Source organism: Spiribacter curvatus, assembly GCF_000485905.1.
Classification (GTDB): domain Bacteria; phylum Pseudomonadota; class Gammaproteobacteria; order Nitrococcales; family Nitrococcaceae; genus Spiribacter; species Spiribacter curvatus.
In genome coordinates this window covers 737,042-849,602 of sequence record NC_022664.1, presented here as the reverse complement: position 1 = coordinate 849,602, position 112,561 = coordinate 737,042, and the positions used below count along the sequence as shown (strand labels likewise).

Below are 112,561 nucleotides of genomic sequence, written 5' to 3'. Positions count from 1 at the left end.
GCGGATAGGGGATCTCGATACCGACTTCGTCGAACAGATCCTTCACGCACCGGTTGTACGCCCGACCCACCGCATACTGCATACCGGCGGTCGTGAGAATGCGCACCCGGATATTCACCGAGCTGTCGGCGAGTGCTGTCACGCCATCCACCTCGAGCGGCCCGGTCACTTCGGCGCTGATATCGGGCATTTTCAGCAACCGCGCGTAGGCCTCGTGGAGATGATCGATGACCTCGCCCAGATTCTCGCGATAGGCGACCCCGTATTCACCCAGGTGATAACCGAAGTCGCGGGTGTAGTTCGAGACGGTGTCGACCGAGGAGAACGGCACCACATGCAGCGTCCCGGAGAGATCACGCAGCCCCAGCGAGCGGATGCTGAGCCGCTCCACCGTCCCGCTGATCCCGCCAGCGGTGATGAAGTCGTCCTTGTGGATCGCATCCTCGAGCTGGATGAACACGCCGGTGATGATGTCCTGGACCAGTGTCTGGGCGCCAAAACCGATCGCCAGGCCAATCACACCGGCGCCAGCGAGCAGCGGCCCGATATCAATGCCAATCTCCGAGAGCGCGATCATGCCCGCGAGAATCAGGATGGCGATTGCGATGACGTTGCGAAACAGTGCCAACAGCGTTTTCTCGCGGGCACCGGGTTCGCCCTCACCGGTATCAGGATTGAGTCGATCCTCGATCCAGCTTGCCGCCAGCAGCCAGCCGCCCAGCGACAGGATAGCGATGCCGAGCAGTGCAGCAATGGCACCGATGAGTCCCTGCCCCTCAGGCGTCCCCAGCCATGCGCGCACATCGGCAATGGCCCAGACATCGGCGACAGCCGCCACCAGGGTGACCACCAGCAACAGATTGATGACGCGCACGAGCTTGGGCAGCCAACCATCGAGGCGGGTTGGCAGCATGGGCAGGCGCTCGCGGACCGATGCGGGCAGATACTGACCGATACGGCGCAGATTGCCCGCGGAGGTGCCGATAAAGCCCACTGCGAGGATGATCAACAGACTGACCGCGCTGGCGCGGAGCATGAAAACGAACGCGCTCGGCGGCGCGACCACCACCAGTCCGGCGAAGATCGCGCTATAGGCGCCTGCCAGCAGATGCCAGATGCCCGCCAGCGGCCGCAGCATGGGTCGATAGAAGCTGTTCCTGCCATGGCCGCCACGCGTCAGCATCCACTCTCTGATCGGATGACGGACCGCGTGGATGGCGGCGAACACGCCGAGCAGCACGAAAAGCACCAGCACCGCCTCAACGAGCAAGGCGAACGCCGGGAAGTTGATGGCGACCACCGGGGCGATGAAAACAACGCTATAGACCCCCGTGCACGCAAGCCGTGACAGCCGCGCCTCCCATCGCTCGGCAACGGTGTCGTCCAGTGGCAGCAGGCGGGCGGCGCTGGTGCGCGGCTCGAGGAAGATGCAGATGACCAGACGCGCGATTTCGGCGATCACGAATGCCAACAGAAAGCGCCCGGCGGCGGCCGACCAATCCGGGGCCGCCACCGCCCCAAGCAGCAATGCGCCGTATCCAAGGGCCGCGATCACCGCCACCTTGCTACCCTGCACAGCGATCACCGCCGCCATGACACCAACGCCACGCAACGGCCCCAGACCCGGTGCGGCCCGGCGCTGCCACGTGGCGAGCCGGTTGATCAGAGGATCACCGCGATGGCGCAGGATCCGCTGTAACAGAAACACCAGCGCGATCAGCCCCGCCAGTCGGCCAGCGCTCACAGCAGTCTGCAGGTCCGCAAAGTCGATCACCGCGGCCGGCAGCGCCCGCGCCTCGTCGACGAGCTGCATGCCCCAGGCGGTCAGGGCCTCACGGGCTTCACCGATCCACCCGATCAGGGCCGATCCATTGTCACTCAGCATGTTTGATCCCTTTTTTCAGTCGGCGTATACCCTAGCAAATCCAGGGCAGGAAATTTTTTGTTGCATCGCACCAAACGCATTGCTATATTGCACTGCAACAAGGCACCAAAGCCTTGGATTTGATACCGCAGATAGAGGAACCAAGCGATGACGAACGAAAACTTTAACAAAGCCAACGAGCAGGCCGAGAAGATGTTCATGGGCCCGACCCGTGACTATGCCAAGCTCGCGATGGACTATGCCGAGAAGATGATCGACGCCCAGATGGAAGCGGCGAAGACCTATACGGACATCGGCATGCAGCAGGCGCGCGCCGCGCTGGAGGTCAAGGACACCGAGGCACTCAAGACCTATGCCGAAGAGCAGCAGAAGGTCGCCAAGGAAATGACCGAGCGGGTGAAGGGCGACGCCGAAAAGGTTGCCGCCATGAACCAGGACTTCGTCAACGAGGCGCGCAAGCTCGTGGAGACGAACGTCAAGAACGCATCCGAGACGGCGACCAAGTCGACGAAGTAAATCCGGTCTTGATCGGATGAGCGAGAAAGGCCGTCGGTGGCGAACCGGCGGCCTTTTTTCATGTCTCCCATTCGGTGTATCCGACACCGACACGCTATGCTTCCCGAATGACTCGACAACGATTGCGCTTCGCGCTGCTGATCACCGTCCTGGCCGTGACCGGGCTCGCCCGGGCACAGTCCGATGCCGCGCCGGTCCGCCTGAGCGGTGTCGAGACCGGCGAGGCCGTGACACGCCTGGAAGCGGTGGGTGAGTCGCGCGCCCAACGCTCGGTGACCCTCTACCCCGAGTCCACCGGCATCGTGACGGCGATCGAGTTCGATGCCGGTGACTCAGTCAACGCCGGTGAAACCCTGATCACGCTGGACGCCGAGGCGGAGCGCAATGAGGTCGCGCGCACCCGCGCGGAGCTGCGTGATGCACGTCGACGACTGGCACGCTATGAGCCGGGGATCGACGATGGGACATTCTCACCCACAACGATCGACGATGCCCGGCGCGCGGTTGAGCTGGCGCGACTGGCGCTGGAGCGGGCCCGCATCGAGCGCGATGACCGGCGTCGGCTTGCGCCTTTCGATGGTCATACCGGGATGACGGACATTGAGGTCGGCCAGCGGGTTGATCCGGATACCGCGATCACCACAATGGATGACCGCACCGCACTCACCGTGCGCTTCCGGCTCGCCGGCCAGTATCTCGGTCAGCTGGCGCCGGGCGATAACGTCACGCTGAGCGCCTGGGCGCACCCCCAGGCAGCGGTCACTGGCACGATTCAGCGCGTTGACAGCCGGATCGACACCGCAAGCGGGACTTTCCGCGTGGAGGCACGGATCGGTAATCAGCGCGATCGCTTCCGCCCCGGTATGCGCTTTCGCGTCAGCACCGAGCTGGCCGGGCCCACCTATCCCCGCATCCCGGCGACGAGTCTGCAGTGGGGCGATAATGGCCCCTATATCTGGGTGGTCCGTGATGGCCGTGCCGAGCGTCTGGGGGTGTCACTGATTGCCCGTCAAAGCGATCATGTCCTTGTGGAGGGTGAGCTCGACACCGATGATTCGGTGGTCAGCGAGGGCGCGCAGCGCATGCGCCCGGGCATTGAGGTACGCGTGATCGATCCGGCGGAACTGGATGATTACCCCGCCCTCGAGGCGACCCGGGACGCCCCCGCGCAATGATGGGCGCGCCACGCGGACTGCCAGCACTGGGCATCCGGCGGCCGGTACTGGTCGCTGTCATCAATCTGATCATCGCCATCGCCGGCATCGCGGCCCTGCGGGGTGTCGAGGTCCGTGAACTGCCCGATGTCGACCGCCCACGGATCACGGTGAGCGCGACCTTCCCCGGCGCGGCCCCCGAGACCATGGACGCAGCGGTCACCCGTGAGATCGAGGGCGCCGTCGCGCGGGTGGCCGGCGTGCGTCGGATCAGCGCCTCCAGCGAGGAAAGCAGCACTCGGGTGGTGGTGGAATTCAGCGCTGATGCGGATCTCGACAGCGCCGCTGCCGACGTCCGCGAGGCTGTCAGCCGGGTCGAGCGCAGCCTCCCGGACGATGTCGATCGGGTGAACGTCATCAAGGCCGATCAGGACGCGAGTCCGGTGGTGCGGGTGGCCGCCCGCGGCAGTGGGTTAAGCCTCGATGCCCTCACCCGCCGGGTCGAGACCGACATTATCCCGGCCCTGGTCTCACTCCCCGGCGTCGCCGATGTCCGGCTCTACGGTGATCGCCAGCGCCAGCTCCGGGTCGCCGTTGACCCCCTGCGACTGAGTGCCCACGGGCTGGCAGTGGCGGATCTGATCACCCGACTCGAGGATACCGATCTGGACATTCCGGCCGGCAGCTTCCGTGATTCGCCGCTGGAATTGCGGGTACGCGCCAATGCCACCGTCGGGACACCGGCCCGGATCGAGGCCCTGGAAGTCGAGCCTGGCCTGCGGCTCGGCGACGTCGCGCGGGTGTTTTTCTCTCCGGCCGATGCCCGCAGCCGGGTGCAGTTGAATGGCGAACCGATCCTCGGGCTGGGCATCGTCCGCCAGGCGCAGTCCAATACCCTCGAGATCAGCACTGCCGCCGAGGCGGCCATCGAGGAACTCAACCGGCGATACGACGATGTCGAGCTGGTCAAGACCTCGGATGATGCGGTGTTCATCCGTGGCGCGATCAGCGAGGTGCTGATCACGCTCATCGCCGCCACACTGATTGTGGTGGCAACGATCTGGCTTTTCATCGGCTCGGCGCGGGCGACGCTGATCCCCGCGATCACCATACCGCTGGCACTGACCGGCACCATTGCCGCGATCTGGCTGCTCGGTTTCTCGATCAATCTGCTCACCCTCCTTGCCCTGGTGCTCGCCACCGGGCTGGTGGTCGACGATGCCATTGTGGTGCTCGAGAACATTCAGCGCCGTCAGCGCATGGGGCTCAGCGCCGGCGCCGCGGCGCTACTCGGCACCCATCAGGTCTTCTTCGCCGTGATCGCCACCACCGCCGTGCTGGTGGCGGTGTTTGTCCCGATCTCGCTGCTGCCGAGCACCACCGGGCGGCTGTTTCGGGAATTCGGCGGAGTCCTTGCCGTGGCCGTCGGGCTATCGTCGTTCATCGCCCTGTCGCTGGTCCCCGCGCTTGCCGCGCGTATCCTGCGCCCGGCGGATGACATTGGTTCGGCGGCACCGTCCCGCGGACGGGTTACCGGCCTGCGGCGGATCGGCGGCGCGATCAGCCGGTTCTATGGCCGCAGTCTCGGCCACAGCATCGCCCACCCCTGGCTGATGGCACTGGTGGGGTTGCTGGTACTGGGACTGGCCGCCCAGCAGTTCACCCGAATCGACCAGACGCTGCTGCCGGAGGAGGACCGGGGATTGATCTATGTGGTCGGCAACGGCCCCGACGGTGCCGGCCTTCGCTACAGTCAGAATCAGGCCTGGCGCATGCAGGCCCGACTCCAGCCGCTGGTGGACAGTGGCGAGATCTCTCGGCTTTTCACCATCGCCGGTCGCTGGGATCCCAACCGCATCCTGATCGTCGCGCCGCTCGCGCCCTGGTCGGAGCGTGAGCGCGACGAGCGCGCGATCGCCGCCGACGTCCGCGCGGCGCTCGCCGATCTGCCGGGCGTCAACACTCGGGTGGGCAGCCCCAACAGCCTCGGCCTGCGCGGTGTGGGCAGCGGTCTCGAGGTGTCCCTGCTCGGCAATGACTACGACCGGCTGTATGCGAGCGCGCAGCGCTTGAGTCGCGCCATCGAGGACGATGTCGATGGGCTTGGAAGCGCGCGGATCGATTACTCACCCACGCAGCCCCAGCTGCGGGTGGACATCGATCGTCAGCGCGCCGAGGCGTTGAATGTGCCGATCGATGGTCTGGCGGAAACGCTTGAGACGATGATCAGTGGGCTCGACATCGTTGATCTGAACATCGATGACCGGGCGATCCCACTGCGGCTGGAATCCAGCAGCCGGCAGGTGAACAGCCCCGACGATCTCGCCAATCTGCGGATCCAATCCGATGACGGTGCCATGGTGCCGCTCTCAACCCTGGTCAGCCTGCGTGAGGAAGGCGTCGCCGCGGAGCTCGATCGCGAGGCGCAGCGCCGGGCAATCAGTATTGATCTGGCGGTGGATGATGGCTACCCGCTGCAGGCCGCGGTCGCCGATCTCCGCGCCCTGGCCGATGAGGATCTGCCAGACGGAGTGGGCCTGATCACTCGGGGCGAGGCGGAAACCCTGGAGGAGAGTCGCCAGGAGGTGTTTCTGACCTACGGGTTGGCCCTGCTGATCGTCCTGCTGGTCCTCGCCGCACAGTTCGAGAGCGTGATGAGCGCCATCGTGGTCATGCTCACGGTCCCGTTCGGGCTTGCCGCGGCGGTGTTCGCCCTTGCGCTCAGCGGCACCTCGATCAACATCTACTCACAGATCGGCCTGATCCTGCTGATCGGCCTGATGGCGAAAAACGGCATCCTGCTCGTGGAGTTCGCCAACCAGCTGCGCGACACCGGCCACTCCCTGCGCGAGGCCGCGCTGGAGAGCGCCCGGGTGAGGCTACGGCCGGTATCGATGACCATTATCGCAACCGTGTTCGGTGGGTTGCCGCTGATCCTTGGCAGCGGTGCCGGTGCGGAATCACGCGCGGCCATCGGCTGGGTCGTGTTCGGCGGATTGGGGATCGCGGCGCTTTTCACACTCTATTTCACGCCGGCGCTGTATCTACTGCTGGCCCGCTTCGCCCGGCCCCGCGCCGCCGCCCAGGCGGCCCTCGACCGCGAGCTCGATCAGCCGGTGAGTGACAGCACCAGCGCCATGGAGGGCAGCGCAAGCAAATAGCTGAGCACGATCGTCCCTGCCATCAGCGCCGCGTCGCCGTCCATTTCCTGCACCAGCACATAGGCGGCTGACGCGGTGGGACACACGAGAAAGATCAATGCCAACCGCATCTCGTCGGCCTGCAACCCGACCAGCACCGCCAACAGCCAGCCAATCAGCGGCGTTGCCACCGTCTTCAGCAAGGCCGCGGTGCCCGCCCAGCGGCGCTGGCCGCGCAGGCGCGTGGCATAGAGCCCGCCGCCGATACCAATGAGCGCCAACGGCAGCGCCATCTGCCCGACCGCGCCGAGGGTGCGATCCATGAACACGGGCAGCCGCCAGCCGGCGAGCGCGATCACCATCCCCAGCACCGTCGCGATCAGGATGGGGTTGCTGATCAGGCGGCGGCCAAGCCCTCGCATCGCCGGCCCGGGGCCCGACTGACCGGGAAGCTGCATGACGATGACAGCGACAATGTTGTAGACAATCACCAGCGGTACAAAGGCGATGAGCGCGGCCGACTCCACCGCCGACGCCTCGCGCCCACCGGCGAAGGCATAGATCACCACGGGTAGCCCGACGAAGGTCAGGTTACCGCGATAGCTGGCATGGACCAGGGTCGCCAGCGAGGCGCCCGGCAGCCGCCCGGCGCGGCCCAGCAGCGCGCTGATGGCGATCACGATTGCGGTCGTCCCCACCAGCACCAGCAGAATACTGCCGACCCGGTCGAATGCCGGCGTGGCGGTGGCGATGCGGCTCACCAGCAGCGCGGGCAGACCAATCCAATAGGTCAGCCGATTGAGCTCACCGAGCGTGTGAGCGGAGAGGAACCGGCCGCGCGCCAGCAGCCAGCCCAGGCCGATGACCAGGACGACCGGGGCAAGGATCTGGGCAATGGCAACCAGAGCGCGGCCCGCCGATCAGCGGCGGTCGTCGTCGCGACGCTCGTATTCACCCTCGATCACATCACGCTCGCGATCGCTGTCCCCGGGGCCTTGGCCCGGACCGGCGTCCTGACCGGGGCCTGGACCCGCCGGCCCCACCCGAACGGACATGCGCGCCAGCGCGAGGCGCACCAGCCAATGGCGGGTAAAGGGAATCAGGCATAGAAAACCAATCACGTCGGTCACAAGCCCCGGGGTCAGCAGCAGCGCGCCCCCGGCGATCAGCGCGACCCCCTCGAGCAGCTCCATCGCCGGGAGTGCGCCGCGATCGAGATTGTTCCGCGCCCGGGCAATGGTCTGCAGGCTTTGCTGACGGAGCAGCGCCGCGCCGAGCATGGCCGTTAAAAGGCACAGGCCAATGGTAGGCAGCGCGCCGATCCAGCCACCGACCTCGATCAGCAGGAACAGCTCCGCGAGCGGAATCGTTACGAAAAGCACAAGGAGAGTGGGCACGATCACTCCAGACTGGGATTCATTGGGCTAAGAGGTTAACATCCAATCAACGCGCCGGGCAGATCGGAGGGAGAACCGATGAGCCGATGCCGCAGGGCCTGTCTGACCATCGCCCTCATTGCTGGAATGCCGCTCACAGCGAGCGCCGCGACCGATTTCGCGGCGTGCCTTGATGGCATCCGCGATACCGCCCTCGAGCGCGATATCTCCGGGCAGACCGTCGATCGCCTGCTCACCGACGTCACGCCCAGCGAACGGGTCATTGAGCTCGACCGGCGGCAGCCGGAGTTCACGACCACGCTGCATGACTACCTCACCACCCGGGTCAATCGCCGCCGCATCGAGCGCGGCCGCGAACTGCTCCGTGAGCACGCCGATCTGCTTGGTCGCATCGAGCGTGAATACGGCGTCCCGGCCCGTTACCTGGTCGCATTCTGGGGGCTCGAGAGCAACTTCGGGCGCACCACCGGCGATATGTCCACGGTCCGCTCGCTGGCGACACTCGCCTGCGACCGGCGGCGCGGGGATTTCTTCCGCAGTCAGCTGATCGCCGCGCTCCAGCTGGTCGACGATCAGACACTCAGCGCCGGTCAGTTGCGGGGGTCCTGGGCCGGTGCACTGGGTAACTTCCAGTTCCTTCCAAGTATTTACCGCCGCCACGCCGTGGATGCCGACGGTGACGGGCGTACCGACCTCTGGGACAGCCTCCCCGACGCCGCCGAATCGGCGGCCAACTTCCTTCGTGCCCGGGGCTGGCAGCCCGCTGAGCGCTGGGGACGCGAGGTGCGCCTCCCTGACGGATTCGACTATGCCCTTGCCGAGACCGAGCGAACGGTCACCAGCTGGCGTGAACAGGGGCTGCGTCAGGCGAACGGCGCCCCCCTCCCCGCGGCCGATCTGACCGCGCGGCTGATCGTGCCCACCGGCGCCGAGGGTCCGGCGTTTCTCGTCTATCCGAATTTCGATGTGATCATGCGCTGGAACCCGTCGCGGTTCTATGCCCTATCGGTGGGCCGTCTCGCGGATCGACTCATCGGCGCCGCGCCGCTGCATCATCCGCCGCCGGATCACCCGGCACTGCGGTTTGACACGATCGAGGCACTCCAGACAGCGTTGAATAAGCGCGGCTTTGACGCGGGCGCTGTGGACGGACGTCTGGGTCCGCAGACCCGCGAGGCGATCCGGGGCTTTCAGACTCAACAGGGGATGACCGGCGACGGCTATCCCGACCCCGCGGTACTCGCCGCACTCGGCATTGATCAATCAGAGGGCTAGAACCATGTGGAATCATCTCATGCGCCGCTGGATGGAAATCGCGCTGTGGTGGCTGCCGAAGGCAGATGACGACCGCTCCGCGGACAGCACCGATCAGCCGGCGTCGGAGCCGGCAGCCGCTCCCCATCCACAAGCGCCGGCAGGCGCACCACAAGCGAGTGAATCGCCGGCCGCAACCGATGATCTGACGGCGATTCGTGGCATTGGGCCGGCCATGCAAAAGCGACTCGTCGCCATGGGAATCCACACCCATGCGGATCTCGCCGCTGCCGATGTGGATACGCTCACCGAGCGGCTGAAGGCAGACAAGGCGGTCGTCTCTCGTGACCAGGTCAGGCGCTGGGTCGACACCGCCGGCGGCTGACTGCAGGACTCGCCCCGGGGGCGATCGGGACGGTAGACTGCAGTGTTTGCAGTTTTGTACGAGAGGATCAGCCGGCCCATGTCCGCCACCGCCGCACCGACGACCGAACCGCTCAGCCGCTTCCATCACCAAGATGGCGACTGGCTCTGGGTGGGCGCAGACCAGGGCAGTGGCTTCGCCAAGCGCGTGGCGGGCGACCATAATCCGCTGCACGATGCCGACGCCCCGCGTTTTTGCGTACCCGGTGACCTGCTGTTCGCGCTCGTCGTGCATCGCTATGGTCTCGCGCAGCACTTCGCGCTCTCCTTTCGGGGCATGCTCCGCGCCGACACCCCGCTCCACTTCCCGCCGCGGCCCGGTCGCGAGTTCGCCATCGCGGATAACGATCAGCGCGAATACGTCCACATCACCCATGACGCACCGCTTCCCAGTGACGAGGCCGCGCGGCTCGCGCTGATCCGTGCCTACGTCGGCTGCTCCGGCGAGACGTTTCCGGATCGCCTCTGCCCCCTCCTGGCCGAGGCCGGGGTGATGTTCAACCCGCAGCGGCCGTTTGTGGTCTACGACAGCATGGCCCTTGATCTCGAGCGCGCCCCCGGCATGGATGTCGGCGTCACGCCGCTCGATGCATCGCTGACGGTGAACGGCAAGCGCGCTGATGTGCAGTTCAACTACCGCATCGAGGATGGCAACGGGGTGATCGGCCATGCCGTCAAGCAGATGGTGGTGAGTGGCCTGCGCGACTACGACGCCGAGGCGATGGACGCCGTCATCGAGGCCTATCAGGCCCGTCGCGGGTCATGAGTCGGGCATAGACATCTCCCGAGCCAGCCGCCCCGGCATGCTCGCTCAGCCATTCCCGTAAGCCACGGGCGTCCTGCCATTCGGCCAGGGCCATGCGCCGGCGCTCCCCCACGGTGACGTTGTAGTGGTAGTCACCAAGCGTCTCCAGACGCTGGATGCAGGCGAGCGCCTGGTCCACGCGCCCCGCCACATATTCAAATGACAGCGCCGGCAGGGCCTGCTCGAGCCCCTCCAGTACCGCCACCTCCGCACCCTCGACATCGATCTTGCAGAAACCGGGGAGACCATACCGGTCGATCAACGTCTCAAGAGTGATCAGCTGTACCGTCACCTCACGCTCCCACTGCACGTCGGCAAAGGACGCATTGCGCGCCCCGATACTCGCCCGCCAGTCGGCGTCGAGGCTGGCGAGCGTGGGATGCCGATCGCTGAGCGCGAGTCGAGCCTCGCCGCGGCTCGCGCCCACCGCATCGCCCAGCACCACTGCATCGGCGTAATGACGAAGCCGCCAGGCGAGGAATGGCCGTAGCGCAGGTTGGGGCTCGAGCGCCACCACCCGCCCTCCGAGCGCGGCGAACGCCTGACTGCGATCGCCTAAATGGGCGCCGATGTCGAATACCGGTCGACCGGATTCGATCAGCGGCCGATAGAAACGGCGAAGGGCGGGCTGGCGCCAGGGCGCGGCGTAGATCAGCATGGAGCGGCCGAGGCCGATGACCTGTCGGATGTTCATCGCCAGAGCGTTACCCCCGTCCAGATCGTACCCGCGACGATCACGCTGCCGAGCCCCGCGCCGACCAGCCAGCCCATGCGCCCCCGGGCGATTCCAACCGCCAGTCCCAGCTTGACTGCGGTATTGGCCATGGCCGCGATGATGATCCCCTGCTGCGCCACCGTTTCGCTCAGGCCATCCGAGGCCATGCGTGACAGCGACAGGGTAATCGCATCGACATCGGTCAACCCCGACACCAGGGACAGTAGATAGACGCCAACATCGCCGGCATAACGCCGCAGCCCCTCGCCGGCCACCATGACCACGGCCAACAGCAGTGCGAACCGAAGCGCCGTGCCGAGCTCGAAGGGTTTCTGCAGCGGCGGCTGGCCCGCACCCTCTGCTGCCGGCTGGGCGCGGAAGGCGAGTATCAGGGTCGCGGTCGCGCCGACGGCGGTAATGATCGCCACCGGCAGGTAGAGTCCCGCCAGCATGGCGGGCTGGATCGCGCCCACGAGCACCAGAATGCGCGGGAACATCGTCGTGCTGGCCATCACCACGGCCGCGGCGAACAGCGGTTGATAGTCCCGCTGATCGCGCGCCGCCCGCGACAGGGTGAGCGTCAGCGCGGTGGATGAGGCAAGCCCTGCGAACAGGCCGGTAAACAGGATCCCCCGGCGCGCACCGCCAAGGCGAACGGCGAAGTGACCGACAAAGCCGATGGCACTGATCAGCACCACCATGACCCAGAGCGTGCGCGGGTTGAGTGTCCCCCAGGGGCCATAGCCCTGGTCGGGGAGCAACGGCAGGATCACCGCCGTGATCAGAGCGAGCTGGAGGATCGCCCGCAGCTCGGTGACATCCACACGCTGCAGTAATGCGTGGAGCGGCGGCTTGAACCCCAGCACCGCAGCGGTCAATACGCCGCCCGCCATCGCCAGCAGCGGTGCCTCGAGGCTCGCGAGAGCACCGAGCAGAAAGGTCACCAGCGCCGCCACCTCGGTGGTGATGCCACGATCGTCATCGATATTCAGGCGCCGGCGGTAGCCCATGAGCAGGAGCCCCGCCAGGGCGGCCAGCGCCACCGCGACCAGCACCGGCCCGAAACGCTCGCCGAACACGCCGGTCAGTCCGCCGGCAAAGCCGATGAGCGTAAACGTGCGGATACCGGCAACACGCCCGCCCTCGCTCACATCCCGCCGCTGCCAGCCCCGCTCAAGGCCAATCACGGCGCCGATGGCGAGGGCCACCGCGAGCGCCAGCCAATGCCCGCTGTCCGTCATTGCGTTAACCTGTCGACCTTTTCCACCTTGGATGCCCCTGATGCGACGACTCTGGCTGATTGATGCAAGCTACATCCATGCAAACAACCTTGCACTGCTGGGCAGTCAGCGGCGCATCGACTACCTGCGCCTGCGCGAACTCATCGAGCGCAAGCTCGGCCCGCTGTGGCGCAGCTATTTCCTCAATTCCGCGCAGGATGAACCCAACGACGGCCGCGACCGCTTTCACAACTGGCTGCAGACGGCCGCACCCCACGGCCCCAACCTGATCGTGAAGCTCTATGGACTGAAAAGCGAGCGCGTGCGCAATGCCTGGTGCACCGACTGTGGCTGCAAGGTGGATCTGCGCTGCCCCCATGGCAATGGCAGTCATCGGCTGTTCAATCAGCGCCAGATGGGCGTGGATGTGGGTCTCGCCTCGCTTGCACTGATCCACCGCGACCGCTACGACAGCCTGGTGCTGTCATCCGGTGACGGTGACCTGCTCGATGCCATCGAGCACCTTTCCGAGTATGGCAAGCGCATCGAGCTCGCCGTGTTCAGTACCGGCGTGGCCACCGACCTCCAGGCCCGGTCCGACCGGGTGCTCTGGCTCGATGATCATCTCCCGGCACTGACCGGCGAAGACGACCCGGCGGCGTCGACGCACTAGCGCCGACGCCGGCCCTGATCAGCCCGGATGGCGCTGCGGCGTGGCCTGATCGAGTCGCGGATGCTGGTTTCGGAAGCGCTCGGCGAGCGTTCCCGGCTCGGTCTCCTCGGCATCCAGCGCCTTCAACGTCTCCGCCACGGCATGGGTACAGGCCAGCACATCCCGGGTACAGCCGCTCTCGGAGATGGTGTGCATGTTGCGGATGGGCATGCCCACCGAGGTGGCGGCACAGTCAACGTTACCCAGCACACCGGCCATGCCGTCGGTACCGGTATCCGGGCCCACGGCATCGCGCTGGATGGGGATGTCGTTATCGCGGGCGACGGTCTCGACACGACGGTTGAGCTGCTCGCTCACGATCGCACCGACGCTCATGGTAAAGCCCTTGCCCATGGTCACCGGTGACATGCGCTTGTCACCAATCCCGGGCGCGGCCACGAAGTCATGATTGACGTCGACACCAATGACCGCATCGGGGCGCATTTCACTGACGAGCACACGACTGCCGAAGCGCCCGATCTCCTCATAGGTGGCGGCGGCGAAAAGCACGCGGATATTCGATGGACCACCCGCCTCGGCCACGAGCCGTGCCGATTCGGCGGCGACGAAGCAGCCCAGCCCATTGTCCAGATAGGCGCCATAGAAGGTATCGGGGCTGAAGCCGGGGCGGATCGGGCGGTTCATGAGGATACTGTCGCCCGGGCGGATACCGAGATCCTCAATCTGCTTTTTCTTCTCCTCGCCATGGACCTGCAGCTCGACGTAGAGCTGTTCCTTTTTCACGCCCTGATCGCCGGAGCGGACCTTGGGATCGGCGAAATGGATCGCGCCGAGCGCCTCCACCGTGCCGCCATCAAAGCGCCGGTACGATCCGGGCGCCGCTGGATCCTCACTGAAGATGCTCACCTCATGACCGATCAGCGTGGTGGGCAGGAACGAATCACTATTGATCCAGACCTTGCCGTCCTCGCCGATGCTGCGCACCTGCATGCGGATCTTATCGGCATGACCGATCACCATGACGGTGAATAGATCATCCCGCCCCGGATGGGTATCGAGCACCACCCCGGCGTGGCCCTTGAAGTTGCGCACCGCCGCGCCCGCCGGCGCAATGCGCTCCATATAGGGCCGCAGCACCCCCTGGGTCATGGCCGCTTCGAGGCCGATGGGACTCGGTGCGGCGAGGATATCGTGGATGAACTGAAACTGCTCGTCCGGCATGGACTCGGTCCACGGCTTGGCGTGATCGGCCATATAAAGGCTCCCTGTCGTCGTTTAACGCGGATTTTTCAGGCGTTAGCATAACGCTTTGAGCGCATCAGGAGCAGCCCGTGATCCCGCCCGCCGTCGAGATCGTCGCCGTCTCGCAACTGCCGGCCGCGCCGCACCGCGGCCTCTGGCACGGGCCATGGGGCGCATTGCTGCTGATCGGCGACGCCCATCGCCTGCAGCGCGCGCGGTTCCAGGGCCCGCAGCCGGCCGTTGCACCGCCCGCCACGCCGCTTCCGCCGCCCTGGGGCGCGCAGGATCCGCTGCGCCTCACCCTGCGCGGTACCGACTTCCAGCAATCGGTCTGGCAGGCACTTGCCGAACTCCGCCCGGGCGAGCGGGTCAATTACAGCGAGCTGGCCGCGCGAGTCGATCGCCGATCGGCCGTGCGCGCCGTCGCCAGTGCTGTCGCCGCCAATCCGGCGCCGGTTCTCTTGCCCTGCCACCGGGTGATCCGTCGCGATGGCACAGCCGGACAATACATCGGCGGCCGGGCGCGCAAGCATCGGCTGCTCGCCTGGGAAACGCCCACAGGAGTCACCCCGAATGTTCCCGACACCCCCCGATGCCAGTCATGAAGCGGGCCTTGCCCACCTGAACGCCTTCATTCCCCACGCCGGCGCCGACTACGCGCGCTGGCGCAACCACGATTTCGGCCCCGACGGCGACAATCGGGTATCGGGGCTCTCGCCCTGGCTGCGCCACCGTCTGCTGCTCGAGGAAACAGCGATCGACGCCGCCATCGATACCCATGGCCTCGAGGGCGCTGAGAAATACATCCAGGAGGTGTGCTGGCGGACCTACTGGAAGGGATTCATGGAGCGTCGGCCCGTGCACTGGCATGACTACCGCGCCGCCTGCGATGAGGCACACGGGCAGGTCGCCAGGGACGGCCGACTGGCCGCCGACCTGCAGACGGCACTTGATGGCGACACCGATATCGATGCCTTCAACTTCTGGGTCCATGAGCTCCGCGACACCGGGTATCTGCACAATCATGCGCGGATGTGGTTCGCAAGCATCTGGGTATTCACCCTCGAGCTGCCCTGGGCCCTTGGGGCGGATTTCTTCCTGCGCCATCTCCTCGACGGTGATCCCGCCTCGAACACGCTGTCCTGGCGCTGGGTGGCGGGACTGCATACGCCGGGCAAGCCCTACATCGCGCGCTCGTCGAACATCAACAAATACACCAATGGCCGTTTCAATCCCGGCTATCGGATCAACACCCAGGTGGCGGCGCCCGAGGGCATCGAACGCCCGCCGGTCGGTCCGTCACCGCTCGCGGTCGACTGGGCGGTCACACCCACGACCGGGCTGCTGATCACCGAGGATGATCTGTTGCCGGAGTCGCTGTTCGGCACCCGCGACTGGCCACTCGTGATCGCCGTGCAGAGTACCGACTGGCGCAGCAGCGGATCGGTCGCGGACCGGGTTCGGGATTTCGCCCATGCGGGGCTCGCCGATGCGCTGGCCCGCAACCCGGGCGGGCGCACCATCGGCCGCATCGACCTGGCAACCGCCGACGGCCTGACAGCCGTGCGCGAGGCCGCCACGGCGGCGGGCGTCGATCGGCTGCTGACGCCCTACGTGCCGACCGGTCCGACGGCTGATGCGATGGCCGCCCTGGATTCGGTCCTCGCCGCCGACGGGATCGAGCGCCAGGCGGTGCCGCGCGACTGGGATGTCCTCCACTGGCCGGCCGCCACGCATGGGTTCTTTCGTTTCTGGAAGGCGGCACGACCGCTCATCATCGAGCGACGCTCGACGCTCGCCTGACCACATCGGGGTCGATGGCACTGATCCGCTCGGGCGCCTTGCCGGTGTAAGGAAGTGTCTCAAGGACATGGCGCAGGGCATTGAGGCGGGCGCGTTTTTTCTCGTCCGTCCCAATCACTGTCCAGGGCGCCACGGGCGTATCGGTCGCCTCGAACATGCGGTTCATGGCCGCGGTGTAGTCATCCCAACGATTGAGCGCCTCGCGGTCGATTGGACTCAGCTTCCAGCGCTTGAGCGGATGGGCCGCCCGCGCCTCGATCCGCTGACGCTGCTCATCGCGGCTGATCGAAAACCACAGCTTGATCAACCAGGTATCCGCCTCTACCAGAAGCCGCTCGAAGACCGGCGCCTGGCGCAGAAACCGCTCATACTCAGTCTCCGTGCAAAAGCCCATCACCCGCTCGACGCCGGCGCGGTTGTACCAGGAGCGGTCGAACAGCACGATCTCACCCGCGCTGGGGAGCTGTTCGACGTAGCGTTGGAAATACCACTGCCCCCGCTCGGTTTCGGTGGGTTTTTCGAGGGCGACGACGCGGGCGCCGCGGGGGTTGAGATGCTCCATGAAACGCTTGATCGCACCCCCCTTGCCGGCGGCATCCCGGCCCTCGAAAACGATCACCACCCGCTGGCCGGTGGTCTTCACCCACCGCTGCAGGCTCAGCAGCTCGAGTTGCAGGTCGCGCTTGTCACGCTTGTAGGCGGCATCGCTCAGTGTCATGCGCGTCTCCGGCTGGTCGCTGTTTTCGGTGGGGTGATTATGAAAGAATATCGCCGATAAAAACGACTCGTAACGCAAGAGAGAGGCCCAATCATGAGCACCTATCAGGTCCCCGCCGGTGGCGCGCCGATCACGCTGGAAGACGGCGTTCTGAACGTCCCCGACAACCCCATCATCACCTACATTGAGGGGGACGGCATTGGCATCGACATCAATCCCGTCATGCAGCGCGTGGTGGACGCAGCGGTTGAGAAGGCCTATGGCGGGAAGCGCCAGATCCACTGGATGGAGGTCCTCGCCGGCGAGAAGGCCAACAACGAAGTGGGTGCCTGGCTGCCCGACGAGACCGTCGAGGCGATCCGCAAATACCTCATCTCCATCAAAGGGCCGATGACAACGCCGGTCGGCGGTGGCATCCGTTCACTCAACGTCGCGCTGCGCCAGGTGCTCGACCTGTATGTCTGCCAGCGCCCGGTGCGCTGGTTCAATGGCGTGCCCTCGCCGGTCAAGAATCCCGATCAGGTCGATATGGTGATCTTCCGCGAGAACACCGAGGATATCTACGCCGGGATCGAGTTCGAGGCCGGCTCCGAGGAGAACGAGCGCTTCAAGACGCTGCTTGCCGAGAACTTCCCGTCGGCCCATGCCAATATCCGCTTTCCCGAGGAATGCGGCTTCGGCATCAAGCCCATCTCCCGCGAGGGCACCGAGCGGCTGGTGCGCGCCGCGATCCGCTATGCCATTGATAACAAGCGCGAGTCGGTGACGATTGTCCACAAGGGCAACATCATGAAATACACCGAGGGCGCCTTCCGCAGCTGGGCCTACGCGCTCGCCGAGCGCGAGTTCGCGGCCGAGACCTACACCTGGGCCGAGTGGGAGCGCACGGTCGCGGAGAAGGGCCAGGAGGCCGCCAACGCCGAGCAGGACGCCGCCGTTGCGGCCGGCCGGATACTGGTGAAGGACTCCATCGCCGACATCACGCTCCAGCAGGTGCTGCTGCGGCCGACCGACTTCGAGGTCATCGCCACCATGAACCTCAATGGCGACTATCTCTCCGACGCGCTCGCCGCCCAGGTCGGCGGCATTGGTATCGCGCCGGGCGGCAATATCAACGAACAGACCGGTCATGCCGTGTTCGAGGCGACCCACGGCACGGCGCCCAAGTACGCCGGTCGCGACATGGTCAATCCCGGCTCGCTGATCCTCTCCGCGGAGATGATGCTGCGTCATCTGGGCTGGACCGATGCCGCCGACCTGATCCTCACCGGTATGGACGCGGCCATCGCGAGCAAGCATGTCACCTATGACTTCGCCCGACAGATGGACGGCGCCACCAAGGTGAGCTGCTCGCAGTTCGGCGAGGCGATGATCGAGCGCATGCGGGACTGACCCGCCGGCGATGTCCCATCACGGGCTGCGGAGCGCACCATGATCGATAGCCACCCCCGCTATCAGCAGGTCGCCACCGCGGCCCGCTGTATCCACGACGGTTTCCTCGAATACAACCGCGCCTTTCGCGAGATCACCGCGCGGGCCGGTCGGCGCTTCGAGGAGCGCGACTGGAAGGGCCAGATGGCGGACATCGGCGCACGGGTCGAGCTCTATGAGCTCTGGGCCCGGCGGACGGTCGAGACCCTGCACGAAGCACTCGGCGATGACCTCGCCGGTCGCCCGTTCTGGGCGGAGGTGCGTGACTGCTTCGGCCGTCGGGTCGAGGCGGTGCCCGATGCCGGCTTCATGAAGACCTTCTTTAACTCCATTACCCGGCGGGTGTTCGGCACCCGCGGCGTGGACGCGGCGGTGGAGTTCGTGCAGCCGCCGCCGGAGGAAGGCATTGAGTCGCTCACCATGCGGCGCTATCCGTGCTGGAACGACCTGGATCAGACCTGCCGCCGGGTGCTCGAGGACTTCCGGTTCGACCGGCCCTATGTCGCCATGGCGGGTGATGCCGAGGGCATGGCGACCACCATCCGCGAGCAGATCGGCCCGGATCAGGCGGATGCCGAGTGTCTGCGATTCGAGTTCATCGACTCGCACTTCTTCCAGGGGACCCGGGCCTATCTGGTTGGACGGATGCGCCTGAGCGACGGGATTCGGCCGATCGTCGTCGCGCTGCGCAATGACGATGAAGGCATCGCCGTGGATGCGGTGCTGCTCACCGCCGATCAGGTCGGGGTGGTGTTCTCCTACACCCGCTCGTACTACTTCGCCGATCCCACCTCGGTGGTGGCGGCGGTGCAGTTCCTCCATGGGCTGCTGCCCGACAAGCCGATCGACGAGCTCTATACCGTGCTCGGGCGACTGCGGCAGGGCAAGACCGAGCGCTATCGCCAGCTCATGCATCACCTGGATCGCACCGACGATGCGTTCGTGCATGCCGCCGGTGACGCCGGGCTGGTGATGATCGTTTTCACGCTGCCCTCGTTCAACCTGGTGTTCAAGATCATGCGTGATGTGTTCCGGCCGCCGAAGACCACCACCCAGGAGGATGTCCATCAGAGCTATCGGCTGGTGTCGCGCCATGACCACGCCGGTCGGCTCATCGACACGCAGTTCTTCCGCAACCTCGAGCTGCCCAGGGATCGCTTCTCCGAGGCGCTGGTCGAGGAACTGCGGTGCGAGGCGCCGCGCACCGTGGCGATCAACGGCGGGCAGCTGGTGTTCGGCCACGCCTATGTCGAGCGTCGGGTGCGACCGCTCAATCTCTACATCCGCGAAGTGGACGAGACCGAGGCGAAGCGCGTCATTCTCGACTATGGGCGGTGCCTCAAGGATCTCGCCGAGACCAATATCTTCGCCGGCGATCTATTGTTGAAGAACTTCGGCGTGACGAGCTCGGGCCGGGTGGTTTTCTATGACTACGATGAAGTAATGCGCGTCAGTGACTGCAGCTTCTTCGAACTCCCCGAACCCGACGAGGACTTCCCGCTCATGGAGCACGCGACGACGCGGTTTGTCGGCGCCCATGACATTTTCCCCGAGGAATTCATCCGCTTTCTGGCGATGCCGGCTTTCCTGCGCCAGACCTTTCTGAGCGAACACAGTGACCTGCTGACCGCTGAATACTGGCGCGACGTCAAGCGCCGGCGCGTGGCCGGCGAGGTGGCCGAGATCGTGCCCTATGTCCGCCAGAGCATCGCGCCGCATCAGATCGCGCTCTGATCAGGCCTCACCGGTGGCGGCCCTGGCCGCCTCCGGGGAGATCAGCCCCTGACGCTGGAGCTGGTTGATGGACTGCCCCATGGTCTGCATGCCGCTGGCCTGACCGGTCTGCAGCGCATTGGGAATCTGCGCCAGGTTGCTGTCGCGGATCAGATTCCGGATCGCGGGCACCGCCATCATGATCTCGAACCCGGCCACTCGGCCGCCGCCCTCGCGCTTGAGCAGCGTCTGCGAGATCACCGCGAGCAGCGACTCGGCGAGCATCGCCCGCACCTGCGCCTGCTCATCACCCGGGAAGGTATTGATGATCCGGTCAATGCTGCTGGCCGCGGTCCGCGTATGCAGCGTGCCAAAGACCAGATGCCCGGTCTCCGCGGCGGTCAGCGCCAGACGGATGGTATCGGGGTCACGCAGCTCACCGACCAGAATGACGTCGGGGTCTTCGCGCAGGGCCGCTCGCAGGGCGTGCTGGACGTCGACCGTATGGTGACCCACCTCGCGCTGGGTGATCAGCGCCTTGTTGGAGTGATGGACGAACTCCACCGGATCCTCAATGGTGAGGATGTGCTCCGGATACTGGCGATTACGGTGATCGACCATCGCCGCGAGGGTCGTTGACTTACCCGAGCCAGTTGGGCCGGTGACGAGCACCAGGCCGCGGGCGCGATCCGCGACCTGGTGAATGACCGGGGGCGCGCCGAGGTCATCGAGCGCCGGGATCTCCGCGGGGATCGCGCGCAGCACGACCCCCGGGCCGTTGATCTGCTCGTAGACGTTGACACGAAAGCGCCCCGCGTTCTCGACCTGCAGGGCGAAGTCCACCTCGCGGTGGTCGCGGTACTGAGCCTGCTGCGCCTCGTCCATGACCTCGAACAGCGCCTTCTCAAGCGCCTTGTGGCTGACCTGTTCGTCGCTGAGAGTGCTCAGGTCGCCATCCACACGAATGACGGGTGGGCCGCCGGCGGCGACATGAAGATCGGACGCGCCCAACTCCACGGCGCGAACGATCAGTGCTTTAAGATCCATATGTGAAGTCCTTTATGCGTTTGGTGGGCAGCCGGGGCGTATCGCAATGCGCCCCCATCGGCCTGATTGGCTGTGTGCCCGCATTCTGACACGAGGTGTATCCATGCCCCCAGTAACGGGCGCACGCAGACAACCGTGATACCGTTGACCGATCGATCGATGATCAGTGCAGCAGAGCAGTCCGGCGAGAGTTGAATTCAGTGTTCCATCGGCTAACGCGTCACCACTGGCTACCGGCTGCCTCGGTACTCGCCCTTACCCTGGCCGCGGCGGTCATCGATCAGGCCAATTACCAGCAGCATCTGATGTATATCGCCATGACGGTGATTGTGGCGCTGACCGGGCTGACGGTCGCCCTGGCACGCCGGCCGGCGGATGGGCGATGGCCGCTGGGGCCGGCGGGTGCGCTGTTTCTGGTACTGATCGCCTGGAGTGCGCTATCGGTCACATGGAGCCGGGTGCCCTACCTCACCCTGGTGGATCTCGCGGCGATGGGATCGGTGGCGTTCGCCTATGCCGCCTGGCGGATCATGACCGCACCCGATCATGCGGTCTACCGCCCGGCGATGGGCGTGGGAATCACGCTGGTCGCGGGTGGTCTTGCCGCATTCATGATCGGGCAATTCTTCACCGGGCATCGGCCAACCGCGTTCTTCGCCAATCCCAATTCGGCCGCAACGCTGATGAACGTGCTATGGCCCGCGGTGGCGCTGGCATGGCTCGCGGGTCCGGGTCGGCTGCTTGGATACGCACGGGGGCACCGGGCACTGCCCGGGGTATTATTCCTGCTGATCTTCGCGGTGGGCATCGATGGCAGCCGGGCGGCTTTTCTGGCGGCGTTGATCGTGCTGCTGGTCATCCTCGGCGGTGCCGCCTACGCGCTGGATGTCAGTCGCCGGCAGCTCGCCGCCATCGCGGTGATCTTCGTCGCGGCGCTGACGGCGGCCTGGCTCGCGAATGCCCTCGGGCTTGGGAGTGGCCGGCTGCTCGGCGATCGGATCGGCTCGCTGGCCGCGCCGGATCAGGCCGGCGCGGTGCGGTTTCTGCAGTGGGGCGCGACCTGGGAGCTGATCCGCGAGGCACCGTGGCTTGGCATCGGGCCCGATGTGTTCTGGCTCGCCTATGCCGCGATCCGCCCGGCCGGTGATGGCAGTGCCGGGCTCTATACGCACAACGATTATCTACAGTTCTGGGCCGAGCGCGGTCTGCCGGGACCGATCCTGTTACTCGCGATCAGCGCGGTCTGTGTCTATCTGTTCCTCCAATCGATGCGGGTAAGCCGCCGCGGCGATCAACCGGCGGCAACGACGGCGATGGTGATCGCGGCGTTCGCGGCGATCGGCGGGCTTGGGGTGCATGGGTTATTCAGCTACCAGCTGCAGATGCCGAGCGTGCTGATCCCCGCCTTTGTCTTGATCGCCGAGCTGGAGCGGCTGTCACCGGGCGGGACGCTGGCCAGCCTGCGGCTGCCGAATTGGCGTCGACCGCTCAGTCTGGTGGCCGGGGTCGGTGTGTTCGCGGTGATCGCGCTGAGCGTTGGACTCACGGGGGCGTCGCAGCGCCTGATGGACCAGGGAGTGGCGGCGATGAACCGGGGACAGTTCGAGGCGGCGGAGGCGGCATTTCAGACCGCCCAGCGGCGCTGGGGATCGGCGGATACGCCATGGCTGCATCATGCCATCCTCTATCAGCGGTTACTGCGCGTCGTGCCCGATGATCAGCCGGATCTGCGCGCAGAGTTGGCCGGTGAGGCCATGCGGATGCTCGACATCGCACAGGACCGCAATCCGCTGCGTGGGCGGACTTACGGGATCCGGGCGCAGCTGCGACGCGCGTATCCAGCGCTGACCGAAGGCAGTGCACGCTCGGCGTTTGAGCAGGCGCTGGATCGTAACCCACGACTTGTCTCGGCCCGCCTCAACTACGCCGCGCTTCTGCGCGAGGAAGACGGTGATGCCGCCGCACGATCGCTACTCGAGGCGGGCGTCGAGCTGAAATACGGTCACAAAGCGCGCCCCCTACCGCTCTATCAGGCCACCGCGGCCGCCCGCTCGTCCGCCGGTGACAGCGCCGGCGTGGCCGTCATGGAGGCCCGGATTGAGGCGATCCGGGCCGATCTCCGGCGGCTTCAGGAAGACCGCGACGCCTGAGGGTAAAAAGAGTCGCGAACCCATCCATCATGTCTAGGAGAAAACGGACTCAATCGTTGTCAATCCCCCGGACGGAGGGTATTCTTACGGAATGGGGTGACGGGTGGGGCAAAAATAGCTGCGATTGGACAGATTCCGTCAATCAGCAGGCCACTCAAGTTTTTGGAGGTTCTTTAATGAACGCAAATCACCCATCGCGCATTCAGCGCGGTTTCACCCTCATCGAACTCGTCATCGTCCTCGCCGTGCTTGGTGCATTGGCAGCAATCGCCGTGCCTCAGCTCACGGGGCTGCAGGATAGGGCAGAACTTGCTGGTACTGCGACGACAGTGTCCAGCGAGGCGGGGAATCTGTTCGCAAGGGAGCTTGCAAACGGCAACACGAACGGCAATTGGACAGATGCAAGCGCTGCATGCACTTATGTCGCATCCAATGCGGCGGCAACTAGTTCTTCGAGTTATAGTCTGCAGAATAGTGCCCCGGGAAATGATGACGATACCGTGGTCACGGTACCGACATATGACAGCAGCACCAACGAAGTTGGCTCTGCTGAGTGCTATTTGACGCGTTAATAAAGTTTATCGCGCGCGAACATTGAAAGTGGTATTGACGGTGACGTTTGCAAAAGCCCGACGCCACGCCTAGCGAACGATAAATAATAGATAAAGCGTTGAGAAACTTATTCCTCAACCGAAGAGTGCCGGTCCCGCAAAGGCGGGCCGGCATTCATTTTGCCCAGTCATCGATCACTCTGTCGGTGCTGTCGGTGGATCGGGCGTCGCTCGAGTTGTGTATCACTCGCCCCTGCGAGCGGTCCCAGGCGGGTCAGGTCCTCAGCGATCTGGTTGATGAGCACGATCTCAAGGGGATTCCAGCCTACGTCACGCTGAGCCGCAGCGATTACGACACCCAGTTTGTCGATCTCCCTGGCGTTGCCGATCATGAGATTCGTGAGGCCCTGTCCTGGCGGGTGACACCGCCGGGGGTGATGGGGAGTGATGAGATTGTCACGACTGGTGTGCGGCTCACCAATGATCGTGAAGCCAGCACCGAGGAGTCCTCGCTGGTGCGCGCGACGGTCATGTCGCGTCGGATGCTGGATGATCTGAGCAAGGCCGTCACCAGCGCCGGGCTGGATCTGCGGGCGATGTTCCCGCGCGAGACGGCATTGATTACGCTCGCCAAGCAGAGCGTCGCTGACGCCGTGCTCGATGAGCAGAGCAGTAACGACGCAACCCCGATCATGACGGTCTTTGTTGCATCTCGCAGCACCGGTGTGACGGTCGCGCGGGGCGACTATCTCTATCTCTCGCGCACCGTGACCATGGCGGTGGACAGAGACAATGGGCTGGACACCACCCAGACCGATCAATTGGTCAGCGAGTGTGTCCGCACCGCCACCAACTTCAACAAACGCCTGTCCGATACACCGCTCAGTCAGTGCCTGATCGGACCCAGCTTCGAGGGGCTTGAGAACGTCAGCGATGCGCTCGGCGAGAGCCTGGGGATTGACTGCCATATCCTCACACTCCCGCCCCATGTCGAGCCGGCGGATGCCCAGACGAAGGCCGCCAGTGCCACGCCCGAGGGGATGCTCGCGATCGCCGCGACGCTCAACGTCTCACTGCCCGAGGCCGATTCGATCTATCAGCCACCGGCCAAGGACCGATCAATCACCGCTCCGCGGAACCTCGCCGCGATCACCCTCGCCGGTGTGCTGGTGCTCGCGGCAATCAGTGGCGTGCAGACCTGGCGGATCGCCGATCATGCCGATGCCGTGGCGGCCGCCAGCGCGCAACGCGAACAGCTGAACAGCACGGTCGCGGATCTTCGCGAGCAGCTCGAGCAGGCCCAGGACGTTGAGCCATCGGCCCGGCTCGTCGAGCGCCGCGACCGATTGCAGCGGCAGTATAATGCCTATGACAGCCTCCTCGGTGCATTCGAGGGGGTCGACACGTCATTGCTCGATGGCTTCGCCGCGCCCATGGAGGCGCTGGGTGACGCCGTCGTGGAAGGCGTCTGGCTTGAGCGTATCAACATCGAGGCGGATGCCATCACGCTGCGTGGGCATACCCTGCAGGCGTTTCAGGCCGAGACCTTTGCCAGCCTTCTGACGGCCACCGCCCCGTTCGCTGAGTGGTCACCGAGCACGCTCGATATCGGCAACCGCAGCGAGCGGCCGAGTGGCCTGGTGGTCCACGATTTCACGATTGAAGGTGACGGGCTGTTGGCCGACACCGCCGCACGGCCCGACGATACAGGGACGGCAGGTATCCAGGGCACAGACTTCCCGTCGCTGTTGCGCGCACTGAAAGATACCGATGAGTAACGGCCTGCGCACACGCTGGAAACAGCGGCTCGGCGCGCTCCAGCAGATGGCCGCGGGTGCGGAGGACTGGCTGGCGGGACGGAGCCCGCGCGAGCGGGTGATGGTCTTCGCCGGTGGGTTCATGGCGGTTGCGCTCATCTGGCAGATGGCCCTGTTGTCCCCACAGTCAAGCCGTCTCACCAGCCTGCAGAGCGAACAGGAGACGCTCGAGTCACAGATGGACGGGCTGCGCTCCACGATCGCGGCGCTGGAAGAGCAGACCGAAGACGTTGAGGATCCCGATCAGACCGTGCGCGAGCGCATCGCATCGCTCGAATCACAGATCGAGGCGATCAGAGCCGGTGAATCGCGCCGTGATCTTGCATTCATCACCCTGATGCCAGCCGAGGAGGCGATCGATCGCATCGGTTCAGCCATCAAGAGCGAGCCGGCTCCGCGTATCATCGGCTTTGACCGCCAGCCCGGTGCGGGTATCGCCGTGGGATCGGATGACCGCACCACCAACGTCGCCATTGATCATCGCCGTATGCGCCTGACCGTCGAGGCGGATTACGCGCAGACAGTGGCGCTGCTGGCGCGACTGGAGGCATTGACTGTACCGTTGGTGTGGCGATCGATGGACTACGAGGTGAGCGACCATCCCATGGCGCGCGTCACCCTGAGGTTTGATATTTATGCAGCGGCCCAAGTCGACTAACGGCGCCGGCACAACCCGACTGGCGGTATTGATCGCCGTGATGGCCGCGCCGGTCGCCGCGCAACAGACAGCGCTCGATCCGACAGCGCCACCCGCGGTCCTGCAGGAGGCCATCCGGCAGGCCGAGCGGCAGATCGACGAAGCCGCCTCTGAGAACGCCGGTCCTTCAGCCGACGAGACGCAGGCACCGCCGCCCTCGCCCACTGAACTGACGTTGATCGTGGAGGAGGCCATTCACGGACAGTGGCGACGGCGCGCCGTGATCGGTGGTCGGGTTGTCACAGCGGACGCGGAGACCGAGGCGGGGGTGATCGAGCGGATCGGGCGCTCGAGTGTCGAGATCACCAATGAGTCGGGGACCGGGACGCGGTCAATCACCGGCGGCGATATTACCCGGGAAACCCCGGATCGCCGGATAAAGGAATAAAAGAACAATGGCTTACAGATCCGCCCTCAGTTACTGCCTGCTCGCGCTGTTTCTCAGCGGATGCGCCTATCAGGGCGGTATGACCGAGGCAGAGCGCAGTGCCGCGGTGACGCAGGCAATGACGCTCGCCGATCCGGCGTTTGAGATGATCGGCGATGCCGCCCCACCGCTGCCCTCCGCCGCCGAGGCAATGCTCCAGCCCAGGCCACTCGCGGCGACCGCGGAATCGCCGGTGACAGAACCACGATTTGATATCAGAGCCGATGCGGTCTCGGTACCCAACTTCTATCACGGGCTGGTTGAGGACTCCCCCTATAACGTCGTAGTGCACCCGGAAGTCACCGGTCAGATCTCGCTCCAGCTCAGCGACGTCTCCGTGCCCGAGGTCATGGAGATCCTGCGCGAGGGGTATGGCTATCACTACCGAAGGATGGAGGGCTCGTTCCTGATCCTGCCCTCGGCACTCGAAACACGCGTATTCAGTCTCAATTACATCAACGTCGAGCGCGAGGGGGTCTCGGGGACCAGCATCTCCGGGGGTGAAATCAGCTCCTCGGAAGAGGAAGACCAGGCAGACGCCAATGACGAAATCAGTGGCAGCAGCCTGACCACGCGCTCCGACTCGCAGCTCTGGCAGGACATCGAGTCCGCCATTGAGGAGATTATCGCCGGCCAGCAAGCCAGCGGGGACAACGCCACCGCGGAAGACGAAACCGCGACCGATACGGAAGATGACGCCGAGACCAGTGATGCCGACACCGGTGATGCCGCCCGCGTGGTCACAAGCCCCGAGGCGGGCGCGGTGGTTGTGCGGGCGACACCCGCCGTGCTCGATCAGGTCGAGACCTTCATCAGCGGCCTGCAGGCCACCATCAACCGCCAGGTCATCCTCGAGGCACGGATCGTCGAGGTAAGCCTGAACGATGAGTTCGAGGCGGGGATTGACTGGCGTTATGTCGGCAGCACCGCCGGCCGCGAGACGAGCGTCGATCTGACGCCAAGCGGCACCGACGCAAACACGGGCCTTTTCGATCTCGGCATCGTGCGCGGTACCTCGTTCGACGCCACCATCAGCGCCCTCGACCAGCAGGGCGACGTCATGGTGCTCTCCTCCCCGCGGGTCTCGACGCTCAACAATCAAAAGGCATTGATCAAGGTGGGGACCGACAGCTTCTTCCAGACCGGCGTCGAATTGGATACCACCATTACCGATGGCAACGCCCAGACCGAGATCAACCCGGAGTTCCGGTCCTTTTTCTCGGGGATTTCGCTCGATGTAACCCCCAATATCGATGCCGACGGTTACGTCACACTGCATGTCCAGCCATCCGTTTCCAATGTCACCGAGATCCCGCGGACCGTGCAGACCACCAATGACGGGGAGATCGAATTCCAGCTCGCCAGCAGTGATGTCCGCCAGTCCGATTCCATCGTCCGCGCCCGTGACAGTGACCTGATCGTGATCGGCGGGCTCATGGAGCAGCGCGAGCAGAGCACGGATTCCGCGGTCCCCGTGCTGGGTGCCATCCCCCCGCTCAAACCGCTGTTCAGCCGCCAGCAACAGTCCTCCGAGAAAGTCGAGCTGGTGATTCTGTTGCGACCGACGGTTGTGGATGAAGACACCTGGGCCCAGACCCTCGATCGGCAACTTGAGCAGATGCTATGACGATCCGACAGTGGGCATTCATCCCCCTCCTCGCAACGGCGGCAATGGCGGCAATGGCGGGCACGCCCGCCGTTCTGGCCCAGAACGACGGCATGGAGCGATCACCCCCGGATATTTCCACCGGCGAACGGGCCCTCGATCTCTACCATAAGGGGCAGCGTGCCCTCGACGAGGGTGATCTATCCACGGCCGCCAGGCGCTTTCGCGAGTCACTGTCGCTCGATCGGGACTTGATGAGCGCACGCCGCGGCTATGCCCGCATCCTTGTCGTCACGGGCCGGCCGCAGCGCGCCCAGGACGTCCTTGCGCAGGGGCTGGATATCATTCCCGATGATCTGGCCACCGCGCGGATGCTCGCCCGGATCGCCCGCGACAATGACGACGCCGAGACCGCCATCGAGGCGCTGGAGGCGATCCGCCCGCCCGCCGATTCCAACGAGACCCACCTGCGCTCGCACCTCGCCGATCTGTACCGGCGAACGGGTCAGTACGACGAAGCCGCGAGCGTCTATGCGCAATTGCGGCGCGCCGAGCCGGCCGCGGCTGAGTGGATCCTCGGCGAGGCCATTACCCAGGACCGGCGGGGTGCGCTCGACAGCGCCGATCAGGCCTGGGCGGCGCTGCTCGAGCATGACGATCTCGATGAGAGCGTCCGGACCTATGCCCGGAACCGTCGCAAAGCGCTCCGTGACGGTGAGGTGCCGTATGCGGACTGATCATCGTGGCGGCTGAACGGCCCGCCCCACCGCAGCGGCTGGGCGACCAGCTGATCGCTCGCGGGCTGATCACCGAGGCGGATCTCAAGGTCGCGCTCGACGAGCAGAAGCGCTCCGGCCTTGCCCTGGGTGAGGCACTGGTCCAGACCGGGCGCATGAGCGAGCGCGAGCTCAACAAAGTCCTCGCCGAGCACTACGGCATCCGTGTCGCCGACCCCAACCAGTACTGGGTGGATAACGAGACCGCCAAACAGCTGCCAGAGGATGCCGCCCGGCGCTTCGGTGCCATCATCCTCGAGGAGAGCGACGATCAGTTCGTGGTCGCCACGGATGACCCCGGCGATGTCATGGCCATGGACGAAGTCGAGCGGATCCTGCCTAAACCGGTCGAGTTCCGCCTTGCCGGCCGGCAGGACATCATCGACACCATCAACGTCGTCTACGGCCGTACCGACGAGCTTGAGAGCATCGCTGACGAGATCACCGAAGAGCTCGCCAGCACTGATGAAATCGACCTCACCAACCTCAACGTCGGCGCCGGGCGCGCAAGCTCGCCGGCGGTGCGGCTACTGAAAACGCTCATGGAGGACGCGGTGCAGCGCGGCGCCTCCGACATCCACATCGAGCCCGAAGAGAGACAGCTCCGCATCCGCACCCGCAAGGACGGGATCCTGCACGAGCGCCTGGTGCGTCAGGGCAACATGCAGAATGCGCTGGTCTCGCTGTTAAAGCTCATGAGTGGCCTCAACATTACTGAGCGCCGTCTCCCCCAGGACGGCCGCTTCCAGTCGCGGGTACAGGGCCGACGGATCGACGTGCGCCTGTCCACCCTGCCCCAGCAGTATGGCGAGAGCGTTGTGATGCGGCTGCTCGATCAAAGCGCCGTCGTCTCCTCGCTCGAGCAGACCGGCATGGCGCCGGCGCTGCTCAAGCGCTTCCGCCAGCTGATGAACATCCCCAATGGTCTGATCCTCGTGACTGGGCCGACCGGGTCGGGCAAGTCAACGACGCTCTACGGCGCCCTCAGCGAGATGAACACCCCAGAGGTGAAGATCATCACCGTCGAGGACCCGGTGGAGTATGCCCTGCCCCGGGTCACACAGGTGCAGGTCCACGAACAGATCGGGCTCGACTTTGCCCGGGTCCTGCGGACCGCCCTGCGCCAGGATCCGGATATCGTCATGGTCGGTGAGATCCGCGATGCCGAAACCGCCGAGATCGCAATGCGGGCGGCGATCACCGGCCACCGCGTGCTCTCGACGCTGCATACAAACGACGCCGTTTCCACGGCCAACCGCCTGCTCGATATGGGCGTCGAGCCGTTCATGCTCGCCGCCGCGCTGCGCGGCGTCATCGCTCAGCGACTGCTTCGCCGGGTCTGTCCGCAGTGCGCGAAAGGGCGCGCCCCTGACGATGAGGAAATCGCCTGGCTGACCCGCGCCGGCCATGAGGATCCGGCCAGCCCGACGATCCAGGTGGGCGAGGGCTGTCAGATCTGCGATCAGTCGGGCTACAGTGGCCGGATCGGGATGTTCGAGCTCGTCGAAATCGACGAGGCCATGCGCCGTGCCCTGCGACAGAGTGATTTCTCGACATTCGCCCGGCTTGCCCACGAGGCACCGGATTATGTTTCCCTCGGCACTACCGCGCTTCGGCTCATCGACGAGGGCTACACCAATGTCGCTGAAGTGGTCCGCGTTCTCGGCGAGATCATCGGCAGGGATCAGTAACCATGCCGCGCTATAACTACCGTGCCCGCACCAGTGAGGGCCAGCTCATCCAGGGCGAGGTCGACGCCGAGGATCAGCGCCGCGCCGCCGCCTATGTGCTCGACCTCGGCGCGACGCCGCTGTCACTGGAGCAGGCCGGTCACGAGAAGTTCAGCGCCAGCATGGATGTCGGCCAGCTGATCGGGCGGTATCTCAAACGCCCCATTCCGCTCAATGACCTCATTATTTTCGCCCGGCACTTCCGCTCTCTGCTGCATGCCGGTGTGCCCGTCATCCGGGCGATCCGTGGGCTTGCCGAGAACGCCCAGCAGGAGCGCCTGAAAGAGGCACTGCTCAGCATTGCCAACAACCTCGGGGGCGGCAGCGCCCTTGCCGAGAGCATGAACCAGCATCGCGACGTCTTCCCGCCGCTATTCATTCACATGATGCGTGTCGGTGAACAGTCCGGTCAGCTCGAGAACGCCCTCACGCAGATGGCGGACAATCTCGAACAGGAGCGCGTCACCCGCGAGCGCATCAAGTCCGCCCTGCGCTATCCCATGTTCGTGCTTATCGCGATTCTTGGCGCCTTCATCGTTGTCAACATCTTCGTCATCCCAACCTTCGCGGATCTTTTCGAGAACCTCGACACCGAGCTGCCGCTTGCCACCCGCGCATTGCTTGCCACCTCTGGATTCACCCAACGCTACGGCATTCTCATGCTGGCACTGACGGCCGGCGGCATCCTCCTGCTGCGCTACTATCTGCGAGGGGGTAGAGGCCGTCTGCAGTGGGATCGCTTCAAGCTCAACATCCCCATCGCCGGTGGGGTCATGCGCCGGGCGCTGCTCGCGCGGTTCACCCGCACCTTCGCGATGGCCCTGCGCGCGGGCGTGCCCCTGCTCACCGCGATCGATACCGTGGCGGATGCCACCGACAACCGCTATATCAGCCAGGGTATCCGCGGTCTGCGCAGCGGCATCGAGCGTGGCGAGAGCCTGCATAGCGTGTGCAAGCGCAGCGACTTATTCACCCCGATGGTGCTGCAGATGCTTGCCGTCGGTGAGGAGACCGGCCAGCTTGCCGATCTCATGGATCAGGTGGCCGACTTCTACGAACGCGAAGTGGATGAGGATCTGAAACGCCTGCCCTCCTACATCGAACCCATCATGATCGGATTCATCGGCCTGCTGGTGCTCGTACTGGCGGCGGGTATTTTCATGCCGATCTGGCAGATGAGCTCGGCTTTCTAATGCCAGCGCAGCGTGGCTTTACGCTCATCGAGATTGTTTTCGTGATCGCAGTGCTGGGCGTCCTGGCGACATTCGCGGTGCAGGGGCTGGGGGGCAGTGAAAAGATCACGGCTCTGATCGTCTCTTGTGAAGTTTTCATCATCATACTGACGAAGGCGCCAGGAAGGCGAGTCAGACGTGGACCGTACCTGAGCGATCAGATTCAGCGCACTCGCATCAGTAAGTGCTGCATAATATCAATGGACTGATTGTTGAACGACGTTGATGCCTGCAGCACGCTATGACCGACCTGGACAGCCCACAAGCCATCCACACACTCGTAAACGCCTTCTACGAGCGTCTACTCAACGACCCGCTGATGCGTCCGGTTTTCATGGAGACCGCGCAGATCCGCATCGAAGATCACCTGCCGACGATCGAGGCCTACTGGCGCAAGATGCTGCTCGGTGAACAGGGTGGCTACACCCGGCACATGGTGGCCCGGCATGCAGCGGTACACGCCAAAGGCCCCTTGCGCCATGAGCACTTCGAGCGCTGGGGCCAACACTTTCACCAGACGCTGGATGCGCACTTTCAGGGACCGATGACCGATCGCGCCCATGTATTGGCCGACCGTATCCTCGCCAATCTCGAGCGCTGGTTGACCCGGTCAACAACCAGCCCCGTACCGTGATTTTACGTGATCTGTTGCATCCCCGGCGCTCTGGCCTCGTGGCCAGCAGTCTGGGGAGTCTGGCGATCAAACTGAGCAGCGCGGGTCTGGTGCTCGCTCTAACGATTGTCCTTGCCCGCAGCCTGGGGCCATCCGGCTATGGGCTTTACGCCTACGTCTACGCCCTTGTCTGGCTGCTGGTCGTGCCGGCCGAGCTCGGCTTGCCGATGCTGGTTGTGCGGGAGACCGCTGCCGCGCGCGCCCATCAGGCGTGGGGCCGGATCCGGGGGGTCTGGCAATGGGCGACACGCCTCGCCCTGACGCTATCACTGACCATCACAATTCTCTCCGGGCTGGCGCTGGCGGTATTCGCACCGCACTTCAGCGATGAGCAACTCACCACCTTCGCCGCGGGTGTGGTCATGGCCACGCTCATGGTGCTTGGCAACCTCACCGGCGCCGCCCTGCGCGGGCTTCGTCATGTCCTGCAGGGCCAGTTCCCCGACCTGGTGATTCGCTATGCTCTGGCGCTCGCGTTCTGCACGGTGGCCGCGCTGCTACTCGGAGATGCCTTTACGGCCAGTCACGCAATGGCGCTGCATGCCCTCGCCGCTGGCATTGCCCTGGTCGCGGGCCGAGTGATGCTCGCGCGGGTCCGCCCGGTCGAGCTCGGATCCGCGCCACCGATCCGCGAACCGCGTGAATGGCTGCAGAGCACGATCCCCCTGGCGCTGGTCGCGGGGACCTTCCTGATGCATCAACAGACCGACATCGTAGTACTGGGGCTGTTCGTCGACGAGGCACAGATAGGCATCTATCGCGTTGCCGTCCAGACCGCCGGTTTCCTCGCCTTCGGGCTGCATGCAGTCAACATGGTCGCCGCTCCGCAGTTCGCTCGCCTGCATTCGCTGGGCGATCATGATCGGCTGCAACGGGTCGTCACCACATCGGCGCGGGTTACCCTCGCGCTCACAGCGCTCGCGGTTATCGGCCTCGTCAGCGTCGGCAGACCGGTGATCGACCTGGCTTTCGGCGTCGAATATGACGCGGCCTACTCCCCCATTCTGATTCTCGCGATCGGACAGATCTTCAACGCGGGGTCGGGGTCGGTCGTGTTCCTGCTCAACATGACTGGCCATGAGCGGCTGGTCGTCCGCGTCCTCGGCCTCGCCGTTGTTCTGAACATCGGTCTCAACGTAGGGCTCATCCCGCTGTTCGGACTCAATGGTGCAGCCGCCGCGACCGCCATCACACTCGCGCTCTGGAATCTGCGCCTCTGGTGGGCGGTGCGTCAGCAGCTCGGTATCGAGAGCACAGCCATCGGCCGACCGCTCGCGGGACGTCAGGTTGCCGCCGACGACGCCGGCGGCATGCCGACGAGCCGTCGATAGACCCGCTCGTGGCCTGTGCCCATCGCCACCTGTGAGAAGTGATCAAGCGCGGCCGCATGGGCATTTCGCCCCATGGCCATCCGACGCTCGGAGTCGCTCACGGCCGCCAGCGCATCCGTGAGCGCGCACGCATCGTCGGCGGGAATGACATGACCGCAGTCCCGATCCATAACGAGCGGCGCGAGCCCCACACCCTCCCCGACAATCACAGGACGGCCTGCAGCCATCGCCTCGGCAGCCGCGAATCCAAAATTCTCCGACCGGGAAGGCAGCACCAGGACATCGGTCTCCGGCCATAACCGCGCACGCTCCGCCGCATCGACATGGCCGAGCAACTGCACCCGATCATTGAGCCCACTCGAGGCGACCTGCCGGTCGAGTCGCCGGGCATAGCCGGGATCACCCCGACCGGCGATCATGAGCGTTGCCGGGATGCCGGCATCGGCCAGCGCCGCCAGCGCCTCAATAACCCGATGAACGCCCTTATGTGGGTGCAGACGACCGAGGTAGAGCACGCGAAGCCCTGACCCGGCCACCGGACGACGATCCGCAGCCAACGATGGCGGCGATGCCGGGACCTCAAGCCCGGGCATGATGCACTCGGTCCTGACCCCCTCAACGTGCCGGGCAACGATCTCACGCTCGGCGTCGGTGGTCACCAACACGGCTCCTGCCCCTCTTAGGACGCGACAGCCAAACAGTGCGAGGCAGAGCCTTTTGGCAAGGCGCCGCTCGCGGAGCGCATCGGGGTGGAGATGCCCGTGCAGCGTGATGACGTACGCTCGACCCATCCGCCGTGCAGCGAGGACACCGAGCAGTACGTGCCAGCCAAAAACGCCATGCACATGCAGGGCATCGGCATCCGCCAGCAGTGCGCGGATACGGCGGTGGAAGTCGATCGGCCGGCGGATGGCAAGCACCCGCCAGTGCCGAGCGGTGGGAAAGACTGCCTCGATGCCTGTCTGCACCGTATCGTCCCTCAGCCCCCGGCACAGGCTCTCGAGGAAAGTCACAATGCCGCCGCCGGCGGGATCGAGGGTCCGTACAGCGTGGACTACGTGCAGCAAACGCCGCGGCGGTTGATGATCGGTATCGGTCGGTACAGCCATGACTACCACAAGATGCCTCATAGACTGAATGAACGCCATCAACAAGGGCTGGACAGCGTGGTCCGGGCGCGCTGGAATATTCATGGTCTACACAACGCGGGAGCCTGCCATCAGAAAGCCGGATTTCTTTATCCTTGGCGCCCCAAAGGCGGCGACGACGGCGCTGGCTGAATGGCTCTCAGCGCATCCGCAGATCTATTTCAGCCCCCGCAAGGAGCCGCACTACTTTAATACCGACGGAATCGCCGGCACCGCCCGCCTCGCCGATTACGAGCGCCTGTTCGCTGAGGCCGACGATCGCCATGTCGCCGTCGGTGAGGGTTCGACGCATTATCTCTACTCAGCCACGGCCGTGCCGCGGATCCTTGAGTATCAGCCCGACGCCCGCTTTATCGTCTCGGTCCGTAATCCGCTGGAGATGGCCCCCGCCCTTCATGATGAGTGCCTGCGGCAGGGCTGGGAGACCGTGCGTCGATTCGAGCGTGCCTGGCGCCTGCAGGATGCACGTCGCCGTGGACAGTCCGTCCCCACTCCTGCCTGCGGGGATCCCGATCGATTGCTCTACGGCCCCTACGCCCGGCTCGGCGAACAGTTGGAGCGCCTCTATCAGAGGGTCGGGTCAGATCAGGTCAAGGTCATCCTTGTCGACGACCTGCGTCGCGATCCCGGTGCAGTCTATCGCGCCGTCCTTGAATTTCTCAATGTCGGGGATGACGGGCGCACGGCATTCCCTACCCTCAACTCCGCGCCCCACACCCGCTCGGTGCTGCTCTCGCAGCTCATCCGGCGCACCTCGATGCTCCGCGACGCGCTCTGGCGACCGGGCGACTGGGGGCTGGCCGCCGCTATCCGCCGGATCAACACCCGTGCTCGAGACCGTGCGGCGCTGGATGAGGCGATGCGGGCCGAACTGTGTGACTACTTCGCCGACGACGTTGACCGGCTCGGACGCCTACTCAATCGGGATCTGTCCGCCTGGCTCGATCAGCCGAGCGGTGAGTGATAACCGAATGCTTCGATGTCGCTGGCGTAGAGTCTCGCGATGACATCACAGGTATCGCGATCATAGTACGCCGCAAAGTCTGGGTAGCGGGTCAGCGGGCGTCCGCCGAAATTGCCGAATGCCGGGCTACCCGGCCATAGCGCCTTGAGGGTCCGCCGAATGGCTGGATAGACCGGCGACCGGCGGGCATCCGAACGATTCACAAAGGGCAGTTCCCGGGTCGGCAGATCGAGCTGTCCGGCAACATGCGTGAAATCCTCGGCCAGCGATTCGAAACGCCCCACGAAGTCGACGAGCAGTTTGCCATCCCGGTAGAGAAAGTCGGTCTGCGGCCGAACAAACCAATGCATCCTCGACCAGAGGCCATTCGGCAGGTGATGGAGCACGAAGTCACGAAAGGGGTACTCGGCCGGCGATCCGATGTATTTGTAGAATGAAACGATCCGATCCCACGGATTACGGACAAAAGAGAACCGGTAGAAAGTTGAAAAGGTGTCCAGATCGCAGTAGCCGAGATCAACATATTCGGATGCTCGCAGATGCGCGAGGCGTGGCGGGCCCTTTCGGGGATCCCGATTGCGCCGCAGCAGCAACGGGGCGCGCTGTTTCCACTCAAGGCGCAGTTGCGTGAGAAAAACCTGCTCAATGCTCTGACCGGCGGTCTTCGGGACATGCACGAAAATGCAGCGATGGGTCTGTGAGATCATTGCCGCCGACCTGACCGCCAGAAAGCCTTGAACGTCCATCCGCCATCGCCGCACAGTGACCAGACATGCGAATATAAATCCATGAAACGTTTTATCGCCCTATTCCTTGTGGTGGTCGTGATGCGTGCCCTGCTGGTGGCCGGCACAGGCATCCATCCCGCTCCGATTCCGGCAATTGGCGCCGATCTAATCGCGGCGGGCGTTCTCTACTGGGTTGCGCCGCTGCTCCCGGGACGGATCATGCGATTCGCTGCCGTGGCACTCATTGTGATGGGCTACGCCGCTGGCGCCGAGCACCTTGTCACGCATGGGACATTCTTTCGTATGGGGCACCTCGGGTATCTCACCGAGCCTGCATTCATCGTCACCAGCGCACAGGGCATCAGTCTGATCTGGCTGGCGGTCTTCAGTTTCGCCAGTCTGCCGCTTTTCTGGCTTCTGAAGAATACCAATAACCTGCCCCCACTGCGCAGTGCGGGGCTGGTCGGCGCACTGATCGCACTGGTCATCCTCTCAACCGACAGTCTGACAACACCCAACAACAATGTCGTCGTTGGATCGCTCGCACAGCTACCAAGCCTGGCGCTGAGCCATCCCGTCGCGCTCGAACCGCGTCAGTCCGACAATGCCGAGAATGCTTTCTATGAGGCAAGCCGTGGCCATGCAGCAGGCTCTGGGCAAGACCAGAATGTCCTCCTCATCATGGTCGAAGGGCTGTCAGGCGCCTATCTTCCAGCGATCGCCGACCACCATGGCTTTAACCCCGCCCTGTCTCTGCCGCGCCTGGAGCAGGCACTCAACGCGACGGGATTCCGCCTTTATTCGAACATGCTCACGCATCAGCGCCAGACCGATCGGGGCACCTACCCCCTGCTCTGCGCCGATTATCCACGGATGCGATTGATGCCCTCCGAGATGACCGAAGCCTCCAACGAAGGGGGTGAACTCGATTGCCTCCCCCAACGCCTTGATCAGGCCGGTTACAGAACCGCATACCTTCAGGCCGCCGACCTGGACTTTATGGCGAAGGATCAGTTCATGCCGCTGGCCGGTTTCGATCGCGTCATCGGCAACCTGGGCGCCCGAAAGACCGTCCCGGAAGGCAACACCGAGCAGTCGGGCTGGGGGGCGAGTGATCGACATTTCCTGCGTGCGGCGCTCTCTGAGGTTGAATCGCTGGATCAACGTCGACAGCGCTGGTTTGCGACACTGCTCAATGTCGGAACCCATCACCCGTTCGTCAACGGAGCGCAGCCGGCGGATTCGGCCGCAACGGAGCAGCCCAGGGATCGGCAGGATCGTCGAAGGCAAGCGTTCGCCGCCATGGAGCGAGCACTCGTCGATTTCCTCGCCGAGCTCGATGAGCGTGGTTTCCTCAGAGATACCACTGTGATTATCACATCGGATGAATCCACCGGATTCGTGCGTCAAACCGGGAGCGCTGAACCACTGGACAGCAACTTCGGCATGCTTGCGGTCAGAATCGCCGATACGGCCTCGAAGCGAATCGAGTTCCGGCCCGAGGATCAGCTGACCGCGCAGATCGATGTACCGATGACCATCTTGGATCTTACCGGTGCACGGCGCGGTGAGGAGATGATTGGCCGAAGCCTCCTCAACACCGACAACGCCGGGCGTCGGCGATTGATCGTCGGTGATACCTACAAGGGGCGTGTCCACTTTGTCCGCAGCGACGGCACCGCGCTTGGGTGTAACGAATCGACGCTGAACTGCACGAGTTATCGGTTCAAGCCGGCCCGTCTGTTCGGCTCACTTGAGCGCACCAATGATCCGCCTTTCGTGAAGAGGGTCAGCCGCCTGAAGCTTCTCGAGCGCACCGAGGAGATTCGAGCGATACAGAATCGCTGAGGATTGATGCGTGCCGCTCGCGACAACAAGCCCTACCCGGGTGGGCCTCTTCCGAATGAGGCGTTGTCGCGGATACCGGCGGCACACGCTGCGAGCGCTGGCGTGTTATTTTCAGCGCCATACATCACAGATCATGAAAGGGCACTGGCCCAAAGGACAGTATGAACGCAGCAGCGGGACAATATGTCGTCGATATGCTCGAGAGGCTCGTCATCCGCCATCAGTCAATCGCCGACTGACGACACCATCCGGCTGGGGCGTCCTTTTTGCTTCGTGGGTTCGAACCCCCGGTTCTGTCAGACATAAAAAAGGGGCCTGCGGCCCCTGTTTTTATGTCTGGCGGAGAGGGTGGGATTCGAACCCACGAAGGGCGATCAAGCCCTTACTCCCTTAGCAGGGGAGCGCCTTCAGCCGCTCGGCCACCTCTCCAATGTAAGCCCCTAGAATACGGGACTGATGGCGGTTACGTAAACCGCTCCGCGATACGGTCAGCGCTCGTCCTCAGAGGCGTTACCGTCGCCGGCCGCCTCATCCTCATCACGGATACGCTCGTAGATCTCTTCGCGATGAACCATGACATCCTTGGGCGCTTTAACGCCGATACGGACCTGATTGCCCTTGACGCCAAGCACTGTCACGGCGACGTCGTCGCCAATCATCAGGGTTTCACCAACCCTGCGGGTCAGAATAAGCATTCCGACATCTCCTCATTGTTATCGCGACCGCCTCCTATACAGACCGGCGTTCCCTCGCGTTAGATCCGTTATCGCCCATCCGCTTTCATCATTCTGTAATTGTATATTCTGACGCGGGGGCTGTCTCCCCTACATTCAACCCAATCATGGCTGGCTGACTAGTCCGACTGACCTTCCACGCTCACCGTCTTGCCGCTACGGTCGTCGAGCTCAAAGGCCTTGTGCAGCGCCCGAGTTCCAAGCTCGAGATATTTCTCGTCGGTCACAACAGAAATCTTGATCTCTGAGGTGGAGATCATCTGGATGTTGATCCCTTCCGCCGCCAGCGCCTTGAACATGCGACTGGCCACACCTGCATGCGAGCGCATTCCGACACCAACGAGCGAGAGCTTTCCGATGCTGCTGTCGCCGAACACCTCGCGCGCACCCAGCACCTTGGCCTGCTGGCTGAGGATATCCAGTGCCCGGTCATACTCAGTCTTGTTCACCGTGAACGTAAAATCAGTCAGTCCATCATTGCTGATGTTCTGAACGATCATGTCCACTTCGATGTTGGCGTCCGCCACCGGGCCAAGGATCTGAGTGGCGACACCGGGCGTATCCGGCACGCCGATCATGGTCAGTTTCGCCTCATCGCGTGTGAACGCGATACCGGCGATCAAGGGCTCTTCCATACTGCCCTGCTGCATATTCTGTCCCTCCGTTGTAATCAGTGTTCCGGGTCCGTCCTGAAAGGAGGACAACACCCGCAATGGCACCTGGTACTTGCCGGCGAACTCGACTGCGCGTATCTGGAGCACTTTCGAACCCAGACTCGCAAGCTCGAGCATCTCCTCGAAGGTGACCTGTTCAAGCCGCCGTGCGGTGGGGACCACGCGGGGATCGGTCGTGTAAACGCCATCCACATCGGTGTAGATCTGGCACTCATCGGCCTCAAGAGCAGCGGCCAGCGCAACCGCGGTGGTATCCGAGCCACCCCGTCCCAGCGTGGTGATCGAGCCGTTTTCATCAACGCCCTGAAATCCCGCCACCACGACAATACGCCCGGCTCCCAGGTCGCCGCGGATGGATTCAGCGTCAATGTCCTGGATACGCGCCTTGCTGAATGCGCTATCGGTGAGGATGCGCACCTGTGCCCCAGTGAGGCACCGTGCCGGCGAGCCCATTCGCTCGAGCACCATCGTCAGCAGCGCAATCGTGACGGTCTCGCCGGTGGAGAGCAGCAGATCATGCTCGCGCGGTCGTGGAGTCGTGTTCTGGGCAGCGCCATAGGCAAGCTCGTTAAGACGGTCGGTCTCGCCTTTCATGGCGGAGACGACCACCACCACATCATGCCCCGCCTCGCGCGAGGCGATGACCTTTCGGGCGACATTTTCGATGCGCTCGATATTGGCGACCGAGGAGCCGCCGAATTTCTGGACAACGAGTGACATGGATATCCCTTGCTACTGATTCAGTTGTTCCTGCACCCAGTCAGTCACGGACTCGAGCGCTGCGGGGAGTGCCGCCGCATCACTGCCACCCGCCTGGGCGAAATCGGGTCGGCCGCCGCCGCGTCCCCCTACCTGCCGGGCGACATGGTTGACCAGATCGCCAGCACGCAGACGATCGGTGAGATCGGTGGTCACGCCAGCGACCAGCCGCACCTTGCCGTCATCGTCCGCGGCGATCACGATCACCGCACTCCCCAGTTTGTTCTTGAGCTGATCCACGGTGTCGCGGAGCGATTCACCCGCTGACTCGACCCGCGCGGCGAGCACCCTGACGCCGTCAATGACTTGCGCTGAATCGGCCAGTTCAGTGCCCGCCTGGCTCGCGAGCCGCTGTTTCATCCGACCGAGCTCCCGCTCCAGCGAGCGGACCTTGTCGATATCCTGGTCAAGACGGACCAGCAGATTATCCGGGGCGACCCGCAGCTTTGCAGCCGCCTCCTCGAGCGTCTGCGCGTCGTTCTGGACCCGCTCGACGGCGGCTGCGCCGGTGATTGCCTCGATCCGGCGTACACCTGCCGACACGCCGCCCTCGGCGATCAGGCGGAACAGACCGATGCGACCGGTGGTGCTGACATGGCAGCCGCCACAGAGCTCGGTGGAGACATCACCAAAGCGCACGACCCGCACGCGGTCGCCATACTTTTCACCGAACAGCGCCATCGCGCCCATTTCAATGGCCTGGTCATACTCGGTCTCGAAGATTTCGCCCGCCTCGTCGCGCCGGATCCAGGCGTTGACCCGTGCCTCGATGGCACGGAGCTGATCGGCGGTTATCGGCTCGAAGTGGGCGAAATCGAAGCGCAGCCGTTCCGGCGCGACAAGCGAGCCCTTCTGATGGATATGCTCGCCAAGCACTTCGCGAAGCGCGGCATGCAGGAGATGCGTCGCGGTATGGTTGAGCGTGGTTCGATCACGCTTTGCGCCGTCAATGCGGGCATCAACCGCGTCGCCAAGGCGTAGCTCGCCGGTCACCATATGCCCGAGGTGACCACGCGCCTGAGCGTATTTCTGGGTGTCCTCCACCGAAAACTCGACGCCACTGGCCAGCAGATGGCCTGTATCGCCAACCTGACCGCCGGCCTCGGCATAGAAGGGCGTGCGATCAAGGATGACCATCCCGTGATCGCCGGGTGCGAGTGCGTCCACCGCCCCGCCGTCGCGATACAGACCGATCACCTGCGCGGCATCTTCTCTGACCTCATAACCACTGAACTCTGTGGTGCCGCCGAAATCCGCCGCGCCCCCGTATTCAGCGCGGAAAACGCTCGCGGCGCGGGCGCGCTCGCGCTGGGCACTCATCGCCGTCTCAAACCCGGCCATGTCCAGATGCAGTCCCTGCTCACGGACGACATCCGCGGTCAGATCCACCGGGAAGCCAAAGGTGTCGTAGAGCTTGAAAACCGTCTCGCCGGGGACCGTATCGCCCGTCAGATCCGCGAGATCGGTCTCCAGCAGCCGCAGCCCCTGCTCGAGGGTCTCCCGAAAGCGCGTCTCCTCAAGTCGCAGGACCCGCTCGACCAATTCACGATTGTTCGCCAGCTCTGGGTAGGCCTCACCCATCTCGCCGATCAGCGGCTCGACCAACCGCCAGAAGAACGGCTCGCTGACCCCGAGTTTGTAACCATGACGAACGGCACGGCGGATGATCCGGCGCAGCACATAGCCGCGGCCCTCATTGCTCGGCAGCACACCGTCCACCACCAGAAAGGCACAGGCCCGGATGTGATCGGCAATGACCCGCAGCGAGCTCCCCTCGCGATCATCGGTACCGATCAGCCGGGCGGTTGCATCGACCAGATGACGGAACAGATCAATGTCGTAATTGTTGGTCACACCCTGCGCAACCGCGGCGATCCGCTCGAGGCCCATGCCGGTATCGATGGATGGACTCGGCAGCGGTGTCAGTGCGCCATCGGCGCCCCGCTCGTACTGCATGAACACGAGGTTCCAGATCTCGACGTAGCGATCGCCATCCTCATCGGCACTGCCCGGTGGACCACCCGGCACCTCGGGCCCGTGGTCGTAGAAGATCTCGGAACAGGGGCCACAGGGGCCGGTATCACCCATTGACCAGAAGTTGTCCGCCGCACCGATGCGCGCAAAGCGTGCCGGATCAACACCCACTTCATCGAGCCAGATACCGGCGGCCTCGTCGTCGTCCTCATACACCGTCACCCAGAGCCGCTCGGCAGGCAGCCCGAGGGTCTCGGTGAGAAACGTCCAGGCATAGCTGATGGCATCGCGCTTGAAGTACTGACCAAAGCTGAAATTGCCGAGCATCTCGAAGAAGGTGTGATGCCGCGCGGTGTAGCCGACGTTTTCGAGGTCGTTATGCTTGCCGCCCGCCCGGACGCAACGCTGAGCGCTGACGGCGCGCTGGTAGGGGCGCTGCTCACGACCCAGGAAAACATCCTTGAATGGCACCATCCCGGCATTGGTGAAAAGCAGCGTCGGATCGTTGGGTGGCACCAGAGAGGCGCTGGGCACGATCGAATGGCCGCGTTCGGCAAAGAACTCATGGAAGGCCCGACGGATGGCTGCGCTGCTATTATTCATGCCGATTCGCTTTCAAATATCTGTGTTGTCTGCTTCGTTCGCCGTTTCGTCCAGCACCCGCCGAACCAATTCAGCACTGAACCCCCGACCGGCCAGAAACCGGGCCTGACGGGACCAGTCACGTCGATCCGCCGGGGCGACGCCGAAGCGCCGGCGCCATGCTGCGCGGCAATAATCAAGCCACGTATCGTCGACGAGTTCCAGAGAGCGGTCAATCTCTGCGCTATCGATGCCCCGGGCCTGAAGGTCGGCACGGATCTTCATCGGGCCCTGACCGTTCTCGCAGCGGGTACGTGCAAACATTTCGGCAAAACGCTGATCACTCAGGAGATTCTCCTCGGTCAGCGCGTCCAGCACGGCGGGGATTGCGGCACGCGGGAACTCGCGCGCCTCGAGCTTTCGCTGAAGCTCAAGACGCGAGTGCTCGCGTCGGGCAAGCAGGCGGATACAGCATTCGCGTATCGCCTCGGGGGAGGATTCCTCGGGTGCGTCGGCCATCGACGTCAGGCGTTCGCCCCACCCTCTTCCGCCTCGGCGGACGTCTCGTCATCAGCGGGCAGATCGAGGAGTTTCTGGCGCAGCGCCTGATCGATGGCGTCGGTCATCTCCGGATGCTCTTTGAGGAAGTTGCGGACATTGTCCTTGCCCTGACCGATACGATCGCCGTTGTAGCTGTACCACGCACCGGACTTATCGACGATACCGTTTTTCGCGCCGAGATCGATCAGCTCGCCCTCACGGGAGATGCCCTCGCCGTAGAGGATCTCGAACTCGGCCTGACGGAAAGGAGGTGCCATTTTGTTCTTGACGACCTTGACGCGGGTCTCGTTGCCGATGACCTCATCACCTTTCTTGATCGCCCCGATACGCCGAATGTCCATCCGCAGGGAGGAGTAGAACTTGAGCGCGTTGCCGCCCGTAGTGGTCTCGGGGCTGCCAAACATCACACCGATCTTCATGCGGATCTGGTTGATGAAAACGACCGTTGTGTTGGAGCGCTTGATGTTTGCCGTGAGCTTACGAAGGGCCTGGGACATGAGCCGTGCCTGCAGCCCGACGTGCGAGTCACCCATCTCGCCTTCGATTTCCGCCTTGGGCGTCAGGGCCGCTACTGAGTCGACCACGACGATATCCACCGCGCTCGAGCGCACCAGCATATCGGCGATTTCGAGCGCCTGCTCACCCGTGTCCGGCTGCGAGACCAGCAGCTCGTCGACATCGACTCCGAGTTTACCGGCGTACTCCGGATCGAGCGCATGCTCGGCGTCAACGAACGCGGCGGTTCCGCCCGCCCGCTGCGCTTCGGCGATCGCCTGCAGCGTGAGCGTGGTCTTGCCGGACGACTCTGGCCCATAGATTTCAACGACCCGGCCGCGGGGAATCCCGCCAATTCCCAACGCCACGTCGAGCGCCAGCGAGCCAGTGGAAATGACCGGTATATTGCCGACAGCCCGGGCGTCACCCATGCGCATGACCGCGCCCTTCCCGAACTGCTTTTCAATCTGGCCGAGGGCCGCGCCCAGTGCCTTCTTGCGATCTTCGTCCATGCTCAACCCCTGGGTCTGCAAACCGTCAATAATGCCTTGATTATCCCACAGTCCCGGGCAACCGCCCACCCCGGCGATCGGCCATCAGCCACCGTCAGGCGTCGGATCGCTCTGCCAGTACACCGCGAAGCGCATGGGCCACGCTCTCGCGGCGAATGGAGTCACGATCTCCGGCAAAGACGGCGGAATCGGTGATGATGTGACCGTCCGGCCAGGCCCAGGCAAACCAGACCAGACCCACGGGTTTGCGCTCGGATCCTCCGCCTGGACCCGCGATACCCGTCGTGGCCAGCGCGACCCGCTGATGGTCCTCGGCCCGTGCGCCGGCCGCCATCGCCGTGGCGGTCTCAGCGCTGACCGCCCCGAAGCCCTCGAGCGTCGACGCCGGCACCCCAAGACGCGACTGCTTGGCCGCATTGCTGTATGTCACGAGCCCGTCTTCGAACCAGCGCGAGCTGCCGGCCTGGTCGGTGCACACCTTGGCGATCCAGCCACCGGTGCAGGACTCTGCTGTCGTAAGCCGCCAGCCGGCCTCAGTCAGCCGGCTCGCGACCTGCCCGACCAGGACTTCGAGCCTGTCATCGCCCGCTATCGCCATCGAGCGATCAGCGGACCACGGTTACGGGGCAGCCAGCGTGGTGCAGCACCCGCTGGCTGACGCTCCCCAGAAGGAATTCCTTGAACCCACTGAGGCCGCGACGCCCGATGACGATCATCGGATCATCCTCGCCGGCGGCATGCCCGACGATGGCCTCGGCGGGGCTACCGGCAATGATCTGCTCCTGGATTTCAACCGGTGTCTCGCCGACCGCCTTGCGGGTCGCGGCGAATGCCTTTTCGGCGCTCTGGTCACGCAGTCGGTCGAAGGCCTCCGGCGCGAAATACTCGAGCTCCTCGGGACCGGGCGCCTCGGTGGGAATGCCGAACATGTCGACCGGATCCTTGGGAAAGGCATACAGCAGCCGGACGGGGGCGCCGAGCCCCTCGGCAAGACCCACAGCATAGCGGGCCGCCTCGCCGGCGCCTTCGGACCCGTCCACAGGGACAATCAGGATATTGGGTTGACGCGACATTGGTCTCTCCTCGTTCAAATCATTTCGAGATGGCCAATCCCATCTCGGTCATCATCGGTTCAAAGACACCCCCCACAAGGTAGGCGATGATTGCCGCACCGCCGCCCATCAGCAATGTCTCCAGACCGGACCGGAATTGGCCCTCGCCCAGCATAACGCCCTTGACGAATCCAATGCCGAAAAAGGTGAGCGCAGTCAGCACACTGCTCACTGCGAAGGCCAGATCAACACCGACAATCGGCAGCACGAATGGGACCAGCGGGATCGCGCCCACCAGCACGAACGCGCCAAAGGTCCACAGCGCCGCGCGGACCGGTTCCGCCCCCTCAAGATCGAGACCGTGTTCCTCACGCAGCATCGTATCGACCCACAGCGACTCATCCGCCGAAATGGTATCGACGATCTCCTCGAGCACATCACCCTCGAAGCCCTTGCGGGCGAATATCTGGCGGATCTCCTCACGCTCGCCATCAGGGACGTGACGGATGTGACTGTTCTCCGTCTCCCGGGCCTGTTCGAGGGCGTCGCGATCGCTTTTCACGCCCTGATAGTTACTCACGCCCATGCTGAAGCCATCGGCGATCAGGCTCGAGAGCCCCAGGCTGAACGCAATGAGCCCGGGCAATCCGGCTCCGGCCACACTGGCGACCACGGCGAAAGTGGTCACGCAGCCATCGATACCGCCAAGAATCGCGTCGCGCAGATAACTCGTGCTGCGACCCGCCTCAAGCCGGTTGCGGATATCTTCGGGATGGTGACTGTGTTCGAGCTCTGGCATTGGGGATTCCCTTCCAGGTTATTGGGGGTGACCGAGTGGATGGACACGAAGGCTCCAGACCTCCGGGCCCTCGTCGACGGGGCTGATCTCAAAGCGCGCCGGGTACCGCGAGTGGATATGCCCGGGTAAGTGGGCCGGGCGCTCACGAAAGACCAGCAGGATGTCCTCATTCGGCCTGAGCGCGGCCAGCGTCTGCTCGACGAGCATCAACCGTGTCTGCGGTCGATGGAGCCGGAGGTCAATGACGCCGCCGGGATAGTCCGCGCCCATGACGCTAGAACCCCAGCGGCGAGGTGGCATCGAAGTCGGTGGCGTCGGCCAGCGCATGCCCGAGCGCCACATCGTCCATCGCCCCGAGCTGGGCCACGGCTTGCTGCTGGGTATCGGCGCCGATGGCCAGCTTTCGCACCTGACCGCTGGCCTCGCCGGGACCGGCACTGAAGATGAGGTAGTAGGTCCCATAGGAACCGAACAGCACATCAACACTCCACTGGATGCCGTCTGAATCGATTAATCGTCGCATAGGCTCCCTCCGCTAGTGCTAGAGTCTAGCGTTTCACGCCCGGGGATTGCATGGATACCAAGACACCGAAAACGCCATCAACGCCTGTCGTCATGCTATTGCTCTGGCTGACCGGGTTGTATCTGCGTTTAACGGTGCTTATCGCCCCGCCACTGGCCCCGCGGATCGCCCGCAATCTCGATCTGGGACAAGCCGCGACCGGTGCGCTCACCACGCTGCCAATCCTGATGCTCGCTGTCGCCGGTCTTGCAGCGTCGTGGTTGATCAGCCGGATCGGTGCCCGCCGCACCCTTATTACAGCGCTGCTGCTGGTGGTCATCAGTTCATCGGCACGCGGGCTCGGTGATGCACCGATGCTGTTTGTCGCCACCGCGGTCATGGGCATCGCGATCGCCGGCATCCAGCCAGCGCTGCCCACCCTGCTCACCGAGTGGTGGCCATCGCGTATCGCCATGGGGACCGCGATCTATATGAACGGAATGCTCATCGGCGAGGTGATCGGATCAACGTTAACGCTACCGGTGATGCTCCCACTCGCCAACGGCGACTGGCGTCTGGCACTCCTGTACTGGTCGCTACCTGCTCTGATTCCGGCGCTGAGCATTCGACTGCTGAGCCCGGTATCACGCGCGTTTGAGAATGACACCGGCCACTGGCTCCCCGACTGGCGTCGACCGCTGGTTTGGAAACTGGGCATCCTGCTCGGTGCCAGCGGCTCAATCTTCTTTGGCATTAACGCCTACATGGGCAGTGTGCTGGGCGGACGCGGCGAGGAGGCGCTGCTGCCGGTGGCACTGGTGATGTTCAACACCACCCAGATTGCGGCGTCCATCATCATGTTCACGGTCGGGCGTTCCTGGATCGGTCACCCGCGGCCATTGATGGTGCTGATGATCGTCGGATTGAGTGGTCTGAGCGGTTTTATCTGGCTGTCGGGCTGGCCGGCGCTGGTCGCGCTTATGCCCACCGGGCTTGCGGTGGGTCTGCTGTTGATCCTGATCGTCGCCCTGCCCCCGCTCTACACGCGTGGCAATGCAACCGCCGCCCTCGCAGCGGGCATGTTCGCGGTGGGCGCGATCACCAATTTCTTCGTGCCGCTGCTGGGGGGCCTGGCAGGTGACATGCTTGGATCACCGCGCTTTGCGGTCATCCCGATCCTTATCTATGGTCTGCTCGCGCTGCCACTCGCGCGTCAGCTTCCGACGCGCTCGGGCTTGTCCCATGAGTAGAAGTGCATGGGCGGGATATTGATCCACTCGCATTCGACCAGCGGCTCGCCCATCACCCGGCGACCCTGATGGCAGACCGCATCGCGGAACTGGTAGGCCGTAAAGCGTCCCCCCGGGGCAAGCGCCGCCCAGGCGGACTGGAGGATGCCATCGGCAACGCCCTCGGGCATGGTTGAGAACGGAATCCCGGAGAAGATGATATCCGGTGGCGGGAGCGCGTTTTCGACAAGCAGCGTATCGAGATCGGCAGCGCTGCCCTCGGCGACAAGCAGGCGCGGATCACGGATCCCGCGCAGCTGCTCGACAAAGGCGGGGTTGGTGTCAATCGCGAGCAGTCGGGCATCCGCGGGCATGGCGGCGAGAACCGCCTCGGTCGTGCCGCCGGTGCCCGGGCCGAGTTCAACGAGGGTACGGGTATGGCCGGCATCGATGACCCGGCAGATGCGCTGCTCGAGGAATCGTGAACTCGGCACCAGCGATCCGACCTCCCGAGGGCGTTTGATAAAGCCTTTGAGAAAAGTCAGTCGATCCCCCATCGTTGTCATAGATGCGCCGCTCCCTTGATTGCATGCCGCCCACCGGGCATTGTTCCGGAATGATTATTCGATTCCTGCGCAGCATGATGGGTCGCAACGGCGGCGGCAATCCCCCCGCTGTTGTGGCGGAGACGACTTACCAGGGCTACACCATTACCGCGACGCCCAGCGAGGACCCGGGCGGCTGGCGGGTACGGGGCCAGATCAGTACGACAGCGGATGGCAGCGCGCAGTCAACGACGTTCGTGCGCGCGGACGTCTACGGCAGTCAGGAAGTCGCTGCGGAGATGACGCTTGCCAAGGCCCGACGCCTGATCGATGAGCAGGGATCGGGCCTTTTCCAGTCGCCCCACTAGGGCGTTCAGAACATGTACTGGCCGCCGTTGATACTGAGGGTGGAGCCGGTGACAAACCCGGCGGAATCGCTGGCAAGATACGCCACGGCCTCGCCGATCTCCTCGGCCTCGCCCAGCCGATTGACGGGTATCTGTCCGACGATCTTTTCAAGGACATTCTCAGGAACGGACGCCACCATCTCAGTACTGATATAGCCCGGTGCCACGACATTGGCGGTCACGCCCCGGCGCGCGTTTTCCTGCGCGACCGATTTGGTGAAGCCGACCAGTCCTGCCTTGGCGGCGGCATAGTTCGCCTGGCCCATCTGCCCTTTCTGGCCGTTAATCGAGGCAATCGAGATGATCCGGCCAAAACCGGCCTCTCTCATCCCGTTGATCACGGCGCGCGTCATGTTGAAGGCCGAATTAAGATTGGTCGTGATGACCGCATTCCAGTCATCCACCTCCATCTTGTGCAGGGTCGAGTCGCGGGTGATGCCGGCATTGTTGACGAGCACGTCCACCGATCCAAATTCCTCGATCAAGTCAGCCACACCCTGCTGGCAGGCCTCGAAATCGGAAACATCCCACTTGCGTGCTGGTATCCCGGTATCCCGGGTGAAGGCCGCCGCCGCCTCATCATTGCCCTGATAGGTCGCCACGACCTGATGGCCCGACTCGCTCAGCGCCCGAGCGATGGCGGCGCCGATGCCCCGTGTCCCTCCGGTTACCAGTGCCGTTCTCGTCATTCCCTCTCCTCCTGAAATTGGATAGTGCCGTCATCGACGATACCCAGCCGGCACGGCTCGTGGCCAGACGCAGCGCAACATGCCATTCCAAATGACCGCCGATATCGGCACAATCTCGGCTTTCGGAACTGGCTACGGGGATGCCATGAACCAGAGCGCCGAGCGCCGCGTCCGTCAACTGCAGGAGTATGGAGAGCGCGGTCTGCTCGCCGGCAGCCGTCATGGGCTGGAGAAAGAGAGCCTGCGCGTGACTCCCACGGGGCATATCGCGCAGACGCCACATCCCATCGGGCTGGGCTCACCCCTGTGTCATTCGGAGATCACCACCGATTATTCCGAGGCGCTGCTCGAGTGGGTAACACCCGCCTATACCCGCGGTGGGGACGCACTGCAGCACCTCGCCGATCTGCATCGCTATACCGTTGATCAGATCGGCGACGAACTACTCTGGGCCACCTCCATGCCCTGCGTTGTCGGCGGTGACAGGAGTATTCCCATCGCCGATTACGGCAACTCCAACATCGGGCGCATGAAGCATGTCTATCGCCATGGTCTTGACTGGCGCTACGGGCGGACGATGCAGGCGATTGCCGGTATCCACTTCAACTTCTCGTTCAGCGAGGCGTTCCTGCGATCGGTCCAGGCCAGAGAGGGCGACCGGCGGGATTTCGCAGCGTTCCGATCGGATTTCTACTTTCGCCTGATCCGCAATTTCCAGCGCTACGGCTGGCTGGTGCCGTACCTGATGGGCGCCTCACCGGCGATCTGCAAATCATTCACCGGCGGCCGTGATCTCGATTTCCAGTCGTTCTCTGCGAATACCTTCTACACACCCTACGCGACCTCGCTTCGCATGAGCGACATCGGTTACAAGAACAACGCCCAGGCGGCGCTCGAAATCGACTACAACAACCTCGATGCCTACGTGGCCAGTCTGCGCTCGGCGATCAGCACGCCCGATCCGGAATACGCGCGTATCGGCACCCGCGTCAACGGTGTCTGGCGGCAGCTGAATACCAATGTGCTGCAGATCGAGAACGAGTACTACAGCTTTGTCCGCCCCAAGGCAGTCGCCCAGTCCGGTGAACCGCCGACCTGTGCGCTCAACCGGGCCGGTGTCGAGTATGTCGAGATACGGGCACTGGACCTCGACCCCTTCAGCCCGATCGGTATCGATGCCGATCAGATCGCCTTTCTGGAAACGCTGCTGGTTTTCTGCCTCCTCGAGGACAGCCCGCCCATCGATGCCCACGAGCAGAACCACATCAATGCCAATCAGGGCCTCGTCGCCCGCGAGGGACGCGACCCTGACCTCACACTGCACCGGGGCAACGGCGAGCGTGTCGGCCTTCGAGAGTGGGCACGCGAGCTCTTCGATGCCATGGAAGGTCCCGCCGAATTGCTCGATGAGGTGTATGGCGACGGCCGCTACAGCCGCATCCTCGCCACCTATCGGGAGTCGGTCGAGGACGCCGGACAGACCCCCTCGGCCCAGGTGCTCGCCACGATGCGCGACCGCGGGGAGGAGTTCGTGGAATTCGCGCTCAGGACGTCAGCCGAGCATGTACAGACAATCCGCGACTGGCCGCTCGATCCCGCGACACGGACCCGCCTGAGCGAAGAGGCGGCGCGCTCGCTCGCCGAACAGGCAACCCTTGAGGCGAGTGATGAGCCCGACTTCGAGGACTTCGTCAGCGCCTACTTCGCTCAGGAATCGACCAGCGGTCGTTGAACGCGGCCCCGCCCCCCGGCACTGTCGGGGGCATGGGTTTGACACAGCTTCTGGCCTCCATCGGACTGTCCATCGGCGCAGTGCTGGCGTTTCTCGGCGTTGTGACCGGGCTTGCGCCGGCCATCCGCCGTTATCGAACCCACATACGCGAAACCGCACAGGGTGACCTGCGCGCCCAGTTCATCAACCTGCCGGCACGTACACTTCTGCGACTCGCGGTGGGGCTCGGCCTCGTACTGACGCTCTCGACGGCAATGCTCGTGCCCTGGCCCCTTGCCGCAATGGCTGGACTGACCGGCCTCATGCTGCCGCGCATCGCCGTGCGGATCATTCGTTCGCGTCGGCGTCGCGGGATTATCCGTCAGTTGCCTGATGCCCTCCAGGCGCTGGCGGGATCGCTGCGGGCGGGCACCAACATGGGCCGTGCCATGGAGCTGGTCTCGCGGCGACAACGCCCGCCGCTCAGCGAGGAATTCGGCCTCATGCTGAGTCGCCAGCGCCTTGGCGAGGAGCTTGACACTGTTCTCACCGGCTTCGAGGAACGGGTTCCATCAGAGGAGACCGCACTGTTTCGCAACGCGGTCATGATCTCGCATCGCGTGGGCGGTGATCTCGCCCACACCCTCGACACCCTCGCTGACACACTCCGCGAGCGCGCGCAGGTCGAGGAGCGCATCGCCGCCCTGACCGCGATGGGAAGGATGCAGGGACGGGTGATGTGCATCCTGCCGTTTGGCATTGGTGGCATGCTCTACCTCCAGCAGCCGGCGATGATGGAGCGGCTTTTCACCGACCCCCTCGGCTGGGGAGTGATCGGGATCGTCGGCATCGCCATGACCCTGGCGGTGATTTGGATCCGACGACTGGTGGCCATCGATGTCTGAGCCATCCGCAGTCATCGCGGCTGTCCTTTTGGGTAGTGCCGCTGCGAGCGGCGTGACCGGACTGGCGGAGTTGATCCGGACCCGTCAAGGGCGGCATGCCGATCCATGGCGTGACCCCTCGCCACGCCTTTTCCGCGCCCTCCTGCCAATGGCACGACCGCTCGCCGAGCGGATCCGCCCCGCGCGGTGGCTGTCCACGCGCGATCTGTCCGCGAGGCTCGATCGGGCCGGCATGGGCTATGCGGTGCTGGCCGAGGAGTGGATGATCCTTCGTGGCCTGACGGCAGTCGTCGCGGCCATCGCGGCGCTCATCCTCCAGCCCGCCCTGCGCGGGGGCGGCTGGGATGGCGTCGTGTCAGTGTTCGGCACGACCCTCATGGGTGGCGTCTATCCGGGCATCTGGCTGCGCGATCAGGGCCTGCGACGCCAAAGGCGCATCGCGCGGCAATTCCCGGCGTTACTCGAACTACTGGGTCTGTCCGTGCGGGCGGGACTCAGCTTCAGTGCCGCCCTCCCGCAGTGCACCACACACCTTGAAAGGGGGCCGCTGCGCGAGGAAATGCAGCGCGTCGACCGGGAGATCCGCACCGGCGTGCCTCGACTGCAGGCACTCGAGCGCATGGCTGATCGGGTCGATCTCAACGCCGTGCATGGATTCGTGGCCGCCATCGCTCAGGCGGACGAAACCGGCGCCGCCATCAGCCAGACCCTTACTGATCAGGCCGCTCAACGCCGTCGCGAACGATTCGCCACGGCCGAGAAAAGGGCCAATGAAGCGCCGGTCAAGATGCTTGCACCCCTGGTCGGCCTGCTCTTCCCGGTGACCTTTCTGATCATCGGCTTCCCCATCGTGCTTCAGTTCCTTGAAGGGGGGTTACTGTGAGGCCGCCCATCGCCGACCAGTCCGTGATCATGGTCACATCCGCTTCACGCACACTGCGTTTACGGATCACGCTGGCGGATCACTTCATTGCCCGGCTTGTCGGGCTACTGAATCAAACGACGCCGCCACCGCCGGACACCGGACTCCTCCTGATCTCCCGCCGCGGCGTCCACACCATCGGTATGCGATTTCCCATCGATATCCTGGCACTCGATCCGTCCCTGACCATCCTGCGTGTGCATCCGGCGGTTGAGCCGGGTCGACTCGTGCCCGCGCCCCGGGGAACCGCCGCCACCCTTGAACTCGCCGCAGGGACCGTCCCGCACGGGCTCATTGGCCGTCGATTCCAGTCCGAAGAGGTTGATACATGCACATGCCACGAGCGGCGTCTCTCGCGCTGATTGTTCCGGTGCTCCTGCTCCAGGGCTGTCTGGCCTTGACCCCGGACGGATCAGCATCGGTCATCGAGACCCTGGCTACGGCGGACAACGCGCTCGAGCGTGGTGACCTCGAGCAGGCAAGGGCCGGCTATGAAAAGGCCATTGCCCGATCACCCACACTGGTGTCACCGCATTTCCAGCTCGGGATCATCGCCTACAGCCGCGGCGACGACCAGGCCGCCATCAACCGTTTCGAGGCGGCGCTGGCGCGCGATCCAGGCCATGTACTCGCCACCTACAACCTTGCCGTGGTTCACCTGCAACAGGCCCGATCGCTACTCGACCGCCACGAACGGCTGGCACCGGTCAGCGCGGGCCGGCCCGCACTGATCGAGATCCGCCATGCAATCGGGGCGCTGGGGCGCTCGCCGTCAGCCGCCCGCGAGTAAATGGCCGGCCTGCTCTCCGGGCTCCTTGGCATTGCCGCCCTGCCGCCGTTCTCTTTCCTGCCGGCGGGGCTCATCTGGCTGGTTCCATGGCTATCAGTGATCGACGGCTCGACACCACGACGGGTGTTGGATGCCATCCTCGCCATCGGCCTGCCCGCCGGATTCAGCGTTGCTCCCGCTGTTATCGCCGAGCCACAACTCACCCTTTTGGCGACCGCGGCCACCACGATGCCATTCGTGCTCACCGCCATCCTCATGGCGGATCGCCACGGACATAGCCCGGCGCGACGGCGGGTCGCTGGCGTGATCATACTCTGCGGGCTACTCGGCGGGCTCCGTATACTGGGTCTCCCCCTCTCACTCAGTCTGTTCCTGCCGGTCAGCTTCCATCATCTGCCGATGATCGGCATCGGCGGGATACTGGCGGCGGATCTCGCCATCGGCCTCCTGCAATCGGTGCTCGTCATCGCAGTGATGCACCAGCGGACCCGCTCGGCGCCGCCGCCTGCTATCGCCCGGATTCTGCTGGCGCTACTGACACTGGTGCCGCTGGTCCTGCTCCAGCCGCGGACGCCCATCGTCGGTGACGCCGACCGCCAGCAGATCGCCATCATCCAGACCAATCTCACCCCTCAGGCCAGACGTCAGGCCATCGCCGACGGCGTACTCGAGACCCTCAACGCGAGTCATCGGCAGCTGGCACTGACCGCCGCACAGCTGGATGCGGACTGGATCATCTGGCCCGAGGCCGCGACGCCCGGTTTCCTTGGTACAGACTGGCGAGGGATCGATCCGTCGGCCAGCCACCTGCGTCATGGCTATACCTACCACCGCCCCGGCCATGTCGACAGCGAGGTCCGCATACTCACCCACAACGGCAGGGGGGATAGCGAATCGCCGCGCTGGGGTAAGCACTACCCATTGCCATTCGCGGAGCGCAACCGTATCCAGGCCCATCAACGACAGACCTCGGTACCCGACATCGAGCCCCTCGAGGTACTGATCTGCTCCGATGCCACCCATCCCGCCGCCGTCGATCGGGCGGCCGCGCGTGAACCACGAGTCATCCTCAACCCAGCGAGCCTCGCCTATCTGGGCTCGCTCCCACTGCCCGGGCTGCACCAACGGAGTGTCCATCTGCAGGCCGCACGGGTGGGCATCGCAATGATTGTTGTCGCCAACGCCGGCCCCAGTGCCGTGCTCTATCCGGATGGTCGAAGCCGGGTCCTCGTCGAGGCTTATACAACGGGTGTGGCGAGGATCGCTCTACCCAATCGATACACCAGCAGCCACCAGTCTGCCGGCATTCCCTATGGCCTGATCGCCATCGGCTTTATCGCCCTTAGCGGACGACAGCGGCGCGGAATGCCGACAGTGGATCGACAGTCAGGACTCCCCGCCTGGGCGATCGCCGGGCTCGCGGCGGTATCGATCGGTATCACGACCGGCCTGCAGCATCGAACGCTGGAGGCACTCAGCGCCGCCGTGCCATCGATCAGGACGCCCATGACAACCGACGCCATTCAATCGCCTGGCGGTAACCATCGGGGCAGTGTTGCGCTCCTGGCACGGGTATTCGGTATCGCGGCGGACTGGCGGCAGGTGCCGACATCAACGGGCATGGCGATGACCTGGCTGTGTCGACGAACAGGACTCGTCCCCATGGAGCCGACGACAGCGCCGATCCAACCGCCCGCGTTCGGCCTGCAACGCACGGCCACCGGCCTCCGCGCCGTACGCTGGCGAGCGGATCATTCTCCCATCGCGTTCGATGCCGCCACTGGCGAGTTCCTACCCATCGACGCCAACGATCCGACCATTCACTGGCTCATGACCACCCGCACCGAACAGGACTGCCGCTCAGTCATCGCACTGGAGTAGCTGATGGGTGGTACTTCGCGGCGCGCTCGATCGTTTCTAGTCTGGTAGGCAATGGATCATTCCCGTCAGCCAAGGAGGCGCCATGATCGCCCGATGCCCGCATCCGAACCAGCCGCCCAAGGGCCGCCGTTATCAGCGCGGTCAGGGGATGTCTGAATACATCATCATTACTGCACTGATCGCCGTCGCCGGTATCGGGATCTTCTCCGCCTTCGGCGATACGATCTCGAGCCAGGCGGCCGCAATGGCCCGCGAGATGGCCGGCCAGGACGGTGGCGATCAGATCGATCGGGCCGATGACCATTCCCAGCGCGCCGCCGACCGGGCCGATCAGGAAGATACGCTGCAGGATTTCGATGCGCAGAACTGATCCCCAGCGTGGTCAGATCCTGCCGGTGGTGCTTGCGACGCTTGCCCTCGCCGCAGCGGCAATCGCTATCAGTCACCGTGTGAGCCGCGGCGTCGCTCAGGAATCGGCGGTAGTCAACGCCGCCGACGCCGCCGCCTACAGCGGTGCGGCCTGGACCGCACGTCGGCTCAACCTGATCGCTTATACCAATCGCGCGCTGGTCGCCAATCATATCGCGGTCGGGCATGTGGTCGCCTATATCAGCTGGCTGCGATATACCGATCAGGCGGTCGAACAGATCGCTCGCTACGCCCAGTTTCTTCCCTATGTCGGTCCCGCCGTCCGCAAGGCCGAAAAGGTTCTATCCACGGTGACGAAGGTGTCGGCCCGTACGTCCGGCGTCTACATACGGGGGACCGACTGCTATCTGGATGTCCTTACCGGGACACAGTATGACGCCCGTAACAGGCTCAGGTCGGGCCGTGTCGATGAAGCCATGCGTCGTGTCGTCAATGGCCACGACGAGTCATTCAGACTCAATGAGGCCCCCGCGATCGACTCGATCCCTGAGCCCTATAAGACGGCCATGAGTGCGCGGCTATACGCTCAGCGGTTATCGAGCTATCGCAAACTCGAGGCAGTCAGACCCGGCAGGGACAACGGCTACTTCCAGCGGCTGCTGTCGGCAACCATCCGCCACGACGGCGGACTGAACCGCTGGCTGCGTGGAACAGACAACCCCGGCCGCCCACGCTATGGCCGTGGCGGTCGGATCTGGGATCAGTCGGTCTTTAAGGTGGTCCGGTTCCGGAAACAGGGAGTCACGCAAAAGCCGCCGCTGCCGGATGCCGGTGGCTGGCGGTCAGCGGATCGCCTGCAGGTCGGCTTTTTCAATCCCGAAAAACTCAGCTGGGGTGCCTGGTCGACACTCGCAAGCGGACGGGCAAGCGCTGAGCGTCTCAGTGGCAACTATCGCGGTGTCCAGCGCTACGCGCGGCTTCGCAACCCACCGGCCGACGATCAATTGATCCGGGTGCCGGCGCTGGTGGCCGCCCCGCTTCCGGGCGCCGATGACTCGAACGTCATTAACGCCCATCTCAGCATCGGTGAGGTGCGCTACCGCGTCCCCGATGACTGCGGCCGTCACTGCCCCGCCCGAGAGCGTCCCGCAACCCTGTTCAATCCCTACTGGGAAGCCGCTCTCAGCCCAACACAGCTGCCGGGCCTGCCATGAGTCGGGAGCGTGGAGCCGCCATGACAGAGGCGCTGATCGGCCTGCTTGCAATCATTCCGGCGCTGATGGCGATGGATCATCTGGGGCGGGTGCAGGACATGGAGCGCGCAGCGATTGCCGGCACGCGCTATGCCGTATGGGAGGAGATCAGCGGGCGCAGTAGCAGCGATGATCTGCGGATAGCGATCGAAGACCGTATTCACGGCAGCGATCACGCGCCGATCGTGGATACCGCGCGTCTGTATCGCCAGGGGATCAGCCAGAACCCACTCTGGCATGACCGCGAGGGGGCACTGCGTGCGATCGCCGCCGATGACACGGTCCGCAGAAAAGGCGGCGGCCGCGGCGGGCGCGATCTGCCCCGTGCCGGCCTCGGTGTCCGCAACATCGCCTACGGCGAATCCATCCCCAGTGCGATCGCCGCCATCGGTCTTTCCGGAGGCATGCTTGGACTCCCGCGGGAGCGGCTCCCCAGCCATCACGTCCGGATCAGCGCTCAGCCCCGACTCGAGGATGGCCCACCCAAGCCGCTGCTGACCCTCGAGGCACGCGGCGCCATCGCACCCGGGGACTGGCAGGCCAGCGACGATCGGGCCTATCAGCGACGCGCCGAGCGGATTGTCGCAAGCGAGCCCGTCGACGTATTGACCCAACCCGCCCAGACCATGGGCGCATTCGCGGTGTTCAAGGAGGGACGATATGCCCGCTCGACCGATTTCGTACCGGAATCCGATCGCTTCCCGATCCGTCGCTGACCGATCGTCCGCGCGTCATGACTGGCTAGTGCTGCTCAGCGTCGGCGTACTGATGGCCCCACCCAATGCGCTCGCGAACGACTGTGACGATGCACTCAACGGCATGCCGATGCCGGCGGACGCGGCCGGGGTCTATCGCGACGATCAGATCGTGATCGGCGGAATTCCCATGTGCCAGCTCGCGTATACGACCCATCGGCCCATCAAGACACTCATGCCCCGATATGAGCGCCACTGGCGTGACATAACCGGTGACATGCTAGCGCAGGATCGGGACGCCGATGGCATCGACGAGGTACTGATGCACTCGGGCCGACAATGGGGGCGATATGTGGAGATACAGCGCAGCGGATCCGGCCATGCCGTCATGATCAGCATCATGGGAGTCGCCCGCGCCGATGCCCGATCCCCGACCTCTTACCTGCCCCTGCCGGATGGCTTCGAGCTTCTTGTCCAGCAAGCGCATCGTGATGGAGTAACGGTTGTCGCCGACACACCATTAACGCTCGCTCGCGCCACTGAGCGCGTGGTTCAGCGTCTGCAGACAGCGGGCTGGCGTGTCGATGAACGCGGCGCGCGCAGCGCCGGACAATACCAACGAATAACCATGGGTCGGGGGGCCGAGACGCTCAATCTCAACCTTATCGCGAATCACGGCACGACCGAGCTCACGATGCACCGCCTGACTCCACCGCCGGCGCATGAGTAGTGCCGAGTACCTCGCAGTAGCAGCCGGTCTGCTCGGCGTATGGTCAGGCATCGATCGCGTGATCCGTGCCCTGGGGAGCTACGCCGACAGTGCGCTCTGGAGCCTCGCGATTCCTTTGTAATCCGAATGGGTGGATGAGGTCGATCATGAGTCCCACAAAGCGCGGTGTCCTACTGATTGTCGGCGCCCTGATCGCCGGTGGTGCGGGGATCGGATTCGGTGATCGTCACCTCCAACAACGGGCCGAAGCGATCGAAGCAGAGCTGCGCTCGGATCATGCGACGCGCTCGGTGATCGTCGCTCGTGACGATCTACCCAAAGGCAGCCAGCTGAGCCGTGAGACCGTTGCCCTGCGGGAGATGCCACTGGCATTCACCCATGACAGCGCCCTTGCGGACAGCGCCTGGTCACGCATCGCCGGGCGCACCCTCGATCGACCCATCACGGCCGGGCGCGCGATTCTGCCCGCACATGTCAAAGGCGACGACCGGGCGCGGCTTGCCGAGCAGATCACGCCAGGCGATCGGGCGATCACGATCCCGGTCTCCGGGAGCGCGGAAATCGCTGGGTTGCTCGCCCCCGGCGATCGGCTCGATCTGATGCTGACCTATCGCGATCGCAGCCAACGCGAGACCGTTCCGCTACTCGCCGATATCCCCATCCTTGCGACCGGCGCCCGGCTCGGTGACACGCGGATCGGACAGGGCCCGGGCCGCTATGACGATCTAACGCTTGCCGTCTCGCCGGTGGAAGCCGCTCGGATCACTCACGCCCTCGCCATCGGCGACATCCACGTGGTGCTACGTGCCGACACCGATGATACGCCCGTCCAGGGTTATCGAATCGACGCGACGGCACTCATCGATAAGAGCCCTGCCGCGGATTCGGATAGCAGCAGGCCGGATGTCGAACTGATTATCGGAGGCCAGCGATGAGCGTTACCGGTCGTCGACCACTGATCACCCGGATCGTCCTGATCCTGGGGCTTATGTGGAGCCCTTTGACGGCCGCCATCGATATCGCCATTGGCCACTCCCGGGTCGTCGAGGCAAGCGACATCGTCCGCGTCGCGCTCGGCGACGGCGCGCTCGCCGAGGTCGAAGTCCTCGGTAATGGTGAAGGTGTGCTGCTGATGGGTCGGACCGCCGGACGCACCGATCTGCGGCTCTGGTCGGAGAACGGCGAGTCACGGCATTTACCCGTCATCGTGCGGCCTGCATCGGCAGCAATCACCGATCCTAAGCTCGAGGCACTGGCGGCACGGATCGAGGGCATTACACTTGAGCGCGCAGAGGGCGGGTATTTCGTGATCGGTCAGCCGACAACCAAACAAGACCGGCAGCGCTTCGAGACACTGATCGCCGCCTACCCCACGCTTGGCGATTTCACCGATCCACCGGCAATGGCCGAGACCCCCACAGTGCAGGTCAAGGCGCGGTTCGTGGAATTACGTCAATCAACGCTGCACGAAATCGGTCTGGATTGGGCGACAGAATCGCCAGCGATCAGCTTCGCTTACGCCTCCGATATCGAGACCAACGATGTATTCCGTGGCGAACTCGGCGACTTTACGCCGGATAATGCCCTGCCGCTTGATATCGGCACGGGTAATGGCTATCTCGGAGTCGGTCTCAGCCTCACTGCCATGATCGATCTCCTCGGTCAGTCCGGTGAGGCGCGGGTGATTGCCGAGCCCATGCTCTCAGCGCTCAGCGGGACATCGGCGGAGTTCCAGGCGGGCGGCGAGGTACCCATCCCGATCCAGAGCGGCGATGGCGCGCCATCGGTGACATTCAAGGACTATGGGATCCTGCTCAAGGTCGCGCCGATCGTCGGGGATGACGCGCGGATTCGCACCCGCGTCGAGGTGGAGGTGAGCGACGTCGACGAATCCGTCACCGTCCTCGGCGTGCCCGGGTTCTCAGTCCGCAATGCGGTGACCGAGATGAGCGGCGCGAGCGGCCAGACGCTGCTCATTGCCGGTCTGATCGACGAGCAGCAGTCCCGCGCCGTCAGCGAGCTGCCCGGGCTTGGCCAGCTCCCGGTGATCGGCCGACTGTTCCGCTCGGAGCGATTCCAGCGGCAGGAGACCGAGCTTGTCGTACTGATCACGCCCACCCTGCAGGACACGACCACCGAGGCAGCGCCATCCGAACCCACGGACCTGTCCAACTCCGGTCGACTGCCGCTTGAGGAAATCCGTTATGAGTGAGCTCGAACTCGTCCACCGATCCGGCGATCACCAACCCAGGGTCATCGCACTGCACGACGGTGCCCGACATTCGATTGGCAGCGGACGTCGCTGCGATCTGCGCATCAGCGGAGCAGGCATCGCCCGCCGTCATGCCGAGCTGCGTGTCGACGAATATGGCGCGCACATCCGCTTGCTGGCGGGTCGCCGGGAGATCGTCTTCAATGGCGAGCCCGTCCGCCAGGCCGGACCGCTGGCCGCGGGCGATGCGCTCAGCCTGGGCGACGCGCGCTGGCAGATCCGTCGGGTCCTGCCTCCACAGACGCTGGATGCCGGCGATGCCGATCCAACCGCCGGCGTCGCCGAGCCGGCCGCGCCGATCACCCCGACGATACAAAGGATGCCCGCTGCGCCGCGGATATCACCCGATCTGGTGCGACGCTTCCAGGAGTGCATCAGCCAGCGGCTTGATCTCTATCGCCGCGATATCCTCCAGACCCTCTCCCCCAGCCGCCTTCGCGAAGAGGCCACGGCCACTGCGTGGCAGTTGATCGAGGAGGGAGAGCTGGCGATGCCAGCGGACCTGAATGAAGAGACCGTCGTCGCCGCGGTGGTCGCTGAGACCGTGGGACTTGGACCCATCGAGGCGTTGATGGACGATCCCGCGGTCAGTGAGATCATGGTCAACGGGCATGAACGCATCTACGTCGAGCGCGGCGGCCAGCTCGAGAAGACCGCACTCGAATTCAGCTCAGCGGCTTCCCTCGACAGCGTTCTCGATCGCATCGTTTCCCCGCTCGGCCGACGCCTCGACGAGGGCTCGCCGCTGGTGGACGCTCGGCTGCCGGACGGCTCGCGGGTCAACGCAATCATCCCGCCGCTGGCACTGAACGGCGCGACACTCACCATCCGACGCTTTGGCGAGGAGCGGATCGGGCTCGATGATCTGATCCGGTTCGGCGGTCTCGATCACGCCATGGCGACATTCCTGCGCCTATGCGTGCACCGCCGCCGCAATATCCTGATCGCCGGTGGGACGGGCACCGGTAAGACCACCGTGCTCAATGCCCTGTCCGAGGAGATCGAGGAGACAGAGCGTATTGTCACCATCGAGGACTCTGCAGAGCTTCGCCTGCAGCAGGATCATGTGGTGGCACTCGAATCGCGACCGCCGAACATCGAAGGCAGTGGCGCCATCCCGATTCGCGATCTGGTCCGCAATGCACTGCGTATGCGACCCGATCGGATTCTCGTGGGTGAGTGCCGCGGCGGTGAGGCGCTGGACATGCTGCAGGCCATGAACACCGGGCATGATGGCTCGCTGACCACCGCCCATGCGAATGCTCCACGCGATGCGCTCGCACGGCTTGAGGTCATGACGCTGATGGCGGGGATGGACCTGCCGGCCCGGGCGATCCGCGATCAGATCGCCGCGGCGATCGATATCGTGGTCCAGTTGACGCGCTTCGGTGACGGCGCCCGACGGATCACCGCGATCACCGAGGTGGCCGGGATGGAAGGCGACCGGATCCTGCTCACCGATCTGTTCCATCATGACCACGGCTTCCGCGCCACCGGCCAGATCCCGGCGTTCATCCAGACCGGTCCGAGTCCAGGCGCCGATGTGGATCTATCCATCTTCGACACCGATGCGCCGACCACGATGGTGTGATTCACATAAAGCCGAGCTGCAGTCGCGCGCTCTCTGACATGCGATCCTGTGACCAGGGCGGATCCCAGGTCAGTTCGACCTCGGCAGCCTCGACACCGCGCACCTGCTCGACGGCGGCCTTGATCATGATCGGCATCTGACCGGCCACGGGACAGGCGGGTGAGGTCAGCGTCATGAGCACATCGACAAAGCCCTCTTCATCCACCTCGACTTCGTAGATCAGACCAAGCTCGTAGACATCGACCGGGATCTCCGGGTCATAGACGCTACGAAGCGCCGTCACCACACCCTCGCGAAGGGTCTCGATCGGGGGACGTTCCACCATGCTCTACTCCGTGCGTTGTCGGTCAGGCGGATCAAGTGCCGCCTGCAGGGTGTGCCAGGCGAGCGTCGCGCATTTTACCCGCATCGGATAGTCACGCACCCCGGCAAGGGCCTGGAGCTTATCGAGCGCTGGATCATCATCCGCCACCGGTTCAGCGGCGCGATCAGTCACCAGACGCTGGAAAAGCTCGCTGATGGCTCGAGCCTCCGCGACCGAGCGTCCCATCAGGATCTCGGTCATGATCGATGCCGCAGCGGTGGAGATCGCGCAACCCTCGCCGTCGAAACCGATATCCTCTATCCGGCCGGCCGCGTCCAACCGCAGCTCGACATGGATGCGATCACCGCAGAGCGGGTTGTTGCCATCCGCCGCATGGTCGCAGGCCTCCACCGCCCGAAAATTCCTGGGTGAGCGGTTATGCTCGAGTACCACCGCCTGATAGAGCGCCGAGAGCTCGGTCATGATCAGGCGAGCAGCGACTTCACCTTGGTCAGCCCGTCGATCAGCGCATCAACATCCTCACGATCGTTGTAGAGCCCGAACGAGGCCCTCACCGTCGCGGGCACATTGAACCGCTCCATCAGTGGCTGCGTGCAGTGGTGGCCCACCCGTACGGCAACGCCTTCCATATCCAGAATCGTACCCATGTCGTGAGGATGGATCCCGTCGATCACGAATGACACCACCCCGGCCTTGCCGGGTGCGGTACCGATGACATGCAGGTCGTCCCACGCCGCCAGGCGCTCGTTGGCATAGGCGAGCAGCGACTGCTCGTGGGCGAGAATCGCCTCGCGGCCAACCGATTCCATGTACTCAAGGCCGGCGCCCATGGCGATCACACCGGCGATGTTGGGCGTACCCGCCTCAAACCGCTGCGGCGGTGGCGCGTACTCGGTGCGCTCAAAGGTGACCGTGCGGATCATGTCACCACCGCCCTGGTAGGGCGGCATCGCCTCGAGATGCTCGAGCCGACCCCAAAGGATCCCGGAGCCGCTCGGGCCATAGGTCTTGTGTGCCGAGAACGTATAGAAGTCAGCCCCCATGGCCTGGACATCCACCGGCATGTGCGGCGCCGACTGGGCACCGTCAACCAGGACCGGAATACCGCGCTCGTGGGCGAGCGCCGTGATCGTCTCCACGGGGTTGATCGTCCCCAGTGTGTTGGAGACGTGCACAACGCTCATGAAACGGGTCCGTTCGCTGATCCGCTCGCGCAGGCCATCCATATCCAGTGACCCGTCATCAAGTACCGGCGCCACCACCAGTTTTGCGCCGGTGGCCTCGGTCACAAGCTGCCAGGGCACGATATTGGCATGATGCTCCATGCCAGTGATCAGGACCTCGTCCCCCGGCTGCAGCCTGGGCCGTACAAACGACTGGGCGACCAGGTTGATCGCCTCTGTCGCACCGCGGACGAACACCACTTCGCGCTCGTCCGCGGCATTGATGAATCGCTTGACGGTCCCGCGGACGTTCTCGAACGCTTGGGTGGAGCGCTGCGAGAGCTGGTATACCCCGCGATGGATATTCGCGTAGTACTGCTCGTAACAGTCCCGCTCGGCGTCGATGACGCATTGCGGTTTCTGCGCGCTCGCCGCGCTGTCGAGAAACGCCAGCCGACGGCCGTTCATCGGCCGCTGCAGCACCGGGAAGTCGGCCCGATAAGGCGCCATATCAGCGCCGGGGCGCGAATCATTGATCGGATGTGCGCTCAAAGGATCTCCCCAATATCCGCATCATCGACACCCAGACGGCGCATCAGCACTCGCCGGACGTGATCACGGACGCCCGTGACACGGAACATGTCGACAATCTCGCCGGCGAACGCCAGGGTCAGCATGCCCTTTGCGCCCTCGGCGCTGATCCCGCGGGTCCGCAGATAGAACAACGCTTCCTCGTCGAGCTCACCCACGGTGGATCCGTGCGTGCACTTGACGTCGTCCGCGAAGATCTCGAGCCGCGGGTTGGAGTGGGCAAGCGCGCGCTTGCCGAGCACCAGATTGCGATTTTCCTGCACGGCATCGGTCTTCTGTGCACCCTCGAACACCTTGACCAGTCCGTCAAACACCGTCTCCGAGCGATCCTGGAGGATGCCCTTGAAGCGCTGACGACTGAAGCAGTTCTCACTACGGTGGTTGAACCAGGTGTGGAAGTCGATGAACTGCCGCTCTTCAGTGAGATAGATGCCGTTGCAGTCAATCTCACCGCCCTCGCCCTCGAGATCGGCGATCAGGTCAACCCGGCCAAGACGTCCCCCGTCGGCGACGAACGCACCCCGCAGGGAGGCATCGCGCTGAGCGGCGAGATTGACGGTTCCGATATTCATCACCGTGGCCCCGTCTTCCTGGAGTCGGCTGTAGTCGAGGATTGTATTCTGCCCCGCCGACAGCTCGCTGACCGGACAGACCAGCGTGCTCGCCTGGTCGTCTCCGATGAAGCGCTCCACCACACGCACTTCGGCGCCATCCTCGGCCTCCACGACCAGCCGCGGGTAGACCGCCCGCTGATCCGCTTCGGCGGTAATGATATGCGTGATGGTGATCGGCTTTTCAATCATTGCGCCGCGGGCGACATGGATATAGGCACCGTCCACGAAAAACGCCGTATTGAGCGCCGCGAACGGATGCCAGTCGATATCAACGCGACGGCCCAGCGCCGCGGTCAACCGCTCCGGCGGATGATCCTCGTACTGACTGAACGGCGTCACGGTCAGCCCTTTGGCGAGGTCTGAGAGATCGGAGATATCCGAGGCCAATCGACCATCGACAAAGACCAGATGATAGCTATCACCGAGATCCCCGAGGCGCTCCACCAGTGCCTTCGGGGCAACGCCCTGCGAATCGGCCACCGGAAAGTGCGTCTGAGTCACCGGCCGCAGATTGGTCTTGCGCCATGCCTCCTCCCGCGAACCGGGGAATCCACGGGCCTCGAAGGCGTGGATGCCGCGTTCGTGGAGGGCACGGAGCCAGTTCGGCCCCTGCTCGCCGAGCTGCTCGAACGACTCGAGGTAAACGCTCTTTGACTGCGCGACTGCTTCCATTATTGCTGCTCCTCGCGAACTCAGGCCGCGGCCTCGTCAAATCCCTCGTAGCCCTTCTCCTCAAGCTCCAGCGCAAGCTCCTTGCCGCCGGTCTTGACGATACGGCCATCCACGAGCACATGAACCACGTCGGGGACGATGTGCTGGAGCAAACGCTGATAGTGGGTGATCACCATGAACGAGCGCTCGCCATCACGCATCGCATTGACCCCCTCGGAGACAATCCGCAGCGCATCGATATCAAGCCCGGAGTCGGTCTCATCGAGGATACCGAGGTTGGGTTCCAGCACCGACATGTGGAAGATTTCGTTGCGCTTTTTCTCACCGCCGGAGAAGCCCTCGTTCACGGGCCGCTGGAGCAGGGTCTCGTCAAGCTTGACGCGCTTGGCGCGCTCGCGGACGAGCTCGAGGAATGCCATCGCATCGATCTCGCCCTCACCCCGGTGCTTGCGCATGGCGTTGACCGCGGCCTTGAGAAAGTAGGTATTGGAAACACCCGGGATCTCCACCGGATACTGGAAGCCGAGGAACACGCCTTCACGGGCACGCACCTCGGGATCCATCTCGAGCAGGTCCTTGCCGTTATAGAGGACTTCCCCTTCGGTGATCTCGTAGGCCTCATCGCCCACCAGGGCCTTGGCGAGCGTGCTCTTGCCGCCGCCGTTGGGTCCCATGATCGCGTGCACCTTGCCGGTATCGATCGTGAGATCGACACCCTTGAGGATTTCGGTGCCCTCCACGTTGACGTGCAGGTTGCGGATTTCCAGCAATGCCATTGTCTGACTCCTGAAACAGATGCTTTGAATACGTGGATGGAGGTCGATCGGCGATCAGCCGACCGAGTCCTCCAGCGTGACCTCGAGCAGCTTCTGCGCCTCGACCGCGAACTCCATCGGCAGCTCGCGGAAGACTTCCTTGCAGAACCCGTTGACGATCAGCGACACCGCGTCCTCAGCGGAAATGCCCCGCGAGGTGCAATAGAGGATCTGATCCTCACCGATCTTCGACGTGGTGGCCTCGTGCTCGAGCTGAGCGGTCGAGTTATTGACGTCGAGGTAGGGGAACGTATGCGCGCTGCACTCCGAGCCCATGAGCATCGAGTCGCACTGCGAGTAGTTCCGCGCGTTCTGCGCCGTCGGTGTCATGCGCACCAGTCCGCGGTAGACCTGCTCGCCTTCCTGGGCGGAAATGCCCTTCGAGACGATGGTGCTGCGGGTGTTCTTGCCGATGTGAGTCATCTTCGTGCCGGTGTCAGCCTGCTGACGCAGGCGGGTCACGGCTACGCTGTAGAACTCACCGACCGAGTTATCACCGCGCATGACGACGCTCGGATACTTCCACGTGATCGCCGAACCGGTCTCGACCTGCGTCCAGGAGATCTTGGAATTATCACCGGCGCACAGGCCCCGCTTGGTGACGAAGTTATAGACACCACCCTTGCCGTTCTTATCGCCGGGATACCAGTTCTGGACGGTCGAGTACTTGATCTCGGCGCTATCCAGCGCGACCAGCTCGACCACGGCCGCGTGAAGCTGGTTCTCATCACGTACCGGGGCGGTGCAGCCCTCGAGATAGGACACGTAGCTGCTGTCCTCGGCGATGATCAGGGTGCGCTCGAACTGGCCGGTGTTCGCCGCGTTGATACGGAAGTAAGTCGACAGCTCCATCGGGCAGCGGACGCCCTTGGGGATATAGACGAACGATCCGTCGGTGAACACCGCCGAGTTGAGCCCGGCAAAGTAGTTGTCGTTGTACGGGATGACCGTTCCGAGGTACTGGCGCACCAGCTCCGGATGGTCCTGCACCGCCTCCGACATCGAACAGAAGATGATCCCCTGCTCGGCCAGCTTCTCCTTATAGGAGGTCGCGACCGAGACCGAATCGAAGACCGCATCGACCGCCACATTGGAGACGCCGGCCAGCTGCTCCTGCTCGTGGAGCGGGATGCCGAGCTTGTCATAGGTCGCCTTGATCTCGGGGTCGATGTCATCAAGGCTCTCCGGGCGATCCTCGTCACGCTTCGGCGCGGCGTAGTAAGAGATCGCCTGAAAGTCGATGGGATCGTAGTGGACGTACTGCCAGTCCGGCTCCCGCATGGTCAGCCAGTTGCGGTAGGCCTCCAGCCGCCACTCAAGCATCCACTCGGGCTCGTTCTTCTTCGCGGAGATCTGACGGATCACATCTTCGCTGAGACCCGGCGGAACCCGATCTTCCTGGACGTCGGTGACGAATCCGGCCTCGTAGCCCTTCTCAGTAAACCGTTCAATCGTTTCAGTGCTCGCGGACATGACGCACTCCGGTAAATTCAAGCGTATGGATAGGGCCTTGCCCGTCATCGCCTTCGGCAATGGCGGTGTCAGCCAGCGTGATCTCAGACAGCGCTTTGAGCACTACATCGTTGATGCGGCTCCAGACGTTGCTGATGTTGCATTGACTGCCGTACTGACAGGCTTCGCGCCCGTCTTCAATGCAGTCGGTCAATGCGATTGGACCCTCCAGCACGGTGATGATTTCCGCCACGGAAATCTCATCGGGCTGACGGGCCAGCCCGTAGCCACCCTTGGCCCCCCGATAGGAGACCACCAGATCACTACGCGCGAGATGCTTGAGGATCTTACTGACGATCGGCTGCGGCAGCCCGCGGATCTCCGCCAGGGCTGCAGCGCTGTAGCGCGCCTCGGCGTCCTTCGCCATCAGCGCAAGGATGCCGACGCCATAATCCGTTTCGCGGTTCAGCTTGATCATGGGTACAGAGTATAACCGAAACAGGACCGCTTTGGTACATTTTAAACTGGAAAATCTATCGAAGATCCTCGAAGGCGCTGCCGGGGTCCTCTTCCCCTGCCGTTGAGTACCAGCCAGCCCCACGATCCATCGTCACGCTGGCCGCCAGCGCCTCGATATGCGACCAGTTCCCGGCCGCAATGGCATCGGTCGGCGTCAACCAGCTGCCGCCCACACAAGGGACATTCGGCAGCTGCAGAAAATCCATATAGTTGCCGGAGTGCACGCCCCCAGTCGGACAGAAGCGCATGGCCGGGAACGGTCCTGAGAACGCCTTGAGCGCGCCCGTCCCGCCGCTTGGCACCGCTGGAAAGAACTTCACATGATTAAAGCCATCCGCCTGCGCGCGCATCAATTCGCTCGCCGTCGACACCCCCGGCAGGAGCGGCATCCCGACCCGCTGCGCGGCGTCCACGATCGAATCCGAATAGCCGGGGCTGACCAGAAAACCGGCGCCGGCATCCCGCGCCGCGCTCACCTGCCCGCCACGGGTAATGGTGCCTACCCCGATGGCCATCCCAGGGACGTCGCGTGCGATGGCGGCGACTGCCGCCAGCGCATCCTCGGTACGCAATGTCACCTCGATCACCGACAGGCCGCCGGCGAGCAGCGCGCGGGCCAGTGCCGGCGCCTGCACTGAATCCTCGACCGCGACCACAGGCATGACCGGGGATCGCGTCATCACGGTCTGCATCGACATACTCAAGCCTCAGTCGCCGTGACGGGGTAAAAGGTGATCGCTCCGGACTCGGCGCTGCTTGCCATGGCCCGGAAACCGGCGAACATCTCCCGACCGATCCCGTGTTGGACAGCGTTGTCGATGGGTTCCACCTCGCGGGCCGTCCATTCGGCTTCGGGCACCCGGGCTTCGAGCGTGCCGGCGTCTGCGTCCAGGCAGATCAGATCGCCATCACGGATGCAGCTGATCGCGCCGCCACTCGCTCCCTCGGGATGCAGGTGAATGGCGGCCGGGACCTTGCCGGAGGCGCCGGACATACGACCATCGGTCACCAGCGCGACGCGCTGACCACGCGACTGCAGCACGCCAAGCTCGGGCGTGAGTTTATGCAGCTCGGGCATCCCGTTGGCGCGGGGGCCCTGGCCGCGGACGACGCAGACGAAATCCCCCTCGAGTTCACCAGCCCGGAAGGCCGCAAGCACTGCCTGCTGATCGTTGAACACCCGTGCCGGCGCCTCGATCCGCCGATGGTCGGGACGGACCGCTGAGGTCTTGATAACCGCCCGGCCGAGGTTGCCGTCCAGGACGCGCAGCCCGCCATCGGCGTCAAACGGCTCGGCCACCGGTCGGACAACGCTCTGATCAGCGGACTGCGTGGGTGCCTCCTGCCAGCCAACGCCGCCCTCCGCCAGCATCGGTTCGCGGGCATAGGCGCGCAGCCCCTCACCGGCGACGGTCATGACGTCCTCGTGGAGCAGACCGGCGTCGAGAAGCTCACGGATCAGAAAGCCCATTCCCCCCGCGGCATGGAAATGGTTCACGTCGGCCTGGCCGTTGGGGTAGATCCGCGTCAGCAGCGGCACGACCCGCGAGAGGGTGTCGAAATCACTCCAGTCGACGTGCAGGCCGGCGGCACGGGCAATCGCCACCATATGAATGGTGTGGTTGGTTGACCCCCCTGTTGCCAGCAACCCGACAATGCCATTCACGATCGCCCGCGCATCGATCACACGTCCCACCGGCGTGTATTCATCACCCCGCGCAGTGATGCGGCTGACCCGGTGGCCGGCGGCAATGGTCAGGGCATCCCGCAACGGCGTGTTGGGATTGACGAACGCCGCACCGGGTAAATGCAGGCCCATGACCTCCATGAGCATCTGATTGGAATTGGCCGTGCCATAGAATGTGCAGGTGCCGGGGCCGTGATAGGACTGGGTCTCGGATTCGAGCAATGCATCGCGTCCCACTTTGCCCTCGGCATACAGCCCGCGGATCCGCGCCTTCTCGTCATTGGGCATGCCCGAGGTCATCGGGCCGGCGGGGACAAAGATGAACGGTAGGTGACCGAAATGCAGGGCACCGATCAGCAGGCCGGGGACGATCTTGTCGCACACGCCCAGACACAGACCGGCATCAAAGGTGTTGTGGGAGAGCGCCACCCCTGTCGCCATCGCAATCACATCGCGGCTGAAAAGCGAGAGCTCCATGCCCGGCTGACCCTGGGTAACGCCGTCGCACATGGCTGGGACACCCCCGGCGAACTGAGCGGTACCCCCGGCCTCACGCACCGCCTGCTTGAGCAGTCCGGGGAAGCGCTCCAGTGGCTGATGTGCCGAGAGCATATCGTTATACGCCGAGACGATCCCGACATTGGCCTGCTCCAGCCCCTTGAGCCGGGCCTTGTCGCCATCCGGCGCGGCGGCGAACGCATGAGCAAGATTGGTGCACGATAGACCCGTGCGGACTGGACCGGCATCCGCCGCCGCCTGCAGCCGATCGAGGTAGGCCGCGCGATCCGACTCGCTGCGGGCCTCTATCCGCCGGGTTACCGCAGCGACCGCGGTATTGAGTGCTGGCATATCGCCTCCGTGATGCAACGCTATCCATCCATGTTATCGCACTCATGGAGGGCGCGTGATACAGGCTTATGCTCGACCGCTCCGAAGCGGTATCCTCAAACCACTATTCACGCATCCACAGCGGGAGGCCGGGTGAAGTCAACCAAGCCCTTTGACCTTGTCCTTTTCGGGGCCACCGGCGATCTAGCGATGAGCAAGCTGCTCCCGGCGCTGTATCGCCGCGACCGGGCCGGACAACTGCCCGCCGACGGGCGCATCATCGCCACGGCCCGCAGCCGCCTCGATCGGGACACCTTCATTGCCCGTGTCGAGGCCGCATTCGGGGATCATCTCGAAGCGGACGAGCGAACCCAGCCGGACTGGCATCGCTTTTTCGAGCGACTCGACTTCGTGTCGATTGACGCCGACACCTCCGGCGGTTTCGAGGATCTGGCCGGGAAGCTGCGCGGTCGCGAGGATCGCACCCGGGTCTTCTATCTGGCCGTCGCGCCCAATTATTTTGTCGAGATCTGCGAACACCTCAATGCCCATGGCCTGGTCACGGAGCGCGCCCGCGTCGTGCTCGAAAAGCCCCTGGGCCACGATCTTGCCTCCGCCCGGGCAATCACCGAGCAGATCGGTGCGATCTTTGCCGAGGACGCCATCTATCGAATCGACCACTACCTTGGTAAGGAGACGGTCCAGAACCTGATCGCCTTGCGCTTCGGCAACATGCTCTTCGAGCCACTGTGGCGCCGCGACTGGGTGCGCGATGTCCAGATCAGCGTCAGTGAGCAGCTCGGCGTGAGCGGCCGGGCGGGATTCTACGACCGTACCGGCGCGCTCCGGGACATGGTCCAGAATCATATGCTACAGCTACTCTGCATCATCGCCATGGAGCCGCCGTCGGATATCGGCGCCGATGCCGTGCGCGATGAGAAACTCAAGGTTCTGCGCGCGCTCAAGGGCCTTGAAGGCCAGAGCGCGCTGCGCAACACCGTCCGCGGTCAGTACCGCGCCGGCGCCATTGCCGGGCAACCGGTGCCGGGCTATCTCGAGGAAGAAGGCGTCCCGGCCAGCAGCCGTACAGAGACCTTCGTTGCCCTTCGCACCGAAGTGGCGAACTGGCGCTGGGCCGGTGTGCCGTTTTATCTGCGGACCGGCAAGCGACTTCAAGAGCGCGCTGCTGAGATTGTCGTGAATTTCCGCGACGTCCCCCACTCGATTTTCGGTATGGCGTATGACTCCGGACGGCCCAACCGACTGGTGATCAAACTCCAGCCGGACGAGGGCGTGCGGCTGCATATGATGGCGAAATCGCCCGGCGACCGGATGCAGCTGCGGCCGGTCTCGCTCAACCTCGATTTCGCCGAGGCATTCCAGCAGCGGCCACCCGATGCCTACGAGCGACTGCTCATGGATGTGCTGCGCGGTCGCCTGACGCTTTTCATGCGCCGCGATGAGCTCTACGCCGCATGGTCGTGGATCGAGCCGATCCTCGACGCCTGGAACGAAGCGGGCGATGCCCCCAAGCCCTATACCGCCGGGACCTGGGGACCTGCCGCCTCCAGCGCCCTACTCGCCCGCGAGGATGCCAGCTGGCATGAAGAAGACTGATCCAGCCACCCGCACGCTCGATGCCGCGCAGCGATTCGCGACCGGAGCGCAGGCAGCATCGGCGCTGGCGGCGCGCATCAGTGAGGTGATCGACTACGGTGCGCGCAGCCGCGACCGGGCGAGCCTGCTGGTACCGGGCGGACGCACACCCATCGCCTTGTTCGAGGCGCTCCGCCAGCGGGATCTACCCTGGGACCAGGTCCACATCAGCCTGACCGACGAGCGACGGGTCAGCGCAGAGCATCCGGCCAGCAATGCCGGGTTGATCCGCACCCATCTACTCCAGGATCGCGCCGCCAACGCCCACTTCCATCCGCTCTACCAACAGACCGGTGGCGATCGGGCCGACGAGGCCGCCTGCAGCGCCGCGCTGGGTATGCTCCCCCGTCCCTTCGACGCCGTGGTGCTGGGCATGGGCGCTGATGGGCATATCGCTTCACTATTCCCGGGGGATACGATGCTCTCCCGCGGCCTCAGCACCGCGACCGAGTCACGCTGTGTGCTCACTCAGTCACCACAGCCGCCCCATGAGCGGCTGTCGCTGACGCTGATGACGCTGCTGCAGAGTCGCTGGATTGCACTGCATGTGAGTAGTGCGGAGAAGTGGGCGACGCTGGAGGCAGCAGTCGCCAGCGCCGATCCGCAGCGCTTCCCCGTCCACGCCCTGCTCGACCAGCGGTGGGTGCCCGTGCATGTCTACTACTCACCCTGATTCGACGCTGGTCGCTGATGTCGGCGGCACACACGCGCGCGCCGGGGTTGTGACGCGCCCCGGAGAGCCGCCCGCGCAGATTTTCAAGCGCCGCACGGGCGATTTTGATGGGCTGGAGGCGTTTCTGGACGCCGCGCTCGCGGCACTGTCTGAAGCGCCCCGACCCAACCGGGTCCTCTGCGCCGTCGCGAGCCCGCTCGATCACGACCCGATTGAGCTGACCAACGCCGGCTGGCGGTTTTCCCCCGCCGCGGTTGCCCGACACCTGCGGCTCGAGCAGGTCAGGTGCCTCAACGACTGGGTCGCTCAGGGCTGGGCAGTCACGCGGCTGCGCAGTGACGACCGGCGCTGCATTTACCCCGGCATCAGCGATCCCGAGGCACCACGGCTCGCCCTCGGCCCGGGGACCGGACTTGGCAGTGCGCTGATTACCCCAATTGCCGGAGGGTGGCAGGTCTACGCCACCGAGGGCGGTCATATCAGCTTTGCCGCACATGACGCCCGCGAGTGGGCGATCGCGGAGCACATCGAGCAGCGTTTCGGCCACTGCAGCGCCGAGCGACTGGCCTCCGGCATCGGGATCGAGGCCATCGATCGTGCCCTCCACGCCATCGCTGGCACTTCGCCCGTGCACACAAGCGCCGAGGCCATCGCCCGCGACGCCATGGCCGGGGACAGACACTGTCGCGAAGTGCTGGGGCATATGACCGATGCATTGGGCAGCGCGGCGGGTGATCTGGCGCTGGCGACGGGTGCCCGCGGCGGGATCTATTTCGGCGGCGGCATCATCCCCGCGCTTGGCGATTGCTTCGACTGGGAGCGGTTACACCGTCGCTTCGTGGCCAAGGGCCGGTTTGAGGACTACCTCGCCGCGATACCGATCCACACCATCACCCATCCCGCGCCGGCACTGATGGGACTATCGGCTTACCTGCTGGCCAACCGGCCTATGTAGGACCGACGCTCAGCCCCGCAGCCAGTCACGCATGCTCTCCCGAACCGCTGGTGTATGGTCGACGGCCGGCAGCGCTGCGAGTGCCGCATCCACCGCCTCGTCGCCCGCCTTGGCCCGCACCCGTTCCATGATCGCTTTGAAGAAGCCGTGATCGAATTCGGGATGGCCCTGGACCGTCAGGGTCCGACCCCGCCGCGTGGCATACCAGGGGCACTGCTCACTGGTGGCAAGCCGCTCGAACCCAGGTGCCGGTTCGACCACCTGGTCTTGGTGAACGGCAAGCAGTGACAGCGAGTCGCCTGGCTGACGGCCGGCGAATGCCGCTTCGCAATGGACCGGGTAGGCCCCTAGATGCCAGCCCAGATGCGAGCGTTGTGTACGGCCTCCCAGCGCCGCCTGAATAAGCTGATGGCCAAAGCACACCCCAATCAGGGGCATGTCAGCGGCATCCACCCGGCGGATGAAGGCCTGCAGCTCGACCACCCAGTCCGGCGCCTCGTGGACACTCTCCCGGCTACCGGTGACAAGCCAGGCATCTGCTGAGTGCAGGCCGTCGGGCCACTCACCGGCATGCACGCGATAGCCGCTGACAGTGATGTCATCACGGTCATCGGCGAGGAGATTTTCAAATAGCGCGAGGTACGACGCCCAGTCGCTCTGCAGCTCTTCATGGAGATCGTCGCAGAGCAGGACCCCGACTCGCGTTCCGGTTGCTACTGCCATCCTTTCAGGATACCTGATGACGGCTGGCCGCGCGCACCCGGCCCGGGACCCAACGCCGGATCAAGCCCCCAAGGCCGCCGCGTGCGGGGACGGACGGCGCGGGTGGCTCAGCCGCCCTGACCGCAGCAGCTTCACGGGCAAGCCGCAATTCCTTGTAGAGGAAATGCGAAAACGCCCCCTGTGCTCCGAGCCGGTCGATGAAGCGCAGGATTGCGTCCCGAAGTGATTCGCGGTGTAGCGGCTGTTGCAGCGATAGACCGATCCCGGCAAGTTCGGCGTCCATTCGACCCGCCGCGCCGTAGACGCGCACGAACGTCTCGAGCCGATCAATCTGTGCCTCGACGCCCCAGTTCAGCTCGTCGGCGATCAGGAAAAACTGCTGCTGCACCAAAACCTCCGGAATGATCAGTGAATGACTGATTACAGGACTATTTTGCGCCGCAGCATAACGAGAGACAAGATCCTTCAGGGCATGAATCCATGTCCACCGAAGCATGGATCTAGGCCACCCCGTGGCTCTGGGCCCCGAGAGCCGCCATGAAGAGCTGAGCATGGCGATGACACAGCGCATCAAGGTCGCGGTCGTAGCCCCCACCGATCACCCCTGCCAGGGGAATGCCCCGCGATCGCGCCGTTTCAATCACATAGCCGTCACGACGCAGCAGCCCCTGATCAGTGAGCTCACAATGCCCGAGCCGATCCGCCTTGTGAACGTCGACACCGGCGTCATAGAGGATCAGCTCCGGCATCACCTGATCAATCAACCCGGGCAGGGTGCGGTCCAGCGTGTCGAGGTAGGCGTCGTCATCAAGCCCGCTGTCCAGGCCGATATCCCAATCGCTGCTGGCCTTACGGGCCGGGAAATTGCGGGCAACGTGCATGGAAAAGGTCACAGCCGCCGGTTGCTGGGCAAGCAGGCGCGCTGTTCCATCACCCTGATGGACATCCAGATCGACGATGAGCAACCGCTGCACAGCGCCCGCCGTGAGAAGGGTGACGGCGGTCACGGCAAGATCGTTGATCAGGCAATAACCACTCGCGAAATCCGCATGGGCATGATGGGTGCCACCGGCGCTATTCAGTGCCAGGCCGTATTCCAGCGCCAGCTGCGCGGTGAGCAGCGTTCCGCCGGTCTCGAGACGAACCCGCTCGACCAGTGCCGGTGACCACGGGAAACCGCTGCGGCGCTGTGCCGCTCGATCCAGCGTGCCACCGAGCAGATCGTCAAGGTAGGCGGGCGTGTGCACCGTCTCGAGCTGCGCTCGCGTTGCCTTGGATGGGCGATGCCATTGCAGATGCTGATCGAGCGCAGCGAGTTGATCGCGGAATCGGCGGAATTTCGCCATCGGAAACGGATGGGTCGATGGCAGGTCGATCGTGTAACCGGGGTGATGGACAGCGGGGAGTGGCATAGCAACAACGCGGCTCATCCACCGCTCAGGCGCTGTGGACCTGATTCCGCCCTGCCCCCTTGGCCTCATAGAGCGCTTCGTCAGCGCGCCGGAACCACGCTCGAAACCCCTCATGGAGCTGGTACTGGGCAACACCGGCGGAGATTTCAACATGCCCCAGCCCATGGTCGAGCTCGGTGGACGCCACCCTGAGCCGAATGGCCTCGGCGACGGTCATGGCCATTTCCCCCGTGGTGGCGGGCAGAATGACAACGAACTCCTCACCCCCCCAACGAATCAGATAGTCGGTTTGACGCAGGCGATCAGTCACCGTGGCAACGAGGGTCTTGAGGACATAGTCGCCCGCATCGTGACCATGGGTGTCGTTGACGCTCTTGAAATAGTCGATATCGAAATAAACGAGCGCCAGTGGCGTCTGATCGGCTTCAGCGCGCTGGATTTCGCGGGCGATGATTTCATCGCCGAACCGCCGGCTGTAGGCCTGCGTCAGGGCATCGCGGTTGGCGGCATTCCAGAGGCGCTTTTCAAACCGCCGCTGATCGGTATTGTCGCGAAGGATGATCACGCAACCCAGTTCACTGTCCGGCGACAGTTGCAAGGGCGTCACGGACATCTCAATATCAAGCAGACTCCCGTCCGGGCGTTTGATCTGACTGCGATGACCAGTCAGCGTTGCGCCGGTTTGCAGCACGCGGGTGATCGGCTGGACGAGATCGGTCACATCATCACTCGAGAGTGACCCAAACAGCACCTGCCAACTCTCGCCTATCCACGCCGCCTGATCAGGCTTGCCAAGGATCGTCTGACCCGCAGGGTTGACGAGCGTCACATGACCACTCGGATCGACGGCGATAATCCCCTCGACAACGCTTTCAACCACGCGTTGATGCGTCTGCTCAAGCGCGACTTCACGGGTCACCTCACGCTGGACAGAGATGTAGTAGGAGCGGTTCTGCTGCTCGCTGAAGTAGGGCCGAATGTTCCAGCGAACCATGTAGGGCTCGCCATTCTTTCGGTAATTGACGGTACAGCCCTCAAAGAACTCACCATTGAGGAGATTGTGCTTCAGCCGCTCCAGGACTGCCTGGTCGGTGCCCGACCCCTGGAGGATGCGGGGCGTCTGACCGATCAGTTCGGCCGCTGAATAACCGGTCTTTGCGCAGAAAGCGGAATTGGCATAGACAATCGCAGGACCAGGTAGCTCAAGATCGGTGGTCGTGATCAGCACCGAGTCGAAGATCTGTTCAATAACACCAACCAGCGCTGCCGGATCGTTCATTGGATCGGCCGGGCTGACGTCGAGCGACGGGGTTTTGCTCATTGGCCTGACGGCTCCGCTTGCATGGATTCGAAGAACACCACCCGATCCCCTCCGCTGGACTTGGCCCGGTATGAGGCCTGATCGGCGCGCCGGATCAGTTGATCGCCATCCAGTGGCTCGCCCGCATCGAACACAGCGGCACCCAGGCTACCGGTCACCCGCGCCGCCCCGCTGATACCGGCAAACCTGAGCGGCTCCCGTAAGCTGGCGAGGATCCGCTTGAATACCGAATCGCCACCGCGATAGCCCCGAATGACGAGCACGAATTCATCGCCACCGAGTCGCGCGACCGTGTCCTCATCGCGCAGGGTGTGCACAAGTCGGCTTGAGACCGTCCGTAATGCCTCATCGCCCACCTCATGGCCATAGCTGTCGTTCACGGGCTTGAAGTGATCCAGATCGAGCATGCACACCACAAAGGATTCCCCCGAGCGCTGCGCCTGAGCCACGGCCTGGTCGAGGCGATCGGTCAGGAGTCGTCGATTCGGGAGGCCGGTCAGAGCATCAAAGCTCGCGAGCCGTTCGAGCTCGGCCTGGTATTTGATCCGTTCACTGATGTCATGGAGGAGCGCGACATGCCGGACCGCCCCTGACTCCTCGTTGCGGAGTCGCGTTACGAATGCCTCGACCTCGACAGGCGCGCCGGATTTGGCGCGGAGCGTGATATCACGACTCCACGCCCCCTGAGCCGCATCGATTTCATCTTTAATGGCAGGCACGAGGGTCTCACGCTGCACCGGAAAGAAGAGCTGCTCGATCGGTTTTCCAGCAAACTCCCGGGCGGAGTAGCCGAGCAGCTGGCTCAGCGCTCGGTTCACCTCAACGACGTGATGTGTGGCATCGGTAATCACGATGCCCTCACGGGTTGCCTCGAAGACCTCTGCGGCCTGCTTCAAACGGTCCTGCGCGCGCTGGAATTCAGTCACATCCTCGATGTAGCCGTACCACGTGACAACGCCGTCCTCCCCCTTGTGGGTAGCCGGTGTTGAGCGACCATGGAGCGATCGTTCGCCGTTATGCGGCGTATTGATCCGGAAAACCGAGTCCCACAACGACAAATCCTGCCGAGAGCGCTGGGCTTCGTCGAATATCCGTTCTCGATCGGTGGGGTCCATCAGTCCGAAAATCACGTCTGAATCCGCCATTGCCGCCTCCGCCGAGCAGCCGCAGAGATCGATCACACGCTCGGAGATATAGGGAAAGGAGGTGTGGCCCTCGCCGTCCATCCGCAATTCAAAAAGCACACCAGGGAGATTATCCGCGAACCGACTGTAGCGCTCGAGCAACGTGCGCTCTGAGTCGGTCAGTCGGCACCGGCCCGTCCCGCCAACAACCCCGCCACCAGTCTGTTCGGATCCCACCCGCAGGGAGCGTAACGGCTTACGAAGCCGTTGCTGCAGACGGGACAGGGACGCGAGTAGCGCGCCGCCAAACCGGTAGAAATTGGACATGTTGTTCAGTCGATCCCCACTCACCATACTGCCGACTGGCTTAAAGGATATCACCCGCGCAGCCGTGATCGGTAGAGACACGCGCGAGCGTCAGGCCCTCTCGCCCAGCGCTCGAATATGGGCGGGCAGCCGGTTGTGGGAGCCATACATGAAGTGGTTTTCCATCCGCTCCGCGAATGCAGCCGCCTCGGGCTGATGGCCGATCGCCATTGCAACCTCGCGGATATGCATGGGCGCCGCCCCGCAGCATACGCCGAGATAGCTCACGCCCATGGCGTAGGCATCATGGGCGAAGGCACCGATTTCATAACGATTGCAGAAAAGCGGATCCAGTGCGGTCGGGAAAGGCCGACCATGGGGCGACGGACAGCTACAGGCGGGGGTGTCGGTCAGGCTGAAGAAGGTCGGCTCCTGATCGGTTGTCCGATAGGCGACCGGCAGTGCCGCGACATGACAGGAGACGGCGTCGCGGATCTGCTTGATCCACGGCATCATCGTATCCGGCCCGCGAAAGCAGTTCATGCCGACCACGCTTGCGCCGGCCTGCTCGAGCGCGACGCAGGTCTCGACAATGCCTGGGCCATCCATCATGCGGTTCTCCGCCATCGGCGCCAGCGTAATAACCGCTGGCAGGCCATGGCGACGGATGACCTCGAGCGCCGCCTGGGCCTCGCCCGCGTAATAGAACGTCTCACCGATCATCAGATCAGCGCCCTCTTCCACCGACCATCCGACCATCTCATCGAACATCGCACGGACATCGTCCTGGACCCGTGGGTCCTCCGGATCCCAGATGTTGGTGTTGGAGATGTTGCCTGCCATCAGGTTACCGGGCTGGTCATCGGCTACACGGCGGGCGATCTTCAGCGCCGCTCGATTGAGGGGCTCGAGACGGTCTTCCCTGCCGATGACGCGCATCTTCTCGCGGTGACCGTTATAGGTGAACGCCTGGACGATATCCGAGCCGGCATGCTGGAAATCCCGGTGCAGGGTCTCCAGCGCGTCGGGGCGGAGCAATGCGACTTCCGGCACGAACTCGCCCGCGGACAGATAACCGCGCCGCTCGAGTTCAAAGAGGAATCCCTCCGCACAGACAAGCGGCCCTTCGTTGAGTCGCTCAGTCACGATATCGCCCGTCATCCCGTCATCCTCTTGTTCCGCCTTACAGATTTGCGGCGGGAGCATGACCGATCGACGTGGAAGAACACAAGGCAGGCCGTGCATTGACGGGCCGTGCTGGCAGGAAATGAATGGTCGGGACGGCAGGATTTGAACCTGCGACCCTCTGCACCCCATGCAGATGCGCTACCAGGCTGCGCTACGCCCCGACTGACGGAATCATACAACAGGCGTCGCCCTGAGGCCAGACGCCAGGGGGCCTGGCCTCAGCGTTTGAGCTCGCTCAGCAATGCCTCAAGCTCCGTGCGGAGCTGGCGCACCACCTGTTGGCGCTGATTCGCGTCATCGCGAGCCGACTCGCCGGAGAGCTGCTGACGGGCGCCCCCAATGGTAAAGCCCTGGAGGTATAACAGCCCCCGGATCTGGCGGATAAGGATGACATCCTGGCGCTGGTAGTAACGCCGATTGCCGCGGCGCTTCACCGGGCTGAGCTGGCTGAACTCCTGCTCCCAGTAGCGCAATACATGCGGCTTGACCGCGCAAAGCTCACTCACCTCGCCGATCGTGAAGTAACGCTTGGCTGGAATCGGCGGAAGCGTTTCGCTACTGCTCGTGTCCGGCATACGCCTCTACCCGGGCCTTGAGCTTCTGCCCCGGACGGAATGTCACCACACGGCGCGCCGAGATGGGGATCTCCTCACCCGTCTTGGGGTTGCGGCCCGGCCGCTCACTCTTATCACGCAGATCAAAGTTGCCAAATCCCGACAGCTTGACGGGTGTCCCCGCCTCCAGCGCCTGGCGGATCTCTTCGAAAAAGCTCTCCACCAACTCTTTGGCCTCGCGCTTATTCAGACCCACCTCCTCGAAAAGCCGCTCGGCCATATCGGCCTTGGTCAGCGCCATGCCTGCCCTACTCCCTCAGTTCCGCGTTCAGTGTGTCGGCCAGCGAGCGGACCACGGCCTGCTGCACCGCATCCACCTCATCGTCCGTAAGAGTGCGGGATTTATCCTGCAATATCAATCCCATAGCGAGGCTTTTGCACCCTTCGGTAACACCTTTTCCACGGTAGACGTCAAACAGATCAACCGACTCCAGCACATCCCCCGCAGCAGCGGTAATGCAGTCACGCACCGCATCCGCGGAGACCGATTCCGCCACCACAACGGCCAGGTCACGGCGAATGGACGGGTAGCGAGAGAGGGCACTGAACGCCGGCAGGGCGCGATCGTGAAACGCCGACTGCTCGAGCTCGAAGAGATAGACGCGCCCGTCCAGATCCAGCGCCCGGGCCTGTTCCGGGTGCAGCGCACCGACCCAGCCAACGACTCGATCATCGCAGACAATACGCGCCGACTGACCCGGGTGCAGGGCGGGATGAACGGCCGACTCGAAGCGGCAGCGATGGGCCGGCCCCGCCAACGCCAGGAGCGCCTCGACATCACCTTTGACATCGAAGAAATCGGCCGGACGATCGGACTGATCCCAGTGCTGGGGCGTCGCCGGGCCGGTGACCACTCCGGCGATCATCGGTGTCTGCTCCAGCGTTTCAAGCCCGCCACGAAACCGCAATCCCGCCTCGAACAGCCGAACACGCGTCATCTGGCGGTTGCGGTTATGCATCGCCGCGCGGATCAAACCAGGCCAGAGCGAGCTGCGCATCACGCCCATATCACTCGAGAGCGGATTGGCGAGCGCCAGAGGCGAGTGCTCAGGGTCGAGCCGTGCCTGCAGATCCGCGGGCACGAAACTGTAGGTGATCGCTTCGTGAAAGCCCCGATCCACCAGCAACGCCCGCAGTCGGCCCAGCGCGATGTCTGACTCCGACTGCGCGGGAATCGACGCCGGTAATGCCGTACGCCGCGTCGGCAGTCGATCATAGCCATGGATTCGGGCGATTTCCTCGATCAGATCAACCTCACGCGCGATGTCGAATCGCCAGCTCGGCGACTCGACCCACCAGGTATCGCCATCCGCACGCGGCGGCATCCCCAGACGACTGAGGGTTTCCTCCATGGTCTCCGGCGCGATCGCCGTTCCCAGCAATGCATTCACACGTTTCGGACGCACGCTGACCGAGCGGGTCGCGGGCAAATGATCGGCCTCCACTGCCTCGATGACAGGGCCCGGGTCACCGCCAGCATGGGCGATGATGAGCGCCGTCGCGCGCTCGATGGCATCGCGGCAGCGCTGCGGATCCACGCCGCGCTCAAAACGATGCGAGGAGTCGGTATGCAGTCCATACTCACGCGCGCGACCGGCGATGGCAGCCGGTGCGAAGAACGCGGCCTCAAGGAACAGATCCGTGGTCGCTTCACTGACCGCTGTCTCCTGCCCCCCCATCACTCCGGCGATCGCAACGGGTCGCTCGTGATCGGCGATCACCAGAGTGCCGGCCGTCAGCGCCACTGATTCCCCATTCAGCAGTGTGAGCGACTCGCCCTCATCGGCATGACGCACCCGGATACCGCCGCTCAATGCCGCCTTATCGAAGGCATGCATGGGCTGGCCCAACTCGAGCATCAGGTAATTGGTGATATCCACTGTCAGGCTGAGCGGCCGGATGCCGGCTCGCCGGAGCCGCTCAGCCAGCCAGACCGGTGTCCTGGCAGCGGGATTGATTCCCCGGATGACTCGACCGCAGTAGCGCGGGCAATCGGTCGGCTGCTCGAGACTGACCGGCCGCGTGGCATCATGCGTCGCATCAATCGCAGTGGCGTCGGGCGACGCCACCGGATTGCCGGTCAGCACACCGACCTCCCGAGCCACACCCGCCATGCTCAGGCAATCACTGCGGTTGGGGGTGAGTTCCACCTCAATAACCGCGTCATCGAGATCCAACCACTCCCGCAGGTCCTGGCCCACCGGCGCGTGCGTAGGAAGCGGCATCAGCCCGGCACTCTCCTCGGACAGACCCAGCTCTTTCGCCGCGCAGAGCATGCCATACGACTTCACGCCCCGGAGCTTGGTCGCCTTGATCTTGATATCCGCCGGCAGGCGCGCACCAACGCGGGCGAAGGGGGCCTTCAGACCGGCCGCAGCATTGGGCGCCCCGCAGACCACCGTCTTTGCCTCGCCACTGCCGTCTTCCACCGTACAGACCTTCAACCGCTCGGCGTCCGGATGCGGCTCGCAGTGCGTGATCTCGCCGATCACCACCGCGCTGAAGGCGGGCGCGGCAGCCTCCACGGAATCCACTTCAAGACCGGCCATGGTCAGGCGCTCCGCCAACTCGCGGGTCGACTCTGGCAGCGCCACCCATTCACTCAACCAACGTTCGCTGATTCTCATACGGCGCTCCTAGCGGAACTGACGCAAAAAGCGCAGATCGTTCTCGAAAAAGATTCTCAGGTCGTTGACGCCGTAGCGGAGCATCGCCAGCCGTTCAACTCCCATACCGAAGGCATAGCCGGTGTAGCGCTCGGCATCGATGCCGGCCGACTCGAAGACCGCCGGATGAACCATGCCGCAGCCGAGGATCTCCAGCCAGCCACTGCCACTGCAGACCCGGCAGCCGTCGCCGTGACAGAACATGCACTCAACATCCACCTCCGCAGAGGGCTCGGTGAATGGAAAGTAGGAGGGGCGGAAACGCAGCGCCAGATCGGCCTCGAAGAACCGGCGGACAAAGTCCTCGAGCACCGCCTTGAGATCGCCAAAGGTCACGCCCTCATCCACCACCAGACCCTCGACCTGATGGAACATCGGGGTGTGTGTCAGATCCGAGTCGCAGCGATAGACACGCCCTGGGGCAATCACTCGAACCGGCGCGCCCTCCGCCTCCATGACCCGGATCTGCACCGGCGAGGTATGCGTGCGCAGCAGGTGGCGGGCATCAAAGTAGAAGGTGTCGTGCATGGCCCGGGCCGGATGGTCGGCGGGAATATTGAGCGCCTCGAAGTTGTGATAGTCATCCTCCACCTCCGGGCCTTCCGCCACCGCGAAGCCAACACCCCGGAACATCGACTCGATGCGCTCGAGGGTACGGGTGATGGGGTGCAGGCCGCCCGGTGGTTCACCCCGACCGGGCAGTGTCACGTCCACACGATCCGCCTCGAGAGCAGCGTTGAGTTCTGCCGTCTCCAGCGCGTTACGCCGCGCCTCAAGGCGCTCGGCAACCCGCTGCTTAGCGGCGTTGATCGCCTGCCCCGCCGCTGGCCGCTCTTCTGCAGGAAGACGACCCAGTGACTTCAGCTGTTCGGTGATCTGGCCCTTCTTACCCAGATACGCGACCCGGACCGCATCCAGCTCCGCGACGCTGGTGGCCTCGTCGACGGCCTGCTCGGCCCGCTCGGTCAATGACTGGAGCGCGTCACTCATGGTTATTCCCGCTTGCAGACAAAAAAAAGGGGAAGACAGCGGCCTTCCCCTACTGGCCGTCCCTTACCGGGACGTTTACGCCAGCGCCGCCTTCGCGCGCTCGGCAATCGCGCTGAAGCCGGCGGCATCATGCACCGCCATATCGGCGAGCATCTTCCGATCCACCTCAATCTCGGCCTGTTTCAGACCGTTCATGAGCCGGCTATAAGACAACCCGTTGATACGGGCCGCGGCATTGATGCGCTGGATCCACAGGGCACGGAACTCGCGCTTGCGGACCCGGCGATCCCGGTAGGCGTACTGGCCGGCCTTGATGACCGCCTGATTAGCTACCTTGAACGTCTTATGACGTGCACCGTAGTAACCCTTCGCCTTGCCGAGGACCTTCTTGTGGCGGCGGCGTGCGGTGACGCCACGCTTGACTCTGGCCATCTTCAGAATCCTCTCTGTTCAGTTTGTTTCAGCTGTAGGGCAATAGCCGCCGAATCATCGGCGTATCCTGCTTTGCAACCAATGTGGTGGCACGCAGCTCGACCTTCCGCTTCGCATCCTTCTTGGTCAGGATGTGATTGTGGAAGGCATGCGCCCGCTTATAACGACCGCTCGCGGTCTTGCGGAAGCGCTTGGCGGCGCCACGGTTCGTCTTGATCTTCGGCATGAACCGTTTCTCCGTTGCCACAAAAAAGAACACCCGGCGGACCGGGCGCTCACCCGACGGAGGTCGAAACCTCCGCTATTTCCCCTTACGGGGAGACATCGTCATCACCATCAACCGGCCTTCCATCTTGGGGCGTTGATCGACGGTGGCATCGTCCTCGAGATCTTTCTCGACCCGCTGCAACAGCTCAAGGCCGAGCTCCTGATGCGCCATTTCCCGACCGCGAAAGCGCAGGGTCACTTTGACCTTATCGCCATCCTCGAGAAATTTCCTGAGGTTACGCAGCTTGACCTCATAGTCGCCGGCATCCGTCCCCGGCCGGAACTTCACTTCCTTGACCTGGATCTGCTTTTGTTTCTTCTTGGCAGCCTGCTGTTTCTTCGACTGCTCGAACTTCCATTTACCGAAGTCCATCACCCGGCAGACGGGTGGATCGGCGTTGGGATCCAGCTCGACCAGGTCCTGATTGACGCCCTGTGCCCGTTCAACGGCTTCAGTGGTCTCGACGATACCCACCTGCTCGCCGTTCTCGTCGATCATGCGGACGCGGGGAACCTGGATGTCTTCATTGATCCGCCGGTTTTCGCCGGCGCCGGGCTGCTGGCGACGTGCCCCCGGCTTTCTGCGTATAGCGATGCTTTAATCCTCCACAAGCGTTCGGCCCAAACGGGCGACATCATGATCCAGGCGCTCAACGAACGCCTCGAGCGACATCGAGCCAAGGTCTTCACCCGCCCGCGTACGGACCGCGACCTGACCGGATTCCCGCTCCTGATCACCAACGACCACCATATACGGTACTCGTCTGATTGTATGTTCACGGATCTTAAAGCCGATCTTCTCGTTCCTCAAGTCGCATTCGGCGCGAAAACCCCGGTCGCTCAACTGTTTCCGGATGCTTTGGGCATATTCCGACTGTCGATCGGTGATATTCACGACCTCTACCTGCGTGGGCACCAGCCAGACCGGCCAGTCGCCGCCGTAGTGCTCGGTCAGCACACCGATGAAGCGCTCGAATGATCCAAAGATGGCCCGATGCAGCATGACCGGAACCGCACGATCACCGCCCTCGGTGACATATTCCGCGCTGAGCCGACCCGGCATGGAGAAATCCACCTGCATGGTGCCGCACTGCCAGACCCGGTTGAGGCAATCACGCATGGCAAGCTCGATCTTGGGCCCGTAGAACGCGCCCTCCCCCGGATTGATGGTGAAATCCATATCCTTGGCGATGAGCGCCTGCTCAAGCGCGGCCTCCGCGCGATCCCAGAGCCCATCCTCGCCAACGCGCTTTGGCGGCCGCGTGGACAGCGCAACCTGCACGTCGTCGAAACCGAAGTCGTGGTAGACGCTGAATGCGAGGTCGAGAAACGCTGAAACCTCGTCCTGAAGCTGATCTTCGGTGCAAAAGATATGCGCGTCGTCCTGGGTGAAATTGCGCACCCGCATCAGCCCATGCAGCGTGCCCGACGGCTCGTTGCGATGACAGTTACCAAACTCCGAGAGCCGCAGCGGCAGATCCCGATAGCTCTTCAGCCCCTGGTTGTATACCTGAACGTGACAGGGACAGTTCATGGGCTTGACCGCGTAGTCGCGATGCTCCGAGTGGGTGGTGAACATGTCCTCGCGGAACTTCTCCCAGTGACCGGAGCGCTCCCAGAGGCTGCGGTCCACCAGCTCGGGCGTGCGGATCTCCTGATAGCCATGCGCTGACAGACGCCGGCGCAGATAGTCCTGCAGCGTGGTATAGATCCGCCAGCCGTTGGGATGCCAGAACACCATGCCCGGCGACTCTTCCTGGATGTGGAAGAGGTCCTGACTGCGGGCGATGCGACGGTGATCGCGCTTTTGCGCCTCCTCAAGGAACTGAAGGTGCGCCTTCAAGGCTTTGCGGTCGGCGAAGGCCGTCCCGTAAATGCGCTGGAGCATCTCGTTATTGGCATCGGCGCGCCAATAGGCGCCCGCCAGCTTGGTGAGCTTGAACGCCCTGAGAAACCGCGTGTTGGGCACATGCGGGCCCAGACACATGTCGACATACTCCTGATGGTGGTAGAGCGCCATGGAGTCAACGTCAGTCAGGTTCTCGATCAGCTCGACCTTGTAGTTCTCGCCCCGCTCGCGGAACAGCTGCAGCGCCTCGAAGCGCGGCGTCACGTGCTTGATGACGTTATAGTCCTGGTCGATCAGCTCGGCCATCCGCTTTTCGATCTGCTCGAGATCTTCCGGATGGAAGCCCGCGTCGTAGCGGATGTCGTAGTAGTACCCACCCTCGACAACCGGGCCGATCGCCATCTGCGCTTCCGGATACAGCTGTTTGACCGCCTGTCCGAGCAGGTGGCAGCAGGAATGGCGGATAATCTCCAGCCCTTCGGGATCCTTTGGCGTAATGATCTGCAGCTCTGCATCTTCGTCAATGCGGTCGACGGCATCGACGAGCGTGCCGTTGACACGGCCGGCCACCGTGGCCTTCGCAAGCCCGGCACCAATGTCCTGCGCGATGTCGAGTACAGAGAGGGGTTCGGCGTAGTCGCGTTGACTGCCGTCAGGAAGGGTGATGAGCGGCATTAAGGACTCCACAGTGGTGACCCATACCAGAGGCCACATGCATCAATGGGCGGACAGGATGTGGTAGGCGCGAGTGGATTCGAACCACCGACCCCCACCATGTCAAGGTGGTGCTCTAACCTACTGAGCTACGCGCCTGTCGTCAGGGGCGAGAGTATAGCGGGATTGGGCGACGTTGCCAAAGGGGGGTTGCAACCCGCTGTCTTATCAAGCTCTCTGGCTCTGCTAGGCGACCCGTCAAGGTATATACATGGCATTCAAGCGACGAAAACCTCCTATCGCTGAATGCCTATACCGCAGCGGCCTGAGCGAAGCGAAAGCCCTTTCACCGGACCGGTGGCAGGCATAACATGCCCGCCACCATGAACGACGCCACCCCTTCCAGGAGCCGCATCCTCCTTGCCTGTGCCGGGCTGACCGGCACCGCCTTTTTCTGGGCGACCAATGCCGTCCTGGGGCGTGCCACGGTCGGGGAGATTCCGCCCATCTCGCTGGCATTCTGGCGCTGGGTCACGGCGCTGATCATCCTCGCCCCCATCGGCATACCGGCGGTGATCCGGCAATGGCCCACAGTGAAACGCCACTGGCGGGCGATGGCCGTTCTGGCAGCGCTCAGCGTGGGGCTTTTCAATACCTTGCTTTATGTCGCTGCCCAGACCACCACGGCTCTGAATATCGCGCTCATGAACGCGAGTCTGCCCATCGCCCTCGGTCTGGCCGCGCATTTCACGCTGGGCGAGCGCCTTGATCCAATCCGGGGACTGGGCATTGCACTGGGCTTCTGTGGCATCCTGACCATTATCACCGAGGCCGATCCGATGCGGCTGCTGCGCCTGGCGTTCGTCCCCGGCGATCTGGTGATGCTCGGCGCAGTCGCGTCCTGGAGCACTTTCTCGGTAGTACTGCGGCGCCAGGCCGTGCCCCTCAGTGCCGCCGCCTTCCTGACCGTGCAGATCGCCCTGGGCATACCCGTGGTCGCACCGTTCTACCTTGCCGAGATCAGTCAGGTCGGGCTGCAACTGCCCAACCTGTCGAACTTTTGGGTGTTTCTGACCGTTGCGGTCGGTCCCGGGCTGCTGGCCTACACATTCTGGAACAATGGCGTCCGCACCATCGGCGCCTCACGGGCCGCGCTCTTCCTCTACCTCATCCCGGTTTTCGCGGCGATCCTCGGCTACATTTTCCTGGGCGAGAGGCTGGCGGCGTTTCATGCGGTCGGCGGTGTCTTCATCCTCGCCGGCCTGTTGCTGGCCAGCCGGCGTCCCTGCGCAAACAAGGTTCAGAACGGGTAATGCCTGGGGAGGATCAACCGATGCCATTTTCCCGCCTGCTCGCACTCGCCCTGCTCGTCTCGGCCTCGAACACCCCCGGGCCCTCGCTTTCCTCCCGGGCGGCGAGGCGCTGGTCACCGAGCGCCCCGGCCGGTTTGCTGGATATCGAACTGCATCCGGACTATGCCGACAATCGTCTGATCTATCTGACATGGGCTGGTGAATGTAACGGGGGCAATGCGACACATCTGGGCCGCGGCCGCCCCGATGGTAAGCGACTGGCAGACTTCGAAACGCTATTGGTGGCCGATCCCTGTGTGCGCAGCACAAAACACTTTGGCTCGCGCATCGTCTTCGACGACAAGGGGTACCTTTTCATGACCACCGGGGATCGCGGTGAGCGCGACCGCGCCCAGGACCTGGGGGATCACAACGGATCGGTCCTGCGCCTCAATGACGATGGCAGCATACCGGCGGGCAATGCCTTCACGAATCGAGCGGATGCGCAGCCGGCCATCTACAGTCTCGGTCATCGCAATCCGCAGGGTGCCGCGATCCATCCCGGGACCGGTGCGCTCTGGATCCACGAGCACGGTCCGCGCGGTGGTGACGAGATCAACCTGCCCGAATCCGGCGCCAACTTTGGCTGGCCCGAGACGACCTACGGCCGCGAATACTGGGGGCCGGAGGGTAGGCTTTATCTGCTCACCGATCATCCCAGTGGCGAAATATTGAGGCTGACCCAGTCTGACGATGGCTGAGCCGACCGGTGACCCGTCACTCGAACCTCGGCCCCACATCAGCCAAACAGCTGCCATCGATGGGCTCGTCCGGTGCATCCAGGAAGTTGGGTTCTACCCCACTACTGCGGACGATTTCGTTAAAGATCGTTTTTTGCCACCCATCACCGAGAATGAAAGCATGAAACCGCTCGGAAAATTCCTGACCCAGATGACTGGCGGCAGCAGGATTAGCCAGAACGAGGCAGGCTATCTAAGCACCAAAATCACTGAGCGCGCGGCTGCTTCGTCGGCCAACACTGCCCGCATGGACCTCCAGCCAATGCCGTGCCGCCGCCTGACCTGCGTCATGAAGCACATCAAGCGACACGCTATCCGTATTCAGCGGACTTGCGCCCGATTGTCGGGTCACTGCAGCGCCACCATCCAGGTGATGAAAACGAAGGCGGGCCACTCGCCGGCGCAACCGGGACATAGACCAACGGCCAAGCCACCCTGAATCTGATTGCATAACGGCAAGCCACCGTAACTCCCTGAGCAGATGGGCGCTGAACCCCAGCTCCCGGCTGCGTTGCAGAACACTCTCAACCCGCCGGGGCGGCATCCCCGGGGTGTATTCCGGCAGTAACTGAACCAGCATCAAGTCGCTTGAAGACGCTGTGTCAATCAGGGGAAGCAACGCCGGATTGGCTGCAAAGCCGCCGTCCCAGTAAAACCGCCCGTCAATTTCAACCGACTGGAAAAGCGTGGGGATACAGGTGGAGGCCAGAAGGGCATCCACGCTCAATTCATGGCGCTGAAATAACCGTAGCCGACCGGTTGCCACCTCGGTCGCTGCGATGAATAAAGGCATCTGATCCTCTGCACGCAGCGCTTCCCAGTCCAGACACTCCCCGAGTAACCGGCGTAGCGGATTGAAACCGGCGGGATTGAACTGATAGGGCGAGACCATCTGCGTGACCGCCCTCAGCGTCTGGCCTTGGAACGATCCATCAGACCGCCAGGGTGGCTGCAAGCGCGCATTGATCTGCCCAATGCCTTCCCACAGCGTCCGCAATGACTCCCGCGCGCCCTTTTCACCATCTGCCGCCCAGCCCGCGGCAAGGGCGGCGGCGTTCAGGGCGCCAGCGCTGCTCCCACTCAACCCCGCCGGCCGCACGCCCGCGCTCAGCAAGCAGTCAAGCACACCCCAGGTGAATGCCCCGTGGGATCCACCGCCCTGCAGCGCAAGGGCGAGCGGCGCATTCAGGCCCATTGCGCGAGCGCCCATCGACTTTTACTCATCGTCTTCGAACAGCCCCTAGGGTATTTCCCCCAGTGTAATCGAGGAAGACCAAGCCGACGTCTTGACGGGCCACTGCCCGCGGATCAGGTCGACAATCGCCGGCGCATCCCACTGCGCATCGCCCGTTAACCGGGCAAGGACGCGACCCTGCGGGCCGATCAGAAAGGTGCTTGGCAGGGCGACCGCGCCCAGCGTCGCGGCGATCTGACTGTCCGGACTGCGCAGGATCGGTAATGCCTGTAGATCCGTCATCTCGTAGAATCGCTCAAGATCATCCATCGCATTCGGGCCGGAGGCGATCGGCAGCACCTCAAACTCGGGGCCGCCCAGTTCGCCGGCAAGCCGATCCAGCGAGGGCATCTCTTCGCGGCAGGGCGCACACCAGGTGGCCCAGAGGTTGAGCAGCCGAAGCCGTCCGCGGCTCGCGGAGAGTTGAACGGACGCACCGGTCGCATCCTCATAGCTCAGGCCCGGTGGCGCCTGCGGGGCCGGGTCCAGCAACTCGATTCCGGGAAGGGCCCGCTCCCAGCGTTGCGCATCGTCGAGCAGTGGATTGGCGCTGGCCGTGATGGCAACCAACGCTACCAACAACCCGGCGAGCCACACGGCCAGTCGTTCAGTGCGCATGGCCCGCATGCGAGTGCTGCTGCGCGTCGGCGGCTTCCACGACGATGGTCATCTCCACACGGCCGCGGTCAGTGGTCAGTGCCAGCGGAAATGCCGAGCCCTCGATCAGTGGCCCTTCAATGTCCTCAAGCGCCAGGGCCAGCGCCTGCGGTGCAAGCACCAGATCACGCCCCGGCATCACCGGCACATCACTGACCGGCTCATAGACGCCCTCACCCTCCACCAGTGAAAAACCCACGAGCTCGACGTTGGCGGCGATGGGCGAGCGCCCGCCGGTCAACCGAACGGGGGCATCGGCAATGTTTTCGATCTCCATGAAGACCCGGGCATGATCGTGATCGGTCGCGCGGGTCCAGCCGTGCAGCACCCGCAGCTGATCGCTGACGGCAAGGTGATGATCGGCGCGAGACTCACCATGGCTGTCATGACCGTCATGGTCATCAGCATCGTGGTTTTCCGCCGTGGTCGGACCCGCGCCGATTGCGAGCGCCATAAAGACTGGCGCCAGGCTTGTCAGTCGATGTCCAAAGAACACGTGTTATACCTCCTGCGCCCTCAGGCGCGCAGATTCTCCAAAAGGGGCTGACGCAGTACGGCGATCGCCGGGATAAGCGCCAGCAACAGGACGCCGCTGGCAAAGCCGGCGGCAAGATGCAGCTCACTCCAGCCCAGTGTGGCCTGCACGAGGATATCCGTGCGTTGGGTGATGAACCGGGACAGAACGCTCGCGGCCGCCTGGCCCAGCGCCAGGCCAAGCACGGTGCCGGTGCCGATGAGGATTGCGCAGTACCCCCAGACCGTTGCCACCAGGAATCGGCCCGGTGCCCCGACCGCGCGCAGCAGCGCCATCTGACGCGCGAACAGTCGCGAGAGGATGAAAAGTGCGAGCAGCACACTCGCCGCCACCAGTGTCTGGGTGACCAGCGACATGATGGACATGGCCTGCCGCACGTCCCCCATCACCCGGTAAAGCTCACTCAGGACGGTCGCGGGGAAGAACGCCATGGTCTCGTTCTGGCGATTGAACTCTGAGTGCAGGGCGTAATTGGCCCACAAATCACTCGCTTTGACGATGATCGCCGGTGTGCCCGGAAAATAGTCCGCATCGAACGGCGGGCCGATCTGCCCGGCATTCCCTGGGGCGTGCCCGGTGGCGAGCCCGTGAACCATCCAGACGGCTTCCACCGGCACCAGTATGGCCCGATCCCAGGGCGTCCCGGTGCGGGGCAGTGTGCCGACCACGGTCAGGCGCTGGTCATGGTCATCTCGCTGCCCGGGGGCGAGATGATGAGCTCAAACTTGTCGGCGGCCCGGGCTGTACCTTTGCGGATGCCCTGTTCCTGCGCGATCAGGGCAGCGCCCATTCCCACGGCGATGGCGATGAGCAGCACGAAGGTCAGATTGGCCCAACGGAATCGCCAGAGCATGGCGGCGATCAGTGAACCCACCGCAAAGCGCCGCATCAGCAGCGCGGCGGTCACCGCGATCGGCACCAGAAGCAGGAGGAGGATAGCCCCATCCTGGACCAGCGCGGGCAGGCTCAGCCAGAAATCACTCACGGTGACCGACCGGGCGGCCATCCGCCAGTTCAACGACCCGATCGAGGCGGTTGAGCACTGACCGATCATGGCTGACGATGACCAGCGAGCGCCGGGCTTCGGCGACCAGACCGAGCAGATCGTCAATCAGCCGATCCGCTGCATCACGGTGCAGACTCGCCGTGGGTTCATCCGCAAGCACGATCGGTGGATCGCCGGCGAGCGCTCGGGCCACCGCGACGCGCTGGCGCTCGCCGCCGGAAAAGCTCACCACGCGCCGACCGGTGGGCTCGATGCCGAGCCGCTCGAGCTGATGCCTTGCATTGGACCTGACCCGCTCACGTTCACCCCGTCGACGAAACTGCCCCGGCAGCGCGGCATTGGCCAGCGCATCGAGCTCTTCGAAGAGCAGAAAATCCTGAAAGATCAGCCCCATATGGGCAGCCCTGAAAGCCGAGCGATGGCGTTCATTGAGATCCGTCAGGTTAATTTCACCCCAAAGGATCCTCCCCCGGCTCGCGGGGACCAACCCCGCCAGGGCATAGAGCAATGTTGACTTGCCCGCTCCGGATGGCCCGCTGATGCCCAGCGAGGTCCCCGGCTGCAGCTCAAGCGCCGGCACATCGACAAGCGGCGTGTCGGCATCGGCGACAACTGACAACCCGTCAATCATCAGGCGGTTGAGCGGTGGCTCAATACTAGCCGTAGACGGCATCGTTTAGCCTGACCATGCTCAGAAACCCGGTGTCCGGATCACGGTAGGGACCGAGCTCCAGCACACCCCGGGACTCGATGCGGCGATTGAAGGGGGTCACATCGACAATGCGTTTGGTATAGACGGCAAGGATGTCCGCGGGCCAGTCGGCCTCTGTTTCACAGAACGGGCAGATCGCCATCGGGATTCGTGTCAGCACGAAAAACCGGCTTTCCGCCTGTAGCGGTGGCGCCATGAACCCATCGATCGTAATGCGTTCGCCTTCCAGTGAAAGCGCCAGTTCAGAGGCGCTGCCATCCCGCGCGTACAGATCGCGCAGCTTGATGACGTCGCCACCCATGGCGACGCCCGACAACGCGGTCATGGAGATCGCACCCAATCCCGCTGCAAGAAATTCCCGACGCTGCATGACACCTCCTGAAGTGATGGGGAAACAGGATAGGGCCCGCGCTGGGCGGGCCCCTGCTCACCCTGAAGGCGGTTGCCTAGTAGGGATTCACCGCATGGTTAATGACGTGGAGGATCACGTTCTGCTCCATGGTCCCGTCGACGAGATGCGACCACGGCCCATTGGCCTAGATCGCGACGTCCGGCCCGGCGTGGGTCTCGGAACTGCGCGGCACCAGGGCCTGCTGGATATAGTCGATATCCGTGGCCTGCGCCTCGGAGACCTCGGGGCGGCTGCCGGAATAGCTGCCATCTTCGCGCTTCATCAGCACGGAGCCCGGACCATTGAGATAGCCCGCCACCGTGTAGGGCTTGTCGTCCGAACCCAGACGCGGCTCGCCGGTGTGCTCGACACCACTGCCATCAATCCCCATGCACAGCCCGAGGATGTCCGAGCCGCGGCCACAGTAGCCGTTGAAGGCAATGGCATGCTCATGGTCGGCGGTCACGATGACCAGCGTCTCGGAGAGATCGACCATGTTGACCACCCGGTCGACGGCCTCGGCAAAGGCGGCACCGTCATGCACCACCCGCGCCAGGTTGCCGGCATGGTTGGCATGGTCAACGCGCCCCGACTCCACCTGCAGGAAGAAACCGTCCTCATCGTTGGATAGCGACTCCACCGCCGCCTCGGCCATATCGGCGATGGACGGCTCATCATAGCGATCGGCGGAATACATCATATGCGATGACTCGAACAGACCGAGCAGCGGTGTGCCGTCCGTGGGCGCATCGGCAAATGACGCGTTGTCATAGGCATGATAAGCGCCCAGCTCCGTCGCCTCCTCGATCAAGTTCTGATCGTCGGTGCGACGGCCTGTCCCGCCGACCAGCAGCTCCTCGTCAGTCGGCACGAAGTGACGCGCGCCGCCACCCATCGCCACCTGAATCAGGCCCGAGTCCATGGCATCAATCAGCTGCGTGGCGATATCCGTCTGGGTATTACAGTTCTCGGGCAGCTCAGAGTCGTCCTCGAAGTTACGATCCACGGTTTTCGCATAAGTGGAAGCGGGCGTCGCATGGGTCACGCGGGCGGTGGTGACGAAACCCGTCGACTTGCCCATGCCGTGGAGAATCTCCGAAATGCCCGTCACCGTGTTACCCGGCAGGGTCGAGCAGTCGCCCCGATCGACGTCCGCGGTGACGCCGATCAGACCGGCCTTGGTTTTGACACCGCCCATCATCGCGGTGCCGGTGCCAGCGCTGTCGGGGGTCTGGGCGTTCACGTTGTAAACCTTGGCAAAGCCCAGATGCGGGAAGGTTTCATACGGCATGACGTACTCATCACCGTAGCCACCGTCCTGCTGGCCCATGAAAAGGCGGGTCGCGTAGTTGGTCCCCACACCGTTGCCGTCTGCAACCATAAGGATGACGTTCTTGGCGGTGTTCGTATTCTGCTGCTTGGCAAGCTCGCTCTGAATGCGTGCCTGTCCGGCCTCGAACCACTCGTTGTCCGTCTGTGTGATGGTCTGGCCGAGTGCCGGTGTCGCAATCGTCGCCGCAAGTAGTGTTGCGGAAAAGTGTCGAAGGTTCATGACTAGCGCCTGTGTAAGACGAGGCTCCATAGACTGGGCACTGATTATGACCGACTCATGACTTCACGATGACCCGCCAGCGATGACCGCGCATTCGTTCAGGCCAGCGCCCCATGGCCCGACGAGAATGCAGCAGGGACAGCGCGAAAAGCGCCGCGCCGATCAGCAAGAGGCTGAGAAATGACGGCCAGACCTCTTTGACCAGCGTGCCCTTGCCCATCGTGATCGGGTCCCGGTTGTGGTGTGCGGCCTACTGATAAAAGCAGGCCGTGCTGATGCCATGCTCTCGGCATAAATCTCTAACCTGCCGGCCTTTCTCAGCCTCTTAGAGGATCGAGACGATCTGGCTCTCACTGAAACAAGACTTTTTCATTTCCGCTCCTCCCATCGCTTACGCTCAATGACTGCAGAAGTGTCTATTTATGACATGTCTGAGGTCAGGGGGCGCCCACGGGATCACCAGGACGCGCAGGTGCTCGCTGGCACTGGCGCGGTCATTAAACATTTCACTACGCGTTCTTAACGGTTACCCTCATCGTTAAACAATTCAAGAAAACGAGAACCGTGGAAAAGTGGTATTGGGAGAACCGGTAATATGAGCAAATTCACAAGCAAAAAGATTGGTCTTGGCGTTATCGGGGCGGCCGTGGTTGTCGCTGTAACCTATATAGCGCTGTCAGCCGTTGCACAATCCGAAGCTGAGGAACAGGTCCAGGCTTTCGAGAAGATGCTTGGAGAAGCCACCCACCAGACCAAAATCTCGACAGGAGACGTGAATGCCGGGCTTTTCTCGGGCAGCGCTACCATTGACGATTTCGCCATGAAACAAGATGTTACCGGTAACCGCCTTGCGGTCGATAAGCTGACCATCGTCCCGGAAGACGACCGGCTGAAGCACTTCGCGGCCAAGAATGCGGCGCTCAACATCGACGGTAGCGGTGATGTCGTCAAAGTCGACCGATTTGCCCTCGATGATGTGTCTTACAATGATCTCGAAATGATCAAGCTCATATTCGAGGGAGAGGCGTCCCAGCGGGAAATCGATGAGTTCATGCTGTCCGTCTCCACAGGCGCGATCGAGCTCACTGGAGCCAGCGTCAGTGATACGCTTACAGGCGCAAATGCTTCCGGTGAGCTCGAGACGTTTTCCGTTGACTCTATCGCTGGCGGCGTCATCCACGGCGTCGAAATAGCCAGTGGTGAGTTCCGGGATACCAACGATTCTGTCAGTGGACAACTAGAAAGTCTGGAGGCCGGCGCGGTTGTCTACTCACACCTGATTGACCCGACGATCACGCCTGAGGATTTCGATGCGAGAGCAGCGGCCGAGTGGACCGTTGACCGAGTGTCCATTACCAATGGCGAGGCCACTCTCGGTCTCACGCGGATGGGTATAGACAATATCGAAACGAGCAATAATCGCGTGACTGCTGCGGATTTGGAGCTCGATGACCTGTATCTCGAGAGAAACGAGGGCCAGTCCCTACGCTCGATGGACTCCAGTCTCGCTCAGGCGTTCTCGATATTCGACACAGACCGCTTCTCGATGAGCGCAGGTAGCAGCACACAGGTCGACTACGAGAATGGTGATCTGGATTTTGAGGTCAACTACAGCGTCAGTCAGGTCGGTTCGGTAACGATGAAAGGCGACCTTGCCGGCATCCCGTATGAACGCTTCGAGAATCTCAACTACAACAATCAGCGTGCATTGCAGCAGACAATGCAGCAGGCAATGATGGCGATGGGTGTTCGTGACTTGTCGGCCAGGTACGAGGATGACGGGGCGATCGATAAACTTGCCAAGCAAATGGGCGGCCGACAGGCAATGGCGCGCCTGGTCGAGCAAAATATAGCTGCAGCTCGAGGGGCCCTGACGTTTGATGATCAGCAGATGATCGGCGACGCCATGACCAACTTCATCGATGGCGGCGACACGATCTCAATCAGCATCGATCCTGATCGCACCATGGGGATTACCGAAATTCAGCGGGCAGCCGCAAGCAACGTCACACTGATCGAGAGTATTGGCCTTCGCGTCGAAGGGGAGTAACGCCGGGGGAGGTGTGCGCAGAAAACGTTGAGATTACGCCGCCGGGCCACTTCCAAGGGCCCGGTCTTCCCCTTTTGAGACGGTAATCCGCTCGGCCCAGTTAAGCTCCGTTGCCATCGTTTAACGGATTTTTCTCGCTCATGACGCCTTTCTGCCATCTGCACTCTAACCTGTGAAGTTCTGGAGGGGGCCGTAAGCAATGGGATGGCGCCCTCACCTACAGAGCTAGTCGTAGAGCGTCGGTAGCCCGATTACCCCACCCACCACAATCAATAGCAGACCGGCTATTTGGTTGACGCGCTTCAGCGCCGCAGGTGACTGAATGACTCGCCGCATTCGATCGATACCGAGAGCGAATATCATATTGCCGACGAACGGAATCACCATTGAGACCCCGACGATGGCGCCGATGTCCAGACCCGTGACGCTGCCGAGCTGAAAAAATCCAGGCAGCAGTCCCAGATAGAACAGCATGGCCTTGGGATTGCCCAGAATCGCCGCCAGTCCCGCACTGAATCCCGGCCAGAAACCTGGCGTCGTCAGGCGACCATCTGCCTGAATCGCTTGATCCGCATGCCAGATCAGGTGCAGGCCGAGGATAGCGAACAAAAACGCAGCCACCCAGCGCATCACGACGAGGATCTCGCTATAGACCGACACCACCCAACTCAATCCATGAATCGCTGCCAGTGGCCAGAGGCAATCCCCCACCACTACGCCAAGAGCGAGCGGCATGGCTGACATGTATCCGCCCGAGAGCGTGCGCGCCAACAAGGCAAGCCAGACCGGCCCCGGTGTTAGAAAAAGCACCAGCAGGGCACCGGCATAAAGCGTCAGATCAGCAGGATCAATCGTCATGCGCTCCGATGATACATACCTGCGGTGTCGGTTGACCGCCAGACGCATTGAGCGATTGAGCCGGGATGCGTGACCGATCGGTCGAAGGTGGGCCGGGAGTGATAGACAGCAGCCACCGATATCCGGCTATCATCGTCCAACCATCAATCGCGCGGATTCCCGTCGAACGTGTCCTTTGGGAGGGATTTAATGCACGTCTCCTTTGCCATTGCCACCTACCTTACCGCCCTTCCCCTATGGATCCTGACCTGGTGGTGGATCGGCGGATTCGGCATGCAGAGCCAGGATCGTATGCTGCTCATCCCGAATGGCCTGTGCCTGCTTTTTCTAGTGATCAATCTTTTGCTTGTCGCGCAGTACGGTGATGTTGGCAGCGTCGAGTACGAGGAAGGTCGATTCGCCTTTATTCAGGATCGAGCGATGATTGTGGTGCAGGCGACGGCGAGCGTGCTGATCGTCGCTGTTCTGGTCTACGGTCTGACCGTTCGGAAGGTGCCGGTGGAGTTCATCCGCTTTCTGCTCTATTCGTTCATCTTCCTACTGGGGGTGATGGCACCCATCATATGGATCCCAATCGAGCAGCCTGGCTTTTTCTTCATCCTCCGGCACATCCAGAGTGCCGCGCTGATTTTTAGTCTATTTCTCTGTGTGGCGGGAATTGTTGTGCTGCTGCGTGACATCATGAGCGCTAGTGGCGTGGAGATTGATCTCTCGCGAGACAATGACCGGATGATGTGAGCGAAGGACGGGGGCTGAGACACCCGGGTGCAGCGTGGCGACCAGCGCATCCGCCCAACCCCATCAGGTTTCCACCAGGGCACCATCACGAAAAACACGCAGATGGCGGTCCATCACGCGCAGCTCGATGTCATCGCCGACCGTTCCACGCCAGTCGTCGAGCCGCGCCCGAAACCGGGTACCGCCGCTGTCAAGCTCCAGTACCTGATCAAGTCCCTCGAACCACACCCGCTCCACACGGGCACTCACACGATATCCCTCGCCACCGAGGTTGACGTGCTCCGGGCGGAACGCGATTTTCAGGTCGTCACCGCCGCGCATCGCCGAGGTCATCGGCACCTGAAGCTGACCGTCCAGCACGGCTAGCGTATCCGTGGTTTGCGCGGCCGGCAGGAAATTCATCGCTGGTGAGCCGATGAAGTAGCCGACATGCTCCGTCCGCGGGTTATCAAACAGGGTCTGTGGATCGCCCTGCTGCACGATCTCGCCATGGTTCATCACAATAATGCTACGGGCGAAAGTCAGCGCCTCGTTCTGGTCATGAGTCACCAGAACCATGGTGATATTGAACGCCTGGTTGACGGCCTTGAGCTTACGGCGCAGCTCGAATTTGAGCTGCGGATCAATCACCGTGAGCGGCTCATCGAGCAGCAATGCGCTCACATCATCACGCACCAGACCCCGCCCCAGCGAGACCAGCTGCTTCTGATCGGCCGTGAGCGCCACCGCGGGGCGATTGAGAACATGCTGCAGGCCCAGCAGCTCCGCCACATCGCCCACCCGCCGGTCAATCTCGGCACGTTTGCGACGGCGGCAGACCAGTGGAAACGCCAGGTTCTGCCGCACCGTCATGGACCGATAAATGACCGGCACCTGAAAGACCTGGGCAATGTTGCGCGCCGCCGTGCCCCGCCCAGTCACATCGTCGCCATCGAACAGCACCCGTCCGTGGCTGGGCTGGATGAGGCCCGAGATGATGTTGAGCATGGTGCTCTTGCCGCAGCCCGAGGGGCCGAGCAGCGCATAGGTCTCGCCATTGCGCCAGGTCATGTCGAGCGGCTTGAGTGCGTACTCCGGCGACGCCGCCGCCGGGTCATAGGAATGGGCAAGCGATTCGAGATGGATATCCGCCATGGGTGTTACTGCCTTGAGTCCGTGCGCTGACCGGGATGCGCCACATGTACACGCCGGCCATTGCGATCGAATACAAATACCGTCGAGAGCCGCGGCCGGATGTGGATCTGGCTGCCAACCGGGTGGTTGACCACCGCCCGCTCGTGCAGGACCAGATGGCAACCGGCCATGTCCAGATGGGTGACCGTCTCCGAGCCGCTGACCTCGGTGAGCGTGACCACCGCCGGACGGCCTTCCGGCGCCAGGGCCAGATCGCTGGCGCGCAGTCCCAGATAGTACTGGCCGGGGGACAGGCCCTGATCCCCCAGCAGCCCGAGGCGTTCGACGCCGAACAGGGTATCGAGGGAGAACCAGCCCAGGCTTTCGACCTCCGCGGCGTCGCTATCCAGGGTCATGGACAGGATATTGACCGGTGGGTCATTGACGACTCGTGCGGCGCCTACGCTCGCTGGCGCGTCAAAGACCTGTCGGGGTGGCCCCTCCTGGACGACCCGCCCTTCCTCCATGACCAGCAGCCGGGCGCTCATCTGCAGCGCCTCGGACGGCTCGGTACTGGCATAGATCACGATGGTCGAGCGTCGCCCCTCAAGCAGCTCGACCAGATCCTCACGCATCTGCTCGCGCAGCTTATAGTCAAGGTTGACCAGCGGCTCGTCGAGCAATAGCACCGGCGCATCCTTGGTCAGTGCCCGGGCGATGGCCACGCGCTGCTGCTGTCCGCCGGACAGCGCACCCGGACGGCGGTCCGCCATGGCAGCCAGCCCGACCCGCTCGATGGTCTGCCAGGCCCGTTCGCGTGCCGGCTCCGCGGCGACACCGGCACGACGCAGCGGAAATGCCACATTGTCGAGCACCGAGAGGTGGGGATAGTTGATGAACTGCTGATAGACCATCGCCACCGGCCGACGCCAGGGTGCGAGGCCGTCCCAGCGCACGCCGCCATGCTCAATGTGGCCTGCATCCAGCGTCTCGAGACCTGCAATGGCCCGTATCAGGCTCGTCTTGCCGGCGCCGGTACGCCCCAGCAGGGTGTAGAGCGCGCCGGGTTCGAAATGCAACGAGATGTCATCCAGCCAGGTCTCGTCGCCGGCGCTCCGGTTAATATTGTGCAGCGTCAATGCGGACATGGGACTACCTCACAGCACCGGCCAGGCCGCCCCGCGACAGGAAACGCTCGACCACAAAGGCCAGCAGAATCAGCGGGGCAACAGAGATGAGAGCGGACGCCGACAGCGACCACCACGGCGTCACCGACGAGTTGAGCGCCACAATCGCCACGGGCAACAGCTGGGTGTCGGTGAACGTGAGCGTGAAGGCGAAAAAGAAGTCGTTCCAGCCAAAAATCAGGCAGAACATACCGGCCACGATCAGCCCCGGTACGGAATTGGGCAGGATCACGCGGTAGAACGTCGTCAGCGGCGTACACCCGTCAAGCCATGCCATCTCGTCGAGCTGGCGGGGGACGTTGTTGAAAAAGTCCACCATCACCCACACCGCGATGGGGAGAAGCAGCGCGATATACACCAGAATCAGCCCTGCCAGCGTATCCAGTAGCCCCAGCTGATCCAGCAGCAGGAAGAACGGAATCGCCAGAACAATCGGCGGCATGATCCGCTGCGAAATGAAAAAGAAGGTGATATCGGCATTGCGGATAAAGCCGGCCCTGAAGGTGAACCGTGACAGGCCGTAGGCCGCGAGCGTTCCCATAACAATGCTGATCAGCGACGCCGAACCGGTGACGATGATGCTGTTCAGATACGGTCCGCTGATATCCGTGCCGCCCGAACCGCCAAACAGCGACTGCCAGCCCTGCAGGCTCGGCTTGTACTGCAGCCAGGGGATCCAGGTGGCGCCACCGGTCACGCCGTTGGCGGTCTTGAACGAGGTCGTCACCGCCCAGAGAAACGGGAACAGGACAAAGCACGACCACAACAGGATCGCCAGGTACTTGATCGCCAGATACAGGGTTTTCATGTTCGATCCTTCACGAAGAGCCTCACGAGCACCTTGGCGATGATCGTCAGGCTGATGATCATGATCACCAGATAGGTCACCGACAGCGCCGATGCGTATCCCAGCTGGAAGTCGCGTAACCCGCGGATGTAGATGTAGTAGGTGGAGGTCTCTGTCGCGGTACCTGGTCCGCCCGAGGTCATGACGTACACCGACTCCATGATCTTTGAGGCCTCGATGAGTCGGATCAGGATCGCCGCGATGGAAATGCCCGCCATGGCCGGGAAAGTCACGGCAAAAAACGTCCGGATAGGGCCCGCGCCATCGATTCTGGCCGCCAGATAGGGCTCGCGCGGCAACGACACCAGGCCTGCCAGCAGCAGCAGGAACATGAACGGCGTCCACTGCCAGATCTCGACCATCATGACACTGGCGAATGCCAGCGCCGGCTCGGACAGCCAGGGCACGCCCTGCAGCCCCAGCGCCTGCAGCATGCCATTGAGCGGGCCGATGCTTTCATGGAACACCGTGCGCCAGATCACCGACATGATCACGGGGGTTGTCATCATCGGCACCAGGAACAGCACCCGAAAAAACCGCCGTGCTCTCAAATCACCCAACACAAGCAGGGCCAGCGCAAAGCCAAGGATGTACTGAATCAGTACCGTCCCGACCGCCATGATCATCAGGCGTCCCAACGCGCCCCAGTAGCGCGCGTCTTCGAGCAGGCGGCCATAGTTGCCACCGGCGATCCAGTCCAGCTCGGGCTGGAAGACATCCCAGCTGGAAAAACTGACTCGGATGGTGAATAGCAGCGGAAAGATGATGATCGCCACCAGCACCAGCAAGCCGGGCAGAAGAAAAAGATGTTTCTGTCGGTACATGTGCCCCGCTCCGCACTGCGAAACCGTCGTTGACTCGATCCACCGGAGCGGACCGACAGCGCCGGCCCGCTCCCCTGCATGACGAGCTAGCGCGCGTCCTCGATTTCAACCACATTGGCATAGGCCTCGCGGACGCGATCCTTGCCAATCCGCTCGACAGTGCGGGACCACTCCTCGGCGACGCCATCCAGCGCCTCCTGCGGCGTCGCCTGACCGGCAACCGCCTCAGCCACGCCGGCCGCGAGCGAGGTCATGAACTGGCCCACGCCGGGGACACGCAGGTCAAAGACCCGATTGTCGTATCCATCGATGCGCTCCAGCGTCTCCACGTACTGCTCGGCCATACCCCGATCCCAGCCCAGATCATCCGACCAGAAGTCGGCATCGAAATGGCCCGTGCGATAGGGATTGACGCCGAACCGGCCGACCTGCAGATCGTGACGGGTGTTGGCCTCATTGGAGAAAAAGCACAGATAGTCGAACGCCATGTCCTTGTTGCTGCTCGACTGCGCAACGGCACTGGTCCAGCCCCAAGTGATATAGGCCGCGCGGTTGGGCTCCTCGAAGGTGTCCCACTCACCGGTCTCTCGATTCCACACCTCGCGGGCGCCCGGCAGCATCTGGGTGCGGACGTCGTTACGAATGGGGCTGTCGGCCTGCTGAGCCTGGATGAGCGCGTCATCCCAGCTATAGCTCATCAGCGTCTCACCACCGCCAAACGAGAAAATCTCATCGCCCAGACCGAAGTTGGTCCCGCCGGGCGGGAATGACTCCTGAGCCTCGACAAACAGTTCAAGCCCGCGGACCCAGCCCGGGTTGTTGATCAACGGCTCCATGGTCTCGAGGTCAAAGAAGAACCCGCCGCCCACATCGGGGTGCTTGGCGTAGGGGGCGGCGCGGCTGATGAACGCCGAGAACATCAGATCATCACGCTTGACCACCTCGGCCGAGCCATAATTGGGATCGCCGTCACCATCCCAGTCCCAGCCGGTAAACACGCGCGCGACCTCGTTGTACTCCTCCCAGGTCTCAGGAACAGTCAACTCACGGCCGGTCTCTTCGAGGAACCGCGCCTGCATATCAGGATCGCTGAAGATATCCTCGCGGTACTTCAGGTAATGACGGTCACCGTCCATGATGTACTGCTTCATTTCACCGCCCCACATCCCCACATCGCGGGTGGTGTCGGTGAGCGCCTGCATGCCGGCCGTGGACTGGTACTCCTCGGGCACATTGGCCAGATAGGGGTTGTAGTCACCCAGCCAGAGCGAGGCGTAGAACAGCACGTCATAGGCGTCCTGACCGGTCTGGAATGGGATCATGATGCGCTGGAACAGGTCACCAAACGGCACATGCACCACTTCGACATCAGCGCCGGTGAGCTCCGAGAACTGCTCGGCGTGAAGCTTGGTGGGCTCACCGATGACAGGAATCGCGTGGGTGATGACGGTCAGTTCGCGACCGCTGTAGTCCTTGGCATCAATGGACTCGTAGCTGCACATGCCCGGCATGTCTTTCTCGATGCCGAACCGGGTGTAGTCTTCAGCCGATGCCATACCGGCCGCGAGCCCCAGAGCCGACGAGGCGGCCAGGACTTTTGCTGTACGCAACAGTTTGTCACTGCGCATGATTCTCTCCTCCTTTCATTTTTTAACTGCTCCGGAATCAGAGCATGACTTCGCCACCGTTGGGCGAGATGCAGGTGCCGTGGAAAAAGCTGCCGTCATCCGAGGCGAGCAGCAGCGCGGAGGGCGCGATCTCTTCGACATCGCCGAATCGGCCGATGGGAATCGCGGCTTTCAGTCCGTCGAGGACCTCCTGCGCGAGCGGTGTCAGCAAATCGGTGTGCGTGACGCCGGGGGCGACCGCATTGACCCGCACGCCGGTGTCGGCGCACTCCAGTGCCAGGGCCCGGGTGAACGTCATGTTCGCGCCCTTTGCCGAGCAGTAGTGCGTCAGCGCCGGTGCGCCCTTGTAGGCAAGCTGCGAGGTGACATTGATGATCCGCCCCTCGCCGCGGGGCTTCATGTCGCGATACACCGCCTGAGTCATGAAGTAGGTGCCCTTGACGTGCACCGACCACATGCGATCGAAGCTCGCCTCGCTGATGTCCTCAAACGGCTCGGTGATGTTGTGGCCGGCGTTATTGACCAGAATGTCGATCTGGCCCAGCGCTTTTTTGGCATCGGCGTAGAACGCCTGCACATTGGCAGGTTTGCTGACATCACACTCAGCCAAGTAGACCCGGCGTCCCATCGCCTCGATGGCCTGGGCGGTCTCGCGGGCGCGCTCATCGTCGTTGTAGTGGCAGAACGCCACATCCGCGCCATGCTCGGCGAAAAGCGTGGCGATGCCCTTGCCGATGCCCCGCGAGCCGCCGGTGATCAAGGCGCGCTTGCCCGCTAATTTCTGTGTACTCATTGTCAATCTCCTCCTGTTTTTGTCGCGCTCGACATCATCAATACAGGAGCCCGGGATAAAATTGCAAGTATCTGATTATAAACGAATTTTGTGTCCATAATCTGAACACTCCGGGACGACTGTCCAATCTCTGGACAATCCTGCGAGTCCCGGTCGCGATGACTTGATCGCCCCTGTAAAGCGGGGTAATTTCAAAGCCGTTACGCCAGAACCCCATGGCCTTTGCATTCACTAAAAATCGGGGTCGGCGCGAGGAGGACAATATGGCTATCCAGTCGCGGGAGATCTCGAGGGCCCGGCAATCCCTCGAGCGGCGGGGACGTGTCTCCACCGCGTCGCTGCCGCCGGATATCGCCGAGAGCTGGCAGCGTTGCGTTGACCTTGGACTCGATCCCCTGGGCCCGGTCCGCCTCGCGGACCTTGATGCCGACGCACTGCGCGATGCCTGCGAATCCCACGACGACCTCATCCGCTTTGCGCGGCCCGAGATCGAGCTGCTCTACGACCAGATCGCCGGGTCCAACTTCATGATCGCGCTGGGCAGCTCGGATGGTCTGATTCTGCAGACATTGGTGGACCATCAGTTCGCCGACAATGCCGCCGCCCATACGGTGGTGCCCGGATCGGACTGGACCGAGGTGGTGCGCGGCACCAACGCCCTCGGTATCGCACTCAAGACCGGTCGGCCCGCGCACGTCTATGGTGAGGAACATTACCTGCGCGCTAACTCCGGGGTCTCGTGCATCTGCACGCCGATCTTTGACGGCCGCGGCGCCATCGCCGGGCTGCTTGACGCCTCCACCACGGCCGCCCACCGCCAGGAGCACACCGCGGCGCTGCTGCAGATGTCCGCCGGCAACATTGAGAACTGCCTGATCCGCTCGCGCTGCGAGGATCAGCTGATCCTGCTGTTCCACCCCCGCCCGGAATACCTGGACACCCTGAGCGTCGGGGTACTGGTGCTGGACCGGGACTACCGCATCGTCGCGTTCAATCGCCGCGGCGGTATTTTTCTGGCCGGGCTGAGCGACCTGATCGGCCGGTCATTCTCAGCGGTCTTCGAGGAGCCCCTCGAGAGTCTGGCGAGCCGGCTGGGCCGGGGCGAGACGGTCCGGGTGCGCGACCGCTTTGGCTCCGCCGCCTCGATGCGCTGCCTGTCAAACCGCGCCAGTTTTGCCCTGTCCGCCCGGGCGGTCCCCGTGGCCACCCGGCCTGTCGCCGATGACGGCGCCGCGCAGGCGGCAACCCCCGCACTGATCCTCGAGGACACGGTCCTCGCCGAGCGCGTCACGGGATTGCCCCAGGCCGCTCACCGCGGCCTTTGCATCAGCATTGACGGCGAGACCGGCACCGGCAAGACCGCCCTCGCCGGCTTCATCCACGCCAGCACCGGCCACCAGGGCGCCTGGCACTGCCTGCGCCCCGGCGACTCGCCCGAGGCGATCACCCCCGCGATGCTGGAAGGCGGCACCCTGTGCATCGACGCCCCCGGCGAATTCGATCCCACCACCCAGGCCGCCCTGCTGCGACTGGTCGAGCGGCTGCAGGACAACGATGTGCTGCTCATCAGTACCGGACTTGAGGGTCCGGCCCATGAAGCCAGCCGGGGTCGACTGCGCACCGATCTGGCCTATCGCCTGGCGGGCTTTCGCGTCGCCGTGCCGCCACTGCGCGAGCGCGATGACCTGGACGACCTGATTGAACACTGCCTCGCGGAGATCCAGCCCGATCTGCGCCTCACCCCCGCGGCCCTGAAAGCGCTGCAGGCGCATCACTGGCCGGGCAATCTCCACGAACTGAAGTCACAACTGCAGCGCGCGAGCGTGCGAACCGCGGGCTTTGAACTGGGCAGCGAGGATTTCCCCGACCTTGCCACTGACGCGGCATCGCCGGTCTCCGCCGGCAAAATCGCCCAGGCGCTGATGCAGCTCACCGACAATGGATTGAAGTGGCGCGATGTCCACGGCCAGACCATCGCCCTGATGGTCGAACAGTGCGAGGGCAACGTCGCGGATGCGGCCCGGCGTCTGGGCCTGTCCCGCACCACCGTCTACAAATACCTGCAATAGCCACCGGAGTGCGCCTGAATGCCCGCCCCCCATCATCTGACCGCCACGCCGGATACCGTTGCCTGGGGCTATCTGGACGTCGCCCGCCCAGCGGTCCTGCATGTCCAATCGGGCGACGAGGTCGTCATCGACACCCTCTCGGGTGAGCCCGAAAACCTGCCCGCCGACCCGGCGCGCGTCCTGCCCGATCACCGGGCGGTGCTCGAGGCGCAGCGAAAGGAGCGGGGTGAAGGCGTGCATCACCTCACCGGCCCGATCCACGTCGACGGCGCGCGACCCGGGGATTGCCTGCAGATCGACATCCTGGCGGCCACTCCACGCCAGGACTGGGGCTTTTGTGAGATTTTGCCACTCAAGGGCATCCTGCCGGGTGAGTTCACGGACTATCAGCAGATCCTCATCGATATCGACCGGGCCCGGAACAGGGCGACGCTGCCGTGGGGGCAGTCGTTCGCGCTCGACCCGTTCTTCGGCATCATGGCCGTAGCGCCTCCGCCGGAGTGGGGTCGGCTCGCCTCGCCCGTACCCTGGGCGTTTGGCGGCAACATCGATAACCGGGCGCTGGTCCCGGGGACGACACTCTACCTGCCGGTATTCAACGACGGCGCGCTATTCAGCGTCGGCGATGGGCATGGCCGCCAGGGCGACGGCGAAGTCTGCATTGATGCCCTGGAGACGGCACTGCAGGGGCGTTTCCGGCTGACCGTCCGGCGTGACATCGAGGCATCGGCCCCCTTCGCGGAAACCCCCAGCCACTGGATCAGCATGGGCCTGCATCCCACCCTCGATCAGGCGGCGGAGGAGGCGGTCCGCCAGATGGTGCAGCTACTGACCACACGGACCGGGCTCGATCGCAGTCAGGCCTATATGATGACCAGCATGCTGGGTGACCTGCGGATCACCCAGGTGGTCGACGGCAACAAAGGCGTCCATATGCTCTATCCAAAAGAAGCCACACACTCACCCTGAACTGAGGAAATGTGCAGGTCTGAGGCCCTGAGGACCTGACTGTTGATGCGCCACGGGAATCGCCAGTAGCCTGTATTCATTAGGTTTTTCCACCTGAGAAAGGAGAAACTCATGGAACTCGAAGGGAAAACGGCGCTGGTCACCGGCGGTGGCCGCGGAATCGGTGAGGGTGTCGCCATGGCACTGGCCAAGGCGGGAGCGGACGTGATGGTGGCGGATCTCGATGTCGAGATTGCCCGGGAGACGGCCACCAGGGTCGAAGGTGTTGGCCGCCGCAGCGGCGCGTTCCAGGTCGACGTATCGGATCCGGCATCGGTCAACCAGCTGATCGACAGCGTGGTCGCGGATGCGGGTCAGCTGGATATCGCGGTCAACAATGCCGGCGTTCTCAGTATCGGGTCGGTCGACGAACTCTCCAGTGATGACTGGGACTGGATCATGAAGGTCAATGCGAAGGGCGTGTTCCTTTGCTCCAAGGCGGAGCTCGCTGTAATGCGGCCGCGGCGCTTTGGCCGCATCATCAACGTGGCGTCCATCGCCGGTAAGGTCGGCTTTCCGGACCTGTCCCACTACTCCGCTTCGAAATTTGCCGTTATCGGCTTTACCAACGCGATCGCCAAGGAAGTCGCTACCGAAGGGGTGACCGTGAACGCGTTGTGCCCCGGCATCGTCGGGACCGGCATGTGGCGGGGCGAGGACGGTCTCGCCGGCCGTTGGCGCCAGGAGGGCGAGAGCGAAGCGGACTCGTGGGAGCGCCACCAGAAGACCCTGCTGCCACAGGGTGAGGCGCAGACCCCTGAAGATATGGGCCAGCTGGCGGTCTATCTGGCGGCTGCCGAGCATGTGACCGGTCAGGCCATGGCCGTGGATGGCGGCTTCTCGCTTTAAAAGCCACAGCCCCGCCTCAGGGCGGGGGTACGCTCCAGCGGGTGAGCGGCGATCATCATAACCGTTGGGTCAGCTCATTGTCGCAGAGCTCGCTCCGGCCAACGGCGGCGACATTACGCAGCGTGACCTCTGCGATCTGCGTCATCGCCTCCTGGGTGAAGAATCCCTGATGGCCGGTAATCAGCACATTGGGAAACGTCAGCAGGCGCGAGAGCATGTCGTCGGCCAGGATCTCGTCGGACAGGTCGCGGAAAAACACATCGCTCTCCTGCTCGTAGACGTCGAGCGCTAGATGCCCGACCTTTTTGGATTTGAGCGCGGCGATGACCGCCTCGGTATCAATCAGACCGCCGCGGCTGGTATTCACCAGCATGACACCATCCCGCATGCGCGCGATTGACCCGGCGTTGATCATGTAGTGATTGGACTCGGTAAGCGGGCAATGAAGACTGATGATGTCAGACCGGGCGTAGAGGTCGTCCAGCGCCGCGTACTGACCGCCCAGCGCCTTGAAGTCGGGGTTTTCATGAACATCGTAGCCCAGCAGTTCGACCCCCAGACCCGATAGTACCCGGGCCGTGGCCACGCCGATGCGGCCCGTGCCGATGAGCCCGACTGTGCGGCCGTTGAGATTGAACCCGAGCAGCCCCTTCAGGTTGAAATCACCCTCCCGGACCCGGGCATATGCCCGATGGGTATTGCGGTTGAGCGTGAGGATCAGCGCCAGCGTATGCTCGGCAACCGCCTCGGGCGAGTAGGCCGGCACCGAGACCACCGCCAATCCCAGGCGCTTGGCCTCGGGCAGATCGACATGGTTGAAACCGGCGCAGCGCAGCGCCACGGTGCGTACACCCGCCTCAGCCAGCGCCCGCAGGCAGTCGGCATCGAGGGTATCGTTGACAAAGGCACAGATGACCTCTGCGCCGCTGGCAAGCCGAGCCGTATCGGCGTTCAGCGGGGATTCGGTGAAAGCAAGGTCGAAGCCATGCGCGGTGTTCGCCTTTTCAAAAAATGCCTGATCGTATTTCTGCGCGCTGTAGAAATAGATGCGCATAGCCGAGTGCGTCATTGTTTATCCCCATCCCCGTTTTCAGTTCCGAATCTGTGCTCCAGATGGGCAATGATTTCATCCGACTCGTAAAGCCACCGGACCGTGCCGTCCTCGCCTGCAATCCGCAGACAGGGAACCTTGATCCGGCCGCCTTCTCGTTCCAGCGTCTCCCTGTGCTCCCCCGGCTGGAGTGCATTGCGCAGCTCGATGTTGAGAGACAGGCGATCCATGACTCGGCGCGTTTTGATGCAGAACGGACAGGCGGGAAAATGGTAGAGCGCCAGTGAGCGCGTATGCTCATCCACGGCACTCTGCTCCTCGGCCGTCCGCTGGACGCCTCGAGGTTTCGAGAGGTGATAGCCGACAATCATGAATGGGGTGAGCACTCGGCGCACGCTTCGGAAGAATATTCGGATTAGAACTC

114 protein-coding genes, 3 tRNA genes and 1 pseudogene (2 of these 118 cut by a window edge) are annotated in these 112,561 nt (G+C 63.6%); 51 read left to right on the top strand and 67 right to left on the bottom strand.

The genetic code is table 11. The annotated features are described in order from the left end of the window. Nucleotides 1-1,885: the 5' portion of a mechanosensitive ion channel domain-containing protein gene (locus SPICUR_RS04220; protein ID WP_023366386.1), read on the bottom strand. Its footprint begins 95 nt before the window's first position; only the first 1,885 of its 1,980 coding nucleotides appear in the window; its start codon is at nt 1,883-1,885; the stop codon falls past the left edge of the window. A 147-nt stretch (nt 1,886-2,032) separates the two neighbouring features. On the opposite strand from SPICUR_RS04220, the gene SPICUR_RS04215 reads away from it, so the two are divergent. The 3 genes from SPICUR_RS04215 (at nt 2,033) to SPICUR_RS04205 (ending at nt 6,716) form a co-directional block, all read left to right on the top strand. Continuing rightward, nucleotides 2,033-2,401: a phasin family protein gene (locus SPICUR_RS04215; RefSeq protein WP_023366384.1), complete on the top strand. Its 369-nt coding sequence runs from the start codon at nt 2,033-2,035 to the stop codon at nt 2,399-2,401. Nucleotides 2,402-2,508: 107 nt separating this feature from the next. Continuing rightward, nucleotides 2,509-3,576 carry an efflux RND transporter periplasmic adaptor subunit gene (locus SPICUR_RS04210; protein ID WP_077176321.1) on the top strand — a complete coding sequence of 356 codons (1,068 nt, stop codon included), beginning with the start codon at nt 2,509-2,511 and terminating at the stop codon, nt 3,574-3,576. After that, nucleotides 3,573-6,716 carry an efflux RND transporter permease subunit gene (locus SPICUR_RS04205; protein ID WP_023366380.1) on the top strand — a complete coding sequence of 1,048 codons (3,144 nt, stop codon included), beginning with the start codon at nt 3,573-3,575 and terminating at the stop codon, nt 6,714-6,716. The genes SPICUR_RS04210 and SPICUR_RS04205 overlap by 4 nt, the downstream gene beginning before the upstream one ends. Here the strand turns inward: SPICUR_RS04205 and SPICUR_RS04200 are convergent. Continuing rightward, nucleotides 6,665-7,540 (bottom strand): AEC family transporter, encoded by an 876-nt coding sequence (locus tag SPICUR_RS04200; RefSeq protein ID WP_237220357.1) that lies wholly within the window; start codon nt 7,538-7,540, stop codon nt 6,665-6,667. The two genes, SPICUR_RS04205 and SPICUR_RS04200, sit on opposite strands and share 52 nt — an antisense overlap. A gap of 75 nt (nt 7,541-7,615) precedes the next feature. Continuing rightward, nucleotides 7,616-8,092: an FxsA family protein gene (locus tag SPICUR_RS04195; RefSeq protein ID WP_041382191.1), complete on the bottom strand. Its 477-nt coding sequence runs from the start codon at nt 8,090-8,092 to the stop codon at nt 7,616-7,618. Between the two features lie 78 nt (nt 8,093-8,170). On the opposite strand from SPICUR_RS04195, the gene SPICUR_RS04190 reads away from it, so the two are divergent. The 3 genes from SPICUR_RS04190 (at nt 8,171) to SPICUR_RS04180 (ending at nt 10,535) form a co-directional block, all read left to right on the top strand. After that, nucleotides 8,171-9,367 carry a lytic murein transglycosylase gene (locus SPICUR_RS04190; RefSeq protein ID WP_023366372.1) on the top strand — a complete coding sequence of 399 codons (1,197 nt, stop codon included), beginning with the start codon at nt 8,171-8,173 and terminating at the stop codon, nt 9,365-9,367. A 4-nt stretch (nt 9,368-9,371) separates the two neighbouring features. After that, on the top strand, nt 9,372-9,731 hold the full coding sequence (locus SPICUR_RS04185; RefSeq protein ID WP_023366370.1) for a helix-hairpin-helix domain-containing protein: 360 nt from the start codon (nt 9,372-9,374) through the stop codon (nt 9,729-9,731). 78 nt (nt 9,732-9,809) lie between these two features. Next, nucleotides 9,810-10,535, top strand: a complete 726-nt coding sequence (locus tag SPICUR_RS04180; RefSeq protein ID WP_023366368.1) for a DUF3581 family protein — start codon at nt 9,810-9,812, stop codon at nt 10,533-10,535. Here SPICUR_RS04180 and SPICUR_RS04175 read toward each other — a convergent pair. Both SPICUR_RS04175 and SPICUR_RS04170 read right to left on the bottom strand, forming a co-directional pair. Next, nucleotides 10,501-11,268, bottom strand: a complete 768-nt coding sequence (locus tag SPICUR_RS04175) for an FkbM family methyltransferase (RefSeq protein ID WP_023366366.1) — start codon at nt 11,266-11,268, stop codon at nt 10,501-10,503. The genes SPICUR_RS04180 and SPICUR_RS04175 overlap by 35 nt on opposite strands. After that, nucleotides 11,265-12,530 (bottom strand): MgtC/SapB family protein, encoded by a 1,266-nt coding sequence (locus SPICUR_RS04170; protein ID WP_023366364.1) that lies wholly within the window; start codon nt 12,528-12,530, stop codon nt 11,265-11,267. Before SPICUR_RS04170 ends, SPICUR_RS04175 begins: the two co-directional genes overlap by 4 nt. 40 nt (nt 12,531-12,570) lie before the next feature. Between SPICUR_RS04170 and SPICUR_RS04165 the strand changes: the two genes are divergently transcribed. Next, nucleotides 12,571-13,182, top strand: a complete 612-nt coding sequence (locus SPICUR_RS04165) for an NYN domain-containing protein (protein ID WP_051373288.1) — start codon at nt 12,571-12,573, stop codon at nt 13,180-13,182. Nucleotides 13,183-13,200: 18 nt separating this feature from the next. Here the strand turns inward: SPICUR_RS04165 and SPICUR_RS04160 are convergent, their stop codons facing one another. Further along, entirely contained in the window at nt 13,201-14,436 is a 1,236-nt protein-coding gene (locus SPICUR_RS04160; protein WP_023366360.1) for a M28 family peptidase, read from the bottom strand. 77 nt (nt 14,437-14,513) lie between these two features. Here SPICUR_RS04160 and SPICUR_RS09530 point away from each other — a divergent pair, with 77 nt between their 5' ends. Beyond that, entirely contained in the window at nt 14,514-15,029 is a 516-nt protein-coding gene (locus tag SPICUR_RS09530; RefSeq protein WP_023366358.1) for a methylated-DNA--[protein]-cysteine S-methyltransferase, read from the top strand. Beyond that, nucleotides 14,998-16,227, top strand: a complete 1,230-nt coding sequence (locus tag SPICUR_RS04150; RefSeq protein ID WP_023366356.1) for an FAD-binding domain-containing protein — start codon at nt 14,998-15,000, stop codon at nt 16,225-16,227. The genes SPICUR_RS09530 and SPICUR_RS04150 overlap by 32 nt, the downstream gene beginning before the upstream one ends. On the opposite strand, the gene ppk2 is transcribed toward SPICUR_RS04150, so the two are convergent. Continuing rightward, complete coding sequence (gene ppk2, locus SPICUR_RS04145) at nt 16,199-16,945, bottom strand: polyphosphate kinase 2 (RefSeq protein WP_077176384.1); 747 nt, start codon at nt 16,943-16,945, stop codon at nt 16,199-16,201. The two genes, SPICUR_RS04150 and ppk2, sit on opposite strands and share 29 nt — an antisense overlap. Before the next feature lie 93 nt (nt 16,946-17,038). Here ppk2 and icd point away from each other — a divergent pair, with 93 nt between their 5' ends. After that, complete coding sequence (gene icd / locus SPICUR_RS04140; RefSeq protein ID WP_023366352.1) at nt 17,039-18,337, top strand: NADP-dependent isocitrate dehydrogenase; 1,299 nt, start codon at nt 17,039-17,041, stop codon at nt 18,335-18,337. 39 nt (nt 18,338-18,376) lie between these two features. After that, entirely contained in the window at nt 18,377-20,110 is a 1,734-nt protein-coding gene (gene aceK, locus SPICUR_RS04135) for a bifunctional isocitrate dehydrogenase kinase/phosphatase (RefSeq protein ID WP_023366350.1), read from the top strand. On the opposite strand, the gene SPICUR_RS04130 is transcribed toward aceK, so the two are convergent. Next, nucleotides 20,111-21,136 (bottom strand): type IV pilus twitching motility protein PilT, encoded by a 1,026-nt coding sequence (locus SPICUR_RS04130; RefSeq protein ID WP_023366348.1) that lies wholly within the window; start codon nt 21,134-21,136, stop codon nt 20,111-20,113. A 200-nt stretch (nt 21,137-21,336) separates the two neighbouring features. Here SPICUR_RS04130 and SPICUR_RS04125 point away from each other — a divergent pair, with 200 nt between their 5' ends. The 12 genes from SPICUR_RS04125 to SPICUR_RS04070 all read left to right on the top strand — a co-directional run bounded on the left by SPICUR_RS04125 (nt 21,337) and on the right by SPICUR_RS04070 (nt 34,126). Then, a complete protein-coding gene (locus tag SPICUR_RS04125; protein ID WP_023366346.1) occupies nt 21,337-23,286 on the top strand; it encodes an O-antigen ligase family protein in 1,950 nt (649 codons plus the stop codon). 176 nt (nt 23,287-23,462) lie between these two features. Further along, nucleotides 23,463-23,858: a type II secretion system protein gene (locus SPICUR_RS10180; RefSeq protein ID WP_076742135.1), complete on the top strand. Its 396-nt coding sequence runs from the start codon at nt 23,463-23,465 to the stop codon at nt 23,856-23,858. 98 nt (nt 23,859-23,956) lie between these two features. Next, the gene (locus SPICUR_RS04115; protein ID WP_148291316.1) at nt 23,957-25,615 is read left to right on the top strand and encodes a hypothetical protein; all 1,659 of its coding nucleotides are present in this window, start codon (nt 23,957-23,959) and stop codon (nt 25,613-25,615) included. After that, complete coding sequence (gene gspM / locus SPICUR_RS04110; RefSeq protein WP_023366342.1) at nt 25,608-26,312, top strand: type II secretion system protein GspM; 705 nt, start codon at nt 25,608-25,610, stop codon at nt 26,310-26,312. The genes SPICUR_RS04115 and gspM overlap by 8 nt, the downstream gene beginning before the upstream one ends. Then, entirely contained in the window at nt 26,290-26,739 is a 450-nt protein-coding gene (locus SPICUR_RS04105) for a hypothetical protein (protein ID WP_023366340.1), read from the top strand. The genes gspM and SPICUR_RS04105 overlap by 23 nt, the downstream gene beginning before the upstream one ends. 7 nt (nt 26,740-26,746) lie before the next feature. Next, the gene (mshL, locus tag SPICUR_RS04100) at nt 26,747-28,405 is read left to right on the top strand and encodes a pilus (MSHA type) biogenesis protein MshL (RefSeq protein ID WP_023366338.1); all 1,659 of its coding nucleotides are present in this window, start codon (nt 26,747-26,749) and stop codon (nt 28,403-28,405) included. Further along, complete coding sequence (locus SPICUR_RS04095; RefSeq protein ID WP_023366336.1) at nt 28,402-29,121, top strand: tetratricopeptide repeat protein; 720 nt, start codon at nt 28,402-28,404, stop codon at nt 29,119-29,121. The genes mshL and SPICUR_RS04095 overlap by 4 nt, the downstream gene beginning before the upstream one ends. Before the next feature lie 5 nt (nt 29,122-29,126). Then, nucleotides 29,127-30,851, top strand: coding sequence for a GspE/PulE family protein (locus tag SPICUR_RS04090; RefSeq protein ID WP_023366334.1), 1,725 nt, complete (start codon nt 29,127-29,129; stop codon nt 30,849-30,851). A 2-nt stretch (nt 30,852-30,853) separates the two neighbouring features. Then, nucleotides 30,854-32,083, top strand: a complete 1,230-nt coding sequence (locus tag SPICUR_RS04085) for a type II secretion system F family protein (RefSeq protein WP_023366332.1) — start codon at nt 30,854-30,856, stop codon at nt 32,081-32,083. After that, on the top strand, nt 32,083-32,331 hold the full coding sequence (locus SPICUR_RS10230) for a type II secretion system protein (RefSeq protein WP_023366330.1): 249 nt from the start codon (nt 32,083-32,085) through the stop codon (nt 32,329-32,331). Before SPICUR_RS04085 ends, SPICUR_RS10230 begins: the two co-directional genes overlap by 1 nt. 32 nt (nt 32,332-32,363) lie before the next feature. Further along, a complete protein-coding gene (locus tag SPICUR_RS04075; RefSeq protein WP_023366328.1) occupies nt 32,364-32,756 on the top strand; it encodes a group III truncated hemoglobin in 393 nt (130 codons plus the stop codon). Nucleotides 32,757-32,794: 38 nt separating this feature from the next. Continuing rightward, nucleotides 32,795-34,126 (top strand): flippase, encoded by a 1,332-nt coding sequence (locus tag SPICUR_RS04070; protein WP_148291315.1) that lies wholly within the window; start codon nt 32,795-32,797, stop codon nt 34,124-34,126. Here the strand turns inward: SPICUR_RS04070 and SPICUR_RS04065 are convergent. Next, nucleotides 34,078-35,235: a glycosyltransferase family 4 protein gene (locus tag SPICUR_RS04065; RefSeq protein WP_023366322.1), complete on the bottom strand. Its 1,158-nt coding sequence runs from the start codon at nt 35,233-35,235 to the stop codon at nt 34,078-34,080. The two genes, SPICUR_RS04070 and SPICUR_RS04065, sit on opposite strands and share 49 nt — an antisense overlap. Nucleotides 35,236-35,317: 82 nt before the next feature. Here SPICUR_RS04065 and SPICUR_RS04060 point away from each other — a divergent pair, with 82 nt between their 5' ends. Then, nucleotides 35,318-36,238: a sulfotransferase family protein gene (locus tag SPICUR_RS04060; protein WP_077176318.1), complete on the top strand. Its 921-nt coding sequence runs from the start codon at nt 35,318-35,320 to the stop codon at nt 36,236-36,238. On the opposite strand, the gene SPICUR_RS04055 is transcribed toward SPICUR_RS04060, so the two are convergent. Beyond that, the gene (locus SPICUR_RS04055) at nt 36,220-36,984 is read right to left on the bottom strand and encodes a sulfotransferase family 2 domain-containing protein (protein ID WP_077176317.1); all 765 of its coding nucleotides are present in this window, start codon (nt 36,982-36,984) and stop codon (nt 36,220-36,222) included. The genes SPICUR_RS04060 and SPICUR_RS04055 overlap by 19 nt on opposite strands. Before the next feature lie 42 nt (nt 36,985-37,026). On the opposite strand from SPICUR_RS04055, the gene SPICUR_RS04050 reads away from it, so the two are divergent. Continuing rightward, entirely contained in the window at nt 37,027-38,814 is a 1,788-nt protein-coding gene (locus tag SPICUR_RS04050) for an LTA synthase family protein (RefSeq protein WP_023366316.1), read from the top strand. A 337-nt stretch (nt 38,815-39,151) separates the two neighbouring features. Here SPICUR_RS04050 and SPICUR_RS04045 read toward each other — a convergent pair. The 11 genes from SPICUR_RS04045 to SPICUR_RS09980 all read right to left on the bottom strand — a co-directional run bounded on the left by SPICUR_RS04045 (nt 39,152) and on the right by SPICUR_RS09980 (nt 47,479). Beyond that, nucleotides 39,152-39,243, bottom strand: a tRNA-Ser gene (locus SPICUR_RS04045). Nucleotides 39,244-39,302: 59 nt separating this feature from the next. Further along, nucleotides 39,303-39,509 carry a carbon storage regulator CsrA gene (csrA, locus tag SPICUR_RS04040; RefSeq protein WP_023366314.1) on the bottom strand — a complete coding sequence of 69 codons (207 nt, stop codon included), beginning with the start codon at nt 39,507-39,509 and terminating at the stop codon, nt 39,303-39,305. 158 nt (nt 39,510-39,667) lie between these two features. After that, nucleotides 39,668-40,942 (bottom strand): aspartate kinase, encoded by a 1,275-nt coding sequence (locus SPICUR_RS04035; protein WP_023366312.1) that lies wholly within the window; start codon nt 40,940-40,942, stop codon nt 39,668-39,670. 12 nt (nt 40,943-40,954) lie between these two features. After that, nucleotides 40,955-43,558: an alanine--tRNA ligase gene (gene alaS / locus SPICUR_RS04030; RefSeq protein ID WP_023366310.1), complete on the bottom strand. Its 2,604-nt coding sequence runs from the start codon at nt 43,556-43,558 to the stop codon at nt 40,955-40,957. Nucleotides 43,559-43,570: 12 nt separating this feature from the next. Beyond that, nucleotides 43,571-44,056, bottom strand: a complete 486-nt coding sequence (locus SPICUR_RS04025) for a regulatory protein RecX (RefSeq protein ID WP_023366308.1) — start codon at nt 44,054-44,056, stop codon at nt 43,571-43,573. Between the two features lie 5 nt (nt 44,057-44,061). Beyond that, nucleotides 44,062-45,105, bottom strand: a complete 1,044-nt coding sequence (gene recA / locus SPICUR_RS04020; RefSeq protein ID WP_023366306.1) for a recombinase RecA — start codon at nt 45,103-45,105, stop codon at nt 44,062-44,064. Between the two features lie 94 nt (nt 45,106-45,199). Then, nucleotides 45,200-45,703 (bottom strand): CinA family protein, encoded by a 504-nt coding sequence (locus SPICUR_RS04015; RefSeq protein WP_023366304.1) that lies wholly within the window; start codon nt 45,701-45,703, stop codon nt 45,200-45,202. 7 nt (nt 45,704-45,710) lie between these two features. After that, a complete protein-coding gene (locus SPICUR_RS04010; RefSeq protein WP_023366302.1) occupies nt 45,711-46,178 on the bottom strand; it encodes a universal stress protein in 468 nt (155 codons plus the stop codon). Nucleotides 46,179-46,197: 19 nt separating this feature from the next. Further along, entirely contained in the window at nt 46,198-46,956 is a 759-nt protein-coding gene (locus tag SPICUR_RS04005; RefSeq protein ID WP_023366300.1) for a VIT1/CCC1 transporter family protein, read from the bottom strand. Nucleotides 46,957-46,974: 18 nt separating this feature from the next. After that, entirely contained in the window at nt 46,975-47,226 is a 252-nt protein-coding gene (locus tag SPICUR_RS09985) for a DUF2249 domain-containing protein (protein ID WP_023366298.1), read from the bottom strand. Between the two features lie 4 nt (nt 47,227-47,230). After that, entirely contained in the window at nt 47,231-47,479 is a 249-nt protein-coding gene (locus SPICUR_RS09980) for a hypothetical protein (protein ID WP_158499827.1), read from the bottom strand. 50 nt (nt 47,480-47,529) lie between these two features. Between SPICUR_RS09980 and SPICUR_RS03990 the strand changes: the two genes are divergently transcribed. Beyond that, nucleotides 47,530-48,708, top strand: a complete 1,179-nt coding sequence (locus SPICUR_RS03990; RefSeq protein ID WP_023366294.1) for an MFS transporter — start codon at nt 47,530-47,532, stop codon at nt 48,706-48,708. Here the strand turns inward: SPICUR_RS03990 and SPICUR_RS03985 are convergent. Next, nucleotides 48,672-49,253 (bottom strand): class I SAM-dependent methyltransferase, encoded by a 582-nt coding sequence (locus SPICUR_RS03985; protein WP_051373236.1) that lies wholly within the window; start codon nt 49,251-49,253, stop codon nt 48,672-48,674. The two genes, SPICUR_RS03990 and SPICUR_RS03985, sit on opposite strands and share 37 nt — an antisense overlap. A 74-nt stretch (nt 49,254-49,327) precedes the next feature. Between SPICUR_RS03985 and SPICUR_RS03980 the strand changes: the two genes are divergently transcribed. Beyond that, nucleotides 49,328-49,600 (top strand): HlyU family transcriptional regulator, encoded by a 273-nt coding sequence (locus tag SPICUR_RS03980; RefSeq protein ID WP_237220352.1) that lies wholly within the window; start codon nt 49,328-49,330, stop codon nt 49,598-49,600. 5 nt (nt 49,601-49,605) lie between these two features. Here the strand turns inward: SPICUR_RS03980 and phbB are convergent, their stop codons facing one another. Beyond that, nucleotides 49,606-50,328 carry an acetoacetyl-CoA reductase gene (gene phbB, locus SPICUR_RS03975; RefSeq protein WP_023366288.1) on the bottom strand — a complete coding sequence of 241 codons (723 nt, stop codon included), beginning with the start codon at nt 50,326-50,328 and terminating at the stop codon, nt 49,606-49,608. Nucleotides 50,329-50,419: 91 nt separating this feature from the next. Here phbB and gshA point away from each other — a divergent pair, with 91 nt between their 5' ends. The 14 genes from gshA to SPICUR_RS03910 all read left to right on the top strand — a co-directional run bounded on the left by gshA (nt 50,420) and on the right by SPICUR_RS03910 (nt 63,447). Then, nucleotides 50,420-52,060 carry a glutamate--cysteine ligase gene (gshA, locus tag SPICUR_RS03970; protein ID WP_023366286.1) on the top strand — a complete coding sequence of 547 codons (1,641 nt, stop codon included), beginning with the start codon at nt 50,420-50,422 and terminating at the stop codon, nt 52,058-52,060. A gap of 32 nt (nt 52,061-52,092) precedes the next feature. Continuing rightward, the gene (locus SPICUR_RS03965) at nt 52,093-52,944 is read left to right on the top strand and encodes a type II secretion system F family protein (protein WP_023366284.1); all 852 of its coding nucleotides are present in this window, start codon (nt 52,093-52,095) and stop codon (nt 52,942-52,944) included. Then, the gene (locus tag SPICUR_RS03960) at nt 52,937-53,827 is read left to right on the top strand and encodes a type II secretion system F family protein (protein WP_023366282.1); all 891 of its coding nucleotides are present in this window, start codon (nt 52,937-52,939) and stop codon (nt 53,825-53,827) included. Before SPICUR_RS03965 ends, SPICUR_RS03960 begins: the two co-directional genes overlap by 8 nt. Nucleotides 53,828-53,856: 29 nt before the next feature. Continuing rightward, nucleotides 53,857-54,228 carry a DUF192 domain-containing protein gene (locus SPICUR_RS03955; protein ID WP_076742160.1) on the top strand — a complete coding sequence of 124 codons (372 nt, stop codon included), beginning with the start codon at nt 53,857-53,859 and terminating at the stop codon, nt 54,226-54,228. Next, nucleotides 54,195-54,656 (top strand): tetratricopeptide repeat protein, encoded by a 462-nt coding sequence (locus tag SPICUR_RS03950; RefSeq protein ID WP_081695574.1) that lies wholly within the window; start codon nt 54,195-54,197, stop codon nt 54,654-54,656. The genes SPICUR_RS03955 and SPICUR_RS03950 overlap by 34 nt, the downstream gene beginning before the upstream one ends. Further along, nucleotides 54,657-56,537 carry a carbon-nitrogen hydrolase family protein gene (locus tag SPICUR_RS03945; RefSeq protein ID WP_023366276.1) on the top strand — a complete coding sequence of 627 codons (1,881 nt, stop codon included), beginning with the start codon at nt 54,657-54,659 and terminating at the stop codon, nt 56,535-56,537. An 82-nt stretch (nt 56,538-56,619) separates the two neighbouring features. Beyond that, entirely contained in the window at nt 56,620-56,907 is a 288-nt protein-coding gene (locus tag SPICUR_RS03940) for a Flp family type IVb pilin (protein ID WP_023366274.1), read from the top strand. After that, nucleotides 56,894-58,120, top strand: coding sequence for a hypothetical protein (locus SPICUR_RS03935; RefSeq protein WP_023366272.1), 1,227 nt, complete (start codon nt 56,894-56,896; stop codon nt 58,118-58,120). The genes SPICUR_RS03940 and SPICUR_RS03935 overlap by 14 nt, the downstream gene beginning before the upstream one ends. Before the next feature lie 20 nt (nt 58,121-58,140). Next, the gene (locus SPICUR_RS03930; RefSeq protein WP_023366269.1) at nt 58,141-58,875 is read left to right on the top strand and encodes a hypothetical protein; all 735 of its coding nucleotides are present in this window, start codon (nt 58,141-58,143) and stop codon (nt 58,873-58,875) included. A 28-nt stretch (nt 58,876-58,903) separates the two neighbouring features. Continuing rightward, nucleotides 58,904-59,584, top strand: coding sequence for a hypothetical protein (locus SPICUR_RS03925; RefSeq protein WP_023366268.1), 681 nt, complete (start codon nt 58,904-58,906; stop codon nt 59,582-59,584). Beyond that, on the top strand, nt 59,577-59,705 hold the full coding sequence (locus SPICUR_RS10175; RefSeq protein WP_257719852.1) for a hypothetical protein: 129 nt from the start codon (nt 59,577-59,579) through the stop codon (nt 59,703-59,705). The genes SPICUR_RS03925 and SPICUR_RS10175 overlap by 8 nt, the downstream gene beginning before the upstream one ends. Before the next feature lie 25 nt (nt 59,706-59,730). Continuing rightward, nucleotides 59,731-60,519, top strand: a complete 789-nt coding sequence (gene cpaB / locus SPICUR_RS03920) for a Flp pilus assembly protein CpaB (protein WP_023366264.1) — start codon at nt 59,731-59,733, stop codon at nt 60,517-60,519. Beyond that, nucleotides 60,516-61,796 (top strand): type II and III secretion system protein family protein, encoded by a 1,281-nt coding sequence (locus SPICUR_RS03915; protein ID WP_023366262.1) that lies wholly within the window; start codon nt 60,516-60,518, stop codon nt 61,794-61,796. Before cpaB ends, SPICUR_RS03915 begins: the two co-directional genes overlap by 4 nt. Continuing rightward, nucleotides 61,789-63,447, top strand: coding sequence for an ATPase, T2SS/T4P/T4SS family (locus SPICUR_RS03910; protein ID WP_023366260.1), 1,659 nt, complete (start codon nt 61,789-61,791; stop codon nt 63,445-63,447). The genes SPICUR_RS03915 and SPICUR_RS03910 overlap by 8 nt, the downstream gene beginning before the upstream one ends. Before the next feature lies 1 nt (nt 63,448). On the opposite strand, the gene SPICUR_RS03905 is transcribed toward SPICUR_RS03910, so the two are convergent. From SPICUR_RS03905 to edd, 9 genes are read right to left on the bottom strand one after another with little or no spacing between them, the layout of a single operon-like run. Then, nucleotides 63,449-63,772: an SUF system Fe-S cluster assembly protein gene (locus SPICUR_RS03905; protein ID WP_023366258.1), complete on the bottom strand. Its 324-nt coding sequence runs from the start codon at nt 63,770-63,772 to the stop codon at nt 63,449-63,451. A 3-nt stretch (nt 63,773-63,775) separates the two neighbouring features. Further along, nucleotides 63,776-64,234, bottom strand: coding sequence for a Fe-S cluster assembly sulfur transfer protein SufU (sufU, locus tag SPICUR_RS03900; protein ID WP_023366256.1), 459 nt, complete (start codon nt 64,232-64,234; stop codon nt 63,776-63,778). Between the two features lie 2 nt (nt 64,235-64,236). Next, nucleotides 64,237-65,487, bottom strand: coding sequence for an aminotransferase class V-fold PLP-dependent enzyme (locus tag SPICUR_RS03895; protein ID WP_023366254.1), 1,251 nt, complete (start codon nt 65,485-65,487; stop codon nt 64,237-64,239). Further along, on the bottom strand, nt 65,484-66,812 hold the full coding sequence (gene sufD / locus SPICUR_RS03890; RefSeq protein ID WP_023366252.1) for a Fe-S cluster assembly protein SufD: 1,329 nt from the start codon (nt 66,810-66,812) through the stop codon (nt 65,484-65,486). Before sufD ends, SPICUR_RS03895 begins: the two co-directional genes overlap by 4 nt. 20 nt (nt 66,813-66,832) lie before the next feature. Next, entirely contained in the window at nt 66,833-67,588 is a 756-nt protein-coding gene (gene sufC / locus SPICUR_RS03885; RefSeq protein WP_023366250.1) for a Fe-S cluster assembly ATPase SufC, read from the bottom strand. 54 nt (nt 67,589-67,642) lie between these two features. Then, nucleotides 67,643-69,100: a Fe-S cluster assembly protein SufB gene (gene sufB / locus SPICUR_RS03880; RefSeq protein WP_023366248.1), complete on the bottom strand. Its 1,458-nt coding sequence runs from the start codon at nt 69,098-69,100 to the stop codon at nt 67,643-67,645. After that, nucleotides 69,084-69,557 carry an SUF system Fe-S cluster assembly regulator gene (locus SPICUR_RS03875; RefSeq protein WP_023366246.1) on the bottom strand — a complete coding sequence of 158 codons (474 nt, stop codon included), beginning with the start codon at nt 69,555-69,557 and terminating at the stop codon, nt 69,084-69,086. Before SPICUR_RS03875 ends, sufB begins: the two co-directional genes overlap by 17 nt. 55 nt (nt 69,558-69,612) lie before the next feature. After that, entirely contained in the window at nt 69,613-70,296 is a 684-nt protein-coding gene (eda, locus tag SPICUR_RS03870) for a bifunctional 4-hydroxy-2-oxoglutarate aldolase/2-dehydro-3-deoxy-phosphogluconate aldolase (protein ID WP_023366244.1), read from the bottom strand. A 2-nt stretch (nt 70,297-70,298) separates the two neighbouring features. Then, nucleotides 70,299-72,134, bottom strand: a complete 1,836-nt coding sequence (gene edd, locus SPICUR_RS03865; RefSeq protein WP_023366242.1) for a phosphogluconate dehydratase — start codon at nt 72,132-72,134, stop codon at nt 70,299-70,301. Between the two features lie 132 nt (nt 72,135-72,266). Here edd and zwf point away from each other — a divergent pair, with 132 nt between their 5' ends. From zwf to SPICUR_RS03850, 3 genes are read left to right on the top strand one after another with little or no spacing between them, the layout of a single operon-like run. Beyond that, complete coding sequence (gene zwf / locus SPICUR_RS03860; RefSeq protein WP_023366240.1) at nt 72,267-73,730, top strand: glucose-6-phosphate dehydrogenase; 1,464 nt, start codon at nt 72,267-72,269, stop codon at nt 73,728-73,730. Further along, nucleotides 73,717-74,442, top strand: a complete 726-nt coding sequence (gene pgl, locus SPICUR_RS03855) for a 6-phosphogluconolactonase (protein ID WP_023366238.1) — start codon at nt 73,717-73,719, stop codon at nt 74,440-74,442. The genes zwf and pgl overlap by 14 nt, the downstream gene beginning before the upstream one ends. Then, the gene (locus SPICUR_RS03850) at nt 74,423-75,397 is read left to right on the top strand and encodes a glucokinase (RefSeq protein WP_076742134.1); all 975 of its coding nucleotides are present in this window, start codon (nt 74,423-74,425) and stop codon (nt 75,395-75,397) included. The genes pgl and SPICUR_RS03850 overlap by 20 nt, the downstream gene beginning before the upstream one ends. Before the next feature lie 9 nt (nt 75,398-75,406). Here SPICUR_RS03850 and SPICUR_RS03845 read toward each other — a convergent pair whose 3' ends face one another. From SPICUR_RS03845 to SPICUR_RS03770, 16 genes are all read right to left on the bottom strand, one after another. Beyond that, nucleotides 75,407-76,120 carry a type 1 glutamine amidotransferase gene (locus SPICUR_RS03845; protein WP_023366234.1) on the bottom strand — a complete coding sequence of 238 codons (714 nt, stop codon included), beginning with the start codon at nt 76,118-76,120 and terminating at the stop codon, nt 75,407-75,409. A gap of 4 nt (nt 76,121-76,124) precedes the next feature. Then, the gene (locus SPICUR_RS03840) at nt 76,125-76,508 is read right to left on the bottom strand and encodes a hypothetical protein (RefSeq protein WP_148291313.1); all 384 of its coding nucleotides are present in this window, start codon (nt 76,506-76,508) and stop codon (nt 76,125-76,127) included. Between the two features lie 112 nt (nt 76,509-76,620). Beyond that, a complete protein-coding gene (locus SPICUR_RS03835) occupies nt 76,621-77,532 on the bottom strand; it encodes a histone deacetylase family protein (protein WP_023366230.1) in 912 nt (303 codons plus the stop codon). Between the two features lie 25 nt (nt 77,533-77,557). Next, the gene (locus tag SPICUR_RS03830) at nt 77,558-78,853 is read right to left on the bottom strand and encodes a sensor domain-containing diguanylate cyclase (RefSeq protein WP_023366228.1); all 1,296 of its coding nucleotides are present in this window, start codon (nt 78,851-78,853) and stop codon (nt 77,558-77,560) included. Continuing rightward, nucleotides 78,850-80,304: a diguanylate cyclase domain-containing protein gene (locus tag SPICUR_RS03825; RefSeq protein WP_158499825.1), complete on the bottom strand. Its 1,455-nt coding sequence runs from the start codon at nt 80,302-80,304 to the stop codon at nt 78,850-78,852. The genes SPICUR_RS03830 and SPICUR_RS03825 overlap by 4 nt, the downstream gene beginning before the upstream one ends. A 90-nt stretch (nt 80,305-80,394) precedes the next feature. Next, entirely contained in the window at nt 80,395-81,444 is a 1,050-nt protein-coding gene (locus SPICUR_RS03820; protein WP_023366224.1) for a homocysteine S-methyltransferase family protein, read from the bottom strand. 111 nt (nt 81,445-81,555) lie between these two features. Then, a tRNA-Pro gene (locus tag SPICUR_RS03815) sits at nt 81,556-81,632 on the bottom strand. A gap of 57 nt (nt 81,633-81,689) precedes the next feature. Beyond that, a complete protein-coding gene (locus SPICUR_RS03810) occupies nt 81,690-82,046 on the bottom strand; it encodes a MerR family transcriptional regulator (protein ID WP_023366222.1) in 357 nt (118 codons plus the stop codon). Then, nucleotides 82,027-82,326: an integration host factor subunit alpha gene (gene ihfA / locus SPICUR_RS03805; protein WP_023366220.1), complete on the bottom strand. Its 300-nt coding sequence runs from the start codon at nt 82,324-82,326 to the stop codon at nt 82,027-82,029. Before ihfA ends, SPICUR_RS03810 begins: the two co-directional genes overlap by 20 nt. Nucleotides 82,327-82,333: 7 nt before the next feature. Beyond that, nucleotides 82,334-84,712, bottom strand: coding sequence for a phenylalanine--tRNA ligase subunit beta (gene pheT / locus SPICUR_RS03800; protein WP_041381657.1), 2,379 nt, complete (start codon nt 84,710-84,712; stop codon nt 82,334-82,336). A gap of 9 nt (nt 84,713-84,721) precedes the next feature. Further along, nucleotides 84,722-85,741, bottom strand: coding sequence for a phenylalanine--tRNA ligase subunit alpha (gene pheS / locus SPICUR_RS03795; RefSeq protein WP_023366216.1), 1,020 nt, complete (start codon nt 85,739-85,741; stop codon nt 84,722-84,724). A 75-nt stretch (nt 85,742-85,816) separates the two neighbouring features. Continuing rightward, nucleotides 85,817-86,173: a 50S ribosomal protein L20 gene (gene rplT, locus SPICUR_RS03790; protein WP_023366214.1), complete on the bottom strand. Its 357-nt coding sequence runs from the start codon at nt 86,171-86,173 to the stop codon at nt 85,817-85,819. A 28-nt stretch (nt 86,174-86,201) separates the two neighbouring features. Then, a complete protein-coding gene (gene rpmI, locus SPICUR_RS03785) occupies nt 86,202-86,399 on the bottom strand; it encodes a 50S ribosomal protein L35 (RefSeq protein ID WP_041382158.1) in 198 nt (65 codons plus the stop codon). Between the two features lie 75 nt (nt 86,400-86,474). After that, a complete protein-coding gene (gene infC, locus SPICUR_RS03780) occupies nt 86,475-86,939 on the bottom strand; it encodes a translation initiation factor IF-3 (RefSeq protein ID WP_023366210.1) in 465 nt (154 codons plus the stop codon). A 99-nt stretch (nt 86,940-87,038) separates the two neighbouring features. Next, nucleotides 87,039-88,964 (bottom strand): threonine--tRNA ligase, encoded by a 1,926-nt coding sequence (gene thrS / locus SPICUR_RS03775; RefSeq protein WP_023366208.1) that lies wholly within the window; start codon nt 88,962-88,964, stop codon nt 87,039-87,041. Nucleotides 88,965-89,025: 61 nt separating this feature from the next. Then, nucleotides 89,026-89,102 (bottom strand) — tRNA-Val (locus tag SPICUR_RS03770). A gap of 224 nt (nt 89,103-89,326) precedes the next feature. On the opposite strand from SPICUR_RS03770, the gene SPICUR_RS03765 reads away from it, so the two are divergent. Both SPICUR_RS03765 and SPICUR_RS03760 read left to right on the top strand, forming a co-directional pair. Then, complete coding sequence (locus SPICUR_RS03765; protein ID WP_041382156.1) at nt 89,327-90,256, top strand: DMT family transporter; 930 nt, start codon at nt 89,327-89,329, stop codon at nt 90,254-90,256. A 20-nt stretch (nt 90,257-90,276) separates the two neighbouring features. Further along, nucleotides 90,277-90,996 (top strand): PQQ-dependent sugar dehydrogenase, encoded by a 720-nt coding sequence (locus tag SPICUR_RS03760; protein WP_051373235.1) that lies wholly within the window; start codon nt 90,277-90,279, stop codon nt 90,994-90,996. Nucleotides 90,997-91,228: 232 nt separating this feature from the next. Here the strand turns inward: SPICUR_RS03760 and SPICUR_RS03755 are convergent, their stop codons facing one another. The 10 genes and pseudogenes from SPICUR_RS03755 to SPICUR_RS10105 form a co-directional block, all read right to left on the bottom strand. Continuing rightward, the gene (locus SPICUR_RS03755; RefSeq protein WP_041381655.1) at nt 91,229-92,245 is read right to left on the bottom strand and encodes a patatin-like phospholipase family protein; all 1,017 of its coding nucleotides are present in this window, start codon (nt 92,243-92,245) and stop codon (nt 91,229-91,231) included. A 30-nt stretch (nt 92,246-92,275) separates the two neighbouring features. Then, a complete protein-coding gene (locus tag SPICUR_RS03750) occupies nt 92,276-92,887 on the bottom strand; it encodes a TlpA disulfide reductase family protein (protein WP_158499824.1) in 612 nt (203 codons plus the stop codon). Beyond that, a complete protein-coding gene (locus tag SPICUR_RS09525) occupies nt 92,877-93,380 on the bottom strand; it encodes a copper chaperone PCu(A)C domain-containing protein (protein ID WP_051373234.1) in 504 nt (167 codons plus the stop codon). Before SPICUR_RS09525 ends, SPICUR_RS03750 begins: the two co-directional genes overlap by 11 nt. A 62-nt stretch (nt 93,381-93,442) precedes the next feature. After that, on the bottom strand, nt 93,443-94,129 hold the full coding sequence (locus SPICUR_RS03740; RefSeq protein ID WP_051373233.1) for an FtsX-like permease family protein: 687 nt from the start codon (nt 94,127-94,129) through the stop codon (nt 93,443-93,445). 2 nt (nt 94,130-94,131) lie between these two features. Further along, nucleotides 94,132-94,467 carry a hypothetical protein gene (locus SPICUR_RS10060; RefSeq protein ID WP_051373232.1) on the bottom strand — a complete coding sequence of 112 codons (336 nt, stop codon included), beginning with the start codon at nt 94,465-94,467 and terminating at the stop codon, nt 94,132-94,134. Beyond that, nucleotides 94,439-95,140: an ABC transporter ATP-binding protein gene (locus SPICUR_RS03735; RefSeq protein ID WP_077176312.1), complete on the bottom strand. Its 702-nt coding sequence runs from the start codon at nt 95,138-95,140 to the stop codon at nt 94,439-94,441. Before SPICUR_RS03735 ends, SPICUR_RS10060 begins: the two co-directional genes overlap by 29 nt. Continuing rightward, nucleotides 95,124-95,549, bottom strand: coding sequence for a hypothetical protein (locus tag SPICUR_RS03730; RefSeq protein WP_023366197.1), 426 nt, complete (start codon nt 95,547-95,549; stop codon nt 95,124-95,126). Before SPICUR_RS03730 ends, SPICUR_RS03735 begins: the two co-directional genes overlap by 17 nt. A 166-nt stretch (nt 95,550-95,715) precedes the next feature. Beyond that, the gene (locus SPICUR_RS03725) at nt 95,716-97,122 is read right to left on the bottom strand and encodes an alkaline phosphatase (RefSeq protein WP_023366195.1); all 1,407 of its coding nucleotides are present in this window, start codon (nt 97,120-97,122) and stop codon (nt 95,716-95,718) included. A gap of 55 nt (nt 97,123-97,177) precedes the next feature. Continuing rightward, the gene (locus SPICUR_RS09975) at nt 97,178-97,342 is read right to left on the bottom strand and encodes a hypothetical protein (protein WP_023366193.1); all 165 of its coding nucleotides are present in this window, start codon (nt 97,340-97,342) and stop codon (nt 97,178-97,180) included. A 33-nt stretch (nt 97,343-97,375) separates the two neighbouring features. Then, nucleotides 97,376-97,495 (bottom strand): annotated as a pseudogene (locus SPICUR_RS10105) (transposase); the annotation flags it as partial. A gap of 222 nt (nt 97,496-97,717) precedes the next feature. On the opposite strand from SPICUR_RS10105, the gene SPICUR_RS03720 reads away from it, so the two are divergent. After that, nucleotides 97,718-99,172 (top strand): hypothetical protein, encoded by a 1,455-nt coding sequence (locus tag SPICUR_RS03720; RefSeq protein WP_023366191.1) that lies wholly within the window; start codon nt 97,718-97,720, stop codon nt 99,170-99,172. A 225-nt stretch (nt 99,173-99,397) separates the two neighbouring features. On the opposite strand, the gene SPICUR_RS03715 is transcribed toward SPICUR_RS03720, so the two are convergent. After that, on the bottom strand, nt 99,398-100,030 hold the full coding sequence (locus SPICUR_RS03715) for a LysE family translocator (RefSeq protein WP_041382149.1): 633 nt from the start codon (nt 100,028-100,030) through the stop codon (nt 99,398-99,400). Nucleotides 100,031-100,219: 189 nt separating this feature from the next. Here SPICUR_RS03715 and SPICUR_RS03710 point away from each other — a divergent pair, with 189 nt between their 5' ends. Further along, nucleotides 100,220-100,768 carry a hypothetical protein gene (locus SPICUR_RS03710; protein ID WP_023366187.1) on the top strand — a complete coding sequence of 183 codons (549 nt, stop codon included), beginning with the start codon at nt 100,220-100,222 and terminating at the stop codon, nt 100,766-100,768. A 63-nt stretch (nt 100,769-100,831) separates the two neighbouring features. Here SPICUR_RS03710 and SPICUR_RS03705 read toward each other — a convergent pair whose 3' ends face one another. From SPICUR_RS03705 to SPICUR_RS03680, 6 genes are all read right to left on the bottom strand, one after another. Then, on the bottom strand, nt 100,832-101,902 hold the full coding sequence (locus SPICUR_RS03705) for an ABC transporter ATP-binding protein (RefSeq protein WP_023366185.1): 1,071 nt from the start codon (nt 101,900-101,902) through the stop codon (nt 100,832-100,834). A gap of 5 nt (nt 101,903-101,907) precedes the next feature. Further along, complete coding sequence (locus tag SPICUR_RS03700) at nt 101,908-103,029, bottom strand: ABC transporter ATP-binding protein (RefSeq protein ID WP_023366183.1); 1,122 nt, start codon at nt 103,027-103,029, stop codon at nt 101,908-101,910. A 4-nt stretch (nt 103,030-103,033) separates the two neighbouring features. Beyond that, the gene (locus SPICUR_RS03695) at nt 103,034-103,876 is read right to left on the bottom strand and encodes a carbohydrate ABC transporter permease (protein ID WP_023366181.1); all 843 of its coding nucleotides are present in this window, start codon (nt 103,874-103,876) and stop codon (nt 103,034-103,036) included. Then, nucleotides 103,873-104,739, bottom strand: a complete 867-nt coding sequence (locus SPICUR_RS03690) for a carbohydrate ABC transporter permease (protein WP_023366179.1) — start codon at nt 104,737-104,739, stop codon at nt 103,873-103,875. The genes SPICUR_RS03695 and SPICUR_RS03690 overlap by 4 nt, the downstream gene beginning before the upstream one ends. 86 nt (nt 104,740-104,825) lie before the next feature. Next, complete coding sequence (locus tag SPICUR_RS03685; protein WP_023366177.1) at nt 104,826-106,367, bottom strand: ABC transporter substrate-binding protein; 1,542 nt, start codon at nt 106,365-106,367, stop codon at nt 104,826-104,828. A 37-nt stretch (nt 106,368-106,404) separates the two neighbouring features. After that, nucleotides 106,405-107,160, bottom strand: coding sequence for an SDR family NAD(P)-dependent oxidoreductase (locus tag SPICUR_RS03680; RefSeq protein WP_041381653.1), 756 nt, complete (start codon nt 107,158-107,160; stop codon nt 106,405-106,407). A gap of 263 nt (nt 107,161-107,423) precedes the next feature. Here SPICUR_RS03680 and SPICUR_RS03675 point away from each other — a divergent pair, with 263 nt between their 5' ends. The 3 genes from SPICUR_RS03675 (at nt 107,424) to SPICUR_RS03665 (ending at nt 111,086) form a co-directional block, all read left to right on the top strand. After that, nucleotides 107,424-109,229, top strand: a complete 1,806-nt coding sequence (locus tag SPICUR_RS03675) for a sigma-54-dependent Fis family transcriptional regulator (RefSeq protein WP_041381652.1) — start codon at nt 107,424-107,426, stop codon at nt 109,227-109,229. A gap of 18 nt (nt 109,230-109,247) precedes the next feature. Further along, nucleotides 109,248-110,198 carry an acetamidase/formamidase family protein gene (locus tag SPICUR_RS03670; protein WP_023366172.1) on the top strand — a complete coding sequence of 317 codons (951 nt, stop codon included), beginning with the start codon at nt 109,248-109,250 and terminating at the stop codon, nt 110,196-110,198. A gap of 111 nt (nt 110,199-110,309) precedes the next feature. Further along, nucleotides 110,310-111,086 carry an SDR family NAD(P)-dependent oxidoreductase gene (locus tag SPICUR_RS03665; RefSeq protein WP_023366170.1) on the top strand — a complete coding sequence of 259 codons (777 nt, stop codon included), beginning with the start codon at nt 110,310-110,312 and terminating at the stop codon, nt 111,084-111,086. Between the two features lie 55 nt (nt 111,087-111,141). On the opposite strand, the gene SPICUR_RS03660 is transcribed toward SPICUR_RS03665, so the two are convergent. Then, nucleotides 111,142-112,155, bottom strand: a complete 1,014-nt coding sequence (locus SPICUR_RS03660) for a 2-hydroxyacid dehydrogenase (protein ID WP_269464951.1) — start codon at nt 112,153-112,155, stop codon at nt 111,142-111,144. Then, nucleotides 112,152-112,561, bottom strand: partial view of a glutaredoxin family protein gene (locus SPICUR_RS03655; RefSeq protein WP_041381648.1) — the 3' portion only. Its footprint extends 4 nt past the window's final position; 410 of the gene's 414 nt are visible here — the last part of the coding sequence; its start codon lies off the right edge, out of view; its stop codon occupies nt 112,152-112,154. The genes SPICUR_RS03660 and SPICUR_RS03655 overlap by 4 nt, the downstream gene beginning before the upstream one ends.

Bases quoted from the DNA above. Each gene is read 5' to 3' on its own strand.
- SPICUR_RS04215 (WP_023366384.1), top strand. From the start codon at position 2,033: ATGACGAACGAAAACTTTAACAAAGCCAACGAGCAGGCCGAGAAGATG.
- SPICUR_RS04210 (WP_077176321.1), top strand. From the start codon at position 2,509: ATGACTCGACAACGATTGCGCTTCGCGCTGCTGATCACCGTCCTGGCC.
- SPICUR_RS04205 (WP_023366380.1), top strand. From the start codon at position 3,573: ATGATGGGCGCGCCACGCGGACTGCCAGCACTGGGCATCCGGCGGCCG.
- SPICUR_RS04190 (WP_023366372.1), top strand. From the start codon at position 8,171: ATGAGCCGATGCCGCAGGGCCTGTCTGACCATCGCCCTCATTGCTGGA.
- SPICUR_RS04185 (WP_023366370.1), top strand. From the start codon at position 9,372: ATGTGGAATCATCTCATGCGCCGCTGGATGGAAATCGCGCTGTGGTGG.
- SPICUR_RS04180 (WP_023366368.1), top strand. From the start codon at position 9,810: ATGTCCGCCACCGCCGCACCGACGACCGAACCGCTCAGCCGCTTCCAT.
- SPICUR_RS04175 (WP_023366366.1), bottom strand. From the start codon at position 11,268: ATGAACATCCGACAGGTCATCGGCCTCGGCCGCTCCATGCTGATCTAC.
- SPICUR_RS04170 (WP_023366364.1), bottom strand. From the start codon at position 12,530: ATGACGGACAGCGGGCATTGGCTGGCGCTCGCGGTGGCCCTCGCCATC.
- SPICUR_RS04165 (WP_051373288.1), top strand. From the start codon at position 12,571: ATGCGACGACTCTGGCTGATTGATGCAAGCTACATCCATGCAAACAAC.
- SPICUR_RS04160 (WP_023366360.1), bottom strand. From the start codon at position 14,436: ATGGCCGATCACGCCAAGCCGTGGACCGAGTCCATGCCGGACGAGCAG.
- SPICUR_RS04150 (WP_023366356.1), top strand. From the start codon at position 14,998: ATGTTCCCGACACCCCCCGATGCCAGTCATGAAGCGGGCCTTGCCCAC.
- ppk2 (WP_077176384.1), bottom strand. From the start codon at position 16,945: ATGACACTGAGCGATGCCGCCTACAAGCGTGACAAGCGCGACCTGCAA.
- icd (WP_023366352.1), top strand. From the start codon at position 17,039: ATGAGCACCTATCAGGTCCCCGCCGGTGGCGCGCCGATCACGCTGGAA.
- aceK (WP_023366350.1), top strand. From the start codon at position 18,377: ATGATCGATAGCCACCCCCGCTATCAGCAGGTCGCCACCGCGGCCCGC.
- SPICUR_RS04130 (WP_023366348.1), bottom strand. From the start codon at position 21,136: ATGGATCTTAAAGCACTGATCGTTCGCGCCGTGGAGTTGGGCGCGTCC.
- SPICUR_RS10180 (WP_076742135.1), top strand. From the start codon at position 23,463: ATGAACGCAAATCACCCATCGCGCATTCAGCGCGGTTTCACCCTCATC.
- gspM (WP_023366342.1), top strand. From the start codon at position 25,608: ATGAGTAACGGCCTGCGCACACGCTGGAAACAGCGGCTCGGCGCGCTC.
- SPICUR_RS04105 (WP_023366340.1), top strand. From the start codon at position 26,290: ATGCAGCGGCCCAAGTCGACTAACGGCGCCGGCACAACCCGACTGGCG.
- mshL (WP_023366338.1), top strand. From the start codon at position 26,747: ATGGCTTACAGATCCGCCCTCAGTTACTGCCTGCTCGCGCTGTTTCTC.
- SPICUR_RS04095 (WP_023366336.1), top strand. From the start codon at position 28,402: ATGACGATCCGACAGTGGGCATTCATCCCCCTCCTCGCAACGGCGGCA.
- SPICUR_RS04085 (WP_023366332.1), top strand. From the start codon at position 30,854: ATGCCGCGCTATAACTACCGTGCCCGCACCAGTGAGGGCCAGCTCATC.
- SPICUR_RS10230 (WP_023366330.1), top strand. From the start codon at position 32,083: ATGCCAGCGCAGCGTGGCTTTACGCTCATCGAGATTGTTTTCGTGATC.
- SPICUR_RS04075 (WP_023366328.1), top strand. From the start codon at position 32,364: ATGACCGACCTGGACAGCCCACAAGCCATCCACACACTCGTAAACGCC.
- SPICUR_RS04065 (WP_023366322.1), bottom strand. From the start codon at position 35,235: ATGGCTGTACCGACCGATACCGATCATCAACCGCCGCGGCGTTTGCTG.
- SPICUR_RS04060 (WP_077176318.1), top strand. From the start codon at position 35,318: ATGGTCTACACAACGCGGGAGCCTGCCATCAGAAAGCCGGATTTCTTT.
- SPICUR_RS04055 (WP_077176317.1), bottom strand. From the start codon at position 36,984: ATGGACGTTCAAGGCTTTCTGGCGGTCAGGTCGGCGGCAATGATCTCA.
- SPICUR_RS04050 (WP_023366316.1), top strand. From the start codon at position 37,027: ATGAAACGTTTTATCGCCCTATTCCTTGTGGTGGTCGTGATGCGTGCC.
- csrA (WP_023366314.1), bottom strand. From the start codon at position 39,509: ATGCTTATTCTGACCCGCAGGGTTGGTGAAACCCTGATGATTGGCGAC.
- SPICUR_RS04035 (WP_023366312.1), bottom strand. From the start codon at position 40,942: ATGTCACTCGTTGTCCAGAAATTCGGCGGCTCCTCGGTCGCCAATATC.
- alaS (WP_023366310.1), bottom strand. From the start codon at position 43,558: ATGAATAATAGCAGCGCAGCCATCCGTCGGGCCTTCCATGAGTTCTTT.
- SPICUR_RS04025 (WP_023366308.1), bottom strand. From the start codon at position 44,056: ATGGCCGACGCACCCGAGGAATCCTCCCCCGAGGCGATACGCGAATGC.
- recA (WP_023366306.1), bottom strand. From the start codon at position 45,105: ATGGACGAAGATCGCAAGAAGGCACTGGGCGCGGCCCTCGGCCAGATT.
- SPICUR_RS04015 (WP_023366304.1), bottom strand. From the start codon at position 45,703: ATGGCGATAGCGGGCGATGACAGGCTCGAAGTCCTGGTCGGGCAGGTC.
- SPICUR_RS04010 (WP_023366302.1), bottom strand. From the start codon at position 46,178: ATGTCGCGTCAACCCAATATCCTGATTGTCCCTGTGGACGGGTCCGAA.
- SPICUR_RS04005 (WP_023366300.1), bottom strand. From the start codon at position 46,956: ATGCCAGAGCTCGAACACAGTCACCATCCCGAAGATATCCGCAACCGG.
- SPICUR_RS09985 (WP_023366298.1), bottom strand. From the start codon at position 47,226: ATGGGCGCGGACTATCCCGGCGGCGTCATTGACCTCCGGCTCCATCGA.
- SPICUR_RS09980 (WP_158499827.1), bottom strand. From the start codon at position 47,479: ATGCGACGATTAATCGATTCAGACGGCATCCAGTGGAGTGTTGATGTG.
- SPICUR_RS03990 (WP_023366294.1), top strand. From the start codon at position 47,530: ATGGATACCAAGACACCGAAAACGCCATCAACGCCTGTCGTCATGCTA.
- SPICUR_RS03985 (WP_051373236.1), bottom strand. From the start codon at position 49,253: ATGACAACGATGGGGGATCGACTGACTTTTCTCAAAGGCTTTATCAAA.
- SPICUR_RS03980 (WP_237220352.1), top strand. From the start codon at position 49,328: ATGATGGGTCGCAACGGCGGCGGCAATCCCCCCGCTGTTGTGGCGGAG.
- phbB (WP_023366288.1), bottom strand. From the start codon at position 50,328: ATGACGAGAACGGCACTGGTAACCGGAGGGACACGGGGCATCGGCGCC.
- gshA (WP_023366286.1), top strand. From the start codon at position 50,420: ATGACCGCCGATATCGGCACAATCTCGGCTTTCGGAACTGGCTACGGG.
- SPICUR_RS03965 (WP_023366284.1), top strand. From the start codon at position 52,093: ATGGGTTTGACACAGCTTCTGGCCTCCATCGGACTGTCCATCGGCGCA.
- SPICUR_RS03960 (WP_023366282.1), top strand. From the start codon at position 52,937: ATGTCTGAGCCATCCGCAGTCATCGCGGCTGTCCTTTTGGGTAGTGCC.
- SPICUR_RS03955 (WP_076742160.1), top strand. From the start codon at position 53,857: ATGGTCACATCCGCTTCACGCACACTGCGTTTACGGATCACGCTGGCG.
- SPICUR_RS03950 (WP_081695574.1), top strand. From the start codon at position 54,195: ATGCACATGCCACGAGCGGCGTCTCTCGCGCTGATTGTTCCGGTGCTC.
- SPICUR_RS03945 (WP_023366276.1), top strand. From the start codon at position 54,657: ATGGCCGGCCTGCTCTCCGGGCTCCTTGGCATTGCCGCCCTGCCGCCG.
- SPICUR_RS03940 (WP_023366274.1), top strand. From the start codon at position 56,620: ATGATCGCCCGATGCCCGCATCCGAACCAGCCGCCCAAGGGCCGCCGT.
- SPICUR_RS03935 (WP_023366272.1), top strand. From the start codon at position 56,894: ATGCGCAGAACTGATCCCCAGCGTGGTCAGATCCTGCCGGTGGTGCTT.
- SPICUR_RS03930 (WP_023366269.1), top strand. From the start codon at position 58,141: ATGACAGAGGCGCTGATCGGCCTGCTTGCAATCATTCCGGCGCTGATG.
- SPICUR_RS10175 (WP_257719852.1), top strand. From the start codon at position 59,577: ATGAGTAGTGCCGAGTACCTCGCAGTAGCAGCCGGTCTGCTCGGCGTA.
- cpaB (WP_023366264.1), top strand. From the start codon at position 59,731: ATGAGTCCCACAAAGCGCGGTGTCCTACTGATTGTCGGCGCCCTGATC.
- SPICUR_RS03915 (WP_023366262.1), top strand. From the start codon at position 60,516: ATGAGCGTTACCGGTCGTCGACCACTGATCACCCGGATCGTCCTGATC.
- SPICUR_RS03910 (WP_023366260.1), top strand. From the start codon at position 61,789: ATGAGTGAGCTCGAACTCGTCCACCGATCCGGCGATCACCAACCCAGG.
- SPICUR_RS03905 (WP_023366258.1), bottom strand. From the start codon at position 63,772: ATGGTGGAACGTCCCCCGATCGAGACCCTTCGCGAGGGTGTGGTGACG.
- sufU (WP_023366256.1), bottom strand. From the start codon at position 64,234: ATGACCGAGCTCTCGGCGCTCTATCAGGCGGTGGTACTCGAGCATAAC.
- sufD (WP_023366252.1), bottom strand. From the start codon at position 66,812: ATGGAAGCAGTCGCGCAGTCAAAGAGCGTTTACCTCGAGTCGTTCGAG.
- sufC (WP_023366250.1), bottom strand. From the start codon at position 67,588: ATGGCATTGCTGGAAATCCGCAACCTGCACGTCAACGTGGAGGGCACC.
- sufB (WP_023366248.1), bottom strand. From the start codon at position 69,100: ATGTCCGCGAGCACTGAAACGATTGAACGGTTTACTGAGAAGGGCTAC.
- SPICUR_RS03875 (WP_023366246.1), bottom strand. From the start codon at position 69,557: ATGATCAAGCTGAACCGCGAAACGGATTATGGCGTCGGCATCCTTGCG.
- eda (WP_023366244.1), bottom strand. From the start codon at position 70,296: ATGTCGATGCAGACCGTGATGACGCGATCCCCGGTCATGCCTGTGGTC.
- edd (WP_023366242.1), bottom strand. From the start codon at position 72,134: ATGCCAGCACTCAATACCGCGGTCGCTGCGGTAACCCGGCGGATAGAG.
- pgl (WP_023366238.1), top strand. From the start codon at position 73,717: ATGAAGAAGACTGATCCAGCCACCCGCACGCTCGATGCCGCGCAGCGA.
- SPICUR_RS03850 (WP_076742134.1), top strand. From the start codon at position 74,423: ATGTCTACTACTCACCCTGATTCGACGCTGGTCGCTGATGTCGGCGGC.
- SPICUR_RS03845 (WP_023366234.1), bottom strand. From the start codon at position 76,120: ATGGCAGTAGCAACCGGAACGCGAGTCGGGGTCCTGCTCTGCGACGAT.
- SPICUR_RS03835 (WP_023366230.1), bottom strand. From the start codon at position 77,532: ATGCCACTCCCCGCTGTCCATCACCCCGGTTACACGATCGACCTGCCA.
- SPICUR_RS03830 (WP_023366228.1), bottom strand. From the start codon at position 78,853: ATGAGCAAAACCCCGTCGCTCGACGTCAGCCCGGCCGATCCAATGAAC.
- SPICUR_RS03825 (WP_158499825.1), bottom strand. From the start codon at position 80,304: ATGTCCAATTTCTACCGGTTTGGCGGCGCGCTACTCGCGTCCCTGTCC.
- SPICUR_RS03820 (WP_023366224.1), bottom strand. From the start codon at position 81,444: ATGACGGGCGATATCGTGACTGAGCGACTCAACGAAGGGCCGCTTGTC.
- SPICUR_RS03810 (WP_023366222.1), bottom strand. From the start codon at position 82,046: ATGCCGGACACGAGCAGTAGCGAAACGCTTCCGCCGATTCCAGCCAAG.
- ihfA (WP_023366220.1), bottom strand. From the start codon at position 82,326: ATGGCGCTGACCAAGGCCGATATGGCCGAGCGGCTTTTCGAGGAGGTG.
- pheT (WP_041381657.1), bottom strand. From the start codon at position 84,712: ATGAGAATCAGCGAACGTTGGTTGAGTGAATGGGTGGCGCTGCCAGAG.
- pheS (WP_023366216.1), bottom strand. From the start codon at position 85,741: ATGAGTGACGCGCTCCAGTCATTGACCGAGCGGGCCGAGCAGGCCGTC.
- rplT (WP_023366214.1), bottom strand. From the start codon at position 86,173: ATGGCCAGAGTCAAGCGTGGCGTCACCGCACGCCGCCGCCACAAGAAG.
- rpmI (WP_041382158.1), bottom strand. From the start codon at position 86,399: ATGCCGAAGATCAAGACGAACCGTGGCGCCGCCAAGCGCTTCCGCAAG.
- infC (WP_023366210.1), bottom strand. From the start codon at position 86,939: ATGATCGACGAGAACGGCGAGCAGGTGGGTATCGTCGAGACCACTGAA.
- thrS (WP_023366208.1), bottom strand. From the start codon at position 88,964: ATGCCGCTCATCACCCTTCCTGACGGCAGTCAACGCGACTACGCCGAA.
- SPICUR_RS03765 (WP_041382156.1), top strand. From the start codon at position 89,327: ATGAACGACGCCACCCCTTCCAGGAGCCGCATCCTCCTTGCCTGTGCC.
- SPICUR_RS03760 (WP_051373235.1), top strand. From the start codon at position 90,277: ATGCCATTTTCCCGCCTGCTCGCACTCGCCCTGCTCGTCTCGGCCTCG.
- SPICUR_RS03755 (WP_041381655.1), bottom strand. From the start codon at position 92,245: ATGGGCGCTCGCGCAATGGGCCTGAATGCGCCGCTCGCCCTTGCGCTG.
- SPICUR_RS03750 (WP_158499824.1), bottom strand. From the start codon at position 92,887: ATGCGCACTGAACGACTGGCCGTGTGGCTCGCCGGGTTGTTGGTAGCG.
- SPICUR_RS09525 (WP_051373234.1), bottom strand. From the start codon at position 93,380: ATGGCGCTCGCAATCGGCGCGGGTCCGACCACGGCGGAAAACCACGAT.
- SPICUR_RS10060 (WP_051373232.1), bottom strand. From the start codon at position 94,467: ATGGCCGCCCGGTCGGTCACCGTGAGTGATTTCTGGCTGAGCCTGCCC.
- SPICUR_RS03735 (WP_077176312.1), bottom strand. From the start codon at position 95,140: ATGCCGTCTACGGCTAGTATTGAGCCACCGCTCAACCGCCTGATGATT.
- SPICUR_RS03730 (WP_023366197.1), bottom strand. From the start codon at position 95,549: ATGCAGCGTCGGGAATTTCTTGCAGCGGGATTGGGTGCGATCTCCATG.
- SPICUR_RS03725 (WP_023366195.1), bottom strand. From the start codon at position 97,122: ATGAACCTTCGACACTTTTCCGCAACACTACTTGCGGCGACGATTGCG.
- SPICUR_RS09975 (WP_023366193.1), bottom strand. From the start codon at position 97,342: ATGGGCAAGGGCACGCTGGTCAAAGAGGTCTGGCCGTCATTTCTCAGC.
- SPICUR_RS03720 (WP_023366191.1), top strand. From the start codon at position 97,718: ATGAGCAAATTCACAAGCAAAAAGATTGGTCTTGGCGTTATCGGGGCG.
- SPICUR_RS03715 (WP_041382149.1), bottom strand. From the start codon at position 100,030: ATGACGATTGATCCTGCTGATCTGACGCTTTATGCCGGTGCCCTGCTG.
- SPICUR_RS03710 (WP_023366187.1), top strand. From the start codon at position 100,220: ATGCACGTCTCCTTTGCCATTGCCACCTACCTTACCGCCCTTCCCCTA.
- SPICUR_RS03705 (WP_023366185.1), bottom strand. From the start codon at position 101,902: ATGGCGGATATCCATCTCGAATCGCTTGCCCATTCCTATGACCCGGCG.
- SPICUR_RS03700 (WP_023366183.1), bottom strand. From the start codon at position 103,029: ATGTCCGCATTGACGCTGCACAATATTAACCGGAGCGCCGGCGACGAG.
- SPICUR_RS03695 (WP_023366181.1), bottom strand. From the start codon at position 103,876: ATGAAAACCCTGTATCTGGCGATCAAGTACCTGGCGATCCTGTTGTGG.
- SPICUR_RS03690 (WP_023366179.1), bottom strand. From the start codon at position 104,739: ATGTACCGACAGAAACATCTTTTTCTTCTGCCCGGCTTGCTGGTGCTG.
- SPICUR_RS03685 (WP_023366177.1), bottom strand. From the start codon at position 106,367: ATGCGCAGTGACAAACTGTTGCGTACAGCAAAAGTCCTGGCCGCCTCG.
- SPICUR_RS03680 (WP_041381653.1), bottom strand. From the start codon at position 107,160: ATGAGTACACAGAAATTAGCGGGCAAGCGCGCCTTGATCACCGGCGGC.
- SPICUR_RS03675 (WP_041381652.1), top strand. From the start codon at position 107,424: ATGGCTATCCAGTCGCGGGAGATCTCGAGGGCCCGGCAATCCCTCGAG.
- SPICUR_RS03670 (WP_023366172.1), top strand. From the start codon at position 109,248: ATGCCCGCCCCCCATCATCTGACCGCCACGCCGGATACCGTTGCCTGG.
- SPICUR_RS03665 (WP_023366170.1), top strand. From the start codon at position 110,310: ATGGAACTCGAAGGGAAAACGGCGCTGGTCACCGGCGGTGGCCGCGGA.
- SPICUR_RS03660 (WP_269464951.1), bottom strand. From the start codon at position 112,155: ATGACGCACTCGGCTATGCGCATCTATTTCTACAGCGCGCAGAAATAC.